At 70.5% G+C, this 114,420-nt stretch carries 106 protein-coding genes, 1 tRNA gene and 3 rRNA genes (2 of these 110 cut by a window edge); 77 read left to right on the top strand and 33 right to left on the bottom strand.

From position 1 onward, the window contains the following. On the bottom strand, positions 1-992 hold the 5' portion of the coding sequence (locus tag JOD51_RS11360; protein ID WP_204608468.1) for an ABC transporter permease. The gene continues 364 nt to the left of window position 1, outside the view; the window shows 992 of its 1,356 coding nt (coding positions 1-992); it begins with the start codon at positions 990-992; its stop codon lies off the left edge, out of view. A 68-nt stretch (positions 993-1,060) separates the two neighbouring features. After that, positions 1,061-2,749, bottom strand: a complete 1,689-nt coding sequence (locus tag JOD51_RS11355) for a cation:proton antiporter (RefSeq protein WP_204608465.1) — start codon at positions 2,747-2,749, stop codon at positions 1,061-1,063. A 113-nt stretch (positions 2,750-2,862) separates the two neighbouring features. On the opposite strand from JOD51_RS11355, the gene JOD51_RS11350 reads away from it, so the two are divergent. The 3 genes from JOD51_RS11350 (at position 2,863) to JOD51_RS11340 (ending at position 6,897) form a co-directional block, all read left to right on the top strand. Then, positions 2,863-4,113, top strand: a complete 1,251-nt coding sequence (locus JOD51_RS11350) for an inorganic phosphate transporter (RefSeq protein ID WP_204608462.1) — start codon at positions 2,863-2,865, stop codon at positions 4,111-4,113. After that, the gene (locus JOD51_RS11345) at positions 4,113-4,409 is read left to right on the top strand and encodes a hypothetical protein (RefSeq protein WP_204608459.1); all 297 of its coding nucleotides are present in this window, start codon (positions 4,113-4,115) and stop codon (positions 4,407-4,409) included. Before JOD51_RS11350 ends, JOD51_RS11345 begins: the two co-directional genes overlap by 1 nt. Positions 4,410-5,385: 976 nt before the next feature. Beyond that, complete coding sequence (locus JOD51_RS11340; RefSeq protein WP_259557900.1) at positions 5,386-6,897, top strand: aspartate ammonia-lyase; 1,512 nt, start codon at positions 5,386-5,388, stop codon at positions 6,895-6,897. 105 nt (positions 6,898-7,002) lie between these two features. On the opposite strand, the gene JOD51_RS11335 is transcribed toward JOD51_RS11340, so the two are convergent. Together JOD51_RS11335 and JOD51_RS11330 are read right to left on the bottom strand one after the other, a co-directional pair. Beyond that, on the bottom strand, positions 7,003-8,076 hold the full coding sequence (locus JOD51_RS11335) for a YihY/virulence factor BrkB family protein (protein WP_204608456.1): 1,074 nt from the start codon (positions 8,074-8,076) through the stop codon (positions 7,003-7,005). A gap of 22 nt (positions 8,077-8,098) precedes the next feature. Next, positions 8,099-9,418 carry an MFS transporter gene (locus JOD51_RS11330; RefSeq protein ID WP_204608453.1) on the bottom strand — a complete coding sequence of 440 codons (1,320 nt, stop codon included), beginning with the start codon at positions 9,416-9,418 and terminating at the stop codon, positions 8,099-8,101. Between the two features lie 69 nt (positions 9,419-9,487). On the opposite strand from JOD51_RS11330, the gene JOD51_RS11325 reads away from it, so the two are divergent. The 3 genes from JOD51_RS11325 to JOD51_RS11315 all read left to right on the top strand — a co-directional run bounded on the left by JOD51_RS11325 (position 9,488) and on the right by JOD51_RS11315 (position 13,044). Then, a complete protein-coding gene (locus JOD51_RS11325; RefSeq protein WP_204608450.1) occupies positions 9,488-9,859 on the top strand; it encodes an FKBP-type peptidyl-prolyl cis-trans isomerase in 372 nt (123 codons plus the stop codon). Next, positions 9,859-10,701 carry an aldo/keto reductase gene (locus JOD51_RS11320; protein WP_204608437.1) on the top strand — a complete coding sequence of 281 codons (843 nt, stop codon included), beginning with the start codon at positions 9,859-9,861 and terminating at the stop codon, positions 10,699-10,701. The genes JOD51_RS11325 and JOD51_RS11320 overlap by 1 nt, the downstream gene beginning before the upstream one ends. 84 nt (positions 10,702-10,785) lie before the next feature. Further along, complete coding sequence (locus JOD51_RS11315; protein ID WP_204608435.1) at positions 10,786-13,044, top strand: HelD family protein; 2,259 nt, start codon at positions 10,786-10,788, stop codon at positions 13,042-13,044. 134 nt (positions 13,045-13,178) lie between these two features. Here the strand turns inward: JOD51_RS11315 and JOD51_RS11310 are convergent, their stop codons facing one another. Then, positions 13,179-14,201 (bottom strand): glycoside hydrolase family 6 protein, encoded by a 1,023-nt coding sequence (locus tag JOD51_RS11310; protein ID WP_204608433.1) that lies wholly within the window; start codon positions 14,199-14,201, stop codon positions 13,179-13,181. A gap of 120 nt (positions 14,202-14,321) precedes the next feature. On the opposite strand from JOD51_RS11310, the gene JOD51_RS11305 reads away from it, so the two are divergent. The 3 genes from JOD51_RS11305 (at position 14,322) to JOD51_RS11295 (ending at position 15,984) form a co-directional block, all read left to right on the top strand. After that, the gene (locus JOD51_RS11305; protein ID WP_204608431.1) at positions 14,322-14,774 is read left to right on the top strand and encodes a VanZ family protein; all 453 of its coding nucleotides are present in this window, start codon (positions 14,322-14,324) and stop codon (positions 14,772-14,774) included. Positions 14,775-14,920: 146 nt separating this feature from the next. Continuing rightward, entirely contained in the window at positions 14,921-15,190 is a 270-nt protein-coding gene (rpsO, locus tag JOD51_RS11300; RefSeq protein ID WP_110904777.1) for a 30S ribosomal protein S15, read from the top strand. Between the two features lie 170 nt (positions 15,191-15,360). Next, complete coding sequence (locus tag JOD51_RS11295) at positions 15,361-15,984, top strand: CE1759 family FMN reductase (RefSeq protein WP_204608429.1); 624 nt, start codon at positions 15,361-15,363, stop codon at positions 15,982-15,984. 26 nt (positions 15,985-16,010) lie between these two features. Here JOD51_RS11295 and JOD51_RS11290 read toward each other — a convergent pair whose 3' ends face one another. Beyond that, the gene (locus tag JOD51_RS11290; protein WP_204608427.1) at positions 16,011-17,222 is read right to left on the bottom strand and encodes a coiled-coil domain-containing protein; all 1,212 of its coding nucleotides are present in this window, start codon (positions 17,220-17,222) and stop codon (positions 16,011-16,013) included. A 280-nt stretch (positions 17,223-17,502) separates the two neighbouring features. Between JOD51_RS11290 and JOD51_RS11285 the strand changes: the two genes are divergently transcribed. Continuing rightward, on the top strand, positions 17,503-19,791 hold the full coding sequence (locus JOD51_RS11285; RefSeq protein WP_204608425.1) for a polyribonucleotide nucleotidyltransferase: 2,289 nt from the start codon (positions 17,503-17,505) through the stop codon (positions 19,789-19,791). A gap of 109 nt (positions 19,792-19,900) precedes the next feature. Here the strand turns inward: JOD51_RS11285 and JOD51_RS11280 are convergent, their stop codons facing one another. Together JOD51_RS11280 and JOD51_RS11275 are read right to left on the bottom strand one after the other, a co-directional pair. After that, positions 19,901-20,428 (bottom strand): YbhB/YbcL family Raf kinase inhibitor-like protein, encoded by a 528-nt coding sequence (locus JOD51_RS11280; RefSeq protein WP_204608422.1) that lies wholly within the window; start codon positions 20,426-20,428, stop codon positions 19,901-19,903. Positions 20,429-20,498: 70 nt separating this feature from the next. After that, positions 20,499-21,170 (bottom strand): TetR/AcrR family transcriptional regulator, encoded by a 672-nt coding sequence (locus JOD51_RS11275; RefSeq protein WP_204608420.1) that lies wholly within the window; start codon positions 21,168-21,170, stop codon positions 20,499-20,501. Positions 21,171-21,417: 247 nt separating this feature from the next. Here JOD51_RS11275 and JOD51_RS11270 point away from each other — a divergent pair, with 247 nt between their 5' ends. Beyond that, positions 21,418-22,752, top strand: coding sequence for a M16 family metallopeptidase (locus JOD51_RS11270; protein WP_204608418.1), 1,335 nt, complete (start codon positions 21,418-21,420; stop codon positions 22,750-22,752). Between the two features lie 8 nt (positions 22,753-22,760). Then, positions 22,761-23,363: a histidine phosphatase family protein gene (locus JOD51_RS11265; RefSeq protein ID WP_204611144.1), complete on the top strand. Its 603-nt coding sequence runs from the start codon at positions 22,761-22,763 to the stop codon at positions 23,361-23,363. 55 nt (positions 23,364-23,418) lie between these two features. On the opposite strand, the gene JOD51_RS11260 is transcribed toward JOD51_RS11265, so the two are convergent. Next, on the bottom strand, positions 23,419-23,910 hold the full coding sequence (locus tag JOD51_RS11260) for a GNAT family N-acetyltransferase (protein ID WP_204608416.1): 492 nt from the start codon (positions 23,908-23,910) through the stop codon (positions 23,419-23,421). Between the two features lie 22 nt (positions 23,911-23,932). Here JOD51_RS11260 and JOD51_RS11255 point away from each other — a divergent pair, with 22 nt between their 5' ends. Further along, positions 23,933-24,679 (top strand): 4-hydroxy-tetrahydrodipicolinate reductase, encoded by a 747-nt coding sequence (locus tag JOD51_RS11255; protein ID WP_204608414.1) that lies wholly within the window; start codon positions 23,933-23,935, stop codon positions 24,677-24,679. Positions 24,680-24,727: 48 nt separating this feature from the next. Next, complete coding sequence (locus tag JOD51_RS11250) at positions 24,728-25,135, top strand: tetratricopeptide repeat protein (RefSeq protein WP_204611141.1); 408 nt, start codon at positions 24,728-24,730, stop codon at positions 25,133-25,135. A 63-nt stretch (positions 25,136-25,198) separates the two neighbouring features. Here JOD51_RS11250 and JOD51_RS11245 read toward each other — a convergent pair whose 3' ends face one another. Further along, on the bottom strand, positions 25,199-26,101 hold the full coding sequence (locus tag JOD51_RS11245) for a TIGR01777 family oxidoreductase (RefSeq protein WP_204608412.1): 903 nt from the start codon (positions 26,099-26,101) through the stop codon (positions 25,199-25,201). 62 nt (positions 26,102-26,163) lie between these two features. On the opposite strand from JOD51_RS11245, the gene JOD51_RS11240 reads away from it, so the two are divergent. From JOD51_RS11240 to dapF, 14 genes are all read left to right on the top strand, one after another. Next, positions 26,164-26,967 (top strand): thymidylate synthase, encoded by an 804-nt coding sequence (locus tag JOD51_RS11240; RefSeq protein ID WP_204608411.1) that lies wholly within the window; start codon positions 26,164-26,166, stop codon positions 26,965-26,967. After that, the gene (locus JOD51_RS11235) at positions 26,967-27,518 is read left to right on the top strand and encodes a dihydrofolate reductase (protein ID WP_204608409.1); all 552 of its coding nucleotides are present in this window, start codon (positions 26,967-26,969) and stop codon (positions 27,516-27,518) included. The genes JOD51_RS11240 and JOD51_RS11235 overlap by 1 nt, the downstream gene beginning before the upstream one ends. Before the next feature lie 51 nt (positions 27,519-27,569). Next, entirely contained in the window at positions 27,570-28,547 is a 978-nt protein-coding gene (gene dapA / locus JOD51_RS11230; protein ID WP_166779467.1) for a 4-hydroxy-tetrahydrodipicolinate synthase, read from the top strand. Positions 28,548-28,594: 47 nt separating this feature from the next. Beyond that, entirely contained in the window at positions 28,595-30,271 is a 1,677-nt protein-coding gene (locus tag JOD51_RS11225; protein WP_204608407.1) for a ribonuclease J, read from the top strand. Positions 30,272-30,373: 102 nt separating this feature from the next. Beyond that, the gene (locus tag JOD51_RS11220; RefSeq protein WP_204608405.1) at positions 30,374-33,406 is read left to right on the top strand and encodes an FtsK/SpoIIIE family DNA translocase; all 3,033 of its coding nucleotides are present in this window, start codon (positions 30,374-30,376) and stop codon (positions 33,404-33,406) included. Positions 33,407-33,410: 4 nt separating this feature from the next. Next, positions 33,411-34,043 carry a CDP-diacylglycerol--glycerol-3-phosphate 3-phosphatidyltransferase gene (pgsA, locus tag JOD51_RS11215; RefSeq protein ID WP_204608403.1) on the top strand — a complete coding sequence of 211 codons (633 nt, stop codon included), beginning with the start codon at positions 33,411-33,413 and terminating at the stop codon, positions 34,041-34,043. Between the two features lie 47 nt (positions 34,044-34,090). Further along, positions 34,091-34,582: a CinA family protein gene (locus tag JOD51_RS11210; protein WP_204611139.1), complete on the top strand. Its 492-nt coding sequence runs from the start codon at positions 34,091-34,093 to the stop codon at positions 34,580-34,582. 153 nt (positions 34,583-34,735) lie between these two features. Beyond that, complete coding sequence (locus tag JOD51_RS11205) at positions 34,736-35,044, top strand: helix-turn-helix domain-containing protein (protein ID WP_110823882.1); 309 nt, start codon at positions 34,736-34,738, stop codon at positions 35,042-35,044. Positions 35,045-35,114: 70 nt separating this feature from the next. Beyond that, positions 35,115-35,339, top strand: coding sequence for a DUF3046 domain-containing protein (locus tag JOD51_RS11200; protein ID WP_111075496.1), 225 nt, complete (start codon positions 35,115-35,117; stop codon positions 35,337-35,339). 276 nt (positions 35,340-35,615) lie between these two features. Beyond that, entirely contained in the window at positions 35,616-36,668 is a 1,053-nt protein-coding gene (gene recA, locus JOD51_RS11195; RefSeq protein ID WP_204608401.1) for a recombinase RecA, read from the top strand. Continuing rightward, positions 36,665-37,570, top strand: coding sequence for a regulatory protein RecX (locus JOD51_RS17565; RefSeq protein WP_204608399.1), 906 nt, complete (start codon positions 36,665-36,667; stop codon positions 37,568-37,570). Before recA ends, JOD51_RS17565 begins: the two co-directional genes overlap by 4 nt. Positions 37,571-37,643: 73 nt before the next feature. Then, on the top strand, positions 37,644-39,158 hold the full coding sequence (gene miaB / locus JOD51_RS11185; RefSeq protein WP_204608397.1) for a tRNA (N6-isopentenyl adenosine(37)-C2)-methylthiotransferase MiaB: 1,515 nt from the start codon (positions 37,644-37,646) through the stop codon (positions 39,156-39,158). Between the two features lie 64 nt (positions 39,159-39,222). Then, entirely contained in the window at positions 39,223-40,158 is a 936-nt protein-coding gene (miaA, locus tag JOD51_RS11180) for a tRNA (adenosine(37)-N6)-dimethylallyltransferase MiaA (protein ID WP_204611137.1), read from the top strand. After that, complete coding sequence (dapF, locus tag JOD51_RS11175) at positions 40,155-41,045, top strand: diaminopimelate epimerase (RefSeq protein WP_204608394.1); 891 nt, start codon at positions 40,155-40,157, stop codon at positions 41,043-41,045. The genes miaA and dapF overlap by 4 nt, the downstream gene beginning before the upstream one ends. Positions 41,046-41,244: 199 nt before the next feature. Here the strand turns inward: dapF and JOD51_RS11170 are convergent, their stop codons facing one another. Continuing rightward, entirely contained in the window at positions 41,245-41,856 is a 612-nt protein-coding gene (locus JOD51_RS11170) for a class I SAM-dependent methyltransferase (protein ID WP_204608392.1), read from the bottom strand. Between the two features lie 61 nt (positions 41,857-41,917). On the opposite strand from JOD51_RS11170, the gene hflX reads away from it, so the two are divergent. Further along, positions 41,918-43,462: a GTPase HflX gene (hflX, locus tag JOD51_RS11165; protein WP_204608390.1), complete on the top strand. Its 1,545-nt coding sequence runs from the start codon at positions 41,918-41,920 to the stop codon at positions 43,460-43,462. Positions 43,463-43,616: 154 nt separating this feature from the next. Here the strand turns inward: hflX and lexA are convergent, their stop codons facing one another. Continuing rightward, positions 43,617-44,261: a transcriptional repressor LexA gene (lexA, locus tag JOD51_RS11160; protein ID WP_204608388.1), complete on the bottom strand. Its 645-nt coding sequence runs from the start codon at positions 44,259-44,261 to the stop codon at positions 43,617-43,619. Positions 44,262-44,517: 256 nt separating this feature from the next. Between lexA and JOD51_RS11155 the strand changes: the two genes are divergently transcribed. From JOD51_RS11155 to JOD51_RS11080, 17 genes are all read left to right on the top strand, one after another. Further along, on the top strand, positions 44,518-44,880 hold the full coding sequence (locus JOD51_RS11155; RefSeq protein ID WP_204608386.1) for a LysM peptidoglycan-binding domain-containing protein: 363 nt from the start codon (positions 44,518-44,520) through the stop codon (positions 44,878-44,880). Between the two features lie 128 nt (positions 44,881-45,008). Then, complete coding sequence (locus JOD51_RS11150) at positions 45,009-46,115, top strand: histidinol-phosphate transaminase (protein ID WP_204608384.1); 1,107 nt, start codon at positions 45,009-45,011, stop codon at positions 46,113-46,115. After that, positions 46,112-46,714: an imidazoleglycerol-phosphate dehydratase HisB gene (hisB, locus tag JOD51_RS11145; RefSeq protein ID WP_204608382.1), complete on the top strand. Its 603-nt coding sequence runs from the start codon at positions 46,112-46,114 to the stop codon at positions 46,712-46,714. Before JOD51_RS11150 ends, hisB begins: the two co-directional genes overlap by 4 nt. Beyond that, the gene (gene hisH / locus JOD51_RS11140) at positions 46,711-47,349 is read left to right on the top strand and encodes an imidazole glycerol phosphate synthase subunit HisH (protein WP_204608380.1); all 639 of its coding nucleotides are present in this window, start codon (positions 46,711-46,713) and stop codon (positions 47,347-47,349) included. The genes hisB and hisH overlap by 4 nt, the downstream gene beginning before the upstream one ends. A gap of 20 nt (positions 47,350-47,369) precedes the next feature. Then, positions 47,370-48,116: a bifunctional 1-(5-phosphoribosyl)-5-((5-phosphoribosylamino)methylideneamino)imidazole-4-carboxamide isomerase/phosphoribosylanthranilate isomerase PriA gene (priA, locus tag JOD51_RS11135; RefSeq protein WP_204608378.1), complete on the top strand. Its 747-nt coding sequence runs from the start codon at positions 47,370-47,372 to the stop codon at positions 48,114-48,116. A gap of 4 nt (positions 48,117-48,120) precedes the next feature. Then, on the top strand, positions 48,121-48,942 hold the full coding sequence (locus tag JOD51_RS11130; protein ID WP_204608376.1) for an SseB family protein: 822 nt from the start codon (positions 48,121-48,123) through the stop codon (positions 48,940-48,942). A 148-nt stretch (positions 48,943-49,090) separates the two neighbouring features. Beyond that, positions 49,091-49,969: a ParA family protein gene (locus JOD51_RS11125; protein WP_204608374.1), complete on the top strand. Its 879-nt coding sequence runs from the start codon at positions 49,091-49,093 to the stop codon at positions 49,967-49,969. Further along, positions 49,953-50,846, top strand: a complete 894-nt coding sequence (locus tag JOD51_RS11120) for a segregation and condensation protein A (RefSeq protein WP_372378317.1) — start codon at positions 49,953-49,955, stop codon at positions 50,844-50,846. The genes JOD51_RS11125 and JOD51_RS11120 overlap by 17 nt, the downstream gene beginning before the upstream one ends. Further along, positions 50,836-51,606: an SMC-Scp complex subunit ScpB gene (scpB, locus tag JOD51_RS11115; RefSeq protein ID WP_204608372.1), complete on the top strand. Its 771-nt coding sequence runs from the start codon at positions 50,836-50,838 to the stop codon at positions 51,604-51,606. Before JOD51_RS11120 ends, scpB begins: the two co-directional genes overlap by 11 nt. Further along, positions 51,603-52,748 (top strand): hypothetical protein, encoded by a 1,146-nt coding sequence (locus JOD51_RS17130; protein ID WP_239539848.1) that lies wholly within the window; start codon positions 51,603-51,605, stop codon positions 52,746-52,748. The genes scpB and JOD51_RS17130 overlap by 4 nt, the downstream gene beginning before the upstream one ends. A 518-nt stretch (positions 52,749-53,266) precedes the next feature. Then, the gene (locus JOD51_RS17125) at positions 53,267-54,019 is read left to right on the top strand and encodes a pseudouridine synthase (RefSeq protein ID WP_239540459.1); all 753 of its coding nucleotides are present in this window, start codon (positions 53,267-53,269) and stop codon (positions 54,017-54,019) included. Positions 54,020-54,140: 121 nt separating this feature from the next. Then, positions 54,141-55,280 carry a prephenate dehydrogenase gene (locus tag JOD51_RS11105; RefSeq protein ID WP_204608368.1) on the top strand — a complete coding sequence of 380 codons (1,140 nt, stop codon included), beginning with the start codon at positions 54,141-54,143 and terminating at the stop codon, positions 55,278-55,280. Between the two features lie 164 nt (positions 55,281-55,444). Continuing rightward, positions 55,445-56,140, top strand: coding sequence for a (d)CMP kinase (gene cmk, locus JOD51_RS11100; RefSeq protein WP_204611127.1), 696 nt, complete (start codon positions 55,445-55,447; stop codon positions 56,138-56,140). A 72-nt stretch (positions 56,141-56,212) separates the two neighbouring features. Continuing rightward, positions 56,213-57,733 (top strand): ribosome biogenesis GTPase Der, encoded by a 1,521-nt coding sequence (gene der, locus JOD51_RS11095; protein WP_204608366.1) that lies wholly within the window; start codon positions 56,213-56,215, stop codon positions 57,731-57,733. Between the two features lie 57 nt (positions 57,734-57,790). Next, positions 57,791-58,588, top strand: a complete 798-nt coding sequence (locus JOD51_RS11090; protein WP_204608364.1) for a hypothetical protein — start codon at positions 57,791-57,793, stop codon at positions 58,586-58,588. Between the two features lie 124 nt (positions 58,589-58,712). Then, positions 58,713-59,240 carry a hypothetical protein gene (locus JOD51_RS11085; RefSeq protein WP_204608362.1) on the top strand — a complete coding sequence of 176 codons (528 nt, stop codon included), beginning with the start codon at positions 58,713-58,715 and terminating at the stop codon, positions 59,238-59,240. 40 nt (positions 59,241-59,280) lie between these two features. After that, a complete protein-coding gene (locus tag JOD51_RS11080; protein ID WP_204608360.1) occupies positions 59,281-60,156 on the top strand; it encodes an oxidoreductase in 876 nt (291 codons plus the stop codon). 14 nt (positions 60,157-60,170) lie between these two features. On the opposite strand, the gene JOD51_RS11075 is transcribed toward JOD51_RS11080, so the two are convergent. Next, entirely contained in the window at positions 60,171-62,357 is a 2,187-nt protein-coding gene (locus JOD51_RS11075) for a RecQ family ATP-dependent DNA helicase (RefSeq protein WP_239539847.1), read from the bottom strand. A 71-nt stretch (positions 62,358-62,428) separates the two neighbouring features. After that, positions 62,429-63,904, bottom strand: coding sequence for a hypothetical protein (locus tag JOD51_RS11070; protein WP_204608358.1), 1,476 nt, complete (start codon positions 63,902-63,904; stop codon positions 62,429-62,431). Positions 63,905-63,974: 70 nt separating this feature from the next. Here JOD51_RS11070 and JOD51_RS11065 point away from each other — a divergent pair, with 70 nt between their 5' ends. From JOD51_RS11065 to JOD51_RS11055, 3 genes are all read left to right on the top strand, one after another. Beyond that, the gene (locus JOD51_RS11065; protein WP_204608356.1) at positions 63,975-64,811 is read left to right on the top strand and encodes an endonuclease/exonuclease/phosphatase family protein; all 837 of its coding nucleotides are present in this window, start codon (positions 63,975-63,977) and stop codon (positions 64,809-64,811) included. Then, positions 64,808-65,410: a DUF2238 domain-containing protein gene (locus tag JOD51_RS11060; RefSeq protein ID WP_204608354.1), complete on the top strand. Its 603-nt coding sequence runs from the start codon at positions 64,808-64,810 to the stop codon at positions 65,408-65,410. Before JOD51_RS11065 ends, JOD51_RS11060 begins: the two co-directional genes overlap by 4 nt. A 138-nt stretch (positions 65,411-65,548) precedes the next feature. Next, positions 65,549-65,622: transfer RNA gene (locus JOD51_RS11055), tRNA-Pro, on the top strand. 453 nt (positions 65,623-66,075) lie between these two features. Here the strand turns inward: JOD51_RS11055 and JOD51_RS11050 are convergent. The 4 genes from JOD51_RS11050 to JOD51_RS11035 form a co-directional block, all read right to left on the bottom strand. Continuing rightward, the gene (locus JOD51_RS11050) at positions 66,076-66,783 is read right to left on the bottom strand and encodes a hypothetical protein (RefSeq protein WP_204608353.1); all 708 of its coding nucleotides are present in this window, start codon (positions 66,781-66,783) and stop codon (positions 66,076-66,078) included. Between the two features lie 146 nt (positions 66,784-66,929). Beyond that, a complete protein-coding gene (locus tag JOD51_RS11045) occupies positions 66,930-67,487 on the bottom strand; it encodes a hypothetical protein (RefSeq protein WP_204608351.1) in 558 nt (185 codons plus the stop codon). 222 nt (positions 67,488-67,709) lie between these two features. Continuing rightward, entirely contained in the window at positions 67,710-67,961 is a 252-nt protein-coding gene (locus JOD51_RS11040) for a hypothetical protein (RefSeq protein ID WP_204608349.1), read from the bottom strand. Between the two features lie 230 nt (positions 67,962-68,191). Further along, the gene (locus JOD51_RS11035) at positions 68,192-68,665 is read right to left on the bottom strand and encodes a hypothetical protein (RefSeq protein ID WP_204608347.1); all 474 of its coding nucleotides are present in this window, start codon (positions 68,663-68,665) and stop codon (positions 68,192-68,194) included. Between the two features lie 322 nt (positions 68,666-68,987). Between JOD51_RS11035 and JOD51_RS11030 the strand changes: the two genes are divergently transcribed. Both JOD51_RS11030 and JOD51_RS11025 read left to right on the top strand, forming a co-directional pair. Next, the gene (locus JOD51_RS11030; protein WP_204608345.1) at positions 68,988-69,731 is read left to right on the top strand and encodes a 3-keto-5-aminohexanoate cleavage protein; all 744 of its coding nucleotides are present in this window, start codon (positions 68,988-68,990) and stop codon (positions 69,729-69,731) included. Positions 69,732-69,827: 96 nt separating this feature from the next. Then, entirely contained in the window at positions 69,828-71,036 is a 1,209-nt protein-coding gene (locus JOD51_RS11025; protein WP_204608343.1) for an MFS transporter, read from the top strand. Between the two features lie 67 nt (positions 71,037-71,103). On the opposite strand, the gene JOD51_RS11020 is transcribed toward JOD51_RS11025, so the two are convergent. Together JOD51_RS11020 and JOD51_RS11015 are read right to left on the bottom strand one after the other, a co-directional pair. Continuing rightward, complete coding sequence (locus JOD51_RS11020; RefSeq protein WP_204608341.1) at positions 71,104-71,595, bottom strand: hypothetical protein; 492 nt, start codon at positions 71,593-71,595, stop codon at positions 71,104-71,106. A gap of 125 nt (positions 71,596-71,720) precedes the next feature. Further along, complete coding sequence (locus JOD51_RS11015; RefSeq protein WP_204608339.1) at positions 71,721-72,332, bottom strand: TetR/AcrR family transcriptional regulator; 612 nt, start codon at positions 72,330-72,332, stop codon at positions 71,721-71,723. A 54-nt stretch (positions 72,333-72,386) separates the two neighbouring features. Here JOD51_RS11015 and JOD51_RS11010 point away from each other — a divergent pair, with 54 nt between their 5' ends. Then, positions 72,387-73,184, top strand: a complete 798-nt coding sequence (locus tag JOD51_RS11010) for an SDR family NAD(P)-dependent oxidoreductase (RefSeq protein WP_204608337.1) — start codon at positions 72,387-72,389, stop codon at positions 73,182-73,184. Further along, complete coding sequence (locus JOD51_RS11005; protein WP_204608335.1) at positions 73,184-74,116, top strand: SDR family NAD(P)-dependent oxidoreductase; 933 nt, start codon at positions 73,184-73,186, stop codon at positions 74,114-74,116. Before JOD51_RS11010 ends, JOD51_RS11005 begins: the two co-directional genes overlap by 1 nt. 104 nt (positions 74,117-74,220) lie before the next feature. Here the strand turns inward: JOD51_RS11005 and JOD51_RS11000 are convergent, their stop codons facing one another. Beyond that, on the bottom strand, positions 74,221-74,745 hold the full coding sequence (locus JOD51_RS11000) for a hypothetical protein (RefSeq protein WP_204608333.1): 525 nt from the start codon (positions 74,743-74,745) through the stop codon (positions 74,221-74,223). A 290-nt stretch (positions 74,746-75,035) separates the two neighbouring features. Here JOD51_RS11000 and JOD51_RS10995 point away from each other — a divergent pair, with 290 nt between their 5' ends. Further along, a complete protein-coding gene (locus JOD51_RS10995; protein ID WP_204608332.1) occupies positions 75,036-75,479 on the top strand; it encodes a hypothetical protein in 444 nt (147 codons plus the stop codon). Between the two features lie 77 nt (positions 75,480-75,556). Here the strand turns inward: JOD51_RS10995 and JOD51_RS10990 are convergent, their stop codons facing one another. Further along, a complete protein-coding gene (locus JOD51_RS10990; RefSeq protein ID WP_204608330.1) occupies positions 75,557-75,709 on the bottom strand; it encodes a hypothetical protein in 153 nt (50 codons plus the stop codon). 37 nt (positions 75,710-75,746) lie between these two features. Between JOD51_RS10990 and JOD51_RS10985 the strand changes: the two genes are divergently transcribed. Then, a complete protein-coding gene (locus tag JOD51_RS10985; RefSeq protein ID WP_204608328.1) occupies positions 75,747-75,983 on the top strand; it encodes a hypothetical protein in 237 nt (78 codons plus the stop codon). Between the two features lie 27 nt (positions 75,984-76,010). On the opposite strand, the gene JOD51_RS10980 is transcribed toward JOD51_RS10985, so the two are convergent. The 3 genes from JOD51_RS10980 to JOD51_RS10970 form a co-directional block, all read right to left on the bottom strand. Further along, positions 76,011-77,282, bottom strand: coding sequence for an FAD-binding oxidoreductase (locus tag JOD51_RS10980; RefSeq protein WP_204608326.1), 1,272 nt, complete (start codon positions 77,280-77,282; stop codon positions 76,011-76,013). Positions 77,283-77,383: 101 nt separating this feature from the next. Next, positions 77,384-77,857, bottom strand: coding sequence for a DUF1772 domain-containing protein (locus JOD51_RS10975; protein WP_204608324.1), 474 nt, complete (start codon positions 77,855-77,857; stop codon positions 77,384-77,386). After that, on the bottom strand, positions 77,854-78,282 hold the full coding sequence (locus tag JOD51_RS10970) for an ester cyclase (protein ID WP_204608322.1): 429 nt from the start codon (positions 78,280-78,282) through the stop codon (positions 77,854-77,856). Before JOD51_RS10970 ends, JOD51_RS10975 begins: the two co-directional genes overlap by 4 nt. A 111-nt stretch (positions 78,283-78,393) precedes the next feature. On the opposite strand from JOD51_RS10970, the gene JOD51_RS10965 reads away from it, so the two are divergent. After that, on the top strand, positions 78,394-78,984 hold the full coding sequence (locus JOD51_RS10965; protein ID WP_204608320.1) for a TetR/AcrR family transcriptional regulator: 591 nt from the start codon (positions 78,394-78,396) through the stop codon (positions 78,982-78,984). 171 nt (positions 78,985-79,155) lie between these two features. Here JOD51_RS10965 and JOD51_RS10960 read toward each other — a convergent pair whose 3' ends face one another. Together JOD51_RS10960 and JOD51_RS10955 are read right to left on the bottom strand one after the other, a co-directional pair. Then, complete coding sequence (locus JOD51_RS10960) at positions 79,156-80,589, bottom strand: MATE family efflux transporter (RefSeq protein ID WP_204608318.1); 1,434 nt, start codon at positions 80,587-80,589, stop codon at positions 79,156-79,158. 197 nt (positions 80,590-80,786) lie between these two features. Further along, positions 80,787-81,224 (bottom strand): MarR family winged helix-turn-helix transcriptional regulator, encoded by a 438-nt coding sequence (locus JOD51_RS10955; RefSeq protein WP_204608316.1) that lies wholly within the window; start codon positions 81,222-81,224, stop codon positions 80,787-80,789. A gap of 68 nt (positions 81,225-81,292) precedes the next feature. On the opposite strand from JOD51_RS10955, the gene JOD51_RS10950 reads away from it, so the two are divergent. From JOD51_RS10950 to JOD51_RS10920, 7 genes are all read left to right on the top strand, one after another. Next, positions 81,293-82,186 carry an SMP-30/gluconolactonase/LRE family protein gene (locus JOD51_RS10950; protein ID WP_204608314.1) on the top strand — a complete coding sequence of 298 codons (894 nt, stop codon included), beginning with the start codon at positions 81,293-81,295 and terminating at the stop codon, positions 82,184-82,186. A gap of 105 nt (positions 82,187-82,291) precedes the next feature. Next, a complete protein-coding gene (locus tag JOD51_RS10945) occupies positions 82,292-84,178 on the top strand; it encodes an arabinofuranosidase catalytic domain-containing protein (RefSeq protein ID WP_204608312.1) in 1,887 nt (628 codons plus the stop codon). Positions 84,179-84,466: 288 nt separating this feature from the next. After that, positions 84,467-85,522, top strand: coding sequence for a LacI family DNA-binding transcriptional regulator (locus JOD51_RS10940; protein ID WP_204608310.1), 1,056 nt, complete (start codon positions 84,467-84,469; stop codon positions 85,520-85,522). Between the two features lie 112 nt (positions 85,523-85,634). Then, the gene (locus tag JOD51_RS10935; RefSeq protein ID WP_204608308.1) at positions 85,635-86,897 is read left to right on the top strand and encodes a sugar ABC transporter substrate-binding protein; all 1,263 of its coding nucleotides are present in this window, start codon (positions 85,635-85,637) and stop codon (positions 86,895-86,897) included. Then, complete coding sequence (locus JOD51_RS10930) at positions 86,894-87,853, top strand: carbohydrate ABC transporter permease (protein ID WP_204608306.1); 960 nt, start codon at positions 86,894-86,896, stop codon at positions 87,851-87,853. Before JOD51_RS10935 ends, JOD51_RS10930 begins: the two co-directional genes overlap by 4 nt. Continuing rightward, positions 87,843-88,769: a carbohydrate ABC transporter permease gene (locus JOD51_RS10925; protein ID WP_204608304.1), complete on the top strand. Its 927-nt coding sequence runs from the start codon at positions 87,843-87,845 to the stop codon at positions 88,767-88,769. The genes JOD51_RS10930 and JOD51_RS10925 overlap by 11 nt, the downstream gene beginning before the upstream one ends. Then, positions 88,766-90,076, top strand: coding sequence for a family 1 glycosylhydrolase (locus JOD51_RS10920; protein WP_204608302.1), 1,311 nt, complete (start codon positions 88,766-88,768; stop codon positions 90,074-90,076). The genes JOD51_RS10925 and JOD51_RS10920 overlap by 4 nt, the downstream gene beginning before the upstream one ends. 67 nt (positions 90,077-90,143) lie before the next feature. Here the strand turns inward: JOD51_RS10920 and JOD51_RS10915 are convergent, their stop codons facing one another. Then, positions 90,144-91,382, bottom strand: coding sequence for an MFS transporter (locus tag JOD51_RS10915; RefSeq protein ID WP_204608300.1), 1,239 nt, complete (start codon positions 91,380-91,382; stop codon positions 90,144-90,146). A 151-nt stretch (positions 91,383-91,533) separates the two neighbouring features. Between JOD51_RS10915 and JOD51_RS10910 the strand changes: the two genes are divergently transcribed. Further along, positions 91,534-92,304 (top strand): hypothetical protein, encoded by a 771-nt coding sequence (locus tag JOD51_RS10910; RefSeq protein WP_204608298.1) that lies wholly within the window; start codon positions 91,534-91,536, stop codon positions 92,302-92,304. Positions 92,305-92,405: 101 nt separating this feature from the next. Continuing rightward, positions 92,406-92,939: a DUF3592 domain-containing protein gene (locus tag JOD51_RS10905; protein ID WP_204608296.1), complete on the top strand. Its 534-nt coding sequence runs from the start codon at positions 92,406-92,408 to the stop codon at positions 92,937-92,939. A gap of 27 nt (positions 92,940-92,966) precedes the next feature. Here JOD51_RS10905 and JOD51_RS10900 read toward each other — a convergent pair whose 3' ends face one another. The 3 genes from JOD51_RS10900 to JOD51_RS10890 form a co-directional block, all read right to left on the bottom strand. Beyond that, positions 92,967-93,431, bottom strand: a complete 465-nt coding sequence (locus JOD51_RS10900; RefSeq protein ID WP_204608294.1) for a MarR family winged helix-turn-helix transcriptional regulator — start codon at positions 93,429-93,431, stop codon at positions 92,967-92,969. Between the two features lie 21 nt (positions 93,432-93,452). Further along, on the bottom strand, positions 93,453-93,992 hold the full coding sequence (locus JOD51_RS17120; RefSeq protein WP_204608292.1) for a TetR family transcriptional regulator C-terminal domain-containing protein: 540 nt from the start codon (positions 93,990-93,992) through the stop codon (positions 93,453-93,455). A 286-nt stretch (positions 93,993-94,278) separates the two neighbouring features. Continuing rightward, on the bottom strand, positions 94,279-95,301 hold the full coding sequence (locus tag JOD51_RS10890; protein ID WP_204608290.1) for a LacI family DNA-binding transcriptional regulator: 1,023 nt from the start codon (positions 95,299-95,301) through the stop codon (positions 94,279-94,281). Between the two features lie 247 nt (positions 95,302-95,548). On the opposite strand from JOD51_RS10890, the gene JOD51_RS10885 reads away from it, so the two are divergent. The 4 genes from JOD51_RS10885 to JOD51_RS10870 are packed head-to-tail and all read left to right on the top strand — an operon-like array spanning position 95,549 to position 100,899. Beyond that, complete coding sequence (locus JOD51_RS10885) at positions 95,549-97,621, top strand: beta-galactosidase (protein WP_307839455.1); 2,073 nt, start codon at positions 95,549-95,551, stop codon at positions 97,619-97,621. Then, on the top strand, positions 97,618-98,550 hold the full coding sequence (locus JOD51_RS10880) for a carbohydrate ABC transporter permease (RefSeq protein WP_239539846.1): 933 nt from the start codon (positions 97,618-97,620) through the stop codon (positions 98,548-98,550). Before JOD51_RS10885 ends, JOD51_RS10880 begins: the two co-directional genes overlap by 4 nt. Beyond that, entirely contained in the window at positions 98,547-99,506 is a 960-nt protein-coding gene (locus tag JOD51_RS10875) for a carbohydrate ABC transporter permease (RefSeq protein ID WP_372378000.1), read from the top strand. Before JOD51_RS10880 ends, JOD51_RS10875 begins: the two co-directional genes overlap by 4 nt. A gap of 49 nt (positions 99,507-99,555) precedes the next feature. Then, positions 99,556-100,899, top strand: coding sequence for an ABC transporter substrate-binding protein (locus JOD51_RS10870; RefSeq protein WP_204608288.1), 1,344 nt, complete (start codon positions 99,556-99,558; stop codon positions 100,897-100,899). Between the two features lie 103 nt (positions 100,900-101,002). Here the strand turns inward: JOD51_RS10870 and JOD51_RS10865 are convergent, their stop codons facing one another. Then, positions 101,003-101,503 carry an ATP-dependent zinc protease family protein gene (locus JOD51_RS10865; RefSeq protein ID WP_204608286.1) on the bottom strand — a complete coding sequence of 167 codons (501 nt, stop codon included), beginning with the start codon at positions 101,501-101,503 and terminating at the stop codon, positions 101,003-101,005. 18 nt (positions 101,504-101,521) lie between these two features. Here JOD51_RS10865 and rimK point away from each other — a divergent pair, with 18 nt between their 5' ends. Continuing rightward, positions 101,522-102,712, top strand: coding sequence for a 30S ribosomal protein S6--L-glutamate ligase (gene rimK, locus JOD51_RS10860; protein ID WP_204608284.1), 1,191 nt, complete (start codon positions 101,522-101,524; stop codon positions 102,710-102,712). A 60-nt stretch (positions 102,713-102,772) separates the two neighbouring features. Here rimK and pdxR read toward each other — a convergent pair whose 3' ends face one another. Next, positions 102,773-104,317, bottom strand: a complete 1,545-nt coding sequence (gene pdxR / locus JOD51_RS10855) for a MocR-like pyridoxine biosynthesis transcription factor PdxR (protein ID WP_204608282.1) — start codon at positions 104,315-104,317, stop codon at positions 102,773-102,775. A gap of 57 nt (positions 104,318-104,374) precedes the next feature. On the opposite strand from pdxR, the gene JOD51_RS10850 reads away from it, so the two are divergent. The 7 genes from JOD51_RS10850 to JOD51_RS10820 form a co-directional block, all read left to right on the top strand. Next, complete coding sequence (locus tag JOD51_RS10850) at positions 104,375-105,130, top strand: pyridoxamine 5'-phosphate oxidase family protein (RefSeq protein WP_204608281.1); 756 nt, start codon at positions 104,375-104,377, stop codon at positions 105,128-105,130. A gap of 165 nt (positions 105,131-105,295) precedes the next feature. Continuing rightward, positions 105,296-106,213: a C40 family peptidase gene (locus JOD51_RS10845; protein WP_204608279.1), complete on the top strand. Its 918-nt coding sequence runs from the start codon at positions 105,296-105,298 to the stop codon at positions 106,211-106,213. A gap of 125 nt (positions 106,214-106,338) precedes the next feature. After that, positions 106,339-107,571: a dual-specificity RNA methyltransferase RlmN gene (gene rlmN / locus JOD51_RS10840; RefSeq protein WP_204608277.1), complete on the top strand. Its 1,233-nt coding sequence runs from the start codon at positions 106,339-106,341 to the stop codon at positions 107,569-107,571. Positions 107,572-108,090: 519 nt separating this feature from the next. After that, positions 108,091-109,620 (top strand): 16S ribosomal RNA (locus JOD51_RS10835). 479 nt (positions 109,621-110,099) lie between these two features. Continuing rightward, positions 110,100-113,229, top strand: a 23S ribosomal RNA gene (locus JOD51_RS10830). A gap of 127 nt (positions 113,230-113,356) precedes the next feature. Continuing rightward, positions 113,357-113,473: ribosomal RNA gene (gene rrf, locus JOD51_RS10825) — 5S ribosomal RNA — on the top strand. Together the 16S, 23S and 5S rRNA genes form the textbook arrangement of a ribosomal RNA operon. Positions 113,474-113,600: 127 nt before the next feature. Then, a protein-coding gene (locus JOD51_RS10820; RefSeq protein WP_204608275.1) for an NADP-dependent oxidoreductase crosses the window boundary here: on the top strand, positions 113,601-114,420 show its 5' portion. It continues 113 nt past the right edge of the window; 820 of the gene's 933 nt are visible here — the first part of the coding sequence; its start codon is at positions 113,601-113,603; the stop codon falls past the right edge of the window.

The following is a 114,420-nucleotide window of genomic DNA, read 5'->3' as shown; positions in this document are numbered from 1 at the left end:
TCGACCATGCTCGAGCCGACCACGACGTTGTTGAGCCACGCGAAGGGCTCCGGCATGAACCACTTCGGGTAGGCACCACCGGAGGACGGCATCGACAGGAAGACGAAGCAGATCATCGCGGGAGCGGCGATGAACCGGCCGACGAAGTAGCTGAGTCCGTTCACCGCCAGGCCGATGGCGACGATCCAGCCCCACGCGATGAGGACGAGCGGCACGAAGTGGCCGTGGATCGCACCGACGACCGGACCGGCCAGGGTGTTCGTGATGAGCGAGATGACCAGACCGCCGGTGACGATGACCGTCATGCGGGTCCGGTGGCGGAGCGGGCCGCCCATGATGCCGATGAACATCGCGACCATGTACCCGCCGATGCACCACGCGAGCATCACGTACATGCCGACCGTGCCGTACTCGTCGTACGCCGGCAGGGGAGCGAGTTCGGTCACCCGGGGAGCGGTCAGCCCGGCGCCGGTCAGGACGGCACTCAGCGTGGCGGGGACCAGGCTCGCGACCTGGAACTGGTGCGCGCTGGCCTTGAACATCTCGTTCGCCGACGGGTCGTATGCGACCGCGATCGTCCCGGCGAGCACGTCGTGCTTCGCGCTGGCGAGCGAGTCGTAGGAGGAGAACAGGTACTCGCCGGGCAGCGCCTTCTGCACGGCGTCGACCAGGCTCCGGTCACTGCCGACGATGCCGATCGGCACGTCGTGCGGGTGCGGGGCGTGGAAGGCGAAGACGTAGCAGAGACAGAACCCGACGATGAAGAACAGCGGCATCCACAGCTGGAGCCCGATGAGCTGCAGGGACGGGTGGAGCGTGGCGTACCAACGGCGGTAGCGGCCGATGTGTTGCTTCGGCGGCGGCGTGGGGCGTGCCTCCCGGCCGGGGTGGCGTGCCGGGCGTGACCGGTCCTCGGCGACCTGCGCCGTGTCGTCGGCGCTCCGCGTCGGGAGGTCGTTGTTCCTGCGTGCTTCGTTCCGCGGCGTGCTCACTCGGCGGTGCGCTCCTGTCCTGTCGTCTGGCGTTCCAGGGTACGCCGGAGCACCAGGGTGAGGACCGATCAGGAACGACTGCGGGAGGCCTGCGCCGAGTCCATCGCGAGCTCTTCGGCGTCGAGGGTCACGAGCACACGGCGCATGACCTCCTCGTCGAGGTTGCCCTTCTCGCGTTCCTCCAGGACGATCTCGCGCCGACGGTCGAGCAGCTCGCGGCGGATGTCCTGGATCTGCGCGCCGCGGAGGCGCATCGGGGCCATGCGGTCCTCCGTCTCCTCTTCCTCGGCGTCCTGTCGGAACGTCTCGGCCTGGCGCTCGAGCCGGGCCTTCAGACGGGAGACCACGGAGTCGACCGCGTCCGAGCCGTACCGCGACCCCCACTCCGGCCGCCGCTTGTCGAGCAGTTCGATCGCGGCGACGGTCGTCCGCTGGTTGAGCAGCATCTCGCTGCGGCGGTCCATGTCGTCCTCGCCCGGGTCCTGCACCTTGAGTGCGCGGATCACGAACGGCAGTGTCAGCCCCTGCAGCAGCAGGGTGCCGACCGTGACGATGAAGGCGATCACGAAGATCGTGTCCTGCGCCGGGATCTTCGTCGGGCTCGCGACGACCGAGACCGCGGCCGCCAGCGTCACCACACCGCGCATGCCGGTCCACGAGATGACCGTCAGTTCCCGCCAGTTGAGCTTCGGTTCGGCCGTGCCACGGATCCAGCGCAGGGAGCGGTGCCCTCGGGAGGCACGGATCCGCAACGGACGGATGAACCGGCCGTGCAGGCGGTTGCGTGCGTACGACTCGAAGATGAAGAGCGGGCGGACCACGATCACGACCACCAGGACGACGGCCGCGGCGGTCAGCGTCTGTCCGAGGCTCCGCTCGCTCTCGACCAGGTCCTGCACGACCGTGTTGAGCTGCAGCCCGATGAGCGCGAAGACGAAGCCCTCGAGGATCACATCGACGCTCGTCCAGAGCGGGCGCTCCTGCAGTCGGGTCGCGTAGCCCTCCTTGGGGGAGTTGTACCCGATGTACAGGCCCGCCGTGACGACCGCGATGACGCCCGAGCCGGAGAGCTCCTCGGCCAGGATGTACGCCACGAACGGCAGCAGGATGCTCATGATCGTCTCGACCACCGGGTCGTTGATCCGCATCCGGATCCAGTGCACGACCACGCCGAGGACACCGCCGACGACCAGGCCGACGCCGATCGCCAACCCGAAGATCCCGAGGTCCTGCCAGACCGTCAGCGACGCGCCGGCGATGATGAGCGTGAACACGCGGACCAGCGTCAGCGACGCGGCGTCGTTGATCAGGCTCTCGCCGGACAGGACCGTCATCACCCGGCGGGGCAGGCCGAGCTTGCGGCCGATCGCCGCTGCGGACACCGCGTCCGGCGGTGCCACGATCGCGCCCAGGAGGATCGCGGCCGGCCACGTCATGTCGGGGATGATCAGGTAGGCGGCCAGGCCCACGGCGAGCGCCGTGATGATGACCAGGAAGATGCCGAGGCGTCGGATCTGCTTGATGGACCCGCGGAAGCTCTGCCACGACACGTCGAGCGCCGCCGAGTAGAGCAGCGGCGGCAGGACCACCGTGAGGATGACCTCCGAGTCGATCTCGATGTGGGGCAGACCGGGGATGAACGACACGGCGAGTGCGACCGCGGTGACGAGGAGCGGTGCGGGGAGTCCCCATGCTCGGGCGAACCCGGTGACGGCGAGCGATCCGACCAGCAGGATGAGCAACTCGGCGATGTCCACGGGTCCATCTTCCCATCCCGGTGGTGTGGACCTGAGCAGACGTGAAGGGCAGATGAACAACAGGTGTCCGTTCGGCTTGCTCGATGTGCTCCCGCCTGGGACACTTGCCCGCGGTGGACATCACGCTCATAGTCGTCCTGGTCATTGCGTTGGCCCTCTTCTTCGACTTCACAAACGGTTTTCACGACACCGCCAACGCAATGGCGACCCCGATCGCGACCGGCGCCATGAAGCCCACGGTGGCGGTCTCCGTCGCAGCGGTGCTCAACCTCGTCGGGGCGTTCCTCAGCACCGCTGTGGCGACGTCGATCTCGCACGGGCTCATCAACGAGGGACCCGGTGGCGTCGCCATCAGTCCGGAGATGATCTTCGCGGGGCTGATCGGCGCGGTGGTCTGGAACATGATCACGTGGCTGCGCGGCCTGCCGTCGTCGTCCTCGCACGCGCTCTTCGGTGGCCTCATCGGCGCCGCCATCGTCGGTGCCGGCTTCGACTCGGTGAACTACGCGGCGCTGCTGACGGTGGTGATCATCCCCGCCTTCCTGTCGCCGGTGATCGCGGCCCTGGTGTCGCTGCTCGCCACGCGCATCGCCTACCGGATCACCCGTCGCCCGGTGTTCCCGAACGAGCGCGGCGGCTTCCGCATCGGCCAGATCTTCACGTCGTCGATGGTGTCGCTCGCGCACGGCACGAACGACGCGCAGAAGACGATGGGCGTCATCACGCTCACGCTCATCGCGTCCGGTGCCCAGTCGGCGGACCAGGGCGTGCAGTTCTGGGTCGTCGTGGCCTGTGCGCTCGCGATCGCCCTCGGCACCTACACCGGCGGCTGGCGCATCATCCGCACCCTCGGGTCCGGCATCACCGAGATCCGGGCCACGCAGGGCTTCGCCGCCGAGGCCTCGACCGCCGCGACGATCCTCGCCTCGAGCCACCTCGGCTTCGCGCTCTCCACCACCCAGGTGTCCTCCGGCTCGATCATCGGCGCCGGCCTCGGTCGCCGGGGGTCGAAGATCCAGTGGTCGACCGCGGGCAAGATCGTCATCGCCTGGTTCATCACCCTGCCGGCAGCCGCCGCGGTCGGCGCGGTCGCGTCCGGCATCGCCCGCTTCGGCGTGGTCGGACTGGTCATCGACGCCGTCGCCGGCGGGATCGTGGTCCTCGGCCTGTACCTGTGGTCGCTCCGCAAGCCGCACGACTCGGCCATCGAGATCGACGTCGCCGCCAACGCCGTGCTCACCCGCAAGGAGCAGCGCGGTCTGCAGCGCAAGAAGCGTGCCGAGGCCGTCGCCGCCCGCCGCGCCGAACTGAGCCGTGAGCGGACCCTCCGTCGCATGGCCGGACGCAAGGGAGGCCGTCGCTGATGGGCATCGACTGGGCAGCGTTCCTGCTCGTGGCACTCGTCGCCGTCGTCTCGGCGTGCTTCGTCGTGTCCGTGTACTCCGTCGGCCTGCGCTTCTGGAGCGCCGCCGACACCCGCGCCGGCAAGTACACCGTGAAGGACGACGGCACGATCGGCCCGGCGACCGCCGGCTTCCCCGACCCGAACGCCGCCGCCGGGGCCGTCCGGGTGCTCCGGGCGCTCGCCGTGGTCTGCTTCGTGCTCTGCGCCGCGGCGGTGCTCTACGGCATCTACCTGATCGTGCCCGCCTTCCACTGAGACGCGCGCACGTCCCTTCCGGCAGCGGCCGGCCCTCGGGCCGGCCGCTGCCGCGTTGCGGGGCCGCCCGCCCGGGCGCGAGCGGGCGAGATGCCAGGGTGGGCTGGCGGACGCACCGCGCTTTCGCGCCCGCTCGCCGTCTGCCGGTCGGGAGGCGCGGGGCGGGGTGGTCGCGTGCCTCCCGTCCGCCCTGAGCGCGAGTGGGCGAGATGCCAGGGTGGCTGGCGGACGCACCGCGCGTTCGCGCCCGCTCGCCGGAGCGCGGAGTGCGGAGTGCGGAGGGCGAGCACGCGGCCGCGAGCGGGCGAAATGCCAGGGCAGCAGGCGCCAGAGCGGCGCGTTCGCGCCCGCTCGCCACGAGCGCGCGCTCCACCTGGTGACGGGAGGCGCGTGGCGGGCACGGACGCGTGCCTCCCGTCCGCCCTGGGCGTGAGCGGGCGGAATGCCAGGACACGTGAGGACCGCACCGCGCGTTCGCGCCCGCTCGCCGGAGCGCGGAGCCCACGGACGTTGGCACGAGGCCGCGAGCGGGCGGAATACCAGGGCGGCGGGCGCGAGCGCGGCGCGCTTCCGCCCGCTCGCCAACCGCGCGTCCGGCAGCTGGCGACGGGAGGCGCGTGGCGGGCCGGTCGCGTGCCTCCCGCCCGCCCTCGGGGTGAGCGGGCGGAATGCCAGGCCACGTGAGGACCGCACCGCGCGTTCTCGCCCGCTCGACGCACGCCCGGCTCGCCACCCGGCGGACGGGAGGCCCGTGGCGGCAGGGCGACGCGCCTCCCGTCACGCAGGAGGCGAGTGGGCGGAATCCCGTGGTGCATGACGAGGCGCCCCTGGTGTTCCGCCCGCTCGCCCTCTGACCCTCACCCGCCCGGCCCGCGCAGGCCCGCCCGGCCCGCGCAGGCCCGCCCGCGCTCCGCACCCGCTCGTACCCACACCCCCACCCCGCACCGGCCGGACGGTCGCGGACTACCCTCGACACGTGACCCGCGACGGAGAGGAACACCACGTGACGAGCGCTGCCACCCGCACCGAGACCGATTCCCTGGGCTCGAGGGAGGTGCCCGTCGACTCGTACTGGGGCATCAACACCCTCCGGGCGATGGAGAACTTCCCGATCGCCTCCGTGCCGATCGCGGTGTACCCGGACCTGGTCGCCGCACTGGTGACGGTGAAGCAGGCCGCTGCCCGGGCGAACCGGGCGATCGGGGTCCTCGACGACGAGCGTGCCGACGCCATCGACCGTGCCGCGCAGGAGGTCCGCGACGGTGCCCTCCGCGACCAGTTCGTCGTCGACGTGGTGCAGGGCGGTGCGGGCACGAGCACGAACATGAACACGAACGAGGTCCTGGCGAACCGGGCTCTCGAGCTCCTCGGCCGCGAGCGGGGCGACTACGCGTACCTGCACCCGATCGACCACGTGAACCGTAGCCAGTCGACGAACGACACGTACCCGACGAGCATCAAGATCGCGATGATCTACGGGGTGCGCCGCCTGGCCGACCAGCTGGAGCAACTCTCCGCCGCGTTCGCCGAGCGGGGCCGGGCGTTCGCGGACGTCCTGAAGGTCGGGCGGACGCAGCTGCAGGACGCGGTGCCGATGACCCTCGGCCAGGAGTTCACGGGCTTCGCGCACACCATCCAGGAGGACGTCGTCCAGCTCCGCCGGGTGGTGCCGCTGCTGGCGGAGATGAACCTCGGCGCGACGGCGATCGGCACGGGCATCACCGCCGACCCGCTCTACCGCGACGAGGTGCGCCGGCAGCTGCAGGAGGCGAGCGGCATCGACGTCGTCACGGCGCCGGACCTGATCGAGGCGACGAGTGACGCCGGTTCGTTCATGACCCTGTCCGGCACGGTGAAGCGCAGCGCCGCGAAGCTGTCGAAGATCTGCAACGACCTGCGGCTGCTGGCGTCGGGGCCGCAGGCGGGCCTCGGCGAGATCACGCTGCCGCCCCGGCAGGCGGGCTCCTCGATCATGCCTGGCAAGGTGAACCCGGTGATCCCGGAGGTCGTGAACCAGATCGCGTTCGCCGTCGCCGGGGCGGACACCACGGTGACGATGGCGGCCGAGGGCGGCCAGCTCCAGCTGAACGCGTTCGAGCCGATCATCGCGCACTCGATCCTGCAGTCGCTGCAGTGGATGGCCCGCGGCTGTGCGACCCTCCGCGAGCACTGCGTCATCGGGATCGAGGCGAACGAGGCCAAGCTCGCCGCCCAGGTCGACACGAACGTCGGCGTCGTCACCGCACTGACGCCGTACATCGGCTACGCGGCGGCGGCGTCGATCGCGCACACGGCGCTGACGACCTCGACGCCGATCTCCACGCTGGTGATCGCGGCGGGTCTGATGGACGAGCACCAGGTGCACCGCGTCCTCAGCCCGGCGCGACTGTCCGGCATCGAGCTGGCCACGGGGGCGATCCCGGTGATCACCGAGGCGATGCTCGAGCAGGGCGCCCGCGACGCGGCCCCGCGTCCGCCGCAGGGCTGACGCGGCCCGCGTCCGCAGCGGGGCTGACGCGCCCCGCAGGCGAACCGGCCGGACCCCCTGACGGACTGGAGGCCCGTGGCGGCCCCGCCACGCGCCTCCCGTCCGTCAGGGCATCGGTCGCTCGCCCGCGCGCACCTGCCCCGCCACCCGCCGGAGCTCCTCGCCCTGCGGACCGTCGTCGTCGGGCAGCTCCGCCGCCGCGGCCCGCACCCGCGCCGCCGCCGCGATGTCCTGGTCCCGCCACCGGGCGAGCGTGAAGTTCCGGGTGACGTCGCGGAGCGGCAACCGGATGGTCTCGTCGGCCTCGATGCCGGCGAGGAGCTGCCGCATCCGGATCACCTCGGAGTCGAGTTCCCCGCCGACCACCAGGACGAAGTTCGAGATGTACAGGTACACGAGCAGCAGCAGTGCGCCACCGAGCCAGCCGTAGGCACGGTTGCCGCCGCCGATCGTCTCGACGTAGACCGCGAAGCCGACCGTGGCGATGGCCCAGGTGCCGATCGCGAACGCGGCCCCGGCCGAGACCCACCGCAGCTGTGGCGTCTTCACGTTGGGGGTGGCGGTGTAGAGCACGGCGACCATGACGACCAGGTCCGCGGCGAGCACCGGCCACTTCGCGACGTTCCAGAGCTCGTCGACCCAGGACGGCCAGCCGACCTGCTGCACGATCGCGGCGGAGATCATCGGGGTGCCGAGCAGGATGACGATCGCGACGGCGCCGCCGACCATGATGAGCAGCGTGACGAGGAGCATCATGCCGCGGAACTTCCAGATCCGCCGGCCCTCCTCGACCTCGTAGGCGGTGTTCATCGCCCGGCCGAACGCGGTCGCGTACCCGGACAGCGACCACAGCGTCAGGACGAGTCCGACGGTCGCACCGAGCCACGGGTTGTCGAGCGTCAGCAGCTGCCGGAGCGGGGTCTCGAGGTGTCGAGCCGTGTCCGGGCGCACCAGGACACCGAGGATGCCGATGATGTCCGCGACGCTGTCGCCGCTCTGGTCGACGACGGCCAGCAGCGACACCACGGTCAGGGCGGTCGGGAACACCGTGAGCAGCGCGAAGAACGTCAGCGACGCCGCCGAGTCGACGACCCGGTGCCGGATGACCGAGTGGTACGTCCGACGCACCACCGCCCGGGTACCCGAGCGGCGCAGGTCCCGTTCTCGGCTGGCCGACATGGGATCGACCGTACCGGCTCCGTCAGTTCGCGTCGGGGTGCAGGGCGTCGTACCGACGGAACGACGGGACCAGCCGGAGCAGCAGGGCGACCAGCGCGATGATGAGGACGCCGCCGATCACGGGCGGGTAGGCGAACCCGGCCGCGACGACGAGCCCGGCGTACAGGTCACCGACACGGGGACCGCCGGTGACGACGACGATGAAGATGCCCTGCAGTCGACCGCGCATGCCGTCGGGCGCGGCGGCCTGGAGGATCGTCCCGCGGAACACGCTGCTCACGTTGTCCGCGCCGCCGGCCACCGCGAGGAACAGCGCGCAGAGCACCAGCGCCGGCAGGATGCCGGTCGAGAAGGTCTCGGACGGACGCCCGCCCAGGAGGTGCGCGCAGGCGACGACGACACCGAACGCGGCGATCGCCCCGCCGTAGACCGTGATCGCCCAGCCGACGGCCTCGCCCTGGCGTCGCACGTGACCGAGCGGCCCGGAGAAGATCCCGGACAGCAGCGCACCGATCGCGTACGCCGCGGTGAGTGCGCCGACGGTGATCGACCCGCCGCCGACGACCAGCGCGCCGATGGCGGGGAACAGCACGCGGGGCTGCCCGAACGTCATCGCGATGATGTCGAGCACGAACGTCATCGTGATGTTCCGGGAGTGCCGCAGGAACTTCGCCCCCTCGATCAGCGACGACAGCCCGGGGCGCAGCGCGTCGTGCTCCGGTGCCATCCGGGGCAGCGTGATCACCCCGAGGAACGCCGCGGTGAACAGCACCACGTCGACCGTGTAGGTGGGCGCGAAGCCGAACGCAGCGACGAGCACCCCGCCGACCGCTGGTCCGACCGTCACCGAGAAGCCGGCGCTGATGCTGTTGAGGGCGCTCGCCGCGGGCAGCAGCTCGATGCCGACCAGGCGCGGCACGATCGCCGCGCGGGACGCCCCGATGACGGTGCCGGCGACGGCGTTCACGGTGACCAGGACGTAGAGCAGGGCGACGCTGTCGAGGCCGAGCCAGGCGTGCGCGGCGATCATCGCGGTCGACACCCACGCCAGGACGGCCGAGACGAGGGCGACGGTGCGGCGGTCGAACGCGTCCGCGAGCATCCCGCCGTACAGACCGGCCAGGATCATCGGCACCAGGGAGATCACGCCGACGAGCGACACCATGAAGGTCGAGCGGGTGATCTCGTACACCTCGAGCCCGACGGTGACGCTCGTCATCATCGTGCCGATGCCGGCGATCGAGCTGCCGATCCAGAGCCGGGCGAAGGCGGGGGAGCGGCGGAGCGGGGTGAGGTCGGCGAACAGGGAGCGGCGGGGCTTCGCGGGGGCGTCTGGTGTCACGGTGGAACCATTCTGTGGCCTGGAGGCCGCCTGCGGGGCGCGGTTTCGTTCTCTGGTTGACTGACGAGCATGACTGACCTGAACAGCAAGCCCGAGTTCGACGCTCCCGAGGGCCCGGCCCCCACCGACCTCGTCATCAGCGACATCGTCGAGGGTGACGGCGCCGTCGCCGAGTCCGGCTCGACCGTCAAGGTCCACTACGCCGGCGTCGAGTACGAGTCCGGCGAGGAGTTCGACAGCTCCTGGGGCCGTGGCGAACCGATCGACTTCCCCCTCGCGGCCCTCGTCCGCGGCTGGCAGGAGGGCATCCCCGGCATGAAGGTCGGCGGCCGTCGCAAGCTCGTCGTCCCGCCGGAGCTCGCCTACGGCCCGGCCGGTGGCGGACACTTCCTGTCCGGCAAGACCCTGATCTTCGTCATCGACCTGCTCGGCGTCCGCTGATGGCGGGCGTCCCGGAGGTCCCGACCCTCGAGCTGAACGACGGGCACCGGATCCCGGCGCTCGGCCTCGGCACGTACTCGCTCGACGGGGACGAGGGGGTCGCCGCCGTCGGTGCGGCGATCACGAGCGGGTACCGCCTGCTCGACACCGCGCTGAACTACGGCAACGAGGACGCGGTCGGCGAAGCGGTCCGCCGCGCCGACGTGCCGCGTGACGAGTTCGTCGTGACGTCGAAGCTGCCGGGACGCCACCACGGCTACGACGAGGCGCACCGTTCGGTGGACGAGACCCTGGCGAACCTGGGGCTCGACCACCTGGACCTGTACCTGATCCACTGGCCGAACCCGTCCGTCGGCAAGTTCGTGGAGACCTGGAAGGCGTTCGTCGACCTCCGGGACAGCGGCAAGGTCCGCTCGATCGGTGTCTCGAACTTCACGCCGGAGCACCTCGACCGGATCATCGACGCCACCGGGGTCGCCCCGGCCGTCAACCAGGTCGAGCTGCACCCGTACTTCCCGCAGGCCGAGCTCCGCGCCGTGCACCAGCGGCTCGGCATCGTCACCGAGAGCTGGAGCCCGCTCGCGAAGCAGTCCGAGCTCCTCACCGAGGAACCCGTCACTGCCGCGGCCGCCGCGCACGGGGTGTCGGCCGGCCAGGTCGTGCTCCGCTGGCACGTCCAGCTCGGCGCCGTCCCGGTGCCGAAGTCGGGCGACGCGGACCGGCAGCGCGAGAACCTCGACGTGTTCGGCTTCACGCTGACCGACGACGAGGTCCAGGCCATCTCCGCGCTCGAGCGCGGTCGGCTCTGGGACGGCGACCCGGACACGCACGAAGAGATGTAGTCGCGCGCGGTCGCAGCGGCGATCGCGTCGAGCCCGACCGGGGCGGGGGGATACGATTGGTCCCCCTGTCCCGAAGGGTTGCGAGTGTCCGAAGCGCGTGTTTCCGAACCCACCGAGATCGACCGTGAACGCGGCTACGTCGACGGTCTCTTCCACCGACTCGACGAACTAACGGCCGAGGCCGCCCAGCGACTCGCCGAGACCCGCCGACAGGCCGTCGGCGGCAACCACCAGAGCCGCAGCGAGCGCGACGCCTTCGCCCGGCTCTACGAGGACACCGTCGCCACGCTCGAACGCGTCGGCGACCGGCTGGTCTTCGGCCGGCTCGAGGTCCAGGACCCGCCGGCCGACGAGGACGCCTTCCGCTACATCGGTCGCGTGGGCCTCCGCGACGCCGACCACCGGCCGCTGCTGCTCGACTGGCGCGTCCCCGGTGCGAGTGCGTTCTACCAGGCCACCGCGGCGCACCCGATGGGCATGCGCGCCCGCCGGCACCTGACGCTCGAGGGCCGCACGGTCGTCGGGGTCGAGGACGAGGTCTTCGACGCCACCCTCTACGACGACGAGCGCACCCACCTGCAGGGCGAGGGCGCGCTGCTCGCGGCAGTCACCGCCGAGCGGACCGGTCGGATGACCGACATCGTCGCCACCATCCAGGGTGAGCAGGACCGCATCATCCGCTCCCCGCTCGAGGGTGTGCTCATCGTGCAGGGCGGCCCCGGCACCGGCAAGACGGCGGTCGCGCTGCACCGTGCCGCGTACCTGCTCTACTCGTACCGTGAGCGCCTCCGGGGCTCCGGGGTCCTGGTCGTCGGCCCCTCGCCGGCGTTCCTGACCTACATCGAGCAGGTGCTGCCGTCCCTCGGCGAGACCGGCGTCGTGATGGCGTCCCTCGGCTCGCTCTACCCGGGGCTGCACACCACGGTCCACGACCGGCGGGACGTCGCCGCCGTGAAGGGGTCCGGTGAGATGGCCGACCTGCTGCGCCGGGCCGTCCGCTCGCGCCAGGTGGTGCCGACCGAGTCGGTCACGCTCGACGTCGAGGGCGAGCGACTGATCGTCCCGCCGCAGCTCGTGGCCGAGGCGATGCGCCGCGCCCAGGACCGCGGCAAACCGCACAACGTCGCCCGGGTGTCGTTCAACAAGAACGCGCTCGACGCCATGACCCGCCTGCTCGCCGATCAGCTGCGACAGCGTGGCACGGCGGTGGACGAGGCCGACGAGAAGGTCCTGCGCGAGGACATCCGCAGCTCGTACGACGCCCGCGTCCTGCTGAACACCGCGTGGCTGCCGCTGCCGGCCGAGAAGTTCCTCGAGGACCTCTACGCCCGCCCGAACTGGCTGGCGTCGCTGACCCCGAACTGGAGCCCCGAGCGCCGGGAACTGCTCCGCCGCGAGCGTGGCGCCGCCTTCACCGTCGAGGACGTCCCGCTCCTCGACGAGGCAGCCGAGCTCCTCGGCGAGTTCGACCCGACCGGTGGTGCGGCGAAGCGGCAGGCGAAGGCGAGCCGGAACCGCGACATCGAGAACGCCCGGCAGGCCATCGAGAACATGGGTGTCGAGGGCATCGTCAGCGCCGAGCAGGTCGCCGGGGCCTTCGCCGAGGCCGGCGATCCCCGCTCCACGGCCGAGCGCGCCGCCGAGGACCGCGAGTGGACCTACGGGCACATCGTGGTCGACGAGGCGCAGGAGCTCTCGCCGATGCAGTGGCGGATCCTCGCGCGCCGGAACCCGCTGCGGTCCTTCACGATCGTCGGCGACATGGCGCAGGGTTCCTCGCCCGGTGCCGCGCGCACCTGGGACGACGTCCGTGGGGCGCTCTCCCGCCGTCGTCGCGGTCGTGCACCGCAGGTGCCGCTGGACTCCCGGCTGGAGGAGCTGACCGTCAACTACCGCACGCCGCGTTCGATCGTCGAGGCCGCCGGGGCGTTCGCCGCCGCGGCCGGGCTCACGGTGACCGCGAACGAGGCGGTCCGTGACGGTGACCCCGTCGAGCGGCTGCGCGTCGACCGCGCCGACCTGCTCGACACCGTCGTCCGCCGGGTGGACAGCGAGCGGGACCTGATCGGGGCGGGGACGATCGGCGTGATCGTGCCCGAGGCCGACGTCACGGCCGTCCGGGAACGCCTGGCCCGCACCGAGGCGGACGTCCGCGGGCTCGGCTCACCGCGTCCGGGGTCGGTGACGGTGCTGACCGGTGCCGACGCGAAGGGCCTGGAGTTCGACGGCGTGCTGCTCGTCGACCCGGACCGGGTCGGGGCCGACGCGGCCCGCGCGGCTGCGGCGGTCTACGTCGCGATGACCCGCCCCACCCGCCGCCTGACGGTCATCGACGTCGCCTGACGGGAGGCCCGACACCCGTCCGTCAGGCCGGCTCGCCCTGGTCCCGCACCTCGGCCACGAGCCTCGCCCACGGCCCGTCCAACCGGCGGCCGACCGGCGGACCGGTGACGGGCCTCCAGGCCGGTGGGCGCGCGTCAGTCGCGCTTGCGGTTCTCGACGAGGGCGAGTGCGTACGACTCCCACCACTGTCCGGCCGCCGGCCCGCCGTTGCAGCTGCCGTCGCTCAGGCCGGGCGTCTTCACCCAGAGCAGCGCGTCGAGCCGACTCGTGCCGCGGGTGACGTGGGGGAGCTGTCCGAGCCCGGCACCCTCGGGGTTGCACCAGTCGCCGAGCCAGCCCCGTCCGTTCCGCGAGACGTCGATGACGAAGTGCGGATCCCCGCCGATCGCGTCGGCCAGCTCGTCGGCGTAGGCGCGCTCCTGGTCGACGCGGTAGAAGTTCGACACGTTCGTGGCGAAGCCCTGCACCCGGTCGACGCCCGCTTGCCGCAGCCAGTCGGCCATCGTCCGGACCGCTACCCGGTTCTCGTTGCCACCGTCCAGGTACACGGTCAGTCCGTGCCCGGTGAGCGCGGTCACGGCCTTGCGGAGGAGCGGCAGCCGCGTGTCCCGCAGGCGTTCGCACACGGCGATCTGCGCGATCGAGTCCGGCTCGACCAGGACCACCGCGTGCGAGCCGGCGAGCGCCCGGACGACGGCGTGCACCCACGGCAGGTAGCCGTCCTCGGTGGTGCCGCCGCGCGACCAGTGGCCGCAGTCGCGGTGGGGGATGGCGTAGAGCACGAAGACCGGGGTCTTCCGCTGCTCGCGTGCGGACGCCAGGACGCTCCGCACGGTCGCGACCGTCTCCGGCACGGAGGCGCTGGTCAGCCAGGTGGCGATCGGCTGGTCGGCGATCACGGCGAGACGGTCCGCGGTGGAGGCCCGACCCGCCTCCCGCGCGGTCGTCTCGTGCCGGCGTGGTTGGTTCGCCGTCGACGGCTGGCGGGCGATGCCGCCGGGGAAGGCCTCGGCGACGGTCCGGCGATGGGCGACCGGTCGCTCACCGGCGTGCGGCAGCACCACGCTCACCGCCACGACGACGGCCACGAGGAGTGCGCCGACGATCCCGATCCACACCCACTGGCGTGGAGACGAGGTCCGTTGCGGTCTCGGCATCGGCCGTTCCTCCCTGTCGCGCGGCGCCCCCGGCCTGCGTCCGCTGGTGCCGCCATGTTCCCATCCCATCGCCATGGGATGCCAGGGTCCTGCCCAGCAGCCGTGCCCCAGACTGAGCGGATGTTGCGGAAACTCCTCCTCCTGGCCCTGACGGGCGGCTACGCCTGGGTGATCTGGCGGATGACGCTGACCCCGCACGTGTTCACCTCGGCCGAGAACTCCCTCGTGCTGCACGCCGTCGCCTGGATCCAGCACCTGCCGCACGGCGCCTGGTTCACGTACGACCGCACCGAGTTCCTGGCGAACGTCGCGATGTTCGTCCCGGTCGGACTGATCGCGGCGCTGTGGCTGCCCCGGAGCTGGTGGTTCCTCGGCGCGCTGATCGCCGTCGGGCTGTCGGTCGGGATCGAGTTCGCGCAGGCCGAGTACCTGCCGTACCGCGTCGCCGACCCTCGCGACGTGCTGTCGAACGGCCTGGGCGGCCTGCTCGGCGCGACGCTCGTCGGGTTCGTGCGGAGCCTGTTGCCCGACCGGCGTCGGCGGCGCCGGCCCCTGCGGGCACGGACCGTCTGAGCGGTCGCAGCCCCTCGGCGCGGCCCTGCTCTGGTATGCTCGTGCGGTTGCCGTCGAACGGCCGCGGATCAAGAGCGCTCACGCATCAGGTGTGGGCACCGCGCAACGGACACAGCTCTCACGCAGAGCAGGAAAGGGGATCCTCCATGGCACTTGACGCGAAGATCAAGCAGGAGATCATCGAAGAGTACGCGACCCACCCGGGCGACACCGGATCCCCCGAGGTCCAGGTCGCCGTTCTGACGCGTCGTATCAACGACCTGAACGAGCACCTCAAGGAGCACAAGCACGACCACCACTCGCGTCGTGGTCTGCTCCTCATGGTCGGTCAGCGCCGCCGTCTCCTCGGGTACCTCTCCGACGTCGACATCGCCCGCTACCGCACGCTCATCGAGCGTCTCGGCCTGCGCCGCTAGTCAGATCCGGAGCACTGCCACCGCGCAGTCCTGCTGATCGGAAGCCCCGTTCCTCGTCGAGAGGAACGGGGCTTCTGCCGTTCCCGGGCACGCGCGTCGCGGGAATGCGTGCCCGTCGGTCCGGGTTCCTGCTACTGTTCATGCAAACGCATCGAAAGTCGGGAGTCCCCATGACCACCATCGCCGTCGTCTCCGCCGGTCTCTCCGAGCCCAGCTCGACCCGCCTGCTCGCCGACCGGCTCGGCGCCGCGACCCTCGAGGCCCTGTCGGCCGAGGGCACCGCAGGCGGCCCGGTCGAGCTCCGAAACGTCGACCTCCGCCCGCTGGCGCACGAGATCACCGACGCCATGCTCACCCGATTCGCCGCCCCGGCCCTCGCTGCTGCCACGGCGACGGTCGTCGAGGCGGACGCCGTGGTGTTCGTCACCCCGGTCTTCACCGCCGGCATGAGCGGCCTGGCGAAGTCGTTCCTCGACGTCCTCGACAAGGACGCCCTCACCGACATGCCCGTGCTGCTCGGTGCCACCGGCGGTACCGCGCGTCACTCGCTCGCCCTCGAGCACGGCATCCGTCCGGTCTTCGCGTACCTGCGCGCGGCGGTCGTCCCCACCGGGGTCTTCGCGGCGACCGACGACTGGGGGAGTGACGACGCGGGCACGCTCGACGCACGCATCCGCCGGGCCGGAGCCGACCTGGCGTGGATGATGCGGGCCTCCCGTCGGCAGCCGCAGCAGGCGGACGCCCTGCCGGAGGTCGTGGACTTCGCGTCCCTCCTCGGCGGGGTGCAGCGCTAGCCGCACCGCCAGCGCGGTGCCGGCACTCAGTACCAGTGCGGGTTGACGCTCATCTCGTGGTTCCAGGCGCCGCACGGCGTCCCGTAGCTGCTCTTGATGTAGGCGAGGCCCCAGTTCACCTGGGTCTGCGCGTTCGTCCGCCAGTCCGCTCCGGCGGCGGCGAGCTTCGACGCGGGCAGTGCCTGCGGGATCCCGTAGGCGCCGCTCGACGAGTTCAGGGCGTTCGCGCGCCAGCCGGACTCCTGCGTCCACAGGGACACCAGGCAGCCGAACTGGTCGTCGCCCCAGCCGTAGCTGCCGAGCACGCTCCGCGCGTAGGCCTGCGCGGCGGCCGGGTCGACCGCGACGCCGTCGGTGCTCGGGTAGGCGTTGCCCGATGACGCCCCGCCCGACGGGGTGGGTGCGGCTGCTGCTGCCGCCGCGGCCTGGGCGGCGGCCTGTGCTGCTGCGGCCTGCGCCGCGGCCTGGGCGGCCACTGCCTGTCCGACTTCGTAGCGACGCTGCGTCTCGGCGGTCGAGTCCCGGAGTGTCGCGAGCTGCTTGTACAGCTCGTCACTGTGCGACTCGGTCGAGGCGACCGCCGCGTCCGCACGCTGCTGCGCCGCCTTCGCGGTCGCCGCCTTCGCCTCGGCTGCGGCCGCGAGCGAGGCGCGCTCGTCCTCGGCCCGGGCGGCCTGGTCGTGCAGCGAGGACGCCGTCTTCGCGGACACCGAGGCGTCGTCCAGTACGCCGGCCCACGTCGTGGACAGCTGGTCGAGTGCGCCGAGCTGGTAGAGCAGGGCGTCCGGGTTGCCGGCCGTCGCGATCCGCGTCGTCATCTGGTCGGTCGAGCCGTCGCGGTACAGGTCCGCGGCCAGCCGTCCGGCCCGCGTCTGGGCGCGCTTCGCGGTCGCTGCGGCCTGGTCGGCGTGGGACTGGAGGCTCGTGGCGGTCTGCGTGGCCTGGGCCAGCTCCGCCTCGGCCTGCGTCGCCGCCGCGGAACGGTCGAGGGCGATCTGTGACTTCGCAGCGGCGTCCGCCTGCACCGACTTCAGGGCCGCCTGGACCTTCGTGACCTCGGACTGCTTGGCCTGCTCGTTCCCCTTCGCGCGCTGCACGTCCTGCCACGTCGGGTAGTCGGTGGCGGACGCCGGGGCGGCGGTGACCACCGGGACGACGAGCGCGCCGACGAGCACGGTGACGGCGAAGAGGACGTGTCGTCCGCGCGGACGACGGACGAGGGCAGGGTTCCGACGCATGCCAGCAGGCTAGGTGAGGACACGCCCGTTCTCCTGGAGCACCGCCGCTCGTCCACCGCGGAATGCTAAGGTCGGCTGGTCTGGGGACCGTTCCCCGAGACGAACCATGACATCGCACGCAGACCGGCACGAAGCTGGTCATCGGTGGTGGCGTCCGGGCCGGATCCGTCCCGTGTGCTTCTACTGCTGGCCAGACATGCGTTCCGCGTCGTGGAGCGCACGTGCACGAGTGTGCCCGAGGCCTGGTCTGCTGCACGAAAAACGCAAGGAGGCATCCTCTATGGAGGGTCCCGAGATCAAGTTCGCGGAAGCGACCATCGACAACGGTCGCTTCGGCACCAGGACGGTCCGGTTCGAGACCGGTCGTCTCGCGCAGCAGGCACAGGGTGCCGTCGCCGCGTACCTCGACGAAGAGACCATGCTGCTCTCGGCCACCAGCGCCGGCAAGCACCCGCGTGAGGGCTTCGACTTCTTCCCGCTGACGGTCGACGTCGAAGAGCGTTCGTACGCCGCCGGCAAGATCCCCGGCTCGTTCTTCCGCCGCGAAGGCCGCCCCAGCACCGAGGCGATCCTCGTCTGCCGCCTGATCGACCGGCCGCTGCGCCCGTCGTTCGTCGACGGCCTCCGCAACGAGGTCCAGATCGTCATCACCGTCCTGAGCATCGCTCCGGACGAGTTCTACGACGCGCTGGCCATCAACGCCGCGTCCGCGTCGACGCAGATCTCCGGTCTGCCGTTCTCCGGCCCGATCGCCGGCGTGCGTCTCGCGCTCATCCCGGGCGCGAACGGCACCGACCAGTGGGTCGCGTTCCCGAAGGCGTCGCAGCTGGCCGAGGCCGTCTTCGACCTCACCGTCGCGGGCCGTGTCGTCACCGACGAAGCGGGCAACGAAGACGTCGCGATCATGATGGTCGAAGCCGAGGCCACCGAGCACAGCTGGAACCTCATCCAGGGCGGCGCCACCAAGCCCGACGAGTCCGTCGTCGCGCAGGGCCTCGAAGCGGCCAAGCCGTTCCTCAAGGCCCTCGTCGAGGCGCAGGCCAAGCTCGCCGCGCAGTCGGCCAAGGAGATCCAGGACTTCCCGGTCTTCCCGCCCTACGCGGACGAGGTCTACGCGGCCGTCGAGTCCCTCGCGCTCTCCGAGCTCGGTGACGTCTACAAGATCGCCGCCAAGACCGAGCGTCAGGACGCCGACGACGCGCTCAAGTCGCGCGTCAAGGCCGCCATCGCCGAGCAGGTCGCCGCGGGCACGCTGCCCGAGGTCGCGAACAGCCAGGTCGGCGCCGCCTACAAGTCGGTCACGAAGAAGGTCGTCCGCGGCCACATCCTGACCGAGCAGATCCGCATGGACGGTCGCGGCCTCGCCGACATCCGTCCGCTCGACGCCGAGGTCGCCGTGATCCCGCGCGTCCACGGTTCCGCGGTGTTCCAGCGCGGTGAGACGCAGATCCTCGGCGTCACCACGCTGAACATGCTCAAGATGGAGCAGCAGATCGACTCGCTGTCGCCCATCACGAAGAAGCGCTACCTGCACCACTACAACTTCCCGCCGTACTCGACCGGTGAGACCGGCCGCGTCGGTTCGCCGAAGCGTCGCGAGATCGGGCACGGCTTCCTCGCCGAGCGCGCCCTCGTGCCGGTGCTGCCGTCGCGCGAGGAGTTCCCGTACGCCATCCGTCAGGTCTCCGAGGCGCTCAGCTCCAACGGTTCCACCTCGATGGGTTCCGTCTGTGCCTCGACCCTGTCGCTCCTCAACGCCGGTGTGCCCCTCAAGGCGCCGGTCGCGGGTATCGCGATGGGCCTGGTCTCCGACACCGTCGACGGCCAGACCCGCTACGCGGCGCTGACCGACATCCTCGGTGCCGAGGACGCGCTCGGTGACATGGACTTCAAGGTCGCCGGTACCTCCGAGTTCGTCACGGCCATCCAGCTCGACACGAAGCTCGACGGCATCCCGTCGTCGGTGCTCGACGCCGCGCTGAAGCAGGCCAAGGAGGCCCGCTCGGCCATCCTCGGCGTGCTGAACGAGGCCATCGACGGACCCGACGAGATGGCCGACACCGCCCCGCGCGTGATCTCGGTCAACATCCCGGTCGACAAGATCGGTGAGCTGATCGGCCCCAAGGGCAAGACGATCAACGGCATCCAGGACACCACGGGCGCCGACATCTCGATCGAGGACGACGGCACGGTCTACATCGGTGCCGTCGACGGTCCGTCCGCCGAGGCCGCGCGTGCGCAGGTCAACGCGATCGCGAACCCGACGAACCCGGAGATCGGGGACCAGTTCCTCGGCACGGTCGTCAAGATCGCGACGTTCGGTGCCTTCGTGTCGCTGATGCCGGGCCGTGACGGTCTGCTCCACGTCTCCGAGGTCCGCAAGCTCGCCGGTGGCAAGCGTGTCGAGAACGTCGAGGACGTCCTGGGCGTCGGCCAGAAGATCCTGGTCGAGGTCACCAAGGTGGACGACCGCGGCAAGCTCTCGCTCGCGCCGGTCGTGGCCGACGAGGTCGACACCGAGGGTCGCGACGACCACGGCTCCCACGCCGAGGTCCCCGCCGAGGGCTGATCCCCGACGATCCGTCCGGAGCTGATCCCTGATCGGTTCCAGCGCCACAACGGCCGCCGTCCTGCTGGACGGCGGCCGTTGTCGTGCGGTCGGGAGCGATGCCGAGCGGTCAGGAGGCGGGGGTCTCCTGGATGCCGACGAGCTGCGCGCGACCGAGCAGGTGCTCGCGGAACATGAACCCGACGACGGCCGGGGTCGCCTCGACCGGGACCTCGAGTGTCGGGACGTCGAGCGCGCTCAGCGTGAAGACGTAGCGGTGCGGGCCGTGGCCGGCGGGCGGAGCGGCACCGAGGAAGGTGTCGGTGCCGAACTCGTTGCGGCGACGCGTGGCACCGGCGGGCAGCAGCGCGTCGTCCGTGCCGGCACCCTGGGGCAGCGAGGTGGCCGAGGCGGGGATGTCCGACAGGCTCCAGTGCCAGAAGCCGGAGCCGGTGGGGGCGTCGGGGTCGTAGACGGTGAGGACGAAGCTCTGCGTGCCCTCGGGAGCGCCGGACCAGGTCAGTTCGGGGGAGCGGTCGGCACCGCCGGCGTCGCTGCCACGGGCCTCCTGCGGCAGCGTGCCGCCGTCGGTGAACTCGGGGCTGGTGAGCGCGAAGGTGGGGACGTCCGGCAGGTTCCAGTTGGGGTCGTTGGTCATGCTCCGAGCCAACACCCGCTGCCCCGGCGGAAGCGGGGAACGACCAGGGGGAGTGCTCAGGCAGCTGCGGTCAGGCGGCGAGCACGCGCTCGGCCACGCGACCGAGTGCTGCGGTCGCGGCGATGGCGTCGCCGGCGTAGGCACCGCTCATCGCACCGTCGCGCGCGAGCATGAGCTCGTCGGCGCCGTCGCCGGGCAGCGGGTGACCGGAGTCCTGCAGCAGGTCACCGAGGCGTTCGGTGTACCAGTCGCGGTGCATCGCGACGACCTGCCGGACCGGGTCGCGCGGGTCGTGGTACTCGGCCGCGGCGTTGAGGAACGCGCAGCCGCGGAACTCGGCCTGGTTCACCTCGGCCGCGAGGGCGTCGACCCAGGCGCGGACCGCTGTCTCCGGGGCGTCCGCTCCGGCGACGATGCTGTCCATGCGGGCCTGTACGCGGGCGTGCTGCTCGTGCATGTAGGCGAGGATCAGGTTGTCCTTCGAGCCGTAGTGCTTGTAGAACGTCGCCTTCGTGACACTCGCCTCGGAGATGAGGCGGTCGACGCCGACGCCGCGGATGCCCTCTTCGTAGAACAGCCGGAGGGCCGTCTCGAGGATGCGGACCTTCGCGCCGCCGGAGCGGGGAGCCGGGGGGACGCTCGACCCGTCCGGCGACGGAAGGTTCTGGGTGCTCGGGACGGGTCCTTGCAGCCGCTGACCCTGGAGACGCTGGACGGTCGGTTGGGGGGAATCGACCGTCACAGCGTGGCTCTCCTCGGTTCATCGGCTCCGCGGCGGAGTGGGGGGACTCATGCCGCGCGGACTGATGTCCCGAGCCACCGGATCGAGATCTAGGGGGGCTCCCGATCCGGTGACACCACTGTACCACGGGTGAGGACAGACAGACAAGTCCGTCTGTCCACACTTTTTGTACCCCAATCCGAGTGACGGGCCCGGCCAGCCCGCCAAACTGGGCGACGGGTGTCCGCGCTTCAGTAGAGTCGTGACGATGAACCGCCCAGTGCCGCTGCCGCTCGAGGCTCCGGAAACGTCCTTCGTGACGTCCGGTGGAGCCCTCGTCCGACGCACCGTTCTCGCCTCGGGCGTCCGTGTGCTCACCGAAGCCGTCCCCTCCGTCCACTCCACGAGCATCGGCTACTGGGTCGGCGTCGGGTCCCGCGACGAACGGGCCGGGCAGTACGGGTCGACGCACTTCCTCGAGCACCTCCTCTTCAAGGGCACGGCCGAGCGCAGCGCGCTGGACATCGCCGTCGCGTTCGACTCCGTCGGTGGCGAGCACAACGCCGCGACCGCCAAGGAGTACACCTGCTACTACGCCCGGGTCCGGGACACCGACGTCCCGATGGCCGTGGGCGTCATCGGCGACATGGTGACGAACTCGACGCTCGACACCTCGGCCTTCGACATCGAGCGCGGCGTCATCCTCGAGGAACTCGCGATGGCCGCGGACGACCCGGCCGACGTCGCGGGTGAGGCGTTCTTCGCCGCCACGTTCGACGGGCACGCCCTCGGCCGCCCGATCGGCGGCACCCCGGAGAGCATCCGCGAGGTCCACCGCGACGAGGTGATGGCCCACTACGCCGAGCACTACGAGCCGAACGGCATCGTCGTGACCGCTGCCGGTGCGGTCGACCACGACCACTTCTGCGCCCTGGTGCAGGCCGTCTTCGCCGACGCGGCCGATGCCGACCCGCTCGCACGCCGCCAGGCCCGTCCCGCCGCCGACCCCGTCGAGTCGTCGGTCAGCGTCGTGCACCGACCGACCGAACAGGTCAGCATGCTCCGCGGCTCGCAGGGGCTGGACCTCCGCGATGACCGCCGGCCCGTGCTCAGCGTGCTCAACGCCGTGCTCGGCGGCGGCATGAGCTCCCGCCTCTTCCAAGAGGTCCGCGAGCGCCGCGGCCTGGCGTACGCGGTGTCGTCCTTCGCTCCGGCCTACCTCGACAACGGCGCCTTCGGGGTCTACGCCGGGTGCGCACCGGACAACGTCGCCGGCGTCATCGACATCATCGACGGCGAGTTCCGCCGGATGGCCGACGACGGCATCACGGACGGGGAGCTCCGGCGCGCCAAGGGCCAGATCGAGGGTGCCCTGACGCTCTCGCTCGAGGACTCCGACGCCCGGATGACCCGCCTCGGCCGCGCCGAGCTCGGCACAGGCGAGTTCACCGACCTCGCCACCGCACTCGAGCGCGTCGACCGCGTGACCGCCGCCGACGTGCTCGAGCTGTCCCGCGACCTGCTGACCCGACCGACCGTGACCGCGGTCGTCGGGGACGTCCACCGCGAGCGTCTGGCAGCGGCGCTCGGGATCGACGGTTGACCTCCACCATGTCGCACTACCTCTACCTCGTGCGCCACGGCGAACACCAGGACGCCGAACACGGCCTCCGTGACGGCAAGCTGTCGGAGCGCGGCAAGCGCCAGGCCATGCTCATCGCCGACCGTCTCGGCGGCGTGCCGTTCGACGGCGTCTGGCACTCCCCGCTCGAAGCGCCGAGCGAGACCGCGTCCTTCCTGCAGCAGCGACTGCCGGCGATCCAGCCCGAGCCCTCCACGCTGCTCTTCGACTGCATCCCCTCCGGCCCGACACCCGACATGCCGCACGCCTACAAGGGCTGGTACGGCGGGATCACGGAAGAGGAGATCGTCGCCGGTCAGGCGCAGATGGGCGACGCCGTCGCGGAGTGGTTCACCCCCGCGATGGAGGACCGCCACGACCTGCTCATCACGCACAACGCCGTCATCGGCTGGTTCGTGCGCGAGGTCTTCCAGGCACCCGAGTGGCGCTGGATGGGCACGAACGTCGCCCACAGCTCGCTGACGATCATCCGGATCCGCTCGGCGAAGCCCGCCGAGCTCGTCACGCTGAACGACCTGGCGCACCTGCCGGTCGAGCTCCGCACCGGCCTGCCGGTGCCGCAGCCGCTCTAGCGTCGGTCCCGGCGGGACGGACCGGCACCGTGCCTCCCGGGAGGCCCGTGGTGCGTCAGCGGACCGGCTTGCGGTACCAGGCGGTCGCGTTCGGGTTGTCGTTGAATGCCGGCACGCGGTCGTAGCCGCGACCGCGGTACATCGCGCCGGCCGCGACCAGCGCGTCGTTCGTGTCGAGGACGATGCTCGTCGCACCGAGGTCCGCCGCGGCCTGCTCGAGGACGTCCATCACCGCGGTCGCGACACCGCGACCGCGGCCCTCGGGCCGGACGAAGACGTGCTTCACCTCGAAGCGCACGTCGTCGCCGTCGGGCGCGATGCGGCGGAGCCCACCGCAACCGACGGCCGCATCGCCGGCGTACGCGACGACGAAGACGCCGTCCGGCGGGGTGAGCTCTGGTGTCGGTGTGCGCTTCCGGGTGTAGGTGCCCTGCGCGCTCGGGAAGCTCGCCGCCCGCTCGTCGAGGTACCGGTCGAGCAGGTCGTCGACCTCCGGCGCGTCGGCGGGCACGGTGCGGACGGTGACCTGGCTGCGATCCTCGGGCATGCCCCGATCCTAGGATGGGGGCATGGTCACTCCCGTCGCCGTCGTCGGCGCCTCCGGTCGGCTCGGTGCCCTCGTGGCGGCCGTCGTCGAGGAACTGCCCGACTTCGACCTGGTCGCCCGGCTGTCGTCACGGGACCGCGCGCACGAGGCCGACGGCTCGGTCTTCGCCGGCGCACGGATCGTCGTCGACGTCACGGTGCCGGCACTCAGCCCTGCGATCGTCGAGAACGCCCTGGCGACCGGAGCGAACGTCCTGGTCGGGACGTCCGGCTGGTCGGGGGAGCGGCTCGGCACGCTCCGCGCCTCGTTGGAGCCACGGCCGGAGCAGGGCGCCTTCGTCGTCCCGAACTTCTCGATCGGCTCCGTCCTCGGCACGCACCTGGCCACGATCGCGGCGCCGTGGTTCCCCTCGGTCGAGATCGTCGAGAGCCACCACGCCGGCAAGATCGACTCACCGTCCGGCACCGCGGTCCGCACCGCCGAGTTGATCGCCGACGCCCGTCGTGACGTCGGACCGGTCGACGCGCCGCACGTGGACCAGCGTGCCCGTGGGCAGCAGGTCGCGAGCGTGCCGATCCACTCGCTGCGGCTGCCCGGCGTGAAGGCCGTGCAGGACGTCGTGCTGAGCGGCCCGGGCGAGACGCTGACGATCCGCCACGACACCGGCGACGACGCCGCGTACCTGCCCGGCATCCGGGCGGCGCTGCAGGCCGTCGGGTCGATGCGCGGGCTGACGGTCGGGCTCGGCTCCGTGCTCGGCATCGGCTAGGGGGCGGCCGTGCGAGGCCTCCGGTCGCCGCTCTGGGGCGTGCTGCTGATGACCGTCCTGCTCGTCGTCTACATCGTGCTGGTCGGGCAGCGGGCGGTCGCGTTCCTGTCGACGGGGATCCCGGTCGGCGTCGGGATCGGTGTCGCGCTCGTCGTGATCGCCGTCATCGGTGCGCTGCTGCTCGTGCTGGAGCTCCGCTTCGGCCTGCGGATCACCCGGCTCGGCGCCCGACTCGAACGCGAGGGCGGCGCGCCCGACGACGTCGTCGACGTCCGACCCTCCGGCCGCCCGGCCCGCGCCGCAGCCGACGAGCTGTTCCCCGCGTACCGGGCCGCGGTCGAGGCGGCCCCGGACGACTGGCGTGCCTGGTACCGGCTCGGTGTGGTCTACGACACGGCGGGGGACCGGAAGCGGGCTCGGGCAGCGATGCGGACCGCGCTCACGCACGCCCGCTGAACCGAGGTCCGGCTCCTTGGCCGACTCTCAGCGTCGAACGGTGCCACCGGGCGTCGCTCGCGCTCAGAACGCGGCGTCGACGGCGTCCTCGGCGTGGGTGTACGCGAAGGTGTAGCCCGACTCGAGCAGCTTCGTCGGCTCCATCCGCTGGTTCGACAGCAGCATCTCGTCGGCCGCGTCCTTGAGCACTGCCCGGAGCGCGAACGCCGGCACGCGGAACAGGTACGGACGGTGCAGGTCCTCGGCCACCCGCCGGGTGATCCGCTCGGCGACGGCGGGCTCGGGGCCGGCCAGGTTCACCGGGCCGGACACGTCGTCGGCGGTGGCGAGGTGCACGATCGCACCGACCTCGTCCTCGAGCGCGATCCACGGCCAGTACTGCCCGCCGGTGCCGAGTCGGCTGCCGACGCCGAGCTTCGTCAGGGGGACGAGCGGTGCCAGGGCGCCACCGCCCTGGCCGACGACGATGCCGGTGCGGAGCAGGACGACGCGGACGCCCTCGGGGGCACGCTCGGCCGCCGCTTCCCACGCGCGGCAGACGTCGGCGAGGAACCCGGTGCCGACGGCCGCGTCGTCACCGAGCACGTCGACCGGTCGGTCGCCGTAGACGCCGGACGCCGAGCCGGAGAGGAAGACCCGCGGCGGCGTGGTCGCGGCCCGCATCGCCTCGACGAGCGTCGTCGTGGCGTCGATCCGGGAGGACCGGATCTCGCGACGGTACGACGCCGTCCACGGCAGCTTGCCGAGGCTCGCACCGGCCAGGTTGACGACGACGTCCGCGCCGTCCAGGACCGCCGGGTCGAGCGGCCGTTCGCCGGGCGCCCAGCGGAACTCGGTCGGCGTGCGCGGTTCCCGGCGCACGAGCGTCGAGACGTGGTGGCCGGCGTCACGGAGGGCACGGACCAGGGGCGTCCCGATGAAGCCGGATGCGCCGGCGACCAGGATCGAGAGCGGCTGTTGCGTCATGCCGCCACGGTACCCAGTCTGCTGACCGTGAGCCCGGCAGCGCGTCGCTTAGGCTCGACGTCGTGACCGAGAACCCCACGCCGTACGAAGACCTGCTGCGCCGAGTGCTCGAGGAGGGTTCGCCGAAGGGCGACCGGACCGGCACCGGGACCCGCAGCCTGTTCGGCGCCCAGCTGCGCTACGACCTGTCGCAGGGCTTCCCGCTCATCACGACCAAGCGCGTGCACATGAAGTCGATCGCGTACGAGCTGCTCTGGTTCCTCCGCGGCGACTCGAACGTGGGCTGGCTGCAGGAGCACGGCGTCCGGATCTGGAACGAGTGGGCGGGCGAGGACGGCGACCTCGGACCGGTCTACGGCGTGCAGTGGCGCTCGTGGCCGACCCCGTCCGGCGAGCACGTCGACCAGATCGCCCAGGTGATCGAGCAGATCCGGACCAACCCGGACTCCCGTCGGCTCATCGTGTCGGCGTGGAACGTGGCGGACATCCCGAGCATGGCGCTCGCCCCCTGCCACGCGTTCTTCCAGTTCTACGTCAACGACGGCAAGCTGTCCTGCCAGCTGTACCAGCGGAGCGCGGACATGTTCCTCGGCGTCCCGTTCAACATCGCCTCGTACGCGCTGCTCACCCACATGGTCGCGGCACAGACCGGGCTCGAGGTCGGCGACTTCATCTGGACCGGCGGCGACTGCCACGTCTACGACAACCACGTCGAGCAGGTCCGGGAGCAGCTGTCCCGCACCGCGTTCCCGCTGCCGACGCTCGAGCTCGCCCCGCGGGACTCGATCGACGACTACGAGTACGAGGACATCACCGTCGTCGGCTACGAGCACCACCCGGCGATCTCGGGCAAGGTCGCGGTCTGATGGCGGACGAGGCGGGCACCGTCGGGCTGGGCGCTGTCGGTCTCGGCACGGTCGGTCCCGGCACGGTCGGTCTCGTGTGGGCCCGGTCCACGAACGGCGTCATCGGGGCGGACGGTGGGATCCCGTGGCACGTCCCCGAGGACCTCGCGCACTTCCGCACGGTCACCGGCACCGGCACCGTCCTGATGGGTCGGCGCACCTGGGAGTCCCTGCCGGAACGGTTCCGACCGCTGCCCGGCCGACGCAACGTCGTGCTCACGCGCGACCCGGACCTCCGCGCCGACGGGGCCGACGTCGTGCACGACCTCCGCGCGGCGATCGGCGCGGCACGGGCTGCCGACGAAGCGGTCTGGGTGATCGGCGGCGGAGCCGTCTACCGCGACGCCCTGGCCCTGGCCGACCGGGTCTCGGAGACGGTCATCGACGTCGAGGTCCCCGGCGACACCGATGCACCGACGATCGACGACGCGTGGGAGCTCGTCGAGGACGGTCCGTGGCAGGAGTCCCGGACCGGTACCCGCTACCGCTTCCTGGAGTGGCGCCGCCGCTGACCGTCCGGGCGGACGGACGCCGCGTGTGCTCGGGCCGGTACGCTGGTCCCCGTGTCCACGCGTGAGAATCCCTTCGGCCAGGTCCTCGTCGCGCTCGTGACCCCGTTCACCGCCGACGGCGAGGTGGACTGGCCGGGCGTCGAGCAGCACATCGACGACTGCATCACCGCGGGGGCCGACGGCATCGTCGTCACCGGCACCACCGGTGAGACGTCGACCCTCACCGACCCGGAGAAGCTCCGGTTGGTCGAGGTCGGCAAGTCCGTCGCCGCGGGCCGCGCGAAGATCATCACCGGCGGTGGCTCGAACGAGACCGCCCACGCGATCCACCTGTACAAGCAGAGCGAGCGCGCGGGTGCCGACGGCGTCATGATCGTCACGCCGTACTACAACAAGCCGACCCAGGCCGGTGTCCTCACGCACTTCCGGATGATCGCCGACGCGACCGACCTGCCGGTGATCCTGTACGACATCCCGGGCCGTACCGGCATCCCGATCACGTACGACACGATCCTCCGGGCGTCGAAGCACCCGAACATCCTCGCCGTGAAGGACGCCAAGGGCGACTTCGCCGAGGTGTCCCGCGTGCTCAACAACACCGACCTCATGTACTTCTCGGGCGACGACACGAACGTGCTCCCGCACCTGTCGATCGGCGCCACCGGGCTCATCGGCGTCACCGCGAACATCACGAGCGCCCCGTACCGGACCATCGTCGACGCCGTGAACCGCGGCGACCTGGCGACCGCGACCGCCGAGCACAAGCGCCTCGAGCCGCTCGTCCGCGCGATCATGACCCACGTGCCCGGCACCGTGGCCGCGAAGTACGTGCTGCACGGACTCGGCCGCATCGGCAGCCCGCGCGTCCGGCTGCCCCTCGTCGGGCCGGAGGACAGCGAGGCGTACGCCATCGAGACCTCGCTCGAAGCCGTCCGTGACGTCCCGGGCGCCGACTTCTCCAACTTCCGCCCCGACCGCAACGCAGCGGCCGGCGGCGCACTACCGAAGGTGCCAGGCACCACCCGTTGACGAACTGCGACGCGCTCACCGTGCGTCGCCCGAATCCGTAGGACCGAATGCCCACACAGATCTCGACTCCCCAGCCGCTCGAACCCGGAACCCTCCGAGTCATCCCCGTCGGGGGACTCGGCGAGATCGGTCGCAACATGACCGTGTACGAGTTCGAGGGCAAGATCCTCATCGTCGACGCCGGCGTGCTCTTCCCCGAGGAGCACCAGCCCGGGGTCGACCTGATCCTGCCGGACTTCACGCCGATCCGCGACCGCCTCGACGACGTCCTCGGTGTCGTGCTCACGCACGGCCACGAGGACCACATCGGCGCCGTCCCGTACCTGCTGAAGCTCCGCGGCGACATCCCCCTGATCGGCTCCACGCTGACCCTCGCGCTCGTCGAGGCGAAGCTCAAGGAACACCGGATCAAGCCGTACACGCTGAACGTGGCCGAGGACCAGACCGAGCAGATCGGTCCGTTCCACCTCGAGTTCGTCGCCGTGAACCACTCGATCCCGGACGCCCTCGCCGTCGCCATCACCACCCCGGCCGGCCGCGTGCTGCACACCGGTGACTTCAAGATGGACCAGCTGCCGCTGGACGACCGGATCACCGACCTCCGCGCCTTCGCCCGTCTCGGCGAGCTCGGTGTCGACCTGTTCCTGCCGGACTCGACGAACGCCGACGTGCCGGGCTTCACCGCTCCGGAGCGCGACATCGGCCCGGTGCTCGAGAACATCATCACGAAGGCCCGCAAGAAGGTCGTCGTGGCGAGCTTCTCGTCGCACGTGCACCGCGTGCAGCAGGTCCTCGACGCCGCCGCCGCCGCGAACCGCAAGGTCGCGTTCATGGGCCGCTCGATGATCCGCAACATGACGATCGCCGCCGAGCTCGGGTACCTCCGGGTGCCGGAGAACGTGCTCATCGACACGAAGAAGGCGAAGAACGTCCCCGACGACCAGATCGTCTACATGTCGACCGGGTCCCAGGGCGAGCCGATGGCCGTCCTCGCGCGCATGGCGAACCTCGAGCACCAGATCGAGATCGGCGAGGGCGACACCGTCATCCTCGCCTCGTCGCTGATCCCGGGCAACGAGAACGCCGTGTACCGGGTCATCGACGGGCTGACGAAGCTCGGCGCCAAGGTCGTGCACAAGGGCAACGCGAAGGTGCACGTCTCCGGACACGCCTCCGCCGGCGAGCTGCTCTACTGCTACAACATCCTGCGCCCGCGCAACGTGATGCCCGTGCACGGTGAGCACCGCCACCTGTTCGCGAACGCCGACCTGGCGATCCAGACGGGTGTCCCGCCGCGCAACGTCATCCTGGGCGAGGACGGTACCGTCGTCGACCTCAAGGACGGTCAGGTCACGGTCGCCGGCCAGCTCGACATCGCGTACGTGTACGTCGACGGCTCCACGGTCGGCGAGATCACCGACGCCGACCTCAAGGACCGCCGCGTCCTGGCGGAAGAGGGCTTCATCACGGTCTTCTGCGCGGTCGACTTCACCACCGGCCAGTGCGTCATCGGCCCGGAGATCCAGTCCCGCGGCTTCGCCGAGGACGACTCGGTCTTCGACGACGTGCGTCCGCAGATCGCGAAGGCCCTCGCCGACGCCGCCGGCAACGGCACGCGGGACGCGCACGCGTTCAGCCAGGTGGTCCGCCGGACGGTCGGTCGCTGGGTGAACACGAAGCACCGTCGTCGTCCGATGATCGTGCCGGTGGTCATCGAGGCCTGACGTCTCGCAGATCCGAGTGACGGGAGGCCCGTCGCACGTCCGCCACGGACGCTGCGGCGGGCCTCTCGTCCTTCGTCGTCGGCTGGCGTTAGGGTCGTCCCCATGGCCGGAGGCACCAAGTCGACCACGCGCACGCGCGCGTCGTCATCGTCGACCCGTGGAGGCGGGTCGCGCGGGACGTCGCGCACCCAGGCCACGACGAAGAAACTGCCGCAGGCGGCACCGACGCCGGTGTTCCGCGAGCAGAACCCGCTCGTGACCGCGTGGCTCGGCATGGCGCACGGCGTCGGTGCCGGCTTCCGCCTGCTCGGCAAGGAGTCCCTCGAGAAGGACCAGCGCCGTGACGGGTTCCCGTTCCTGCTGTTCGTCCTGGCCATCGCCGGCGCGGTCGTGGAGTGGTTGAACCCGACGAACGCCGTCTCGATCGCCCTCGACGCCTACACGTTCGGCGGGCTCTTCGGCCGGCTGGCGTTCGCGCTGCCGGTGATCATGGTCGTGTTCGCCGGCTGGCTCTTCCGGCACCCGGCGTCCGTGCACGACAACACCCGGATCGGCATCGGCCTCGGGCTGATGCTCGTCTCGATCGCGTCGCTCTGCCACGTGTTCGGTGGGCAGCCGAGTGCGGTGGACGGCATGCCCGCGCTCGCCGCGGCCGGTGGGGTGCTCGGCTGGGTCGTCATCGGCTGGCTCGTCGCGGTCGCCACGCCGTGGGTCGCCGTCCCGGTCGCGATCGTGCTGCTCGCGCTCTCGCTCTTCATCATCACCAAGACGCCGCCGAACAAGCTCGGTCGCCGGCTGCACGAGCTCTACGCGTACCTGTTCGGTGCCCCCGGCCCGGCCGCCGAGACCGACGAGTCGCCGAGCGCTGCCGAGACCGGCGCGGTTGCCACGAAGCCGACGCGGAAGCGCGGCGCGAAGGGACAGTCGCAGGACTTCCCGCTGTTCGAGGACCTCGGGTTCGACGAGGACGGCGTGCCGGTCGAACCGGGTGCGGACGAGCACCTGCCCTGGTGGCGGCGCAACAAGTCCGGGCGCGAAGAGGACCCGGCGTTCGACAGCCCGGTCATCCCGCCGGCCAGTGCCCCTGTGTCCGGTGCCCCTGCGTCGGGTGCCGCTGCGTCGGGTGCCGGGTCGCGTGCTGCCGGTGCCGCGTCCGGGCTCCGCGACCTGACGCCGGCCGAGCCCGAGTCTGTCAACCTCAACGACTCGATCGAGCAGGACGTCGCCGACGACCTCGACCGGGCGGAGCAGGCGCTCCGCGACTTCGGATCGCCCGCGCCCGCCGCACCGACCGAGGTGTTCCGTCCGGACCGCGACGTCGCGGCGGCCGTGGCCACGGGCCTCCCGTCCAGCGGCGGAGCCGCACCCGCCGTCGCCCCCGTGCCCGTGGTGTCCGGTGCGTCCGACCTCGGCGAGGTCGGCGTCGAGGACGAGCCGGAGGGCCTGCCGGTCGCCGGCACCGACGACCCGGCCCACCCGTACCGTCTTCCGGCCGCGACCACGCTGACCCCCGGCACGCCGTCGGTCGCACGCAGCCAGGCCAACGACGAGATCGTCGCGGCAATCACCGGCGTCCTCACCGAGTTCAAGGTCGACGCGCGGGTCACCGGGTTCTCCCGCGGCCCGACGGTCACGCGCTACGAGATCGAGCTCGGCCCGGGCGTCAAGGTCGAACGCGTCACCGCACTGTCGAAGAACCTGTCGTACGCCGTGGCCTCGAACGAGGTCCGCATCCTCTCGCCGATCCCCGGCAAGAGCGCGATCGGCGTCGAGATCCCGAACAGCGACCGCGAGATCGTGTCCCTCGGCGACGTGCTGCGCTCGAGCGCGGCCACCAAGTCGAAGCACCCGATGACGATCGGTGTCGGCAAGGACGTCGAGGGCGGCTTCGTCGTCGCGAACCTGGCGAAGATGCCGCACCTGCTCGTCGCGGGTTCCACCGGTTCCGGCAAGTCGGTGTTCATCAACTCGATGATCACCTCGCTGCTGATGCGCGCGAAGCCGTCCGAGGTCCGCATGGTCCTGGTCGACCCGAAGCGCGTCGAGCTGTCGATCTACGCCGGGGTCCCGCACCTCATCACCCCCATCATCACGAACCCGAAGAAGGCGGCCGAAGCGCTGCAGTGGGTCGTGAAGGAGATGGACATGCGGTACGACGACCTGGCCTCCTTCGGGTTCCGCCACGTCGACGACTTCAACAAGGCCGTGCAGAACGAGGAGATCGTGCTGCCGGCCGGCAGTGAGCGGAAGCTCAAGCCGTACCCGTACCTGCTCGTCGTCGTCGACGAGCTCGCGGACCTCATGCTCGTCGCCCCGCGCGACGTCGAGGAGTCGATCGTCCGCATCACCCAGCTCGCCCGCGCCGCCGGCATCCACCTCGTGCTCGCCACGCAGCGCCCGTCGGTCGACGTCATCACCGGCCTGATCAAGGCGAACGTGCCGTCGCGGATCGCGTTCGCCGTGACGAGCGTCACCGACTCGCGGGTCATCCTCGACCAGCCCGGTGCCGACAAGCTCATCGGGCAGGGCGACGCGCTCTTCCTGCCGATGGGGTCCTCGAAGGCCGTCCGCGTGCAGGGCGCCTGGGTGCAGGAGAGCGAGGTCGCCGAGGTCGTCCAGCACGTCACCCGGCAGGCCCAGCCCGAGTACCGCCAGGACGTCGCGGCCGTCGTCGAGCGCAAGGAGATCGACGCCGACATCGGTGACGACCTCGAACTGCTGCTCGCGGCGGTCGAGCAGGTCGTCTCGACGCAGTTCGGCTCGACGTCGATGCTGCAGCGGAAGCTCCGCGTCGGCTTCGCGAAGGCCGGCCGGCTGATGGACCTCATGGAGTCCCGCGACATCGTCGGGCCGTCCGAGGGGTCGAAGGCGCGCGACGTCCTCGTCACCGGGGACCAGCTGCCGTCGGTGCTGGCGAAGCTTCGCGGTGAGGAGCCGCCGACCGTACCTGCTGCTGCGCCTGCCGCCCTCCCGTCGTCGTCGGCTGCAGTGCCGGCGTCGGCCGCGGTGCCGTCCTCCGCCACGGAGTCCGACGACCGGTACGGCAACGACCCGGTCGCCGGCATGACGCGTGGGTACGATGAGGTGACAGGCGATGACGACGAAGACGCCTGGGGCCTGACGGGCAGGGAGTGAGACCATGACCGCCTCCGACGGCACGACGAACCGGTTTCCGTGGCGTGGCCGGATCCTCCGCAAGGGTCCCGGCCCCGCGTCCACCGCGAACGTCGCCAACATCATCACCGTGGTGCGCATCCTCATGGCGCCGCTGTTCTTCGTCCTGCTCCTGACCGATGCGGGCACGGACGGACCGGTGCGTCTCTGGGCCGCCGTGCTCTTCGTCGTCGCGATCGTCACGGACAGCGCCGACGGCATGATCGCCCGACGGCAGAACCTGGTCACCGACTTCGGCAAGCTCGTCGACCCGATCGCCGACAAGGTCCTGATCGGCGGTGCGCTCGTCGCCCTGTCGATCCTGGGGGAGCTGCCCTGGTACGTGACCGTGCTCATCATGGTGCGCGAGATCGGCATCACGGTCTTCCGCTTCGCGGTGCTGTCCGACCGGGTGATCCCGGCCAGCCGCGGCGGCAAGATCAAGACGGTGCTGCAGGCCGTCGCCATCACCCTGGCGCTGTTCCCGTGGTGGAACCTGGTCGGTGACCTCGCCCACTGGGTGAACGGCATCCTCATGACCGCCGCGGTCGTCGCGACGGTCGCCAGCGGGGTGGACTACCTCGTGCAGGCCTGGCGCCACAACCGGACCGCTGCGTGAGCCTCCCGGCCGACACTGGCGCTGCTGACGTCGTCGGCGCTGCCGGCATCGCTGTGGAGGCCCGGGCGCTCGTCGCGGAGCTCACCGCCCGCGGTGAGACGGTCGCGGTGGCGGAGTCGCTGACCGGCGGACTCGTCGTCGCGGAACTCGTCGGCGTCCCCGGAGCCAGTGTCGTCGTCCGCGGGGGCGTCGTGGCCTACGCGACCCCGGTGAAGGCCACGGTGCTCGGTGTCGACGCGGACCTGCTCGCCGAACGCGGCGCGGTGGACCCGGAGGTCGCCCGGCAGATGGCAGCCGGTGTCCGGATCGCGCTGGCGGTCGACGACGTCCCCGCGACCTGGGGGATCAGCACGACGGGTGTCGCCGGACCGGATCCGCAGGACGGCCAGCCGGTCGGCACGGTGTTCATCGGCATCGCGGGCGCTTCCGGAGCGGAAGCGGTGGAACTGCACCTGGACGGGGACCGCGGGGCAATCCGCCGGGCCGTCGTCTCCGAACTCCTGACACGCCTGCGATCCAGACTGCAGGGCGGGGAATAGGCGGCGTGACCGTCAGGTTACATCTCACGCAATCTCCAGCAGGACGGCAGCCGCACTGGCTAGCATGCTGCAACCGGTAACGTCACGTTGCCGAACCCGAGCTCGGTCATCCTGACCGGGCGGGCGCGGAGATGACAGGAAGGAGGAGTTCTCATGGTTCTCGTTCGTCAGGAAATCGGCGATGTGCTGCGGGACTTCCGCTTGCAGAAGGGCCGGACCCTCCGTCAGGTCGCGTCCAAGGCCAGCGTGGCCCTCGGGTACCTCAGCGAAGTCGAGCGTGGTCAGAAAGAAGCCAGCTCGGAGATCCTCGCCTCGGTTGCGGATGCTCTCGACACTCCCATCTCGACGATCATGCGCGAAGTGGGCGACCGCCTCGCGGTGGTCGAAGGACTCACCCGGGTCCCGGACACGCTCCCCGATGAACTCGTCGCCGAGTTCGACAACGACCTCGCGGTGCGCTGACGCCCACCGCACGAACGAACGCCCTCGCCGGTCCGCCGGCGGGGGCGTTCGCCGTTGTTAGGGTGGTCCGATGCGCGTGAGTGAGTTCTGGCGAGCGGTCGACCAGGTGTTCGGGGATGCCTACGGTGCCGTCGTCGCGCGGGACGTCGTGCTCGAGCAGCTCGGTGGTCGCTCGGCAGCGGACGCCCTGGCCGCGGGCATCGACGCCCGCACGGTGTGGGAAGCGCTGTGCGACTCGCAGGACGTCCCGGAAGCGCGTCGGCACGGGCGCGGACTGCAGGACCCGCGGGACTGACGAGCGGGCCCGTTCGACGCCCCTCGATGGGAACACGTGTTCGGCGTGTCGCTCGAACACGTGTTCGGTCGGTGCTACGTTCCTGCACAGCGACGTTGACCGGGTGCTCCATCCACAACCGACGCTCGCCTCGGCAGTGATGTCGGTGGGCGGCCGTAGGTTCATGGACATCGGAACACGTCCGAAGCCTTGTCGCAGAACGAGTGGCCTTGCACCATCGGCCATTCCGGACGCGACAGCCTACAGGCGGCCGTCACCAGCACGAAGGAGCATCCCATGCCATCAGCAGTAGACCGCGAGAAGGCCCTCGAGACCGCACTCGCCCAGATCGACCGTCAGTTCGGCAAGGGTGCCGTGATGCGCCTCGGTACCGACGAGCGCGCTCCGGTCGCCGTCATCCCCACCGGCTCCGTCGCGCTGGACGTCGCGCTCGGGATCGGCGGGCTTCCTCGTGGGCGCATCATCGAGATCTACGGCCCGGAGTCCTCCGGCAAGACGACGCTGACGATCCACGCCATCGCCAACGCGCAGCGCAACGGTGGCATCGCAGCGTTCATCGACGCCGAGCACGCGCTCGACCCGGAGTACGCCAAGAAGCTCGGTGTCGACATCGACGCGCTCCTGGTGTCGCAGCCGGACACCGCCGAGCAGGCCCTCGAGATCGCCGACATGCTCGTGCGCTCGGGCTCCATCGACCTGATCGTCATCGACTCCGTCGCAGCACTCGTGCCCCGCGCCGAGATCGAGGGCGAGATGGGTGACTCGCACGTCGGTCTGCAGGCCCGCCTGATGTCGCAGGCACTCCGCAAGCTCGCCGGTGGGCTGAACCAGACGCAGACCACGATGATCTTCATCAACCAGCTGCGCGAGAAGATCGGTGTGTTCTTCGGTTCGCCGGAGACCACGTCCGGTGGTAAGGCGCTGAAGTTCTACGCCTCGGTCCGCCTCGACATCCGCCGCATCGAGACGCTGAAGACCGGTACCGAAGCAGTCGGCAACCGCACGCGCGTCAAGGTCGTCAAGAACAAGATGGCGCCGCCCTTCAAGCAGGCCGAGTTCGACATCCTGTACGGCGTCGGCATCTCCCGCGAAGGCTCGCTGCTCGACTTCGGCGTCGACCACAACATCGTCAAGAAGTCCGGCGCCTGGTACACGTACGACGGCGACCAGCTCGGGCAGGGCAAGGAGAACTCCCGTGCCTTCCTGATCCAGAACCCCGAGATCGCCGCTGAGATCGAGGGCAAGATCCTCGCCAAGCTCGGTGTCGGCGGGGCCAAGGAAGCCGCACCGGTCGAGCCCATCGCGCCGAAGGTCGCGAAGGGCGCGTGACGGCCGGACACGACGACGCGGACCTCGCCCCGGTCACCGACCTGTTCGGTGCGCGGTCCCGTCGCGGCTCCGCGGCTGCGGGTCAGCACCCGGCTGGTCCGGGTGCTGTCGGCCCGCAGTCGGTCGGCCCAGAGAGCGAGACTCCGGACGTCGGCGCGGACGATTTTGCCGCCACGGATGCCGGCGCTGCCGATGCGGACACTCCTGTCGCGCTGCCGATCCGCGGGGCGCAGTCCGAGTGGCTCTCACCCGTCGTGGGGGACGGCTCCGGGCGGACGGCTCGCACTGAGCAGAGCGGGTACGACGGACCGGAAGCCGATGCCCCGACCGCCTCGGTCTTCTCGATCACCGGCGGCGAGATCGACCCCGCCGATGCACCGCGGCCGCTCGACGAGCAGCGGGCGGACGCCGAGCGCCTCAGCATGCGTGCGCTGAGTCGCCGCGGGGTCAGCACCTCCGAGCTCCGGACCGTGCTCGTCAAGCAGGACGCGTTCGACCCGGACGTCATCGAGCACGAGATCGAACGACTGACGCGGGTCGGGCTCCTCGACGACGTGGCGCTGGCGACCGACCTGGTCGACCGGATGCACGCGCGGAAGGGGCTCGGTCGGCAGGCGATCGTCGCCGACCTCCGGCGTCGCGGGATCGACCAGACCGCGATCGACGCCGCGCTCGAAGCGGCCGCCGACGACGAGGACGACGAGTTCGTCCGGGCGCTCGACCTGGCCGCCAAGCGTGCCGGGCAGATGCGTGGTCTGGACCGGGCGACCGCCGAACGTCGGCTGTCCGGGTTCCTGATGCGCAAGGGCTACAACGGCGGGGTCGTCCGCGTCGCCGTCGAGCGGGCACTCGACGGCCCGCGGCGTCCGCCGACCGGGGGCGGGACCGTCCGCTTCGAGTGAGGCGCGACGCGTGACGACGGCCGGGGCGGACGCGCTCCGGCCGTCGTCGTCTCCGGACCTACACTGGTCGATCATGGACACCGTCGCCGCGCGCCCGCGTACCTACGAAGTCCGCACGTACGGGTGCCAGATGAACGTGCACGACTCCGAGCGACTGAGCGGCTCCCTCCGCGCCGCCGGGTACGTCGCCGCTGCCTCGTCGGGGCCCGGGTCCGAGCACGAGCAGGCCGACGTCGTCGTCATCAACACCTGTGCGGTCCGCGAGAACGCCGACAAGCGTCTCTACGGCAACCTCGGACGCCTGGCCGCAGCCAAGCGCGACCACCCCGGCATGCAGATCGCCGTCGGCGGATGTCTCGCGCAGAAGGACAAGGACGTCATCCTCGAGAAGGCGCCCTGGGTGGACGTCGTCTTCGGCACGCACAACATGGGGTCGCTGCCGACCCTGCTCGAACGTGCGCGGCACAACGGCGAAGCGCAGCTCGAGATCCTCGAGTCGCTCGAGGTCTTCCCGTCGACGCTGCCGACCAAGCGGGAGTCGACCTCCAGTGGCTGGGTGTCGATCTCCGTCGGCTGCAACAACACCTGCACGTTCTGCATCGTCCCCTCCCTGCGCGGCAAGGAGAAGGACCGCCGTCCGGGCGACGTCCTCGCCGAGATCCAGGCGCTCGTCGACGACGGGGCGATCGAGGTCACCCTGCTCGGCCAGAACGTGAACTCCTACGGGGTCGAGTTCGGGGACCGCCAGGCCTTCGGCAAGCTCCTCCGCGCCACCGGACAGATCGCCGGCCTCGAACGGGTGCGCTTCACCAGCCCGCACCCGGCCGCCTTCACCGACGACGTCATCGCGGCGATGGCCGAGACGCTGAACGTGATGCCGCAGCTGCACATGCCACTGCAGTCCGGGTCCGACCGGGTGCTCAAGGCGATGCGGCGCAGCTACCGCAGCGAGCGGTTCCTCGGCATCCTCGACCGGGTCCGCGCGGCCATCCCGAACGCCGCGATCTCCACGGACATCATCGTCGGCTTCCCCGGCGAGACCGAGGCCGACTTCCAGGACACCCTGCGCGTCGTCGAACAGGCCCGCTTCGCGACGGCGTTCACGTTCCAGTACTCGATCCGCCCCGGCACCCCGGCCGCGACGATGGACGAGCAGCTGCCGAAGCAGGTCGTGCAGGAACGGTACGAGCGGCTCATCGCCCTGCAGGAACGCATCACCGCTGAAGAGAACTCCCGGCAGGTCGGCCGGACGGTCGAGGTCCTGGTCGCCACGGGTGAGGGCAAGAAGGACGATTCCACGCACCGGCTGTCCGGCCGCGCCGAGGACGCCCGCCTGGTGCACTTCGCCGTGCCGGCCGGTTCCGACGTCCCACGGCCGGGCGACGTCGTGTCCGTGGAGATCACCCGGTCCGCGCCGCACTTCCTCATCGCCGACTCCGACGCACCGCTCCGCATCCGTCGGACCCGGGCCGGCGACGCCTGGGACACCGCGCAGGCCGAGTCCTGCGGCGTCCCCACCCCGACCGTCGCCGGCGAGGGGCCCCGCCCCGTGTCGCTCGGCCTCCCCACGCTCCGTGTCGGCCGCTGACCTGAGCGGCGACGCCCCGGCCGGCCCGGTCGACTCCCTCGCCGCGGTCGACTCCCTCGTCGCGATCGACCCTCTCGTCGCGGTCGTCGGGGCGACCGGCACCGGCAAGTCCGAACTCGCGCTCGACATCGCCGAACGGCACCGGGCCGCGGGACGACGGGCCGAGATCGTGAACGCCGACGCCATGCAGCTCTACCGCGGCATGGACATCGGCACGGCGAAGGTCCCGGAGTCCGAACGGCGCGGCATCCCGCACCACCTGCTCGACGTCCTGCGGGTCACCGACGAGGCGAGCGTGGCGGCGTACCAGCGCGATGCCCGAGCGGTCATCGCGGACATCACGGCGGACGGCGGGGTCGCGGTCCTCGTCGGCGGCAGCGGCCTGTACGTCTCGGCGGTGCTGTTCGACCTCGCGTTCCCGGGCACCGACCCGGTCCTCCGCGAGGAACTGGAACGCGAGCACCGCGAACGGGGACCGAACGTCCTCCTCGAGCGTCTCCGGTCCCTGGATCCCGAGGCCGCCGCCGTCATCGACGCGCGGAACCCGCGCCGCCTGATCCGTGCCGTGGAGATCGCGAGCCGGTCCGACCGGGTGACCCCGAGCCTCCCGTCCGCCCCGCGGTCCTGGCGACCCGCCCGGGTCCTGCACCTGCGCCGTGACCGGGAGCAGCTCGTCGACGCCCTGCGCGTCCGGGCCGAGCGGATGTTCGCCGACGGGCTCGTCGACGAGGTCGCCGCCCTCCGCGACGAGGGGCTCGAGCAGGGGCCGACGGCCCGCGCCGCGATCGGCTACGCGCAGGCGCTGCAGGTCCTCCGCGGCGAGGCGAGCGTCGAGCAGGCCGTCGAGGCGACGAGCATCGCCACGCGCAAGTACGCCCGCCGGCAGGTGTCCTGGTTCAAGCGCTACACCGACGGCGACACGACACACGTCGAGACGCTGGACGTCACCGGGGCCGGCACCGCGGAGCTGTCCGAGCTGGCCCGTAGGATCGTCCCGTGACCGATCTGCACTTCACCAAGGGCCACGGGACCGGCAACGACTTCGTCCTGTTCGCCGACCCGGACGCCGCGGTCGATCTGACCCCGGACCGGATCCGTGCCATCGCGGACCGTCGGTTCGGTGTCGGCGCCGACGGCGTGATCCGTGCGGTGCGGTCGGAGGCGATCCCCGAGGGGCGGGCGATCCTCGCCGAGGACCCCGACGCGACCTGGTTCATGGACTACCACAACGCCGACGGCTCGGTCGCGGAGATGTGCGGCAACGGCATCCGGGTCTTCGCCCGGTACCTGACCGAAGCGGGGCTCGTCGACCTCGAGCCGGGCCGCACGCTGACGGTCGGCAGCCGGAAGGGCGTCGTCGACATCCAGCGCTCCACGAACGGGTTCGCCGCGGACCTCGGACGCTGGGGCCTCGGCATCGAGGGTGGGGGATCGGACGACGTCCTCGTCCGCGCGAAGGCCCTGCCGAACGCACGACCCGGGCTGGGCATCGACGTCGGCAACCCGCACGTCGTCGTCGCGGTCGCCAGCGAGGACGAGCTCGCCGGCATCGACCTCACCTACATCCCGGTCCTCGACCCCGCTCCGGCCGCGGGGGCGAACGTCGAGTTCGTCCTGCCCGGGGACCCGCTCGTCACGGACGGCGTCGGCGAGATCACGATGCGCGTGCACGAGCGCGGCAGCGGGGAGACGCTCTCCTGCGGGACCGGTGCGGTGGCCGCTGCCCTCGCCACGCGGTACTGGGCGGGCGCCTCGGCGCCGAACATCTGGCGAGTCCGCGTGCCGGGTGGTGTCCTGACCGTGCGGATGACCGCGACGGAGGACGGCGAGCACGTGTCCCTCGCCGGCCCGGCCGATCTGGTGTTCTCGGGCGATCTGACGGTCTGACCCGACGGTGCGGCTACACCGCGTCCCGCCCGACCTGGCGGTCCGGGCTGCGTCCCGCCCGACCTCCGCTGGTGCCGACGCCTGCAGCGGCGCTCGTGCCGGACTGGAGGCGCGGGTCACCCGGGCGGACGTCGCTGCGGTGATCCGCGCCTCCCGGCTGTGACGCCGTCACGCCGTGACGCCCGTGACGTGCGGCCCGTCAGGCCGTGCGGTGCACGTGGATGACGCGGAAGCCCTTGCCGGTCGTCGCCCGGGTGACGGTGAAGCCATCGGCCAGCATCTGCTGCAACCAGCGCTGCAGCGAGTCGCCGCCGAGGTCCTTCGACACGACCAGCCAGGCGTCCCCACCCACCGCGAGCCGGGGGATCCAGGTGCGCAGGATGTCGTGCAGTTCGTCCTTGCCGACCCGGATCGGCGGGTTCGACCAGATCGTGGCGAAGGTCCGGTCCGCCGGGATCTCGGCGGGCAGCCCGACCGTGACGTTGTCCGCGCCGGCGGCCGCCGCGTTCGTCCGGGCCAGCTCGAGGACACGCTCGTTGACGTCGACGCCCCAAACGTGCGCGTCGGGGGACTGCAGCGCCATCGTGATCGCCAGCGGACCCCAGCCGCAGCCGACGTCGAGCACGTCCCCCGCGACGGCAGGAGCGGGGACGTTCTGCAGCAGCACGCCCGTGCCGCGGTCGATGCCGTCCGGGCTGAAGACGCCCGCTGCGGTGGTGAGCTCGAGCGTCCGACCGGCGAGGGTCACCCGGATCTGCCGCGGTCGTGCCGCGCTCTCCGGGGTGGCCGAGAAGTAGTGGTCGTTCGCCATGGAAGAACCGTACCGGGAACCCCGTGTGTCCCGGGGCCGCCGGAGGTACCCTGTGGACAGCATGACGGATACCCATCAGCAGGACGACCAGACCATCCACGACGACAGCGCAGACGGTGTCGTCGAACGAGTGCTGCGCAACGCCGACAAGCGCGCCGCCTCCTCCATCTTCGCGCCGGCCCAGGCGATCCAGACCCGCTCGATCGACGAGCAGGGCTGGAGCGGCGACGGCGAACAGTACGACCGTGAGGACCGTGCGGCGCTGCGCCGCGTCGGCGGCCTCTCCACCGAGCTCGAGGACGTCACCGAGGTCGAGTACCGGCAGCTCCGGCTCGAGCGCGTCGTCCTGATCGGTGTCTACCCGCAGGGCGACGCCACGGACGCCGAGAACTCCCTGCGCGAGCTGTCGGCCCTCGCCGAGACCGCCGGTGCCGTGGTGCTCGACGGGCTGTTGCAGCGCCGTCCGAACCCCGACCCGGCGACGTACCTCGGCAAGGGCAAGGCCCAGGAACTCGCGATGGTCGTCAAGGCCACCGGCGCGGACACGGTCATCGCCGACACCGAGCTCGCACCCTCGCAGCGCCGTGCGCTCGAGGACGTCGTGAAGGTCAAGGTGATCGACCGCACGGCCGTGATCCTCGACATCTTCAGCCAGCACGCCTCCACCCGCGAGGGCAAGGCACAGGTGGAGCTCGCACAGCTCCAGTACCTGCTGCCGCGTCTGCGTGGTTGGGGCGAGTCGATGTCCCGACAGGCCGGTGGTCAGGTCTCCGGCGGTGCGGGCATGGGCTCCCGTGGCCCCGGTGAGACGAAGATGGAGCTCGACCGCCGCAAGATCCACACCCGGATGGCGAAGCTCCGACGGCAGATCGCCGGGTTCACCCCGGCGCGTGAAGCCAAGCGTGCCGAGCGCAACCGCAACGAGGTGCCGAGCGTCGCGATCGCCGGGTACACGAACGCCGGCAAGTCCTCGTTGCTCAACCGCCTGACGAGCGCGGGCGTGCTCGTGCAGAACCAGCTGTTCGCGACGCTGGACTCGACGGTCCGCCGGACGACCACCGCGAAGGGTCGCGAGTTCACCTTCACCGACACCGTCGGGTTCGTCCGCAACCTGCCGCACCAGCTGGTCGAGGCGTTCCGCTCCACCCTCGAGGAGGTCGGCGACGCCGACGTCATCGTGCACATGGTCGACGGTTCGCACCCCGACCCGGCAGCGCAGCTCGCCACGGTCCGCGAGGTCATCGGAGACGTCGGCGCGCGGGACGTCCCGGAGGTCGTCGTCTTCAACAAGGCCGACCTGGTCGACGACACCCAGCGGATGCTCCTGCTCGGGCTCGCGCCGGACGCCGTGTTCGTCTCCGCCCGCACGGGTGAGGGCATCACGGACCTGCTCGCGGCGATCGAGGAGCGTCTGCCCGAGCCGGACGTCGAGCTCACCGTCGTGGTGCCGTTCTCCCGCGGCGACCTCGTGTCGCAGCTGCACGACGCCGGCGCGGTCGAGTCGCTCGACTACGTGGAAGCGGGCACGCGCCTACGGGTGCGCGTCTTCCAGCGGGAGGTCGCGGAGCTCGACCCGTACGTGGTCGCGCCGGTCCCGTCCGCCTGACGGACGGACGGCCTGACGGACGGGAGGCGCGGTGCCAGCTGGCACCGCGCCTCCCGTCCGTTCGCCCCCGGGCCGGTTCGCGAAACGCAACGAGGGCGGCTCGCCGCAACGCCATTCCGTTGCGAGGAGCCGCCCTCGTTGCGTGTTGCGGGGGTCAGAGGGAGCGGAGGACCGCCACTACCTTGCCGAGGACCGTCGCCGCGTCGCCGAGGATCGGTTCGAACGCGGTGTTGCGGGGGAGCAGCCAGGTGTGGCCGTCCCGCTGGCGGAAGACCTTGACGGTCGCTTCCTCGTCGAGCATGGCGGCGACGACGTCACCGTTCTCCGCCGTCTGCTGCGACCGGACGACGACCCAGTCGCCGTCGCAGATCGCGGCGTCGATCATCGACTCGCCGACGACCTTGAGCATGAAGAGGTCGCCCGTCCCGACGAGCTGCCGGGGGAGCGGGATGATCTCGTCGATGTGCTGCTCGGCGGTGATCGGGACACCGGCGGCGATGCGGCCGACCAGGGGGACGAGGGTCGTGGCGTCGACATCGGGGCCGTCGGAGTCGGGCGTGGGCTCGTCGACCAGGACCTCGAGCGCACGGGGGCGGTTCGGGTCACGGCGGATCCATCCGCCGAGCTCGAGCTGCCCGAGCTGGTGCGACACGCTCGACAGTGAGGAGAGCCCGGCCGCGTCGCCGATCTCGCGCATGCTCGGCGGGTAGCCCCGGCTGGCGATCGAGGCTCGGATCGCGTCGAGGATCGACTGCTGCTTCGCCGTCAACGGTTTCTGTCCGCGCAGTTCGTCCACCACGTCTCGCCCTTCGTCCGGAGTGGAACAGTGCCGCGCAGGAATGTCAGTGGTCCCCGCGAGACTTGCTCCAGTCGATCGAAACAGTATCCGACCGCTCGGCGGCGGACAAACACCTGTTCGAGCGTGTCGCAAGAAAATCCCCCAGAAATCCCCTCCCGGGGGTTGTGCAACCTCCGGGTCGAACGTATGTTCGGTACACGGCTTCGGGCGACCACCACGGTCGAGCCGACACCAACGCAAGCAGGAAGGCAACGACATGAGCACCAACGCCATCGCGGACATGCAGCACACCGCAGCACCCGTCGGGCGCACGCGCCTCCGTCTCACCCGTCGTGGGCGAGTGGTCTTCACCACCCTCGCGGCCGTGCCCGTCCTGCTGTGCGTGGGCATCGCGATGCTGAACGGCGGCCAGGCCTCGGCCGGCGACCGTGCGGCGAACGTGCACTTCGACACCGTGACGATCCAGCCGGGCGAGACCCTGTGGCAGGTCGCCGAGGACACCGCGCCGAACTCCGACCCCCGTGACTTCGTCCAGGACGTCGTGAGCCTCAACGCGTTGAACGGCTCGGCGGTGCAGGCCGGGCAAGAGATCTCGATCCCCACGCAGTACGAGCACTGAGCAGCTGCACGAGGACTGAGCAGCGGGGCCGCCGGGTTGCCGAGCTGTCGGCGGAGCGGGCGTTCGCCCGTGGCGTGACCGTCCGGACGGCCGGACCCCGTGCGGGGAGCGCGGCCTACGATGGATCAGTGGCAATCACGCTCGAAGACCTCCCCATCCGCGACGACCTGCGCGGGCAGAGCCCCTACGGCGCCCCGCAGAAGCACGTCCGCGTGCAGCTCAACGTCAACGAGAACACGCATCCGGTGCCGGAGGACGTGGCCGAGGACATCGTCGCCGCGATCCGCCAGGCACTGACGACCGTCAACCGCTACCCGGACCGCGAGTTCACCGAGCTGCGCGAGTCTCTCGCCGGGTACCTCGGCCACGGCCTGGGCGCCGAGTCGATCTGGGCAGCGAACGGCTCGAACGAGGTCATCCAGCAGCTGCTGCAGGCGTTCGGCGGCCCGGGGCGCAGCGTGCTCGGCTTCCCGCCCACCTACTCGATGCACTCGATCATCGCGTCGGGCACCGGCAGTCGCTGGATCGCGGCCGAGCGGGACGCCGAGTTCCGCATCTCACCCGAGACCGCCGTCGCCGCCGTCCAGCAGCACCGGCCCGACCTGGTGTTCCTCTGCGGCCCGAACAACCCGACCGGCACGCCGCTCGACCTCGCCACGATCGAGGCCGTGTACGACGCCACCGACGGCATCGTGATGGTGGACGAGGCCTACGCCGAGTTCATGCCCGCCGGCCAGCCCACGGCACTGACCCTCCTGCCGGGTCGCCCGCGCCTGGTGGTCTCCCGCACGATGAGCAAGGCCTTCGCCTTCGCCGGTGCCCGCGTCGGCTACCTGGCTGCGGACCCAGCCGTGATCGATGCCCTGCGCCTGGTCCGCTTGCCGTACCACCTGTCCGCGCTGACCCAGGCGGCGGCCGTCGCGGCCCTGCGTCACGCCCCGGAGATGCTCCGCATGGTGGACGACATCCGCGGGCAGCGAGACCGGATGGTGACCGAGCTCCGGGCGATGGGGTACCAGCCGCACGAGACCTGGTCGAACTTCGTCCTGTTCGGCGGGGTCGCCGACCCGCGCGCGGCGTTCGAGTCGTTGCTCGAGCGTGACGTCATCGTGCGGGACCTCGGCATCCCGAACCACCTGCGCGTCAGCGCCGGCACGACCGAGGAGACCACCGCGTTCCTCGACGCCATGCGCGCGGTCGCCGCCGAGCAGCCTCCCGTTAGGGTTGGAGCATGACCGCGCGTACCGCCGAGATCACCCGCTCGACGAGTGAGTCGAGCGTCTCCCTGTCGCTCGACCTCGACGGCACCGGCACGTCCGAGATCTCGACGAGCGTGCCGTTCTTCGACCACATGCTCACCGCGTTCAGCAAGCACTCGCTGATCGACCTGCGCGTGCAGAGCTCGGGCGACACGGACATCGACGTGCACCACACCGTGGAGGACACCGGCATCGTGCTCGGCCAGGCGCTCCGCCAGGCCCTCGGTGACCGTGCCGGGATCGGCCGCTACGGCGACGCGCTCGTGCCGCTCGACGAAGCGCTGGCCCAGGCGGTCGTCGACGTCTCCGGTCGGCCCTACCTCGTGCACTCGGGGGAGCCAGCCGGCTTCGAGTTCCACCGGATCGGCGGACACTTCACCGGCTCGATGGTCCGGCACGTGTTCGAGGCGATCACGATGAACGCGGGCATCACGGTGCACCTCCGCGTCCTGGACGGTCGCGATCCCCACCACATCGCGGAGGCCGAGTTCAAGGCCTTCGCCCGCGCGATGCGCCGCGCCGTCGAGCTCGACCCGCGCATCGACGGCATCCCGTCCACGAAGGGCACGTTGTGAGTCCCACCCGCCCGAACGTCGTCGTCCTCGACTACGGCTCCGGCAACGTCCACTCGGCGGCGAAGGCACTGGAACGTGCCGGCGCCGACGTGACCCTGTCGAGCGACAAGCAGACGGCCCTGGCCGCGGACGGGCTCCTCGTCCCCGGTGTCGGTGCCTTCGCTGCCGTCGTCGACCAGCTCGAGGGCGTGCGCGGCGGCGAGATCGTCGACCACCGGCTGGCCGGTGGCCGCCCGGTGCTCGGCATCTGCGTCGGCATGCAGGTCCTCTTCGCCCGCGGGGTCGAGCGAGGCGCCGACGTCGAGGGCCTCGGACAGTGGCCGGGTGTCGTCGAGCCGATCAAGGCCGACGTCCTGCCGCACATGGGGTGGAACACGATCGACGCCCCCGAGGACTCGGTGCTCTTCGACGGTCTCCGCGACGAGCGCTTCTACTTCGTGCACTCCTACGGCGTCACCGACTTCCCGCTCGACGCCTACGGCCCGTTCCGCGCGCCGAAGCTGACGTGGGCCGAGCACGGGGAGCGGTTCATCGCCGCCGTCGAGAACGGCCCGCTGACCGCCACGCAGTTCCACCCGGAGAAGTCCGGCGAGCCCGGCATCCGCCTGCTCCGCAACTGGGTCTCGTCGCTGTGACCCCCGATCCCGACGGGACCATGACCGAGCTCTCCACCACCCAGCCCCTCGTCCTCCTGCCCGCGGTCGACGTCGTCGACGGCCAGGCGGTGCGCCTCACCCAGGGCGAAGCCGGCAGCGAGACGGGGTACGGCGACCCGGTCGCCGCGGCCCGCACCTGGCGTGACCACGGTGCCGAGTGGATCCACCTCGTGGACCTCGACGCCGCGTTCGGCCGCGGTGACAACCGTCGGGTGATCGCGCACGCCATCCGGGAGGTCGAGGGCGTGTCCGTCGAACTGTCCGGCGGCATCCGCGACGACGCCTCGCTCGAGGCCGCCCTGGCGACCGGTGCGGCCCGGGTGAACCTCGGCACCGCCGCGCTCGAGAACCCCGCGTGGGCCGCGCGCGTGATCGGGCAGTACGGCGAGCAGATCGCCGTCGGCCTGGACGTCCGTGGCACCACCCTCGCCAGCCGGGGCTGGACCGAGGACGCGGGCGACCTCTGGGAGGTCCTGGACCGGCTCGAGGACGCCGGGTGCGCCCGGTACGTGGTCACCGACGTGACGAAGGACGGCACCCTGCAGGGGCCGAACGTCGAGCTGCTCCGCCAGGTCTGCGACCGCACCGACCAGCCCGTCGTGGCCTCGGGCGGAATCTCGACGCTCGACGACCTCCGTGCGCTCCGCGAACTCGTGCCGCACGGGCTCGAGGGTGCGATCATCGGCAAGGCGCTGTACTCGGGGGCGTTCACGCTGCCGGCCGCGCTCGACATCGCGTCGGAGTAGCCACGTGGTGGGCATCTCGAACGGCCGGGGTGCCGGCCCGGACCCCGACGAGCAGGCAGCGCCTGCCCACGACCACGCGGCTGACTCGGCCGGCAACCCGTGGGCCGGCCGGACCTTCGACGCGCACGACACCACGTTCACCGAGGACGACGGGCTGGCCGACCCCGCCCTCGTCGCCGCGATCACTGCGGTCGCGGAGGGTGGCTCGCACGCCGCCGTCGTCGCAGCCCTCCGGGACGCCCGCCTGCTCATCCCGCTCGTCGCCGAGGCCGGGGACGTCGGCGAGACCCCGGACGGCCGCGTCGTCGACAAGACCCAGGAACTCTCGATCGTCACGGTCGCCGGGCCCGACGGCCGTGCGGTGATGCCCGCGTTCACGTCGGTGGCGGCGATGCGCTCCTGGGACGCCGACGCCCGACCGATCCCGGTGGAGTCCCGCCGGGTCGCGATGGCCGCCGCGAGCGAGGACACGCAGCTCGTCGTCCTCGACCCGACGGCAGCGACCGAGTTCGTGCTCCGCCGTCCCGCGGTGTGGGCGCTCGGCCAGGACCTGCCGTGGACACCGTGTTCCGAGGACCCGGAGGTCGCGCGCGCCTTCGCCGGCACGATCGAGACCGAGCCCGCCGTGGTCCGCATCGAGCTGTCGCCCGGGGACCCGCTGTCGCGCTTCGCCGGACCCGAGCTCACCGTCGGCCTCCGACTCATCGCAGGCCTCGACCGCGAGCAGATCGCCGACCTGGTCGGACGTCTGCAGCAGCGGTGGGCGAGCGACCCGGTCATCGCGGAACGGGTCGACAGCATGCGCGTCGCGCTCCGCGCCGCCTGACGAGCCCGACCGGAGCCGGCGGAGCCGCGGCACCGAGACCGGGTAGCGGTCGATCACGGCCGGGAGGCCCGCCCTCGGTCCGCCCCGACCCGCACCCCACGCGGCGGTGCGGCCCGGCCACCCGCGACTGCGCCGGTACGATGGCCCGGTGAGCAGCATCCCGACGACAGCCTCCGGCACCGGCGACATCGTCACGGGTCCGACCGGTCGGCCCGTGCGGGCGTTCCCCGTGCCGGAAGAGCTGGACGGACACGGTCCCGCGCGCATCATCTCCCTGTGCAACCAGAAGGGCGGGGTCGGCAAGACCACCACCGCCATCAACCTCGGCGCCACGCTCGCCGAGTACGGCCGCCGCGTCCTGGCGGTGGACTTCGACCCGCAGGGCGCACTGTCCGCCGGCCTCGGCGTCCGGACGCACGACATCCCCACGGTCTACGACCTGCTGATGGGCGCCGTGAAGGACCCGAACCAGGTCATCCAGCCGACCAACGTGCCGTTGCTCGACGTCATCCCCGCGAACATCGACCTGTCCGCGGCCGAGGTGCACCTGGTCAACGAGGTCGCTCGCGAGCAGATCCTGGCGAGCGTGCTGCGGAAGGTGTCGAACGACTACGACGTCATCCTCATCGACTGCCAGCCGTCCCTCGGGCTGCTCACCGTGAACGCCCTCACCGCGGCACACGGCGTGCTCATCCCGCTCGAGTGCGAGTTCTTCGCCCTGCGCGGTGTCGCCCTGCTCATCGAGACGATCGACAAGGTGCGCGACCGCCTGAACCCGGCGCTGCTGCTCGACGGCATCCTGCCGACCATGTACGACTCGCGGACCCTGCACTCGCGGGAGGTCATGGAGCGCGTCGTCGAGACCTTCGGCGACCGGGTCCTGGACACCGTCATCGGGCGCACCGTGAAGTTCCCGGACGCGACCGTCTCGGCGCGACCGATCACGCAGACGGCTCCGGACCACGCTGCGGCCCATGCCTACCGGCAGCTGGCCCGAGAGCTCGTCGAGCGTGGCGCCGTCGCCTGAGGACCCGGCCACGAGCCTCCCGTCCGACGGAGCCGGACACGCCGACAGCGCGACCGACGCGCCGGTCGGCACCACGACCGCACCCGGGTTCCGGGTGCGTCTCAGCAACTTCGACGGACCGTTCGACCTGCTGCTGTCGCTCATCGCGAAGCACGAGCTGGACATCACCGAGGTCGCCCTCAGCGCCGTCACCGGGGAGTTCATCGCGTACGTGCGCCTCGCCTCGACGAGCGACGAACTCGACGAGGCGAGCGAGTTCCTGGTCGTCGCCGCGACCCTGCTCGACCTGAAGATCGTCGGGCTGCTGCCGCAGGGCGAACTCGTCGACGCCGAGGACGTGGCCCTGCTCGAAGCCCGCGACCTGCTGTTCGCCCGACTGCTGCAGTACCGGGCGTTCAAGCAGGCGGCGGACTGGTTCGGCGAACGCTGGGGGGCCGAGTCCCGGCGGCACGTCCGGAGCGTCCGGCTCGAGGAACGCTTCCGTGCGAGGACGCCCGAGCTGGTGTGGACGCTGTCGGTGCAGGACTTCGCCGCGATGGCGGCGCTGGCCTTCGCACCGCGCGAGATCCCGACGGTCGGACTCGACCACCTGCACGCGCCCGCGGTCAGCATCCGGGAGCAGGCGGCGATCGTGGTGTCGGTCCTCCGCACCCGCGCCGACGAGGGCACACCGGACGTGACGTTCCGGGAACTCATCGCCGGGGTCGAGCAGGCGGGTATCGTGGTGGCTCGTTTCCTCGCGATCCTGGAGCTGTACCGGAACGCCTCCATCTCGTTCGAACAACTCGAACCGCTCGGGGAACTGGTCCTCCGGTGGACCGCACTCGACTGGACGGACGAGAGCCTCGCGAACCTGGGAGCCGACTATGACGGATGACGTGCACGCGCACGGCGCTCGGTCGCGCGCCGGTGGATCCGCCGAGCCGGGCGGGGCCGACGAGATCGAGGACGCCCGTGCGCTCGAGGTCGAGCTGCGTGCGGCAGCAGCCGCGCCGGCCTCAGCCGCGCCGGCCTCAGCCGCGCCGGCCGCGGCGGCTACGGACGCGCCCGCAGACCTGCCCGCCGACGTGCCCGTCGACCGGCAGCTCGAAGCGATCCTGATGATCGCCGACCAGCCGCAGTCCCTCGTCGCGCTCGCCGCCGCCGTCGGCGCACCGGTCCCCGTCGTCCGCCAGGCCGTCGACCGCCTGGTCGCGGACTTCGACGGCGTCGACGGCACCGTCCGCCGTGGCTTCGAGCTCCGCGAGGTCGGCGGTGGCTGGCGGTTCTACGTCCGCGCCGAACTCGACGCCGTGGTCGAGCAGTTCGTCGAGGCCGAACGTCCGGCTCGCCTGTCGCAGGCAGCCCTCGAGACACTCGCCGTGGTCGCCTACAAGCAGCCGATCACCCGCTCCCAGATCGCCGCGATCCGGGCCGTCAACGTCGACGGCGTGGTCCGCACGCTCGTCGCGCGCGGCCTCATCGAGGAGTCGTTCACCGACTCCGAGACCGGCGCCATCAACTACGTCACCTCCGAGCTGCTGCTCCAGCAGCTCGGCATCAACTCGCTCGACGAGCTTCCGCTCATCTCGCCCCTCCTGGAGGACGGCGCGGACGGTTTCGGGCAGACCGGAAGGATCCCCGATGGCCGGGTATGACCAGAACGACCGTGCACGACGAGACGACGACCGCCGAGGCGGCTCCGGTCGTCCGGGCGGTGACCGGCCGGGAGGTGCGGGTCGCCGCGACGACGCACCCCGCGGACGCGACGGGGCCGGCTCCGGCGGGTACCGCGGGCGCGACGACCGTGGCGCCGGTGGCGACCGAGGTGCGGACCGCGGAGGCTACCGCGGGCGCGACGACCGTGCCGGTGGCGGCGACCGTGGTGGGTACCGCGGGGGAGACGATCGTTCCTCCGGCGGGTACCGCGGGCGCGACGACCGTCCCGGTGGTGGCGACCGTGGTGGGTACCGCGGGGGAGACGATCGTTCCTCCGGCGGGTACCGCGGGCGCGACGACCGCGCGGGTGGCGGCGACCGCGGTGGGTACCGCGGTCGTGACGAGCGTGGCGGTGACCGTCCGACGGGCGGGTTCCGCGGCGGCGATGACCGCAGCGGCGGGGGGTACCGCGGTCGTGACGACCGTGCCGCCGGTGGTTTCCGTGGGCGTGACGAGCGTGGTGGTGAGCGTCCGACCGGTGGTTTCCGTGGGCGTGACGAGCGTGGTGGTGAGCGTCCGACCGGTGGTTTCCGTGGGCGTGACGAGCGTGGTGGTGCGCGTCCGACCGGTGGTTTCCGTGGGCGTGACGAGCGTGGTGGTGAGCGTCCGACCGGTGGTTTCCGTGGGCGTGACGAGCGTGGTGGTGAGCGTCCGACCGGTGGTTTCCGTGGGCGTGACGAGCGTGGTGGTGCGCGTCCGACCGGTGGTTTCCGTGGGCGTGACGAGCGTGGTGGTGAGCGTCCGACCGGTGGTTTCCGTGGGCGTGACGAGCGTGGTGGTGAGCGTCCGACCGGTGGTTTCCGTGGGCGTGATGACCGTGGCGGTGACCGTCCGACCGGTGGTTTCCGTGGGCGTGATGACCGTGGCGGTGACCGTCCGACCGGTGGTTTCCGAGGGCGTGACGAGCGTGGCGGTGACCGTCCGACCGGTGGTTCCCGTGGGCGTGATGACCGTGGTGGCGACCGTCCGACCGGTGGCTACCGTGGCAACGACGACCGTGCTGCCGGTGGGTACCGCGGGCGTCCGGAGCGCGACTCGCGCGGTACGGACCGACGCAGCGACGAGCGCAGCGGGTTCGTGAGCCGTGACGACGACCGCGGACGCTTCGTGCGCCGCGACGACGCCGGTGACCGCCGGACCGGTGGACGCGAGGACCGTGGCGGCTACCAGGGACGCGACACGCGCGACTCCCGTGGAGGCCGTGACGAGCAGCGTGGTGGGTACCAGGGACGCGACTCCCGTGGTGGCCGTGACGACCAGCGCGGCGGGTACCGCGGGCGTGACGACCGCGGGGCCTCCCGTCGTCCGGACGACCGTGGCGCCGAGCGCGGTCCCGACCCCCGCCGCGAGGACCGTCGGAGCCCGGACGGCGCCCCGAGCAGCGTGTGGCACAACGGCCGCCGCTACGTCGGTGGCACGACGAGCCCGCGCAACGACCCCGCGCGCAAGCGGACGACGCCCCTCCCGGCCGGGGAGCGCGACGACGCCGGCCGTCCCGCCGAGGGCACGCCCGAACGCCCGATCATCCCCGACTGGGACCCGGCGGACGGGACGACGACCGACGGGGGCGAGCCGGACCTCCAGGAAGGCGGTGAGCGCCTGCAGAAGGTGATCGCCGCTGCCGGTGTGGCGAGCCGACGGGTCGCCGAGAACCTGATCTCCGAGGGCCGCGTGACCGTGAACGGCGAGGTCGCCGACATGCTCGGGCGTCGCGTCGACCCGGACACCGACGAGGTGGCGGTCGACGGCGTCCCGGTGCAGACCGACACCTCCCGGCGGTACGTGGTCCTCAACAAGCCGACCGGCGTGGTGTCGAGCATGCAGGACGAGCACGACCGTCCCGACCTGTCGCAGTACGTCGACCAGTTCGAGGAGCGGCTGTTCAACGTCGGCCGACTCGACTTCGACACCGCCGGGCTGCTCATCCTGACCAACGACGGCGGGCTCGCCCACGTCCTGGCGCACCCGTCGTTCGGTGTGACGAAGACCTACGTCGCGAAGGTCGACGGCAACATGGTCCCCTCCACGCTGCAGATGCTGCTCGAGGGCATCGACCTGGAGGACGGCCAGATCGCCGCCGACAAGGCGCGGCTGCTCGAGTCCTCGCGCGGGGAGTCGCTCGTCGAGATCACGCTGCACTCCGGCCGCAACCGGATCGTGCGCCGCATGCTCGAGGCGGTCGGGCACCCGGTCCTCGAACTCGTGCGCCGGTCGTTCGGCCCGCTGCAGCTCGGCAGCCTCGCGCCCGGCGAGGTGCGCGAGCTGACCACGGTCGAGCTCGGCAAGCTGCTCGGCATCGCCCGGACCGCGGACACCCGCACCGGGGACGACGACGCCGAGAGCACCGACTGACCGTCGCGGGCTGACCGTCGCGGGCAGACCGCGACACGGACGGCGCCGGGCCCGGTGGGGACTTCTCCACAGGCCCGGCGCCGTCCTGCTGCCCGGCACCTGTGCTCGATAGGCTTGCCGGGTGACCGACGCCAGCACGACCGCGACCGACGGAGAGCCGTCGCGCGCAGACATCGACCGCCGTGTGCGCGGGCCGGTGCGGATCGTCGGCACCGGACTGCTCGGTGCCTCGATCGGGCTGGCCCTGCGCGACAAGGGGGTGGAGGTCGTCCTCGACGACGTCTCCCCGGCCGCGCTGGCGCTCGCCGTCGACTACGGTGCCGGACGGCCGCCGGCAGCGGGGGACGAGCCCGAGCTCATCGTCGTCGCGGTCCCACCGGACGTCACCGCCACCGTCGTCGAACGCGAACTCCGCGCACACCCGAACGCCGTCGTCACCGACGTCGCGAGCGTCAAGTCCGGTCCGCTCGACCGACTCCGAGCCGCGGGGGCGGACGTCTCGCGCTACATCGGCTCGCACCCGATGGCCGGCCGCGAACGCAGCGGTCCGACCGCCGCCCGGGCCGACCTGTTCATCGGGCGTCCCTGGGTCATCGCCGGGCACGACGACATCAGCCACCAGCGCGCAGCCGTGGTCGAGCACCTGGCCCTCGACCTCGGCGCGACCGTCGTCCCGATGGACCCCGAGTCGCACGACCGGGCCGTCGCCGTCGTCTCCCACGCGCCCCAGCTCGTCGCGACGCTGATGGCCTCGCGCCTCCGCGACGCTCCCGGCGAAGCCCTCGGCCTGGCCGGCGGCGGTGTCCGCGACGTCACGCGCATCGCCGCGAGCGACCCCGGTCTCTGGGTGCAGATCATCGGTGCCAACGCGGAGCACATCCGCCCGGTGCTCGCCGACCTCCGTGACGAACTCGACCGGGTGCTCACAGCGCTCGCCGACCCCGCCGCGGCCGGGTCCCCGCGCGCCATCGCCGAGACGATGGCCTCGGGCAACCGCGGCGTCGAGCGACTGCCCGGCAAGCACGGGTCCACCGCACGTTTCGCCCAGGTCGTCGTCCTGATCGACGACCGACCCGGGCAGTTCGCCGAACTCCTCACCACCATCGGGGAACTCGGCATCAACCTCGAGGACCTGCGCCTCGAGCACTCGCCCGGAGCGCAGATCGGCATCGTCGAGGTGTCGGTCGTCCCGGAGCACGAACAGCGACTCGTCGAGGAACTCGAGGGTCGCGGATGGAGGATCGCAGCAGCATGGGCCTGAACGACAACGACACCACGCTCGAGTCCGGCGTCACCGGCGGCCCGGACGCCCCCGACTCCGGTCTCCCGACGCCCGTGGACCAGCCCGGGCCCCTCGGCGGCGGCGACGTCACCGGCGGCCCCGGCGGTCAGGGCGGCGGTGAGCTCGGCTCGACGCGCGACCCGATGCCGGCCGGTCTGCCCGCCGGTGCCTTCGTGGCGAAGTTCGTCATCGCCGTCGACGGCCCCGCCGGCAGCGGCAAGTCCAGCGTCTCGCGGGCCGCAGCCCGTGCGCTCGGCTTCGGCTACCAGGACACCGGTGCCGCCTACCGCGCGCTCGCCTGGCACGCCCTGCAGCGGGGGGTCGACCTGGACGACGCGGCTGCGGTCGTCTCGGCCTTCGACTCGTTCGACTACGCGATCGGCACCGACCCCGACGACTACTTCGTGCGGGTCGGCGGGGTCGACGTGACGGACGACATCCGGACGCCCGAGGTCACCGCCGCGGTGGCGCACATCGCGAAGCTGCCGGAGGTCCGCGCGAAGCTCGTCTCGCTGTTCCGGCAGGTCATGCGGATGGCCGACGGGCAGGGCATCATCACCGAGGGCCGCGACATCACCACGGTGGTCGCGCCGGACGCCGAAGTCCGCATCCTGCTGACCGCCGACGAATCCGTTAGGATGGCACGTCGGTCGGCAGAGGTCACGACCCAGTCGGCCGAAGAGACCTCGGCCGCCCTCGCCCGTCGGGACGCTGCCGACGCGAAGGTCGTCGACTTCATGAACGCCGCCGACGGCGTCACCACCCTCGACTCCACCGACCTCGACTTCGACCAGACCGTGCAGGCGGTGGTCGACCTGGCCCGCTCGGCCACGAACTGACAGCAACCCGGCCACACGGCCGCACCTGAACCACGAACACGCGGCCCACCGGCCGCCGGCAAGGAAACCACCATGGCGCAGCTGGACGACCGAAGCGACGACGACTTCCCCGAGTACGACGACTCGCTCGGAGAGCGGCTCGCCGGCATCGATGACGCCGAAGCGGACCAGCGTGCAAGCGCGCTCCGCGTCGGCCTGGACGAGTACGACCTGGACGACGAGGACCTCGCGCTCCTCGAAGCCGGCAAGCTCGGGGTCGACGGCGTCGCGTACCTGCCGGCGCTGCCGGTGCTCGCGATCGTCGGCCGCCCGAACGTGGGCAAGTCGCAGCTCGTGAACCGCATCCTCGGCCGACGCGAAGCCGTCGTGCAGGACACCCCCGGTGTCACGCGTGACCGGGTCAGCTACAAGGCCGAGTGGAACGACAAGCGCTTCACCATCGTCGACACCGGCGGGTGGGAGCCCGACGCCAAGGGCATCAACGCGTCGGTCGCCGCCCAGGCCGAGGTCGCGATCGACCTCGCCGACGCGGTGCTCTTCGTCGTCGACGTCACGGTCGGCATCACCGCCACCGACGAACACGTCGTCAAGATGCTCCGCGGCACCGACCGTCCGGTCATCGTCGCGGCGAACAAGTCCGACGACGAGCGCCGTGACCTCGAGGCGTACGCGCTGTGGAACCTCGGCCTCGGCGAGCCGCACCCCGTCTCGGCCCTGCACGGCCGTGGCGTCGCGGACCTCCTCGACCTGATCATCGCGACGCTGCCGGACGTGTCCGCGGTCGCCAAGCAGGAGATCGGCGGCCCCCGTCGCGTCGCCATCCTCGGCCGCCCGAACGTCGGCAAGAGCTCGCTGCTCAACAAGGCCGCCGGCGAAGAGCGCGTCGTCGTCAACGAGCTCGCGGGCACGACCCGTGACCCGGTGGACGAGCAGATCGAACTCGGCGGCAAGACCTGGCGCTTCGTCGACACCGCCGGCATCCGGAAGCGCGTGCACCTGCAGCAGGGTGCCGACTTCTACGCCTCGCTCCGCACCACCGCCGCACTCGAGAAGGCCGAGGTCGCGGTCGTCGTCCTCGACGTCACCGAGCCGGTGTCCGTCCAGGACCTGCGCATCATCGACCTGGTCCTCGAGTCCGGTCGTGCCCTGGTCCTGGCCTACAACAAGTGGGACCTGCTGGACGACGAGCGCCGCCGCTACCTGGAGCGCGAGATCGAGCAGGACCTGGCGCACGTCGCCTGGGCCCCGCGCGTGAACATCTCCGCCCGCACCGGCCGACACCTCGAGAAGCTCGTGCCGGCCCTCGAGACCGCACTCGAGTCGTGGGACACCCGCATCCCGACCGGCAAGGTCAACGCCTTCGTCGCCGAACTGGTCCAGGAGCACCCGCACCCGGTCCGCGGCGGCAAGCAGCCCCGCATCCTGTTCGCCACGCAGGCGTCGAGCCAGCCGCCGACGTTCGTGCTCTTCACCTCGGCGTTCCTCGACCCGCAGTACCGCCGGTTCATCACCCGGCGCCTCCGCGAGGTCTGGGGCTTCGACGGCACGCCCATCGTCGTCAACATGCGAGTGCGCGAGCGTCGGAAGCGCTGATCGGCCATGTCCGCGCCACGAGGGGAGCGATCGACGTCACGACGTCGATGGCCCCTCGTGGCCGGGCTCGGGCTGCTCGTCGTCGTCGCCGTCGGTGCGGTCGCGCAGTGGCACGCTCCGGACGGTGGGACGTCGATGTCGGCGTCGGCGTCGCCGTCTGCTCCTGATCCGTCCGCGAGAGCGGACGACGCCGGGATCTCGATCGGCGACGGGTTCATCCCGGACGAGACGACGGCGTCCGCCACCGGGCAGTCGACCTGTGGCGGCCAGCCGGCCGACGTCGATCCGGCAACCGGTGTCGACAGTGCTGGTGCCGGCAGCGCTGGTGCCGGCAGCGCTTGTGGTGACCGCGCTGGTGTCGGCAGCGCCGGTGACGGCAGCCCGAGCGGCGACGCGACCGGCACCATGAGCGTGGTGGACGCCGCCACCGGGCTCCCGGTCGACGCGGCACCGGCCCCAGGCCCGTGGTGGCGACGTGTCCTGCCGATCGCGGGTGACCTCGTCCCGATCCGCGGCGCGGTCCGGGGGAACGTCCGCCTGCAGGTCGTCGGGGAGCAGGTCGTCCAGGTCACCCTGACCGGCGTCCAGGTCACCGCGGTACCCGGTTCGACCAGATCGCACGTCGGCGCGGTGCGGGTCCAGCTGTCCGCGGGCGACGTCATCGGCACCGAGCGAGCGCAGTGGACCGGCGACGACGTCCCCGCCGACTTCGGCTCGTTCACGCCGGACGGCGAACACCCCGTGCTGGTCATCGTCGACCCGCAGGACCTGCCGCCCGTGGTGCACTCCGTCCTCCTCGTCGACGCCGACACCGGAGACCTGCTCGGCGGCGCCGAGCTGCTGCCCGTCTTCTGACCGGACCTGCGCGGCGGGGGAGGGCGCGCCTCCAGGCCGGCACCGGACCCGCGGCCGATGGGACTCTCAGCCGTCCAGGAGGCCCGTGGCAGCGCCGCCCCGCCGGATGCGGCACCATGGGACGGTGACGCAGCGACCCTCCGGCCTGGCAGCGACCGCTGACCGGGCGTGGAACCGGCTCCGCCTGGACCGCCTGGCCGGCGGCCGGCAGGGCGGCTACGTCATCCGCGAGGACATGCTCGCCCACCCCGACACGGTCCGTTCGTTCCGGTGGATCCGGTGGCTGCTCGTCGCCGAGACCGTCGTCGGGCTGACCGCGATCGTCGTCGCCGTGCTGCTGACCCGCGCCGGACAGCCGGTGCCGTGGGCGGTCTGGTTCCGGGCGACGGTGGTGCTGCTCATCACCCTGACGCTCTACGTGTTCGCGTGGCGGGCACAGCTCGGGTACTACTGGGCCTACCAGCGGCTGCGGCTGTTCAGCCGGATCTTCCCGATCGTGACGCTGGTGATCGCGGCGATCCCGGGCCTCTACCCGTTCTGGATGGTGATCGAGCAGATCGTGTTCTCGGTCCTGATGGTGGGGATCGGCGACGTGCTGACCAGCGACCACATGCGGCTCACGTTCCCGAAGCCGGTGCGCCGGCAACCGTAGGCCCCGGGCAGATGCAGCACCGAGGAGCATCGTGGGGGCCATGACCACGACATCGCTCCCAGGCGGCACGTTCCGCCTCGCCGACGACCTCGAACTCACCCGCGTCGGGTACGGCGCCATGCAGCTCGCCGGACCGCACGTGTTCGGTCCGCCCGCCGACCGCGACGAGGCGCTCCGGGTGCTGCGGACCGTCGTCGAGCTCGGCATCACCCACATCGACACCGCCGAGTTCTACGGCCCGCACGTCACGAACGAGCTCATCCGCGAAGCGCTCTCGCCGTACGGGGACGACGTGCACATCGTCACGAAGGTCGGCTCGGTGCGGGACGCCAAGGGCAACTGGGTGCCGACCCGGCAGCCCGACGACCTGGTGGCACAGGTGCACGAGAACCTGCGCACCCTCGGGCTCGAGCAGCTCGAGGTCGTGAACATCCGGATGGGCGGGTTCGACGCTCCGGAGCCGGGCTCGATCGCCCCGCAGGTGGAGGCGCTCGCCCGCCTGCAGGAGGAGGGGCTGGTCCGTCACATCGGGCTGTCCACCGTCAGCGCCGAGCAGCTCGCCGAGGCGCAGAGCTACGCGCCGATCGTCTGCGTGCAGAACATGTACAACGTGGCCCGTCGTGAGGACGACGCCCTCGTCGACCTCACCGCGTCGCAGGGGATCGCGTACGTGCCGTACTTCCCACTGGGCGGGTTCTCGCCGATACAGTCCGGGGCGCTCGACCGGGTCGCGGAACGGCTGGAGGTGTCGCGCCTGACGGTGGCGCTGTCGTGGCTGCTCCAGCGGTCCCCGAACATGCTGCTGATCCCGGGGACGTCCTCGGTGGACCACCTGCGGGACAACGTCGCGTCGGCCGGATTCGCGCTGCCGGACGACGCCGTCGCCGAGCTCGACGCGATCGGGTCGGCCGCGTAGGTCGGCCCCGGCCGTCAGGCCACGGTGGCGAGGGCGAACGGCAGCACGGCCGACGCTCCGGCTCGTCGGAGTTCCCGCCCCGCCACCGTCATCGTCCACCGGCTGTCGACCAGGTCGTCGACGAGCAGGACCGGTCCCTCGTGGGCCTGCAGCGCGGCCGCGAGTTCCGGTCCGATCACGAAGGTGTCCCACACCCCCGACAGCCGGTAGGCGCTGTTCGTCGCACCGTCACCACGCGGTGTTCCGCCGTCGCGCTCGAGGGTGCCGAGGTGCTGCAGCCGGCCGATCGAGGACAGCGCCTGCGCGAGCGAGGCGACGAGCTGCGGCCGGGAGCGCGAGGACATCGCGACGACCCCGGTCGGCCGGGTCTCCCACGGCCAGTCCTTGAGCGCGCGGACACAGCCGTCGACGAGTTCACGGGACACCGGTGCGTCCGGGGTGGCGTTCGCGAACAGGGCACGGAGCGGGCCACCCCAGCCGAGGTCGGTGAGGCGGGCGACGGCACGACCCGGGGCGACGAGTTCGCCGGCCGGGATCTTGCCCTTCACGGCGACGCCGAGCGACGCCATGCCCGAGGGCCACTGCGCCCGCGGGGCGATCTCGACGCCGACCTGGTCGAGGGCGTTCGCGGCCCCCGTGCGGTCGGCGTCCGAGACGTCGGTCGGGTACCAGGCCCCGGCGCAGTTGTCACACCGCCCGCAGGGTTCGGCGGTGGGGTCGTCGAGGTCCTGCTGGAGCAACTGCATCCGGCACGCGCTGGTCGACTCGTAGGTGAGCATCGACGCGGCCTCGGCAGCGCGTGCGGCGGCGACCCGCTCGTAGCGTGCGGCGTCGTACTCCCACGGCCGACCGGTGGCGACCCAGCCGCCACCGACGCGACGGACGGCGCCGTCGACGTCGAGCACCTTGAGGAGCAGTTCCAGCGTCGACCGCTTGATGTCGACGAGCCCTTCGAGCGCGACGGTCGACATGGCGCTGTCGGTGGAGAGCGCTCCGAGCACGGCGGAGGCGCGGGACTCGGTCGGCATCGAGGCGCTGGCGAAGTACTGCCAGATCTCCTGGTCCTCACGCCCCGGCAGCAGCAGCACGTCGGCGTTGTCGGTGGCACGCCCGGCACGACCGATCTGCTGGTAGTACGCGACGGGGGAGGACGGGGCGCCGATGTGGACGACGAAGCCCAGGTCGGGCTTGTCGAACCCCATGCCGAGTGCACTGGTCGCCACGAGCGCCTTCAGCTCGTTGTTCTTCAGCTGCCCTTCGAGCTGCTCGCGTTCGTCGTTGTCGGTCCGGCCGGTGTAGGCGCGGACGGCGTACCCGGATTCGCGGAGGAGCCGGGCGATGTCCTCGGCCGCCGAGACGGTGAGCGTGTAGATGATGCCGCTGCCGGGCAGGTCGCCGAGGTGGGCGAGCAGCCAGCCGAGACGGGCGCGGGCGTCGGGCAGCGTCAGCACCCCGAGCCGCAGCGAGGCGCGGGCGAGCGAGCCGCGGATGGTGAACACCGGGTCCTCGGGCCCGGCGGTCAGCTGTTCGGCCACGTCCTCGACCACGCGCTCGTTCGCGGTCGCCGTGGTCGCGAGGACGGGCACACCGTGCGGCAGGGACCGGATGAGCTCGGCGAGACGTCGGTAGTCCGGCCGGAAGTCGTGGCCCCAGTCGGAGATGCAGTGGGCTTCGTCGACGACGAGCATGCCCATCCGTCCGATCAGCGCCGGTAGCTGTTCGTCGCGGAACTTCGGGTTGTTCAGGCGCTCGGGGGAGACCAGCAGCACGTCGACCTCGTCACGGGCGAGGGCGGCCTGGGTCTCGGTCCACTCGTGTGCGTTCGCGGAGTTGATCGACACCGCTCGGACCCCGGCCCGGGCCGCGGCGGCCACCTGGTCGCGCATCAGCGCGAGCAGCGGTGACACCAGGACGGTCGGCCCACCGCCCCGACGACGGAGCAGCAGGGTGGCGAGGAAGTAGACGGCGGACTTGCCCCACCCGGTGCGCTGCACGACGAGCGCCCGCTGCCGGTGCTCGACCAGCGCGGAGATGGCTTCGAGCTGCCCGGGGTGGAAGACCGCGTCGACCCGACCCGTCAGCGCCTGCAGGGCCTCCTGCGCCTCGGCCGCGACGGCAGCGGACGGTGCCGTGGTGGACGGCACCGCGGCCGCAGGCACGGCCGCAGCCGGCGGGACGGGGGAAGCAGCAGGTGAACTCATGCCCCCATGCTGTCAGGACCGACCGACGAACCCGGCCACGGGCCTTCCGGCTGTGGAGAACCCGCGCCCGCTCACTGGTAGGTGACCAGCGACGGCGTCGGTTGCACCTGGGACATGGTCTGTTCCGGCGTGAGCATCGGCGTGTCCTCGTCGTAGAAGTTCTTCCAGCCCCAGTGCAGCCCGTCCGGTCCGCCGGCGTGCAGCGCCTTCCACGTCGCCTGCTTGTCCGGCTGCGACCCCTGCCCGTCGACGTGCACGAGCAGGTCGAGCTCCGGGTGGGACGCCAGCGAACCGCGGTCGGACACCATCGAGGACCGGAACTGGTGCAGGACGAGCGCCTTCGGCGGCAGCCCCTCGCGTCGGACGAGCCCGGCGAGCCACTTCGACACGCCGTTCACCTCTGCGGCGCTGACCGTGCCGATCTGCTGGAGCGGCACCTGGTCCGGGCCGAGCCGCCACTCCGGGTCGAGCGCCAGCCACACGTCCGGTCGCCGCAGCAGCGACTCGTACCGCTTCGCCTGCGACAGGAAGTCACTCCGCCCGGGCTGGAGGTCGATGATCGTCGGCATGCCCGCCCGGTGCGCGGCGTCGACGTACGGCTCGAGGGTCGACACCGGGAGCTCCCGCGAGTAGTCACCGTCGTCCCCGGCCTCGCCCGCCGCGACCGTCGCGATCACCTCGAACGCGGGCGTCACCGGCACGTCCGACAGTCCGCGGTACTCCGCGGCCAGCTTCCGGGCCCGCGCGACACTCGCGGCCGGGTCCTGCTCGCCGAGGACGCCGAGCACCGGAGCCCCGGGCGCGCCGTACAGTGCCGTGTACCGGTGACCGTCGAACGGCCGCTGCCCGCCCGAGCCGATCCGGTACCCCGTCTGAGCCGCCCGGACCACCCACTTCGGGTCCCCGAGGTCCGCGAACGCCGCCCCGAGCAACAGCGTCGGATGGCCCGCCGCCCGGTGCATCGCCCGGACGACCGTGCCCGACGCGGCCGGGTCCGACACGCCCGAGGGCATCTCCACCAGCTGCGCGCCGGCAGACCGGGCGGTCGCCACCGCGGCAACGTCGTCCGACCGGTCCGCCACGAGCACCGTCTGCCGGGAGGCCCGCCCCACCTCAGCCCGCCGGCCCGCCTCCGGTGCGTCCCGCTCCGGCATCTGCGTGTCGAGGGTCACGTCTCCGACCGCCCGGTACCAGGACGCGCCGAGCCGCTCGAGCTCGGTGCCCACAGCCTTGGTCGACGCCGTCGAGCCGGGGTCGACGAGCAGGGCCGGCACGTGCGCGCGGACCGCGGCACTCGCTGCCTTCCGCACCGCGTCGGCATCCCCGGCCGGTGCGACGACGGCACCGGGAGCGGACCGAAACAGGGCGCGACTCGCCCGGACCGAACGCTCCGCGGCCGACTGCTGCGCCACCACCGTCACGGCGTTCGACGCAGCGCGGGCCAGCGTCGGCCGCGGGGCCGGCGCAGCACCTGAACAGGCGGCCACCCCGAGCACGAGACCGGCCACGGCGAGTGCGAGCAGAGAACGGACAGGACGAGAACGCATCGGCCCACCCTAGGAGCCGAGCAGTGGTCACCCTGAGAACCACATCCGTGCCGTCTCGTAGAACGGGAGCATGCACCGACAGGCCGACGACCGACCGATCATCGGGCCGGTTGCGGCTCCCGACCTGCACTGCATGACCCTCAACCTGCGCCGGAGCGTGCCCCGACCAGCGGGACACCCGGACTCGTGGGAGCACCGCCGCGACGCCGTGGTCGCGCTCGTCGCCTCCGAAGCGCCCACCGTCCTCGCCGTCCAGGAGGCCCTCCGCCCCCAGGCGGTCGACCTCGCCACCGGCATCGGGTCGCGCTGGGAAGCCCTGCTGCTCGGACGGGACCGGTACGGCGACGGCGAGGCCGTCGGGCTCCTGGTCGACACCGAGCGCTGCTCCGTCGTCGAGCGCCGGTCGTGGACGATGTCCCGCACACCGCTCCGCCCCGGCTCCCGGTCCTGGGCGACCGCCTTCCCCCGGCACGCCGTCGGGGCCGTCCTCGACGACCACGCGACCGGTCGGCGCTTCCTCGCCCTCGCCACCCACCTCGACGTCGCATCGCCCTGGGCACGCCTCCGCTCCGCGCAGCTGCTCGGCCGGATCGTCGCCCAGTCCGGCCTGCCCGCTGTCGTCATGGCCGACTACAACGCACCCGCCGGGTCGGCGCCGTGGCGCGCACTGGCGGAGGCGGGCGTCCCCGACACCTGGGGGCGGGCCTCCCGGCACGAGACGGCGGAACTCGGCACGTACGCCGCCTACCGGGAGCCGCGTGCCGACAAGCCGCGCATCGACGGTGTGCTCGCCACCGAGGACGCCGACGTGTCCCGCGTCGCCGTCTCCACCCGGCGACCCGGGGGAGTGTGGCCGTCCGACCACCTCGCCGTGCACGCTGTGCTGTCCTTCGGGACCACCGCGTGATCGCGACCCTCGGGACGACGTTCCTACGTCGGCCGCACGGTGCCGTCTGGGCTGCCGACGTGTTGCGGGTCCTGACGCTCCTCAGCGTGCCCGTCGCCACGGCCGTGTGGGGCGGTGTGGCGTTCGCCGTGATGTCGCTCGCGCTGCTCGGCGCCGTCGTCCCGCGCATGCTCGGGCTGCGGCCGACGTTCGACACGGCCGTCGTGCTGCTCAGCCTGGTCGCCGCGTGGAGCAGCGCGCTCGACTGGTACACGACCGTGTTCCTCTGGGACAAGCTCGTCCACGTCATCCTGGTCGGACTGCTCGCGGCGCTGCTCGTCGTGATCGCCTCGGACCTCGGCGTCGTCGCGTCGGCCCCACGCGCTGGCGTGCTGCTCTCCGCCCTCGTCGCGCTCGCCGCCGGGATGGCGGTCGGCTCCGTGTGGGAGATCGGCGAGTGGCTCGGCCACAACTTCGTCGACGACACGATCGTCGTCGGCTACGACGACACGATCGGGGACCTGGCCGCGGACGGGCTCGGGGCGCTGCTCGCCGGGTTCGCGCTGCCGTGGCTGTCGCGGGAGCGGCGGATCGTGCCGCCGGTGCACCCGCGGGCCTGACGCGCCCGGGTCCGGTCCCGTGGCGCGGTGGGGCTCGCGCTTCCGCTATGCTTGACGGGCTGCTCCACGCTCGGTCGGGTGTGGGGCAGGGCTCGCGGTCTCCCTGGTGGAGACGGGGTCTGGGTCCTCCGGGACTCGCGGGCTGTAGCGCAGCTTGGTAGCGCACTTGACTGGGGGTCAAGGGGTCGCAGGTTCAAATCCTGTCAGCCCGACCGAAGGGGCGAGTCACCAATCGTCTGAAGAACTGGCCACAACGAAGAAGCCCATCGAGCATCTCGGTGGGCTTCTTTGTTGCGTCCGGGAAGGTGCCGGGGCGGTCGGGACTCTTCGTTGTTTCCTTCCATGCGGCAGCAGCTTGCGCCGGACTGCAGCCGCGACCAGGAACATCACGATGATGTGGGTCTGTGAAGCGCGACTGATCGGCTACCGGGCAGACGCTTGCACGACCCCCCTCGGTCAGGCAGGTGACAGCGCCGCAGGTGATGACGCCGACGGGAACGAGCGTGAACCGAGCCCACGGTTTCCACCAGTCTGCGCGCGCCAAGTTGTACCCGAGGCCGGTAGACGTAGCGGTCGAGCCTCCAGATCAACAAGAGTTCGACAGTTGTACTCCTCCATGACGTGGGTGACACCGGTCCGCCCCCGCGGGCCACCTTGTCGTGTGGTCAACGCTCCCGGACCGGGTCGCTCCACTTCGGGAACGGCTCCGAGACTCCGGGTTCGGACTCTTCTGGGAAGTTCGCGGGGTCGCGCAGCGAGATCGCCTTGATGAGCGCCGGAGCATCACGCGCCCAGAAGGCCTCGCTGTACACGCCGAGCGAGCTCAGCCCGTTCGGCCGGACGCTCCAGGTCACCCACCATCCGTCACCGGTGTCGGCGCTGACCTCGTGATCTGTTCCGACCTTCGCGCTGCTGGATCGCCACCCTTCTTCGTCGAAGTAGCGCTGCATCGGTTCAAGGTCCTGCTCCGCGCCGGTCGCCCCGTCGGGTTTGATGATGCGGACGGCTCTGAAGGAGTACGAGTTCTGCGTGGTCGCGCCCTCCGGCGCCTCGCCGAAAGCACCGTCGCCGGCGGGAAGTGGGCGGACGTCGCCACCGTTCCAGTACCAGGTGCCGTCCGAGATCTGCCGCTGCGCGGAGGCGAGGACCACCTGCCCGTGCTCGTACCGCTCGCCGGCCAACTCGAACTCGTCCTTCAACGACAGATCGGCGACCTGTGCCTGCGTCTTGCCTGCTGCGTCTCGTGCGTCCTGTCCGGTCACGTCGTCTCCTCTGCCTGCGCCACCCGGGGCGCATCCGGTCGTCGCGAGCACCAGGGCCGCGAGCATGGTCACGATGGCACCGCGCAGTCGTGGACGGGTCACAACGGTCATTGCCCCATCTTCCCGTCTGCGACGATCTGAGCGAGCGTGTGGAGTAACGCGCCTGCGGCGCGGGCGGCCGCGATTGCGCAAGGGGTGTCGGCGTGCAGGAGGCCGGCGGAGTGTTCTCCGCCGGCCTTCTGGGTTCAGGTGCCGAGTCAGCCCTTCAGGGCGTCTTCGAGTGTGAGGGAGGCGGGGAGATCGTCGCCTTCGTCGCTGGGAGCCTTGGTGAACAGGGTGCTCTCGGTGACGGCAGCGTTCCGTGCGGCGGTGTTCTGCTTGCTCTCGTAGACACCAGCTGTGCCGCCGGTGACGGAGAACTGGCTGGCGAGCTCGCCGTCGAGCCCCGACGGCGACAGGTACAGCAGGTACGTCTTGCCCTGCTCGAGCATCGCGCCGGGACCGGGGTTCCCTGCGCTGCCGTGCTGGCGAACGACGACGGTTGATCCTGCGGGGTGGCTGGCGTCGGTCTTCGCGGTTGCGCTCACTTCCACGGTGGAGAGGGTGAACTCGCTGCCGCCGGGGATGTCGTTGGCAGTCTTCTGGTCCTGGACGATGCCGCTGAACACGATGCTGCTGTCGGCTGCGAGGGCGGGTACGGAGTCGTACAGTTCGACTCGGGAGCCAGCGGAGTGCGGCGAGGAGCATCCGGTGAGAGCGATGGCGCTGAGGGTGAGGACGCCTGCTGCTGCGGCGACGGTGATGGTGCGGTTCATGGTCTGCTCCCTCAGTACATCTTGTTGATGCCGGCGACTTCGTCGGAGGTGAGGTTTCTCACTCCAGCCTTGTGTGCGACCGGGGGTGACGTGATCGAGTCCGAGTCCCTGGCCGAGTTCGTGGAGCCTGATGACCTTGATGTTCGCGGTCGTCTTCCCGAGGCGTCGCGACGAGGAAGAACCCCGAGACTGTGCGACAGCAGCCTCGGGGCTCTTCCGGTGTCAGTGGTGCGATCGCGCGCCCTGGTGCACACCGGCTCGTGTCTCGTTGTGCTGGCGGCGTTGGGCGAGGAGTCCGTCGATGGCGGCCACCACGGCGACGATGAGCAGCAGCCAGCCGATGAACGCTGGGTCCTGCACACCGATGAGGTACGTGACGCCGATGAGAGCAGTCACGACCGCGGCGACGTAGGCGCGGAGATGCCGCTCTTGGTGCCAGGGGCGGTGGGGCTTGTTCAGTGGTTCGCTGCGCATGTGTTGGTCCACTTCTTGCAGTTCTTCACGGAGCAGGAGGTGCAGACGATACTCGCGCAGAGGAATCCTGCGACCGGGCTGCGGTCGTGCGGTCGTGCGGTAGCGCATCGCGACCCTCGCCATGCCCGCCAGGACGGTTGCTGCGGCGAGTGCTCAGTAGGTGAACGGAGTCGCGGTTGGTTGACGTCGTGCCGCCACCTGGCCACCCGGCCGTCCGGCGACGAGCGCGGTCAGCGTCGCGCGAAGACGAAGTCCGGTTCCGGTTTGTCCGTAGTCCCCGAGTAGAAGCCGAGTGAGAAGGACTTCGCGGAGAAGCCGTCGAAGTCCCGGTATGCCACGCTGAAGAGTTGTCCGTCGCTGTCGAGCTCGAGCATTCCCTGCTCTTCGTCGAGCACAGACCACGTGCCGCTAGCTGAGATCGAGCTGGAACCCGGGTTCGACAGACATGCCTCGAGCTCGGGGCCACCAGATGACTTGTTGCACACGAGGACGGCGGGGAAGTTGCGCGCCTTGAACTTCCCGTTCTCGGACAGGACGAGAGCCGCGGTTGCGGCGCCGGATTTCTCGATCCACGTCCCGGGAAGTCGCTCCTCGAATGCCCGGTGGGTCGGGGTGCTCCCGAACGGTGCTCCACTGCAAGCGGTCAGGAGTACTGAGGTCAGTGCGATCGTCAGAACTGTCAAACCTTTCCTGCGGATCAGCACTGCACCGTCTCCTTCCGGACGAACTCTTCTGTGACGCGAGAAGTTGACCCGCTCTCGCCAGCAGCACGTCTGAGGCCATTGTGATCGAAACCCTTGAACCGCGGGGGAGGCCCGAGCGCGGTCCCGCATCGAGGCTGCGGGCATCGCTGTCCGCTGCGGCTTCGGAACGCAGCCGCTGACGGACGGGAGGCCCGGTGCCAGCTGGCACCGTCCCTCCAGGCCGGGCCGTCACCCCGCTGGCGCGGTGCGCCGGTACCGGAGACGGGTCGGGGTGAGTTGAACCAGCCGGGCGGTGATGAACGAGTGTCGTAACGTCACTGTCATGACTGATCTGCAAGCAGCCGCCAATGGTGATGTCGACCATCCTGCGATGCCGAAGACCGGCGAGGAGATCGCAGCAGACGCCGCGGCCTGTGTCGAGGCCGGGGCGACCCTCCTGCACCTGCACGCGTTCGACGAGCATGGTGAGGAGACTCTCGAAGCTGTGCCGGTGGGCCGGATGCTCACGGCGGTCCGCGCGGCGTGTCCGGGCGTCCCGATCAACGTGACGACCTTCGCTTCCATCGTTTCCGACCCCGTTCATCGTCTTCGCCTCGTCGACGGATGGACGGTGCTGCCAGATCTCATCGCTGCGAATCAGGGGGAGGAGGGCATCGACGACGTGAGCGCGCTCCTCTCAGCACGAGGCGTCGGGATCGAAGCGTGTGTCCTGAGCGTCGACGATGTCCGCACGTTCCTGCGCCGCGGGTCCTGGTCGCGCTTCGCCCGGCTGGTGGTCGAACCGCTGGAACCCGTCCCGGAAGACGCGGTGGCCCTCGCAGAAGAGATGGAATCCGAACTCCGACCGGCAGGAGTGCGCCTGCCCGAGCTGCATCACGGTGTCGGAGCAGCGTCCTGGACGATCATGCGACGTGCGGTCAGCAGCGGGCACAGCATCAGGACCGGGCTCGAGGACACCCTCGTGCTCGAGGATGGTTCACCGGCGGTGTCCAACGCGCAGCTCGTCGCCGCCGCGTCCGCGATCGTCCACGGATCGGAGCGGGAGCGGAGCGAACTGAGCCGGTGAGGTTCGAGAGTCTCTGGGGGGCTGACTTCGGCCATCGATCACGCTGAGCGGGCGGCTGTCCGCGGCCGCTGCCGCTGCCGCTCATAGAATCGCAGGATGCCCGATCCTCGTCGTCTCCCGCTGTGGGCGGGACGGACGGCCGCGCTGCTGGGGATCGTGCTCGTTGCCTTCTCGCTGCGTCAGGCAGTCGCCGCGGTGTCGCCGATCCTCGGCGACATCCGGACGGACATCCCGCTCTCCGACCTCGATGTCGGCTGGCTCGGGACCCTGCCGCCCCTCCTGTTCGCGGCCTCCGGGTTCATCGCGCCGCGGATCGCCCGAGGACTCGGTCTCGATCGCGGCATCGTCGTTGCATCGCTGCTCATGACCGCTGGTCACCTCCTTCGAGCGTTCGCTCCGGGGATCGCGGTCCTGATCATCGGCAGCATCATCGCGTTCGCCGGCACGGGGATCGGGAACGTACTCCTGCCGTCGATCGTCCGTCGGTACTTCCCGGACCGGGTTGCGCTGCTGACCGCGGTGTACGCCTGCGTCGTCGGCGTGAGCACGGCCGTGCCCGCTGCCCTCGCAGCGCCCCTGGCGGAGCAGGCCGGCTGGCGGTTCTCCCTCGGCATCTGGTCCCTGACCTCGGTCGGCGCGCTCGTCCCGTGGGTCGTCGTCATCGTGCGAGAACGACGCCAGCGGGCGGCGGACCCGGTCACCGTTGCCGTCGCGTCCCCATCGGTCGTCATCGGCTTGTGGCGGTCCCGCGTGGCCCTGTCGATCACCCTCGCGTTCTCGACCAGCACGATCTTGACCTACGCCAGCTTCGCGTGGCTGCCTGACATGCTCGGTGACCTCGCTGGCACGACGCCCACCGAGGGTGGGGTCCTGCTCGCTGTCACCGGCCTCGTCAGCGTGCCCGGCGCGCTCCTCGTCGCACGGTTCCGCAACGTCGGCTGGCTGATCGCGGTCGGCGTCGTCAGCTTCGTGCTCGGTTACCTCGGCCTGCTCGTCGTGCCCACACCGCTGACGCTGCTCTGGGTCCTGCTCGTCGGCCTGGGATCGATCCTCTTCCCGGTCTGCCTCGTCCTCATCAACGCCCGCACCGGCACCGCGGCCGGCACTGTCGCACTCAGTGGCTTCGCCCAGGGCATCGCGTACGCGCTCGGTGCCCTCGGTCCGCTGCTCGTCGGGCTCCTCCACGACGTCTCGGGTACGTGGACCCTGCCACTGCTGTTCCTGATCGCGATCGCCCTGCTCGCCGTCGTCCCGGCGATCACCCTCGCCCGGCCGGGGCTCGTGGAGGACGAGCTCGCCCGGTAGCGCACACCGCGCGCATCGTCCACGCGGAGGACGTCTCCGAAGGATGGAGTCGTGCTCCCTCGGCGGGTCAGACCGGGGCAGGCGCGGACGCCGGCTGGAGCGTGAATGCGCGCCGGCGCACGATGTACTCCTGCACGGCGATCATCACAGCGACGACGACGAGCACCTGGCCGAAGCCGGACGCGCTCTGGTAGCCGTGATAACCCGCGAAGACGGTGAGGCCCACCTTCGATGCGACCAATGCGATGAACAACCCGACAGTCACGACGGTGCCCTGGCTCATCCGATGCCCGTCCGCGTCGATCCAGACACGGGTGAGGTATCCACGCGCCAAGCCCACGATCAAGCTGAGCACGGCTCCGGACCCGAGGAGCAGCCACGCGGCGGCTCCGGTCGGCACTGCAAGACCGCCCGTCACGGCTCCGATGGCTGCGTAGACGATTGCGATCAGGAACACGCCCATTCCCCTCTTCACCTCGCTCCGCTGGGTCTGCTTGTAGACGGAGAAAGCCATGAGGGCGATGACGACGACGATCTCGACGATCTGTGTTCTTTCCATACTTCGATGTTTGTCTCTGGCTGCGCCTCGCTCCACCATCCCAGGGTGGTGCGGTGGGTGGTGAAACGGGTGGTGAGACGGGTGGAACCTGACGCAGGAGCTGTGCTGTCGGAGTGGTGACGCGGTCAGCTCGTGTGGGCGACCTTGTGCAGGACGTCGAGCGCGGCGTCGATGGCGGCTTCGAGCGGCCAGGATGCCTTCTCCGGCTGGCTCAAGATGAGCCCCCCTTGCAGGGCGGCGAGGATGGCGACGGCGATCCGTTGCGGGTCGGCAGCGGAGTCGACCTCGCCGGCGCTCTGCATCTTGGCGACCCCCGAGGCGAGCGACAGCCGCCAGTTCGTCATGCTGTCCGTGATGATCTGAGCCAGTTCGGGATCCGTCATGGCTGCCTGCGTCGCCATCGAACCGATCGGGCAGGCCCACCGGCCGAGACCGATGTAGTAGTCGACCAGGGCATCGCGCCAGGCGTGCCACGACTCCCAGCTCGAGAGGTCGTCGATGTGCGGCTTCTGCGCTGCGAGAAGTTCGCCACCCTCCCAGACGGCGACTTCACGGACGAGTTCAGCTTTGCCGCCGGGGAAGTAGTGGAAGAGCTGGCTCTTGCTCGTGAGCGTCGCCGCACGGACGGTGTCGAGAGTGGTGCCGCCGATGCCGGAAGCGAGGATCTGCCGACCGGTCGCCTCGATGATGCGCTGGCGAGTGGCTCGACCGCGTTCCGTCATGTTCGCCCCGTGCATGGGTTCAGCGTACCTCGCTGGACCAATGAGTCCAGTCCGTGGTAAGACTGGACCATGCAGTCCAATGAAGACGAACTCGTCTCTCTCCGATCCGATGACCGGCTCTCCGGTCAGACCGCCCTCGTCACCGGCTCGAGCAGCGGTATCGGGGAGGCGATCGCCCGGGTACTCGCCGCGTCCGGTGCCCACGTGATCGTCAACGGTCGCGATGCCGAGCGCACGCAGGCTGTCGTCGCGACGATCGAACGGGCGGGCGGCAAGGCCTCACCGCTCGTCGCTGATCTCGGGACATCGGCCTCCGACGTCCGCCGGTTCGCGGGAGAAGCCGCGGCCCTCGCCGGCGGCCAGATCGACATCCTGGTGAACAACGCCGGGATCTACCCGGCGACCGCGACCGCCGATCTCGCCGAGGACGACCTCGACGCGGTCCTCAGCATCAACATCCGCGCCCCGCACGTGCTCGTGGCGGCCCTCGCGCCGGCCATGGCGGAGCGCGGCCGCGGATCGATCGTCAACATCGGATCGTGGATGGCCCGCGTCGGCCTGCCCTTCGGCGCCATGTACACAGCGTCGAAGGCGGCGCTGGAGCAGATGACGCGCACCTGGGCCGCGGAGTACGGGCCGCGAGGGGTCCCCGTGAACACGGTGGCGCCCGGAGCCACGAGCACTCCCGGCAACGCTGAGAGTGAGGACGTCCTGGCGGCGATGACTGCCGTGACCGTCGCCGGCCGCCCGGTACGGCCCGTCGATGTCGCCTACGCCGTCCGGTTCGCTGTCTCGGACGAGGCCTCGTTCCTCCACGGCTCGACCATCGACGTCGACGGCGGAATCGCCAACACGCGGCTCGCCTGATGTCGGATCTGCGAGAACCGTTCGGTGCCGAGTCGACCGCCCTCGAGGTCGTCGACGGAATCGACCTCCGCAACAGCACAGCAGTCGTCACCGGTGCGGGATCGGGTATCGGTGTCGAAACGGCTCGGGCGCTGGCTGCTGCCGGCGCAGCAGTCACCCTCGCCGTCCGCGACGTCACGACGGGGAACCGTGTCGCGACGGACATCCGAGCGAGCACCGGGAACGAAGCTGTCCACGCGGTGTTCGTCGACCTGGCCGACGTCGGATCCATCCGGTCCTTCACCGACTCGTGGTCGGGGCCACTCCACCTGCTGGTGAACAACGCCGGTGTCATGGATCTCCCCGAGCAACGCACTCCGGATGGTTGGGAGATGCACTTCGCCGTCAACCACCTCGGCCACTTCGCGCTCGCGCAAGGGATGCACGCAGCGATGCGCTCGGCGGGCGGCGCGAGGATCGTGTCGCTGAGTTCCAGTGGGCACGCATCCTCGGGGATCGGCTTCGACGACCTGTTCTTCGACAGCGACCCCTACGACCCGGGGCTCGCCTACGGGCAGTCGAAGACGGCCAACGTGCTCTTCGCCCTGGAGGCGACCCGACGGTGGGAGGACGACGGGATCGCCGGATCCGCGGTCATGCCCGGCGGGATCTGGACCAACCTGCAACGCCACTGGGACCCAGCCGTGCTCGCCGACATGCAGCGGCGGTACCCCACCAAGACCGTCGAGCAAGGTGCGGCGACGAGCGTCTACGTCGCAACGCGGGCTGAGCTGGGGGTCGGGACTCCCGGTTACTACGAGGACTGCCACCCGGCGAAGGTCGTGGCGGCGATCCAGGGAGGAGTCCACGGGGTCCTCCCGCACGCGCTGGATCGGGCCGCGGCAGATCGGCTCTGGGAGGTGTCGGAACGGCTGCTGGCACGGTCACGGTAGCCGCAGAGTCATCGACCATCGTGACGGTTCTTGCTCGTTGTGCAGGAGGTGTCGTTGCAGGAAGTCGTCGGTCCGACGGGACCGGCTGTCGGAACGCGTCCGTCCTAGGGCCGACTCGAGCGGGACGCGGACCGGAAGGTGTGCAGCAGACACCATCCGGAGAGGAGCAGACCGGGGACCAGGCCACCGAACACCGACACGACGGTTGTCGGAGCGCCCCCGACAGCCGCACTGATCACGACCAGGCCCGACAGGACGAGGAGCGCCCCGAGGGCACTCAGTCGCGTCCACCACCGTCGCATCCAGGCGCGGCTCAGGAGGAAGAAGTGCAGCCCCACCACGATCTCGATCCAGCCTCGCGACGATGAGCGCGGCAGGCCGGCGAGTCCGATCACCACGAACCCTGCCACAGCCGCGACGGCCTCGAACGCGACCGCGCCCCAGTACCCACGACCGAGCAGATCGCCAGCCGGCGGCGTCGGGAACCGCCGCAGGCGGAGACCAGCGGCGACGAGCATCGCGATCGCCACGGCTCCGCAGGCGACGACCCAGCCGGGTTCCACCCCGTCACTGGCGAAGCCGATCCACGCCAGCCTGAAGATGCCCGGGATCAGGACTCCGAAGCTCATGGCCCGATCGTAGGGCGGCGACCGCGGACATCGGCGCAGCACCCCGATCCGTCACAGCGGCGCCATCGACCGTTCAGCAGAGCGGCGGTCCGTTCGGACTCCTTGCGCAGCGAGCAACACGCACCGTCCGGAGCGGACAGAACAGGCGGCGCGGCTCCGGACGCGTTCGGTGGGGCGTGCTCCGTGCCCGGCCTGACCTGCTGCTCCGCAGTCGGGTCGTTGCGCGCTGGGCCGGGTCCCGCCACTCTTGTCCCGGGCCGCCAGTCATCGGTGGCCCGCGAGGGGGAGCCATGTCCGTACCAGTCCACGAGCTGTTGCCGCGAGTCGCCGCGCTCAACGTCCCGGGAGCCCCGTACGTCTTCGAGATCGACGGCACGACGATCATCGGCCGTTGGGCCTTCGACAACCCGGCGCTCGCCGAGGTGCTCGGTGACGGTGGAGCGTCCGCGAACTTCCGGTACGTCGTCACACTCGACCCGTCGCGGGGGACGTTCCGCTGCTCGGAGCGCGACGCGGGGTACAACAACGGAGCGTTCCGTGCCTACCGCGGCTACAGCCGGAACTACAACGTGAACCTGCTGACCATCATCGTTGCGCTGGTCCGTCGGGCGGAACGGAAGCGTCGGACCGGCAGCGCGACGCCACCGCACCGGTTCCGGCAGGAGGAGCTCAAGTCCCCGCTCCGGTCCGTGCTCGAGGGGAGCGGCTGGCGGCGGCGTGGCCTGATCCGCTGACGCTCGGGCGACAGGAGGGGCGGAAACGGACGGCGACCGGATCAGGAGTGCTGAACCGTCGCCGGCCGTCCACGAGATCAGGGCCGGTAGTCGGCACGCCGCTTCGTCGGGGGCTGACCCGGCTGCTGGGGCGGCACTGCTCCACCGGATCCGACGGCGCCGAGCACCCCGCCGAGCGTCTGCAGCGTCACGATCACGATGCGTCCGATCACGCGCAGGACTCGCTGCATGGTCGACTCCCGTCCCCTTGCCCGATGTGTGGTGATCGTGAGCCTACCGATCGCCACGCGGCAGGAGATCGTCGGCTTCGACGTGTTCGACGAACCGTCGCCGCTCGGCAGTACGAAGCTGTACGGCATCGCCATCTCCCTCACCCCGAGGGAGGCCGGCCCGGCGACGGTGCACCTCTGGATGTCCGACGCGCAGCAGCACCAGGACGAGTACGCGATGCGCCGGACGATCGCGACGATCGAGAAGGCCCTCGGCCCGATCGCGACCACCTGAGGCCCCCGGGCCCGATCGCGCTCGCGCTCAGCCGAGCAGCCGCGACCGCGCGAACCGGTGGCCCGGATCGACCGCGTCGGCTACTGCCGCCGCCCGCTGCCGGACCTCCGGCGCGAGCGCGTCCGCCACGTGCGCGGCACCCTCCACCCACGACCCCGGTGTCGATCCGGCGTCCGCGCTCGCCCACACCGACTGGAGGCGCGCGAAGGCCCCGTCGATCCGCTCGCGGGATGCGCGGTCCAGGGACCCGACCGCGTGGTGGATGAAGTCCCCGGGCGGCGTGACGACGGCACCGTCCCGGCCGGAGGCCCGAGCGCCGGAGGTCGGCGCGCCGGCGAGGTGGCGCAACTCGACCAGGACCACGGCGGCGTCGGGGGCGAGCGCCTCGGCCAGCAGGCGTGCGGCGATCTCCGGTGTGGAGGCGTCGAGCCACCGTGCGTGTCCGATCGCCGGGGTGGCGACGGCGCGCATCGCGTCGAGCAGGGCACGGGCTCCGTCGCTGCCGTCGGGATCGGCGACCGCGAGGTGCACGGCCGGTCGGCCCCGGAGCTCCTCGGGGAACGTCGGCAGTGGCGGCAGGTGCAGCACGGACAGGCTCGACGACGCCGAGGTGCCGAGCGACGGCAGCGCCTGGGCCCATGCGGCGACGAGGCCGGGCAGCGGGTCGGCCGGCCAGAGCAGTGCTCCGGCGTGCAGGTCGGGCGCCGGTACGAGGTCGAACTCCAGCGTGTGGGCGATGCCGACACCGCCGGCTCCCCGGAAGGCCCAGATCGCCTCGCGGTCGACGGTCTCCGCCGCATCGTCGCGGGCCGTGCGCATGCGGCCGTCGCCGTCGACGTAGTGCACGGCGCGGAGGGACCCGCTCGCGAGCCCGTCCCGCCGGACGAGCCAGCCGACCCCGCCGCCGAACGTGTAGCCGGACACCGCGACGGAGGGGGAGGACCCGGCCAACCCGAGCAGTCCGTGGTGCTCGGCGGCAGTGTTCACCGCCGACCAGGTGGCGCCGGCGCCGACGACCGCGACCCGCGCCTCCCGATCGATCGACACCGCGTCGAGTCCGGAGGTGTCGAACACGACCGACCCGGCGTCCACGGTCGCTCCCGCACCGTGACCCGACGCCTGGGTCGTGATCACGAGCCGGCGGTCGGTCTCGCGTTCGAGGGCGGCGACCTCGGCGACGGCCGTGGGGAGGTCCTCCGGACGGGTGATGACCGCGACCCGCGCGGGGCGCTGCTCGACGGACGAGGTGTGCGGGCTGGTCGCCGCACGGTAGGCGGCGGTGTCCTCGGTGACGAGCATGTCGGTCTCCTGGCAGTGGTGACGGTGGAGCGAGCCTCGGTGGTGGGCAGGCCTCGGTGGGGGACAGGCCTCGTTGGGGGGCAGGCCTCGTTGGGGACAGGTCAGAGCAGGACGAGGGCGACGCCGAGCGCGAGCAACGCCAGACCCTGCAGTGCGGCACGGAGGACGATGACCCGGTCCCACCCGGCCTGCAGCACCCGAGCGTCCGCGGGCGTCTCGCCGCGGTCGGCAGCCGCGGTCAGCGTGCGGTTGATCGGCGCGCTGACCCGGACGTAGAGCACGAGCCAGACGACGAGCAGCACGAACGCGGCACCGGCGGCGCTCGCCGCGGCGGTGTGCCCGGTCACGGCGGCCAGTACGGCGGCCGCGAGCGACCCGACGAGCCCGAGCACCCCGGGGACGGGCATCCGCCGGCCCCCGTAGCGGTGGACGTTGCCCATCACCGCGGTGAGCGCGGTGTCGTCGACGCGGGCCAGGGCCGGGCGCTGCACGAGCGCGCAGAACGCATCCGTGCCCCAGACGAGTCCGACGCCGAGGACGGCGAGCAGTGCGGCGACCTGCGCGAGGACGATCACGACGGGGAGTCCGTGGTGCTGCCACCGAGCTGGGGGAGGACCCCGACCTGCTGGAACACCTCCATGAGGTTCAACTCATCCCAGTGTTCGGCGAAGCGCCCGTCCTCGACCCGCCAGATGTCGATGCTGCGCATCTCCACCGCGGCGCCCGTGGCGGGGATGCCCATGAGTTCGCCGGTGTGCGTGCCGCGGTAGACGAACCGGCCGACGACGCGGTCACCGGCGACGACGAGGTCCTCCATGGTGACGACGACGTCCGGGAGGCCCGTGAAGAACCCGGCCCAGAACGTCCGGTTGGCCGCTCGGCCGTCCGGCACGACGACGTTGTGGTTCGCGTAGTCCTCGGCGATGAACGCGTCGACGAGGTCCGCGTCGTGCGTGTTCAGCATCTCGAGGTACGTGTCGGCGAGTGCTCGTGGGCCCATCGGTCCTGCTCCTCCGTCGGCGTTAGCGACGCTAACTGCTAGCAACGCTAACCGTGGTACTGGCTCTCGTCAAGACTCTCGCTCCCGAAGCGAGCGGCGCTACCATCAGGCATGACCATCGAGGAACGGCGCGCTCGCGAGCGTGATGCCCGGCGCCGCCTGATCACGGCGACCGCCCGTGCCGTCGCCGAGCGAGAGGGATGGGACGCCGTCACGACCCGCAGGCTCTCCGCCGAGATCGAGTACAGCCAGCCGGTCATCTACAAGCACTTCGCCTCCCTCGACGAGATCGCCGACGCCGTCGCCGTGGACGGGTTCGCCGAACTCGCCGATGCGCTCCGGCAGGCCCGGACGGAGGCAGAGGTGGACGCGGAGCCGGGTGCCGTCGTCGCTGCAGTGGCACACCGGTACGCGGCCTTCGCCGAGGAGCAGCCGGCCGTGTACGACGCCATGTTCGGCCGGCCGTCGCGTCTGCGCTTCGGGCCGGGGTCGAGCCCGGCGCTGGCCTCCGCCTTCGCCGAGCTGCGGTCGGCGGTCGAGCCCCGGGTCGGCGATGCGGACGTCGAGCTCCTCACCGAGACCCTCTGGGCCGGGCTGCACGGGCTGGTCGTGCTCCAGCGGGGATCCCGGCTTCGGCCGGACCACCAGGAGGCCCGGATCACCCTGCTCGTGGACCGGATCCTGCCCGGCGCTCCCGACTGAGAGACCGCGCCGCGCAGTTCCGCGCCACACCGGACCGGACCGGACCGGTCCGGACCGCCCCGGACCCGGCCGCGATCCGGACCGCAGCCCGACCGGCTCGGCCGGGACGGGCCTCCCGGCTGACCGCAGTCGGCTGCGGCAGACCGCAGCCGACCGCCCGAGCATCCGCACTCACCCCGCCTCGGCGAGCACCGCCTCCGCCCGCTCCGCGCTGCCGGCGTCCATCCCGCGGTCGATGCGCCCTCGGGCGGCGAGCCAGATGACGACCCCGGCGACGAACACGAGCACCTCGGTGACGGTGAGCGCCCAGATGATCCCCGCGAGCCCGAACCACAGGTTCCCGAGCAGGACGATCGGGATGAACAGCACGCCCTGCGCCAGGGACATCGCGATCGCCGGGGTCGCGAGCCCCGCCGCCTGGAACAGCGACGTGAACAGCCCCGTGAACCCGTTCACCACGGTCGCGACGAGCTGCGCGACCAGGATCGTCAGGCCGATCGCCAGCACCGAGTGGTCCGAGGAGAAGACGGTGAACACCTGCTGGCGGAAGACGAACACCGTGCCGGAGAACAGCAGCACGATCGCCCCGACCGTCAGCGCCGATGCCCGCAGTGCCGAGCGGAGGCGCTCCCGGTCGCCCTTGCCGTACGCGTAGGCCAGCAGCGGCAGGACCCCGATCGTGACGCCCATCACCAGGAACTCCGGCACCTGGGCGATGCGGACCGCGACGCCCATCGCGGCCAGGGGGTCGTCTCCGTACTGGGCGGCCAGGTTGTTGAGCACCAGGGTCGTGACGATGAGGAACCCGGCCTGCAGCAGCTCGCTGACGCCGATGCCGAACACCGGCCCGAGGATCGAGCGGCGGAGCGTGAACCAGCGGAGCGACAGGCTGACGTTCTCGCTGTGCGTCCCGAGCCAGCGCACCCAGTAGACGATGCTGACGAGGTTCGCCAGCCCGACCGCGAGTGCTGCTCCGGCGACGCCCCAGTGCAGCACCAGGATGAACAGCACGTCGAACACCAGGTTGCCGACGGTCGACAGGAGCAGCCCGATCATCGCCTGGCGGGCGGCTCCCTCGGCGCGGACCATCTGCTCCAGGCAGAACGCCGCGGCCAGGATCGGGACGAAGACGAGCATCACGCTCACGTAGGCGCTGGTGGCGGGGACCGCGGCGGCGTCGGCCCCGAGCAGGCCGACGAGCGGCCCGAGGAGCAGCAGTCCGAGTGCACCGAGCACGATGCCCGTCACGACCGACCCCCAGACGGCGAAGGACGCGACGTGCTTGATCTCGCCGGCCTTCGCGGGGTCGTGCTCGGAGGCGCCGAGCAACCGCGACATGAGCGAGCTGCCGCCGACGCCGAACACGCCGCCGACTGCCATCACCAGCCCGAGCAGCGGCGTGCCGAAGGTGATCGCGGCCAGCAGCGACGTGTCGTGCTGCGCGCCGATGAAGCCCGCGTTGATGACGTTGTACAGGGCGCTGACGACCATCGCGGCGGCCATCGGCACGCACAGGTGCACGAGGGCACGGAGGATCGGGGCGGCGGAGAGGTACCAGCGGTTCGTCTCCGCTGCGGTGGTGGGTGTGGTGGTCGTGGTCGTCATGGTCGTTCCCTTCCGGGCAGGGCGGATCGCGCGCCGACGGGACGCCGGCACGGCATGGCGGACGGCGCGACGGCAGGGCCGTCACGGCATCACGGGGAGCGCGTCGGCGGTGCCGTCGCGTGGGCAGGCTGGCGCCCGGCAGGCTCGCGCCTGGCAGGCTCGCGCTTCCGGCGGTCGGCCGGGAGGCTCTGCTGCGGTTACCGGGTCGGTTCCGGCAGCTCGGCGGTCACCGTGAGCAGGAGGCCGCGGAGCGTGGCGCGCTCGTCCGGACCGAGCGGGGCGAGCAGGCGGTCGTCGAGGGCGAGCATCGCGTCCTCGAAGCCGGCGATCAGGTCGATGCCGGCGGGGGTGGCGTACACGAGCTTCGTCCGGGCGTTGCCGGCGTCCGCTCGTCGTTCGATGAGGCCCCGTTTCTCGAGCCCCTGCAGGAGGCTCGACACGCTGGCCGCACTGGTCCGGCTCACCTCGGCGATGTCGCGTTGGATGGCGCCGGGGTTCTGCTGCAGGTAGCCGAGGACGAAGCTCTGTTCGTGCGAGAGCTCGCGCTCCCGCACCCACTCCTCGGCGGCCTTGCGCTGCGCCCAGCCGATCCAGCGCATGAGCTGGAGGGGCGTGTCGAAGTGCGGTGCCTGCATGATGAGGACTCTAAGTGTTCGAGTTCTAACTGTCAACGACGAACCCGGACGGATGCTGCGATCGGGCCATGACGGCTGGCATGCTGGGCCTCGTGCACATCACCCTGGACTCTGCGACCGACGTCGTCACCGGCATCCGCTTCCCCGAGGGCAACCGCTGGCACGAGGGCCGGCTCTGGTACTCGGACATGCACACCGGTCAGGTGTTCTCGATCGACCCGGACGGCGGCACGGACGCCGTCCCGCGGCTCGAGGCCACGGTCCCCGGCCAGTCGTCCGGCTTCGGCTGGCTGCCCGACGGCCGTCTGATCGTCAGCTCGATGGAGTCGCGCACGGTCGTGGCCGTCGAGGCCGACGGCACGACGAGCGTGTTCGCGGACCTGTCCTCGGTCGAGTCGTCGCTCGTCAACGACCTGGTCGTGGACCCGGAGACCGGCCGGACCTACATCGGCGCGTTCGGCTACGACCTCTACGCCGGCGAGGAACTGCGCCCCGGTCCGCTCTACGTCATCGAGCAGGACGGCTCGTTCCGTCTGGCGGCCGAGGGGCTGGTCTTCCCGAACAGCGCCAACGTCCTGCCCGGTACCCGGACCCTGGTGGTCAGTGAGACCTGGGGCGGGAAGCTCACCGCGTACGACATCGAGCCCGACGGCTCCCTGACCGGGCGCCGCGAGTGGGCCGCGCTGCCCGAGGGTGTCACCCCGGACGGCAGCACGGTCGACGCCGAGGGTGCGATCTGGGTGTGCTCGGTGGACACGGGGGAGTTCCTCCGCGTCGTCGAGGGCGGCGAGGTCACGGACCGCATCGACGCTCCCGGCCGGTGTGCGATCGACTGCGCCCTGGGTGGCGAGGACGGCCGGACGCTGTACCTGGCGACGGCGGACAGCTACGACCCGGCGACGACCGCTCGGACGCATGCCGGGCGCATCAGCGCGGTGCGTGTTCCGGTGCCCGGGCACTAGTCAGGCTCGACCCCCGGCGTCCTCCGGCGTACGATGGGCCTGGTTAATCGTTTAAACAGCGGTCAGCCGTCCACCGGTCAACGATGCTCGGAAGGAACCACCACCATGCACACCAGGCCCATCTCCAGGAGGCGGCGCACGGTCGCCGCCGTCCTCGGGGCACTCGCGCTCATCACCGGGAGCCTCGTCTCCGCCACGGTCGGTGCCGGCAGCGCCGCCGCCGCCACCAACGGTCCGTGCGACACCTACTCCGGCGCAGGCACGTCGTGCGTCGCCGCCTACAGCTCGACGCGGGCGCTGTACGCGTCCTACAACGGCCCGCTCTACCAGGTGCAGCGCGCCTCCGACGGCGCCACCACGAACGTCGGCCTGCTCGCCGCCGGCGGGTACGCCAACGCCGCGACCCAGGACGCGTTCTGCTCGGGCACCTCCTGCACGATCCCGAAGATCTACGACCAGTCGCCGAACCACAACGACCTCACCGTCGCCGGCGCCGGGGACGCCGGCCCCGCCAACCACGCGGCCGACGCGGCAGCGCTGCCGATCACCGTCGCCGGGCACAAGGCCTACGGCGTCTTCATGCCGCAGCAGGTCGCCTACCGGATCTCGAGCACGATCGCGAAGGGCACCGCACGCGGAGCCAGCCCCGAGTCGATGTACGAGGTCGCGAGCGGCACGAACGTCAACCACGGCTGTTGCTCCGACTTCGGCAACGTCGAGACCCAGTCCAAGGACACCGGCAAGGGGCACATGGACGCCCTGAACCTGTCGATGCTCAACGGCAAGGGCAGCGCCGGCCGCGGCCCCTGGGTGCAGGCGGACCTGGAGAACGGCGTCTACGAGGGCGGGACCGCGATCAACACGGCGAACACGGGCAACAGCTCGAAGTTCGTCACCGCACTGCTGAAGAACGACGGCGTCGCGGCCTTCGCGCTGAAGGGCGGGAACGCGCAGTCCGGCACCCTGTCGAAGTGGTACGAGGGGGCGCTGCCCACCGACAGGGACAGCGACGGCCAGGGCTACACGCCGATGAAGCTCGAGGGCTCGATCGTCCTCGGCGCCGGCGGTGACAACTCGAACCGCGGCACGCAGTCCTTCTTCGAGGGCGTCATGACCGCGGGGTACTCGACCGACGCGGCCGACTCCGCCGTGCAGGCGAACATCGTGGCGCAGAACTACCAGGGTGTCTCCACCGGCGGGGGACCGGGCGCAGCGATCACCGCGCCCGGCGGCAAGTGCGTCGACGTCGCCGGGGACGACGTCGGCGGCAACGGGGCCGTCGTGCAGCTGTACGACTGCCAGGCGCTCGCCGCGGACCAGCACTGGCTGGGCAGCGTCTACGGCACGCACACGCTCAGCACGCTGGGGCGCTGCCTGGACGCGAACGGCAACGGCACCGCGAACGGGACCCACGTCGAGCTCTACGACTGCAACGGGGTCGGCGGTCAGCAGTGGATCGTGCAGCCGGACGGGTCGATCAAGAACCCGCAGTCCGGTCGCTGCCTGGACGTCCCGTCGGGCAACACCGCGAACGCCACGGCCCTGCAGCTCTTCGACTGCAACGGCAACGCGGCGCAGAAGTTCGTGGCGGCGGTGCCGATCGGCACCATCGGCGGCAAGTGCGTCGACGTCGCCGGCAACGACCTGCAGCAGAACGGCCAGCAGGTGCAGGTGTTCGACTGCCAGACCCTGCTGACCGACGAGCAGACCACCGACCAGCAGTGGGCGTACAACGCGGGTGACCACACCATCCGCACGCTCGGTCGGTGCCTGGACCTGGACGGCAACGCCACCGCGAACGGGACGCACCTGGAGCTGTACAGGTGCAACGGCGTGGGCGGGCAGCAGTGGGTCCCGCAGGCGAACGGTTCGGTGCTCAACCCGCAGTCGGGTCGGTGCCTCGACGTCCCGTCGGGCAACACCGCGAACGGCACCGCCCTGCAGCTCTACGACTGCAACGGCGCGGCTCCGCAGGTGTTCCGGCTGAACTGACCGGCACCGGTCGCGGGGAACCGCGGACGGGAGGCTCGGTGCCGGACCGGCACCGAGCCTCCCGTCCGTCTGCCCGCGCCCAGCCGAGCCTCGGCTGCGCGGACAACATGCGCGTCGCTCGGGCCGCATCGTGTCCGCCTAGCCGAGGCTCGGCCGCGACTCCTGGGCGGCCCACGCCGCGGATTGCGGAGCACGGCTTGCTTCATCGATTAAGCAGGTGCAGGATGACCGAAGAGTTAATCGATAAAGCGTCGGCTCCGGCCACGCCCACGACGAGGAGGCGACACCGTGCCGAAGTCCGTCACCCTGAAGGACGTCGCCGCGAAGGTCGGCGTCACCTCCGCCGCCGCGAGCATGGCGCTCTCCGGCCACGAGCGGATCAGCGAGAAGACCCGCGCCGCCGTCAAGCAGGCCGCCGAGGACCTGGGCTACGTCCCGAGCTCCGCCGGCCGAGCCCTCCGCAGCCAGCGTGCCGACGCCGTCGCCCTGGTCGTCCCGAACTCGTCGGCGCACGTCTTCGGCCACCTGTACTTCATGCACGTCCTGACCGGCATGTCCACGGCGGCGAACGCCCACGACGCCCAGGTCATCGTCTCGACCAACGCGGACACCTCGAACGGCGGCGTCGCCTACGAGCGGGTCATGCGCTCCCGGACCGCCGACGGCGCGATCGTCACCAGCGCCGCGATCGACGACCACCACGTCGAGGCACTCGTCGCGAGCGGCCTGCCGGTCGTCCTCATCGGGAACTACCCGCACCTCGCCGACGCGGTGAGCGTCGGGATCGACGACGTCTCGGCGACCGAGCAGCTCGTCGAGCACCTCGTGACCGAGCACGGCCGGCGCCGTCTGCTGCACGTGTCGGGGACGCTCGACCACCAGACCGGCATCGACCGGCGCGACGGCTTCCTCCGCGCCGCCGAGACGCACGGCCTGACCGACGTCGCCGTGATCGAGGGCGACCTGGCCGAACAGTCGGGAGCGGCCGCCGTCGAGCAGGTACTCCGGGAACGCACCGGCGACGAGCGGTTCCCGTTCGACGGCATCGTGTTCGCCAACGACGACATGGCCGTCGGCGGTCTCGCCGTGCTCCGACGGGCCGGCATCGACGTGCCGGGGGACGTCGCGGTCGTCGGGTTCGACGACTTCGGGTTCGCCCGCGTGACCACCCCGGGCATCACGACGATCCGGGTCCCCGCCGAGGAGATGGGGCGGATCGCGACCGAGCGGCTCTTCGACCTCGTCGACCGGCGCCCGGGCGGCCACGCGCACACCGAGCTCGACGTCGAGGTGGTCCTCCGCGGCTCGTGCGGCTGCGACCCCGACCACACCGACCCCCACTGACCAGAACGACACCGAACACCGAACACCTGCAGCACGACCCACCCGCAGCACGACCCTGCACCACCGCACGCGCACCACCCACAGCACCCGCAACGCAAAGGAGCGTTCCCCGATGAAGCACGCACGCACGACCCTCGCGGTCGTCTCCGGTGCCGCCGCACTGGCACTGGTCCTCACCGGTTGTTCCGCCGGCGGCAACGCCGCCCAGGACGGCCCCGCCACCCTCAAGGTCTGGACCGGGTTCACCGGCGGCGACCGACCGGGCTACGCCACCATCGTCAAGGACTTCGAGAAGTCGCACCCCGACATCAACGTCGAGATGACCGTGCAGCCCTGGGACACGATCCAGCAGAAGCTGCCCTCGGCCTGGCTCACCGGCCAGGGCCCGGACGTCGCCGCGGTCTCGTCCGACCCGAACGCCGTCGCCCAGTACGTGAAGACCCGCTCCGTCCTGCCCATCACCGCCACCGGTGCAGGCAGCGGCAAGATCAACACCGAGTCGTTCGCGCCCGGCACGGTCGAGGAGTTCACCTACGACGGCAAGCTCTACGGTGTCCCCGCCAACTTCGCCACGCTGAGCCTGTACTACAACAAGAAGCTCTTCGCCGATGCCGGCATCACCGATCCGCCGGGGACCGTCCAGGAGATGGCGGCGGACGCGAAGAAGCTGACCACCGGCGGCAAGTACGGCATCGCGCTCGCCGACAACCAGACCATCCAGATGTGGCCGGTCCTGCAGTGGCTCGAGGGCGGCGACATCGTCAGCGGCAAGGGCTGCAGCGTCGTCCAGACGTCCGCCGGGCAGAAGAGCCTGTCGACCTGGGCGGACCTGGTCGCGAAGGACAAGGTCAGCCCCGTCGGCCTCACCGGCGCCGAGGCGGACTCGCTCTTCTCGGCCGGCAAGGCCGCGATGGAGATCAACGGCCCCTGGGCAGCGTCCGGGTACAAGGACGCGGGCATCGACCTGGGGATCGTGAAGGTCCCGGTCGGCGTCGACGGCAAGTCGAGCACGCTCGGCTCGATCGCCCCGCTGTCGATCTCCGCGAAGACCAAGTACCCGAAGCAGGCGCAGGAGTTCCTGGCATACTGGACGTCGAAGACCGCCCAGCAGAAGTTCTCGCTGCAGACCGGGTTCCCGCCGCTCCGCACCGACCTGTCCGACGACGCGAAGCTCACCGCCGACCCGACGGTCTCGGTCTTCGCCAGCCAGGTGCCCGACGCGCGCCTGTACCTGCCGCACGTCACGAACGCCACGAAGGTCGACTCCGACGCGTACGTCCCGCTCATCGGCGAGATCACCCGCGGCAAGTCCGTCGCCGACGCCACGAAGAGCGCCGGCCAGGCGATCAACGGCCTCACGGGCTGCAGCAAGTGACCGACCAGCTCACCGGTTCGGCCCCGCCACGCGCCCCGCGTGGCGGGGCCGCCGCCCCGGACGGGCGGGAGGCCCGCCCCACCCGGGTCCGCACCCGCCGGTTCCAGCCGGCCTGGCTCTTCATGGCCCCGTCGCTGCTCATCCTCGGCGCCTTCGTGGTCTTCCCGATCCTGCGGTCGCTGTACTACTCGTTCTTCGACTGGACGGTCGGTGCGGCCACCCAGCCCTTCGTCGGCTTCGGCAACTACGTCACGCTGTTCCACGACGGACAGTTCTGGAACGCACTGCGGATCACGCTCGAGTTCACCGTCGTCTCGGTCGTGCTCCTGGTGGTCTTCGGCTTCATCGCCGCGCTGCTGCTCCAGCGGGACACCCTGGCGAACCGGATCGTCCGCTCGGTGTTCTTCTTCCCGACCATCGTCTCCCTGGTGACCATCGGCCTGGTCTGGAAGTTCCTGCTCGACCCCGACATCGGCCTGGTCGGCGGCATCACCGCGGCCCTCGGGCTGCCGAGCGTCGCCTGGCTGCAGTCGACGTCCCTGGCCCTGCCGACGATCGTCTTCGTCTCGGTGTGGAAGAGCATCGGCTTCGCGATGATCCTGTTCGTCGCCGGACTCAAGGGCGTGCCCGCCGAACGCTACGAGGCCGCCCGGATCGACGGCGCGAACACCTGGCAGACGATCTGGGGGATCACCCTGCCGAGCATCCGCCCGACCATGCTCTTCACCTCGATGATCCTGACGATCCAGTCGTTCCAGGTCTTCGACCTCGTCTACGTGATGACCGGCGGCGGTCCGGTCTTCCACACGGACACGCTCGTGAACCTGCTCTACCGCGACGGGTTCGTCAACTACCAGACCGGCTACGCGTCGGCGATCTCCTGGGTCCTCTTCGTGATCATCATGCTCATCTCCCTCCTTCAGCTCCGGCTCTTCCGGTACGACGATGTCGACTGAGGCGCGCACGCGGCGACCGTCCCTGACGGAGCCGACCCGTGCCTCCCGTCCGACACCGGACCGACGGTCCGCCGGCCGCGGCCGGATCCGGCGCACCGGCACCGCGCGCACCGGGTCCGTCCTGAAGTGGGTGTACCTCGGCATCGGACTGGTGTTCGCCCTCGTGCCGTTCATCTGGATGGTCAGCGGGTCGTTCCGGTCCGAAGCCGACCTGTTCGGCCACCCGGCCAGCCTGTTCCCGACCAGCGTCACCCTGCACGGCTACGTCGGGGTCTGGCAGCAGCTGCCGTTCCTGCGCCTGCTGGCCAACTCGTTCCTGTTCACGATCGTCACCACGGTGCTGACGCTGCTGTTCGACTCGATGTGCGCCTACGCCCTGGCCCGGATGCGGTTCGTCGGCCGGAACGTCGCGTTCGTGCTGGTCATCGCGACCCTGATGGTGCCGTTCCAGGTGACGCTCATCCCGGTGTTCGTGGAACTGTTCCACCTGGGCTGGCTGAACACCTACCAGGGGCTCATCATCCCGCGGGCGACCAGCGCGTTCGGCATCTTCCTGTTCCGCCAGTTCTTCATCGACATCCCCGTCGAACTCGACGAAGCCGCCCGCATCGACGGCGCCGGACACTGGCGGATCTACTGGCAGGTGATCCTGCCGCTGGCGAAGCCCGCCATCGCGACGGTCGCGGTCCTCAACGGCATGGCTCTCTGGAACGACCTGCTCTGGCCACTCGTCGTCACCACGTCGAACGACATGCTGACGCTGCCCGCCGGCCTGACGCTGTTCGGGGGAGCGCACGTGACCGACCACGCGGTCCTGCTCGCCGGCGCCGTGATCTCGCTCGTACCCATCGCGCTCGGCTTCTTCTTCGCCCAGAAGTACTTCGTCGCCGGCGTAGCCACCACGGGGCTGAAGTGACGGCCGCGGGCGGAGCGTTCCCCGCCGGCAGCTTCACCTGGATCGCCGGCATCGAGGACACCTGCGTGCACCCGCCCGAACGCTTCGCGATGGCGCCGCTCGACGAGCACGAGCTCACCGGCCACGACACCGCCTGGCGCTCGGACCTGGACCTCGTCCGATCCCTCGGCGCGACCGCCCTGCGGTACGGGGTCGACTGGCCACGCGTGCACCTGGCACCCGGGGTGTTCGACTGGGCCGTCCTCGACGACCGCCTGGCGTACGCGGCCGGGCTCGGGCTCACCGTGATCGCGGACCTGGTCCACTACGGCACCCCGACCTGGCTCGACGACTCGTTCGCCGACCCGGCCTACCCCGATGCGATCGCCTCCTTCGCCGGGGCCTTCGCCGCCCGGTACACCGGCGTCGTCGACCACGTCACACCGCTCAACGAGCCGATCACCACGGCGTCCTTCGCGGGCCTCCGCGGGGTGTGGCCGCCCGCCCTGACCGGGTGGGACGGCTGGACCGCGGTCGTCCTCGGCATCGCCCTGGGCATGCAGCAGAGCGTCGCGGCCGTCCGGTCCGCCAACCCCGGCGCCACGATCGTGCACGTCGAGGCGACGTCGATGTTCAGCACCGCCGACCCCGGACTCGGGGCCGAGGCAGCGCTCCTCACCGACCTCGGCACCGTCCCGACCGACCTGGTGCTCGGCCGTGTCGACCCCAGCCACCGCTCGTACCGGTGGCTGCTCGAGCACGGTGCGACCGAGGCCGGGCTCGCCGCCCTGGTCGACGGGGCCGTCACCCTCGACCTCCTCGGCGTGAACTACTACCCGGACCTCTCACCGCGCCGACTCGAACCCGGCCCGGACGGCACCGTGCAGCACGCCCACGACCGGTGGACCGCGGGACTCGTCGAGTCGCTGACGGGCTTCGCCGAGCGCTACGGGCTGCCGATGCTCGTCACCGAGACCTCGATCGAGGGCGACGACGACCTCCGCTCGCGGTGGGTGCAGGACTCGTCCGCCGCCGTCACGGCGCTCGCCGACGCCGGCGTCGACGTGCGCGGCTGGACCTGGTGGCCGGTGTTCGACTTCGTCGACTGGTCGTACGCCTCCGGCGGCGTCAACGTCGAGGAGTTCGCGGTCGCCCCCGAGGTCCTCGCGGCCCGCCAGCAGGTCGGGGGAGCGAAGGAGCCGTTCCTCCGGCGGATGGGACTCGTCCGGTTGGAGGAACGGGCCGACGGCACGCTCGACCGGGTCGAGACCGGGGCCGCGGCGGCGTTCCGCGCGGCGGCGACGGCGACGAGCGTCGCCCGTCCCTAGCGACGACGGACGGGAGGCCCGTCACCCGACCGGTGCGTGCCTCCCGTCCGACGTGTGGTCGGCCCGGTCAGTCCGCCGCTGCGGTCGCGACCGATCCCGTCGCGACCGGACCGGTCGCGGGTGCGGCGGCGACGTCGGGGACGGCGCTCGACCGTCGCGAGCCGAGCGACAGGAGCACGACCGCGCCGATGACCGCGACCGCACCGGCGAACCAGAAGTCAGCAGCGATCCCGAAGCCCGTGACGGCGAGGCCGCCGACCACGGACCCCGCCGCGATCGCCAACTGGATGGTCGTGACGAACAGGGCCAGACCGCTCTCCGACCCGCCGGGGGAGGCGGTCGACATCCACGTCTGGGTCCCGAGCGGCAGGGCGCCCCAGACGAAGCCCCACACGACGAGCAGGGCGAACACCCCGACGACCGAGTGTGCCGCCAGGGGCAGCAGGACGACGGCGGCGGCGAGGACGACCTTCGACACCCCGATGGTGCCGAGGACGTTCCGGCTCAGCGTCACGCCCGCGACGAAGTTGCCCGCGATGCCGGCGACGCCGAAGACGAGCAGCGCCAGCGTGACCGTGTCCGGGCCCACCCGCACCGACTCCTGCAGGTACGGCGCGACGTACGTGTACGCGGCGAACTGGGCGACGAACAGGAACGCCGTCGCGATGAGTCCGACGCGGGCACGCTGCACCCGGAGCAGTCCGCCCACCGTCCGGAACCGCACCCGCTGCACCGACGGGATGCTCGGCAGCATCACGAGCTGCAGCACGAGGGCGACGACGCCGAGCGCGCCGCCGATGACGAACGCCAGCCGCCAGCTGGCGAGCGACGACACGAACGCTCCGAGCGGCAGGCTCACGACCGTCGCCACCGAGACCCCGGCCGTGATCAGCGACGTGGCCCGGATGACGGATGCCGGCGGGACGAGGCGGCCCGCGATCCCGGCGCCGATCGCCCAGAACCCGCCGATGCCGACCCCGAGCAGCATGCGGGCGACGAGGAGGACCCAGAACGTCGGGGCCAGTGCGGCCAACGCGTCCGCCACCACGAGCAGCACGGTCAGCGCGAGCAGGACCGTCCGGCGGTCGAGCCGCGACGTCGCGACGGTCACGACCGGGGCGGCGACCGCGCCGGTCAGGCCGGTGAAGACGACCATGAGACCGGCGGTCCCGATGCCGACGTGCAGGTCGTCGGCGATCGCGGGCAGGAGGCCGATGGGCAGGAACTCCGAGAGCACGAGGACGAACGAGCCGAGGGCGACCGACAGGACGCTGAGCCATCCGTGTCGATCCGCTGGTGAGGTCATGGACGCGACAAGCGCCGGCCGGCTCCGTCCATTCCGGTGTGACGGTCGCCGGCCCGTCCGTGTCCGGACCGGGACGCGCCCGGCCGCGGCGGGCCTCCTGGACGCCACCGGCCGCGGTGGGCAGGATGGGCGGAGGGGACAGGGGGAGCACATGACGGGTGCAACAGCGCCGTGGTCGGACGACGAGGACGACCAGTGGGACGCGCACGCCGGGGCGCGGGCGGCCGAGCCGTCCGACGAGTCGGGGCCGGGGTCCTGGGTGTTCGCGACGGTCGTGCTGGTCGCCGCCGTCGTGGCGGACGCAGCGCTCCTGAGCCTGCCGTTCGGACGACTCCTGCGCCTGCCGGAACCCGTCGGCCAGGCGGTGCTGGCACTGGTCTTCGGCGGTGTCCCCGTCGCGACCGTCCTCGCCGGACTCGGTCTGCTGGTCGGGGGCCCGGCCCGGCGGCTCGTGCACCTCGCGGTCGCCCTCGTGTGCATCCCGCTGTCGATCGGGGCGGGCCTGAGCCTCGGGCTCGGACTGAGCTTCGGGCCCGGCGGCATCGTGTGGGCGGTGCTCATGTTCGGCATCGTCCTGGCCTTCGTGCTGACCCTCGCGGGCCGGGCGCTCCGACGGCCGGCGCCGCACTACGCCTCGAACGACTTCGCGGCCCGCGACCGTCGGCTGACGCGCCTGGTCGTGTGGGGCTGGGTCGTGGTGGCCCTCGTCTCGTCGGTGCTGTCGACCGGGCCGTTCTTCCTGCTGACCAGACTCGCCGCGGGGGAATCGTCCTCGTTCCCGCCGATCCCGGTGCTGCCGGTGCTCCTGGCCGTCGTCGTCCTGCTGCTCGTCGTGCGCCGGCGGGGCCTGCGGCGGCACGCGGTGTCTGCTGACGCGCTCTCGTCGCCCGACGTCGACGCGCATCCGGGGGCCGAGGCGTGACCCGACCCCCTCGGCCCGGCGAACCCGGACGGCGGCCCGCCCGTCGTCGACGTCCTCGTCGGGCGGCGGAGCCGTTCACCTGGCGTCGCTTCGGAGCCGGGGTGTGGCAGTTCGTCCCGAACCTGTCGGTGTACCTCGGCGCAGCGTGCCTCCTCGTCACGCTGTTCGGACTCGGCCCCGCGGTCCGGGCCCACGACCAGAACGTCGAACTGCACCGCGTCGGGGTGCGCACGACCGCCGAGGTGGTGAACGTCCGGAAGGAACACCACCACAGTCGGCACAACAACTGGGACGAGTGGATCCCGACGACCCAGCAGACCGTCGACGGCCAGACCAGCAGCACCGAGCTCGAGCAGTACTCCTCGAAGGACGAGGACGTCTTCCACCGCGGACAGCGGTTCGCGGTGCTCGTCGACCCGGACGACCCCGACTCCGTCGTGCTGGCATCGGACGCTGCACGGGAGCGCGTCGCCGCCCGGCTGCACCTGTCCGTGGGGATCGCGATCGGCAGCGTGGTCTTCCTCGGCATCGGCATCCCGGCCGTGGTGCACCGTCGGCGGCACGACCCGACGCTGCAACGGCGTGGGGCGAAGGCGGCCCGGCAGGCGGCACGCGAGAAGGCCCGACTCGGCTGAACAGGGTCGGGTCCGTGCGGACCCGGCTCAGCCGCCGAACGCCGAGATCTCCTCGAGCAGCGGCTCGTGCATGGCACGACGGAGGACCGCGGCGCCGGCGAAGACGCTGGCCCGGTCCTCGTCCGGGAGGCTCGCGAGCAGTCCGACGATCTCGGTGCGTCGACGCTCCATGACGTCGGCGACGAGCGCGCGCCCCTGGTCGGTCGCGCCGACCAGGACCTCGCGCCGGCTCTCGCTGCTCGGCAGTCGTTCGACCCAGCCGTCCGCGACCAGCCGGTCGACGTTGCGGGTGAGGGTCGACGGCCCGACCGCGAGCCGCTCGGCCAGGTCGCCGGAACGGGTCGGGCCGAGCGCGGTGACGAGGACGATCAGCCGGAACTGCGGGACAGTGACGTCCTCGAGTGCCGGGGCCAGGGACCGGGCGACGACTCCGAGGAGTCCTCGCGAGGCCGCGAGCAGTTCGTCGATCCCCTCGGGAGGTGCGGCAGACATGGGACCATCCTGCCCCGCCGGTCAGGACACCCCGAGCAACCGACGTACCCCGACGTCGAGCTGTCGGCGTGCCGCTGCACCGTCCCCGTGCACCTTCGCGCGCAGCGCGACCCCTTCCCAGAGCGCGACGAGCAGGTCGGCGGTGACCGTGGTGTCGACCGAACCGTCGACGTCGCCCGCGTCCTGTGCGGTCTGGATGAGGGCCTCCAGTCGTGCCGACCACCCGGCGAAGATCCGCTCGACGTGCGCGGCGACGGTCGGCTCGTCGCTGGCGGTGTCGGCCGCCAGGTTGCCGAGCAGGCACCCGCGGACCACCCCCATCTCCTCGAGGCGGGAGCCGAGGAACGCGAACTGGTCGACGATCCGGTCGAGGGCGCGTGGCAGGGACGGGTCCTCGAGGATCTCGCCGCCGTTGCCCGCGACGAACCGGTCGGCGGCGGCGACGGCCAGGTCGGCCTTCGAGCGGAAGTGGTTGTAGAACGAGCCCTTCGGTGCGCCCGCGGCGGCGGCGATGCCCGCGACCCCCGCGCCCTCTGGGACGGGGTCGTCGCCGGGGCGCACGAGGTGCTCGCCGACGACCTCACCAGGTAGGTGCGCGCCACGCTCGGCGCGCCGGTCGAGGCGCGGTACCCGGTGCTCGCGGGAGAGTGACGGTCCGGCCCGCGCGTCGGGGCGCCGCGCGGGCCGCGGGACGCCGCCGTCCGACCGAGACGCCGCGCGGGCCGCGACGCGCCGCCGTCCGGCCGAGACGCCGCCGAACTCTGCGGCGTCTCAGCTGTTCGGAGGCGTCTCGGGCGGACGCCGGCGTCTCGGGCAGACGCCGCTGCCGCCCGCAGCCGCGTCCACCTCAGGCCGAACCGCGCCAGACCACCTCGGTCGGCAGGACCAGCCCCCGAGGCTCGGTCGACGGCTCCGCGATCTGCTCGAGCACCTGCCGTGCCGCCTGCTCGCCGAGCGTCCGGGCGGGCTGGCGGACGGTGGAGAGCTCGGGGTCGCATCGGAGTGCCCAGGCGCTGTCGTCGAACCCGACGATGCCGATGTCCTCGGGCACGCGCTTGCCCCGACGCTGCAGCAGGTCCATCGCACCGGCGGCGACGGCGTCCGACGCGGCGAAGACCCCGTCGATGTCGGGTGCCCGGTCGAGCAGTTCGCGCATGCCCTCGGCGCCGGCGGTGTAGCTGAACAGGGGGTTCCGGGCGACGAGGTCCGGGTCGTACCGGTCGCCGAGCGCCGACGCGAAGCCGGCGAGTCGGTCCTGCCCGGAGTCGCGGTCGAGTCCGGAGGCGAGCATCGCGATGCGCTTCCGCCCGGTGTCGACGAGTCGTCGGGTGATCCGTTCGGCGGCGTCGCGGTTGTCGATGCCGATCCACGAGATCGCGGCGGCGTCGGGCGGGTGTCCGACGAAGCAGGCGGGCAGGCCGATCTCGACGATCGCCTTCGTGATCGGGTCGTCGTCGCGGGCGGACAGGACGATGGCGCCGTCGACGAAGCCGCCGCGCAGGTACTCGACGACGCGGTGGCTGTCCCGCGCCGAGTCGACCATGATCGTGACGAGCTGCTGCTCCGCCTCGGACAGGACGCTGTTGGTGCCGATGAGGATGTTGCCGATGTTCGGGTCGTCGAGGACCACGACCGAGGGTTCGTGCACGATGAGCGCGATCGCGCCGGAGCGGCGGGTGACCAGGCTGCGGGCGGCGGCACTGCGGACGTACCCGACCCGCCGGATGGCGTCCTGTACGGCTTCGCGTGCGGCGGCGGAGACGTACTGCTCGTCGTTGAGGACCCGTGAGACGGTGCCGCGGGAGAGCCCGGCCGCGTCGGCGATGTCCTGGATCGTGGCGCGTCGGCGCGCTGTTCTGACCTCGGACATCCCGCCACTGTAGCCGCGCGTCGGGCCGCGGTGTTGACACGACGGCCCGAGTCGTGTTGTATCTGGGATCGCTCCCAGAACGGATTTCGACAGCGGTTTCGAATCCGAGCTGGGATCGCTCCCAGACTGATGCGGCGCAACCCGTCCGCAGCAGTCTGGGACCGCTCCCACACATGCTGGGTCCTTCACCGCCGAAGGGGTCGTACCGACCGAGGCACCGAGGGGCCCCGATCGACGAGGACCCTTCGTGACCACCACCCTGCCCGCACCGGTCGGCGACGCCCCGGCTGCTCCGGTCGCCGCCGTCGAGCCGGCCGAGAGCGCCCTCGGTCTCGGCTCGACCGGCCTGGCCTTCGGCTGCGACTACAACCCCGAGCAGTGGGACCACGCCACCTGGGTCGAGGACGTCCGCCTGATGCGCGAGGCCGGCATCACGATCGTCGCGATCAACGTCTTCGGCTGGTCGCAGGTCGAACCGCGGCCGGGCGAGTACGACTTCACCGCGCTCGACACCGTCATCGACCTGCTGCACGGCGCCGGCATCGCCGTGGACCTGGGCACCGGGACCGCCTCCACCCCCGCCTGGCTCACGACCATGCACCCCGAGGTCCTGCCCGTCACGGTCGACGGCACCACCCGGTTCCCCGGCGGCCGCCAGGCGTTCTGCCCCGCGTCCCCGATCTACCGCCGGTACGCCCTGGCCCTGGTCGAGGCCACCGCCGCCCGGTACGGCGACCACCCGGCGGTCCGGCTCTGGCACGTGTCGAACGAGCTCGGCTGCCACAACGCCCGCTGCTGGTGCGACGTCTCCGCCGACGCGTTCCGCACCTGGCTCCGGGCCCGCCACGGCAGCATCGAAGCGCTCAACACCGCGTGGGGCACCGCCTTCTGGAGCCAGCGCTACGGCTCCTTCGACGAGGTCCTGCCACCCCGCCTGACCCTGTCGACCGGCAACCCGGCGCAGCAGATCGACTTCGACCGGTTCTCCTCGGACACCCTCCTCGAGCACCACCGCGCCGAGACCGCCGTGATCCGCAGGCACAGCACCAAGCCCGTCACGACGAACTTCATGGTCGCCGCCCACATCACCGCGATGGACTACTGGTCCTGGACCGGCGACATGGACGTCATCGCGAACGACCACTACCTCGACAACCGCCTGCCGCGCCCGAACGTCGAGCTCTCGTTCGCCGCCGACACCACCCGCGGCCTCGCCGGCGGCGCCCCCTGGCTGCTCATGGAGCACTCGACCGGGGCCGTCAACTGGCAGCCGCGCAACCTCGCCAAGGCGCCGGGGGAGATGCTCCGCAACACCGCGGCGCACATCGCCCGCGGAGCCGACGGCGTCTGCTTCTTCCAGTGGCGCGCCTCCGTGCAGGGGTCGGAGAAGTTCCACTCCGCACTGCTGCCGCACGCGGGCACCGACTCGCAGGGCTGGCGCGACGTGGTCGCGCTCGGCGCGCTCGTCGACCGCCTCGGCGAGCTCCGCGGCTCGCGGGTCACCGCCGACGTCGCGCTCGTCTTCAGCTGGGAGAACCAGTGGGCGGCCGACCTGGAGGCCCACCCCACCACCGCGGTCCGCTACCTGGAACAGGTCCACGCGCTCTACACCGCACTGTGGGACCTCGGCGTCACGGTCGACGTGGTCGCGCCCGGCGCCCCGCTCGACGACCACTCGGTCGTCATCGTCCCGGAGCTGTACCTGGTGCGCGACGAGCACGCCGCCGTCATCGCCGACCACGTCGAACGGGGCGGCCACGCGCTCGTCACCTTCTTCAGCGGCATCGTCGACGAGCAGGACCGGGTCCGCACCGGCGGCTACCCGGGCGCGTTCCGCGAGGTGCTCGGCATCCGGGTCGACGAGTTCCAGCCGCTCGCCGAGGGCGACGTCGTCGAGCTCTCCGACGGCGGCACCGCGACCACCTGGTCCGAGCCGGTCGAACTGCTCGACGCCGCGAGCATCGTCGACTACGCCACCGGCCCGCTCGCCGGCCGCCCGGCGGTGACCCGGAACGACCACGGGGCCGGGTCCGCCTGGTACCTCTCCACCGTCCTCGACGACGCGTCGCTGCAGTCCCTCGTGCAGAAGGTCCTCGCCGAGGCCGGCGTGCACGGCGACCCGGCGACCGCACCCGGCCTCGAGGTCGTCCGCCGCCGGGACGACGAGCACGAGTGGGTCTTCCTGCTCAACCACTCGGACCGGACCGTGCAGCACCACGAGGCGGGCCACGAGCTCGTCACCGACCAGGCCGTCGCGGGCGTCACCGCGATCGAGCCCGGCGGTACCCAGATCATCCGCACGGACAGGAAGCGCTCATGACCACCACCACCCAGCGGCGCCGGACGGCCACACGGCCGCACCCGGCCAAGCGTCCGGCCGGCGGCGGCTCCCGCTACCGCCGCGCCATCGCGGTCTTCGTCGTGCCGTTCGCGGTCCTCTTCACCGCGTTCTACCTCGTCCCGATCCTCTACGCCGTGTGGCAGTCGCTGCAGAAGATCGAACGCCAGGGCACGTTCGGCGCTCCGACGCAGGTGTTCGGCGGCCTCACCCAGTACGTCCTCGTGTTCCAGAACGACGTGTTCTGGGGCTCGGTCCTCCGCGTGCTGCTGTTCGGCGTCGTGCAGGTCCCGGTGATGCTCGGCCTGGCGCTCGTCTTCGCCCTGCTGCTCGACTCGCCCCTGCTCCGCGGCAAGCGGTTCTTCCGCCTGGCGTTCTTCGCCCCGTACGCCGTCCCCGGTGTCATCGCCGCGATCATGTGGGGCTACCTGTACGCCCCCGACCTGTCGCCGTTCTCCGCCGTCACCTCGAAGGTCGACCTGCTCGGCAGCGGCACCGTCCTCTGGGCCGTCGCCAACGTCGTCACCTGGGTCTTCGTCGGCTACAACATGCTCATCATCTACTCGTCGCTGCTCGCGATCCCGACCGAGATCTACGAGGCCGCGAAGCTCGACGGCGCCTCGCAGTTCCGGATCGCCGTCTCGATCAAGATCCCGATGGTCGTCCCGGCGATCGTCCTCACCGCGGTGTTCTCGGTGATCGGCACCCTGCAGCTGCTCACCGAACCGACCGTGTTCCGGCAGTTCACCTCGACGATCTCGTCGACGTTCACGCCGAACATGCTCGTGTACTCGACCTCGTCGGTGCCGAACTTCAACCTCGCGGCGGCGTTCTCGGTGGTCCTCGCCGTCGCCACCTTCATCCTGTCGATCGGGTTCCTCCGACTGACCCAGCGGAAGGACGCCTCGTGAGCGTCAACGCACCCTCCCGACGCGACGCGAAGCGCGACGCAACGAGCGCGGCGGACGCACGCCGGGCCTCCCGTCCGGACACCGGACGCCCGGACGGCACACGCGGTCCCCGCGAGAGCGTCATCTCGCGCAGCGCCGCGATGCTCGTCATGGGCGTCTTCACCCTCTACTTCCTGCTGCCGATCTTCTGGCTGCTGGTGTCGTCGACGAAGACCGTCGCCAACTTCAACTCGACCGCGCCGCTCTGGTTCAGCGCCACCGCGATCCAGGACACCATCACCAACCTCGGTGAGCTGTTCACGCGACAGGACGGCATCTACCTGCGCTGGATGCTCAACAGCATCGCCTACGCCGGCGTCGCCGGACTCATCGGCACGGTGCTGTCAGCGATGTGCGGGTACGCCCTGGCCAAGTACCGGTTCCGCGGCCGCGAGGCACTGTTCAACGTGTTCCTCGGCGGCGTCCTCGTGCCGGCGACCGCGCTCGCCCTGCCGCTGTTCCTCATCTTCAGTCAGGTCGACCTGACCGACACGTTCTGGTCGGTGTTCCTGCCGAGCATCGTCAGCCCGTTCGGCGTCTACCTGTCCCGGTTGTTCGCGGCGTCCAGCGTTCCCGACGAGATCATCGAAGCCGCCCGCATCGACGGCTCCGGTGAGGTCCGGACGTTCTTCACCGTCGCCGTCCGCCTGATGTCGCCGGCCCTCGTGACGATCTTCCTCTTCCAGTTCGTCGCCATCTGGAACAACTTCTTCCTGCCGCTCGTGATGCTCCGCGACTCGTCGTTGTTCCCCGTCACCCTCGGCCTCTACACGTGGAACTCGAGCGTGAACCAGTACCCGGACCTCCGGACCCTGGTGCTCATCGGGTCGTTCGTGTCGATCATCCCGCTGCTCGTCGCCTTCCTCAGCCTGCAGCGGTTCTGGCGCTCGGGGCTCGGCTCCGGCGGCCTCAAGTGACCTGCTCTCTTCCCCTCCCGCACCTCATCTCCACCCGAACGGAAACAGCATGAAGACAACGAAGTTCCTCAGTGCAGCCGCCGTCGCGCTCGCCGCGACCGTGGCCCTCGCGGGCTGCAGCTCCGGCGGTGGCAGCGGCTCCGGCGGCGGCTCGTCCGACTCCGCCGCCTCGAGCTGCAAGCCGTCCGGCGGCAAGGTCACGCTCGACTTCACCACCTGGGTCCCGAACATGGACAAGGTCGTCGCGGTCTGGAACAAGTCCCACCCGGACATCCAGGTGAAGGTCTCCATCGTCGCCAACGGCAACAGCGGCACGTACCAGAACTTCTTCAACCAGCTGAAGGCCAAGCAGGCGCCGGACATCGGCCAGGTCGAGTACGACTCGCTGCCGGCGTTCCGGGTGCAGGGCGGCCTCGAGAACATCGCGGCCTGCAAGGGCGTCAGCGACGTGAAGAAGGACTTCTCCGACGGCCTCTGGAACCAGGTCACCTTCGGCGAGACCAACTCGGTCTACGCGATCCCGCAGGACTCCGGCCCGATGGCGCTGTACTACCGCAAGGACCTGTTCGACAAGGCCGGTCTCGACGCCCCGAAGACCTGGGCCGAGTACGCCGAGGACGCCGTCAAGATCAAGGCGATGGGCGGCAACATCACCAACTTCGCCAAGGGCGACGTCAACCAGTTCGCCGGTCTCGTCTCGCAGGCCGGTGGCCAGTGGTTCAAGAACAGCGGCCAGGACTGGAACGTCAACCTGACCGACAGCGCTTCGAAGAAGGTCGCCGACTACTGGCAGGACCTCATCGACAAGAAGCTCGTCAACACGCTGCCGAGCTTCACCGACCAGTGGAACAGCGCCTACGACAGCGGCCAGGACTGGACCTGGGTCTCCGCCGTCTGGGGGGCGAACACCATCTCGTCCGGTGCACCCTCGACCTCCGGCAAGTGGGCGGTCGCCCCGATGCCGCAGTGGAAGTCGGGCGACAAGGCATCGGCTGCCTGGGGTGGGTCCTCGAACGTCGTCTTCTCCGGCAGCAAGCACCCCGCCGAGGCCGCGCAGTTCCTCACCTGGCTGAACACCTCGACCGAGGCGCTCTCGCAGCTCAACGAGGTCGCGAACCTCTACCCGGCATCGAGCACCGGCGCTGAGCTGCCCGCGCTCACCAAGGGCCTGGCGTTCTACGGCAACCAGAAGATCTACGAGCAGTTCGCCGATGCCGCGAAGGACATCCAGCCCTTCACCTGGGGCCCGACGATGACGCAGACCTACGCGGACGTCTCGGACGGCTTCGGCAGCGCGGCCTCCGGCAACGGGACCCTGCTCGACGCACTGCAGTCCGGTCAGACGAAGACGATCGCCGCGCTCGAGGCACAGTCGATCCCGGTCAAGAAGTAAGACACACGGCGCGAGTAAGGCACACAGCACGAACAGGGACGGGCCCCGGAGGATCTGCACACGCAGGTGCTCCGGGGCCCGTCCTCGTGTGGTCCGTCGTGCGTCAGCTCCGGCCGCGGTTCCGCCGCCGCACGGCCTTCGGCGCCCGACCGGCCATGAACGACCGCGCCGGGTCGACGACGAAGCCCTGCCGCAGCGCCTCGCGTCCGACGAGCATCCGGAAGCCCATCTGGTCGCGGTTGCTCAGCGTCACCTCGGCCATCACCGTGCGGCCGGCGAGCTCGATCGACATCAGCACGACGATCCGCTCCTGCGTGTGCCCGCTCGAGCTGCGGATCACCCGGCGGTCGTGGACGTCGCACTCCACGGTCTGCGGGTCGACGTCGGAGTCCTGCCACGGGTGCACCGAGAACCGGACGCGCTCGCCGGGCAGCTCCTGCACGTCGAAGGCGTGCAGCGCGGAGCTGCGGGCGCCGGTGTCGAGCTTGACCTTGATCCAGGGGATGCCGATGTCCGGCAGCGCTGCCCACTCTCGCCAGCCTGCGACGATCGGCACTCGGGACGCCGACTTCCCAGCGTCGGGGCGCTTCGCGGGCTCGGCCATGCCCCTATCTTGGCAGTGATGAAACTCGCCATCCTGTCGCGCGCTCCGCACGCGTACTCGACGCAGCGTCTCCGTACCGCTGCGGCCGAGCGCGGTCACACCGTCAAGGTGCTCAACACCCTCCGCTTCGCGATCGACCTGACCGGTGAGCAGCCGGACCTGCAGTACCGCGGCAAGCTGCTCTCCGACTACGACGCCGTCCTGCCGCGGATCGGCAACTCGATCACCTACTACGGCACCGCGGTGGTCCGGCAGTTCGAGCAGATGGACGTCTACACGCCGAACACCGCGAACGGCATCACGAACTCCCGCGACAAGTTGCGCGCGAACCAGATCCTGTCGCGGCACGACATCGGCATGCCCGCGACGACGTTCGTCAGCAGTCGCGCGGACGTCCGGGGCGCGATCGAGCGCGTCGGCGGCGCACCCGTGGTCATCAAGCTCCTCGAGGGCACGCAGGGCATCGGCGTGATCCTGGCTCCCGAGGCGAAGGTCGCCGAGTCGATCGTCGAGACCCTGCACTCCACCAAGCAGAACGTGCTCATCCAGCGCTTCATCGCGGAGAGCCGCGGCAAGGACATCCGCGCCCTGGTGGTGGGGGACCGGGTGGTCGCGGCGATGCGCCGCTCGGCCTCGGGTGACGAGTTCCGGTCGAACGTGCACCGCGGCGGCACCGTGGAGCAGGTCACGCTGACGCCGGAGTACGAGGAGGCGGCGGTCCGCTCGGCGCAGATCATGGGCCTCCGGGTCGCCGGTGTGGACATGCTCGAGGGCAACGACGGTCCGCTCGTGATGGAGGTCAACTCCTCCCCGGGCCTCGAGGGCATCGAACGCGCCACCGGTCTCGACGTCGCCGGCGCGGTCATCGACTTCATCGCGAACCAGGTGGCGTTCCCCGAGATCGACGTCCGGCAGCGCCTCAGCGTCTCGACCGGCTACGGTGTCGCCGAGCTGCTCGTGCACACGAACGCGGACCTGGTCGGCAAGACGATCAAGGACTCCGGGCTCTGGGACCGGGACATCACCGTCCTGACCCTGCACCGCGGCAGTGCGGTCATCCCGAACCCCCGCAGCGGCGTCGTGCTCGAGCCCGGCGACCGCCTGCTCTGCTTCGGCAAGCTCGAGGAGATGCGGTCGATGATCCCGGACCGCCGTCGACGCCGGACGAAGCTGCGGAAGCTGTCGAAGGACTCCCTGCCCGACAGCTGACCGCGTCCCCGCCCGGCCGGCAGACGACCAGGAGACGGCCAGGAGGCGCGGCCCACCCCGTCAGCGCACCGCCCGTCCCGAGACCACAGGTCCCGAGACCACAGGATCCGAGACGACCGCTCCGCGGATCGCCTGGAGCACCACGTCGAGCGCCCGGTCGAGCTCCGGCAGCGTCACGGCCCCGTACCCGAGGACCACACCGGGTCCGGAGCGTCCCCGCTCGGCCTCGTAGTCGGCGAGGTCCGCCACGAGCACCCCGGCCGCCGCCGCCCGAGCCACCACCATCGCACCCGCTGCTGCACCCGCACCCGCACCGGCGCCCACGCCCGTTGCCGGACCCGCCCACGTCAGGACCGTGTGCAGGCCGCCGGTCAGTGCCCGGGCCTCCAGGCCGGCGATCCCGCTGTCCGCCAGCCGGAGCGCGATCCGCTCCCGCCGGTGCGTGTAGTCCCGCCGGACCCTGCCCAGGTGCCGCCGGAACGCCCCGGTCCGCAGCAGGTGTGCGACCGCGACCTGCACCGGTTCCGCGACCACCGGCCCCCGTGCGGCCCGCGCGGTGACGACGGCGGTCCGGAGCGGCTCGGCCGAGCGGGGCAGCACCAGGTACGCGCACCGCAGCCGCGGGTCCAGGGTCTTCGAGAACCCGCCGAGGTGCACGACCACCCCGTCGGTGTCCAGCGCCGCGAGGGCCGGCACGGGTGCGCCGCGGTGCCGGAACTCCGAGTCGTAGTCGTCCTCGACGACGACCATGCCGGCCGTGGCGGCCTGCGCGAGGAGCGCCCGCCGGTGCCCGACCGGCATCACGGACCCGAGCGGGTACTGGTGCGTCGGCGAGACGACGACCGCGTCGGCCGAGACCTGCGCGAGGACCGCCAGGTCGATGCCGTCCGAGGCGACCGGCACGGGGACGAGTTCCGCACCCGCACTCGTCAGCGCCCGTTGGCCGGAGCGGTAGCCGGGGTCCTCGACCGCGATGCGTGGCGCCCGACCGAGCCGGGCCCGGAGCGCCTCGACGAGCAGGGAGAGCGCCTCCGAGGTCCCCGCCGCGACCACGACGTCGGACACCGCCGGGCTGAACCCGCGCGCCAGCCCGAGCTGCACGACGACCTGCTCGCGCAGTGCCGGCAGGCCCAGCGGGTCGGACAGCCCGTTGCGGAGCGGGGCCTCGGCGGCGGCCCGCCACGCCGCCCGCCAGTCGCGGGGGCTGATCGCGGTGACGGCGGGGATCCCGGGTCGGCAGTCGAGGAGCGGCCCCGGTGCCGGCTCCGCGACCGGACGGGAGGCACGCCCCGCCCCCGCCGCTGCACCCGCGCCCGCCACCGGGCCGGCCCCGACCCCGGCAGGGACACCGACACCGTCACCGACACCGGCAGACCCGCCAGCGGCCGCGCCCCCGACCACCCGCGCCGCCGCTCCGTGCCGCGTCCGGATGTAGCCCTCGCCGTCGAGCTGGTCGTACGCCGCCACCACGGTCCCGCGGGCCACGCCGAGCTCGGCCGCCAGCGCACGGGTCGACGGCAGCGGGTCGTCCGCCCCGAGCGTCCCGTCGTGCACCAGCCCGCGGACCCGTGCGACGACCGCGGCCACCTTGCTCGACTGGTCCACTCGATCTGCCCCGATCTGGTCTACGTGCTGGTCCAGTGCCGACCCTAGCGTCGCACTGTGCCCATCGACGACGCCCTGCCCGCCCTGCCCACCGACGACGCCCTGCCTGCCCTGCCCTCCCTGGCCGTCCGCCGCCTCCGCGACCGCCAGCAGACCGACCCCGAGGCCCTCCGCCAGGTCCTCGCCGAGGGCTTCGTCGCCCACGTCGGCCTGGTCCGCGACGGCTTCCCGATCGTCCTGCCCTTCCTCTACGGCGTCGGCGACCTCGGCGCCGGACCCGTCCTGCTGCTGCACGGGTCGACCGGCGGCGGCCTCTTCCTCGACGCCGGCGACGAGGGCGTGCCCGTCTCGGCGACGATCACCCACCTCGACGGCATCGTCTTCGCCCGCTCGACCTTCGACAGCTCCGCGAACTACCGCAGCGCGATGGTCGTCGGCCGGGCCAGCGTGGTGCCGGCGGAGCTGCGGGCCGAGGCGCTCCGGCAGGTCGCCGACCACCTCATGCCGGGTCGTCGGGCGGAACTGCGCGCGATGACCGCGAAGGAGGTCCGCCAGACCCAGGTCCTGCACCTCCCGCTCGACGCTGCCAGCGTCAAGGTCCGCGCGGCCGGCGTGGGGGAGTCACCCGACGACGGCGAGGACCACGCCGTCTGGGCCGGTGTCCTGCCCGTCGCGCTCCGGGCCGGCGAACCAGTGGCCGGAGCGCTCGCCGCCGCGGCCGGGACGCCGGTCGACCCGTCGGTGCGCGCCCTCGCGGCCCGGCTCGACGCGGTCGCCGAGGGACTGGAGGCCCGGCTCGCCGCGCTGATGTGACCCCACTCCGCAACCCGCCTGGGCGCCGAGTCGGGCCTGCGCGGCGAGTCTGTGACGGACTGCAGGAACCAGGGCCCGTTCTCCAGGCGAGATCAGGTTCGTGACCAATACGTTATCTTCCCGAGTCGCCGCTCCCGGAAGGACGGCTCGAACCCGGAAGGAACCATGGGACGCCACGCTCTGCCTGCACTCGATGAGGACCGTCGAGACGCACCCGTCCCGCCCCCCGCAGCCGCTCCGACGCCGCGCGCCCGTGGCCGCCGCTCCGCCTCCGGCCCGGTCGTCGCCCGCTCCACCTTCGTCGAGCACCAGCGCCCGGCCCGCGTGGTCGCCCTCGCGCCCGCCCGGCCCGTGCGCCCCACGACGAGCGCGTTCGTCTCGCGGAACGCCGCGATCCGTGCCGAGCGTGCCGCCGACCCGCGCCACATCCGCCGTGCCGCGAACGCCAAGCGTGCCGCGCTGCTGATCGCCCCGGCCCTCGCGATCACCTCGACCCTGTCGCTGTCGATCCCGGCCGACGCCGCCACCGCCGTACCCGCACCGGCGACCACCACCACGACGTCGCAGGACCTGCAGACCTACACGGTCGCCCACGACGTGCAGGTGCCGATCGTCTCCTCCGACGGCGTGACGACCACCTCGATCGTGTCGTACCCGACCCTCGTGCTCCGCTTCGGCGTGACCGAGAACCAGGCGAAGTCGGCGCTGTCCGCAGCGCTCTCGGCCGGTGGCGACCGCGCGACCGTGCTCCAGACGGCGCTGCAGTACCTCGGCGACCCGTACGTCGAGGGCGGCGCGAGCCACACCGGCATCGACTGCTCCGGACTGACCATGGTCGCGTACCAGGCCGTCGGCATCCAGCTCGCCCACTACGTCCCGACGCAGGACGCCGTCGCCACGACCGTGCCCGAGTCCGAGGCGCTGCCCGGCGACATGGTCGTCTACGACAACGAGGACCACGTCGGCCTGTACCTCGGCCAGGGACTCGTCCTCCAGGCGCCGCACCCGGGCGAGGTCGTCGACATCGTCCCGATGTACCCGGCCGCGCACCACTTCGCACGCCTCCTGCCCGCCGGCTCCTGAGTCGAGTCCCCGGCGTGCCCGGACCGGCACGCCGAGACCCGGGACGCCGAGACCCGGGGCGGTGACCCCCTGACGGGCCGGACCGGTGCGCTCGACGGGTTGCGGGCCTCCCGTAAGCTGGAGTGATGGCCACCGACACCCGCACACCGTTCGAGGAGCAGCGCTCTGCCCGCCCGCAGGTGCGCCCGCGCACCGAAGGATGGCAGCAGGCGACCGGGACCGACGGACGGCCGCTGCTGCAGTTCGCGTCCCCGAAGCGGGGCAAGCCGCCGGTGCACCTGGCGGACCTGACGGTCGACGAGCGCGAAGCCCGGGTGAAGGAACTCGGGCTGCCCGGGTTCCGCGCCAAGCAACTCGCGACCCACTACTTCACGCACTACACCTCCGACCCGGCGAAGATGACCGACCTGCCGGCGGCGCAGCGCGACGAACTCGTCGCCGGGATGCTGCCGCCCCTGCTGACCGAGACCCGTCGTCTCGAGACCGACAAGGGCGACACGATCAAGTTCCTCTGGAAGCTGCACGACGGCGCCCTGGTCGAGTCGGTGCTCATGCGGTACCCGGGGCGCATCACGCTCTGCGTCTCGTCCCAGGCCGGCTGCGGCATGAACTGCCCGTTCTGCGCCACCGGACAGGCGGGGCTGACCCGGAACATGTCGACGGCCGAGATCATCGAGCAGATCGTCCGCGCCAACGCCGCCATCGCCGCCGGGGAACTCGGGGGCGACCCGCGCAAGGGCGGGCAGGACCGCGTCGACGCCGAACGCGTGACGAACATCGTCTTCATGGGCATGGGGGAGCCGCTCGCCAACTACAAGCGGGTGATGGACGCCGTCCGCCTGATGGTCGCGCCGCAGCCGAACGGGCTCGGGATGAGTGCCCGCGGCATCACCATCTCGACGGTCGGCCTGGTGCCGGCGATGCTCAAGCTCGCCGACGAGGGGATCCCGGTCACCTTCGCGCTGTCGCTGCACGCGCCGGACGACGAACTGCGCGACGAGCTCATCCCGGTGAACTCGAAGTGGAAGGCCGACGAAGCGATCGACGCCGCCCACAACTACTACGTCAAGACCGGTCGGCGGGTGTCGATCGAGTACGCGCTCATCAAGGACATGAACGACCACGCCTGGCGCGCCGACCTGTTGGCCGAGAAGCTCAACAAGCGCGGCAAGGGCTGGGTGCACGTCAACCCGATCCCGCTCAACCCGACGCCCGGCTCGGTGTGGACCTCGTCCGAGGTGCACGTGCAGGACGAGTTCGTCCGACGACTCAACGCCGCCGGCATCCCGACGACCCTCCGCGACACCCGCGGCAAGGAGATCGACGGGGCCTGCGGGCAGTTGGCCGCAGCCGACTGACGGTCGGCCACCGGTCGCCCGTTCGACCACGCCGGTCCCGTCGAGTCCGGTCTGCCAGGAGGCGCAGTGCCAGTGAGCACTGCGCCTCCCGTCGTTCCCGTGGCCGGTCGGCGCCGCTCCGCTGCGGGGCGCCCGGGTGCGACACGCCCGGGCGTCGGGCTGGCTTGGCGCTGCCGTTCACCCGTGCGTAAAGTAATCACTCGTTGCCGCTGAGGCGGAGAACGGAACGGCCGAGACACTGACCGGGTCACTGACCTGGAAGATGCAGTCTGGCTCCGATCTTCCCCGGGCAACGAACCAGCCTCTCTGGCGAGACATCGTGATGGTGTCGAGTGGGGAGTGCGTCTGGTCCTTGAGAACTCAACAGCGTGCACATTGTCAATGCCAATTTTATTGACCTCGTGCCCGGTCGGCTTTGGTTGACTGGGTCATGAAGCAATTCCTTTTGGATTGAAGATTGTCAGTAGACAGTCAACAGTCAAGATCAACTCGCTGACACTTCGGTGTTGGTTGTAATTTTTTACGGAGAGTTTGATCCTGGCTCAGGACGAACGCTGGCGGCGTGCTTAACACATGCAAGTCGAACGATGATCAGGAGCTTGCTCCTGTGATTAGTGGCGAACGGGTGAGTAACACGTGAGTAACCTGCCCCTGACTCTGGGATAAGCGTTGGAAACGACGTCTAATACTGGATATGATCACTGGTCGCATGGCCTGGTGGTGGAAAGATTTTTTGGTTGGGGATGGACTCGCGGCCTATCAGCTTGTTGGTGAGGTAATGGCTCACCAAGGCGACGACGGGTAGCCGGCCTGAGAGGGTGACCGGCCACACTGGGACTGAGACACGGCCCAGACTCCTACGGGAGGCAGCAGTGGGGAATATTGCACAATGGGCGAAAGCCTGATGCAGCAACGCCGCGTGAGGGATGACGGCCTTCGGGTTGTAAACCTCTTTTAGTAGGGAAGAAGGGAGCTTCGGTTCTTGACGGTACCTGCAGAAAAAGCACCGGCTAACTACGTGCCAGCAGCCGCGGTAATACGTAGGGTGCAAGCGTTGTCCGGAATTATTGGGCGTAAAGAGCTCGTAGGCGGTTTGTCGCGTCTGCTGTGAAATCCCGAGGCTCAACCTCGGGCTTGCAGTGGGTACGGGCAGACTAGAGTGCGGTAGGGGAGATTGGAATTCCTGGTGTAGCGGTGGAATGCGCAGATATCAGGAGGAACACCGATGGCGAAGGCAGATCTCTGGGCCGTAACTGACGCTGAGGAGCGAAAGCATGGGGAGCGAACAGGATTAGATACCCTGGTAGTCCATGCCGTAAACGTTGGGCGCTAGATGTAGGGACCTTTCCACGGTTTCTGTGTCGTAGCTAACGCATTAAGCGCCCCGCCTGGGGAGTACGGCCGCAAGGCTAAAACTCAAAGGAATTGACGGGGGCCCGCACAAGCGGCGGAGCATGCGGATTAATTCGATGCAACGCGAAGAACCTTACCAAGGCTTGACATACACCGGAAACGGCCAGAGATGGTCGCCCCCTTGTGGTCGGTGTACAGGTGGTGCATGGTTGTCGTCAGCTCGTGTCGTGAGATGTTGGGTTAAGTCCCGCAACGAGCGCAACCCTCGTTCTATGTTGCCAGCGGGTTATGCCGGGGACTCATAGGAGACTGCCGGGGTCAACTCGGAGGAAGGTGGGGATGACGTCAAATCATCATGCCCCTTATGTCTTGGGCTTCACGCATGCTACAATGGCCGGTACAAAGGGCTGCGATACCGTAAGGTGGAGCGAATCCCAAAAAGCCGGTCTCAGTTCGGATTGAGGTCTGCAACTCGACCTCATGAAGTCGGAGTCGCTAGTAATCGCAGATCAGCAACGCTGCGGTGAATACGTTCCCGGGCCTTGTACACACCGCCCGTCAAGTCATGAAAGTCGGTAACACCCGAAGCCGGTGGCCTAACCCTTGTGGGAGGAGCCGTCGAAGGTGGGATCGGTGATTAGGACTAAGTCGTAACAAGGTAGCCGTACCGGAAGGTGCGGCTGGATCACCTCCTTTCTAAGGAGCATCTGGTCAGTGCTGTTCACCGTGATGGTGGGTCAGTGGCTGGTCCAGGCGCCCGATTCGGACCGAACGTGTCCGACGGGTAGCTCATGGGTGGAACATTGACAGTGCAGTCGGGAGCGCGTCTTCCGGTCTCAGTACGTTCCTCGTCGTCGGTCTTGTGCCGGTGTTGGGGGGTTGGAACGGGTCGGTGGGGAGCGGGTTGGCTGGTGCACGTTGTTGGGTCCTGAGGGACCAGGCTTCCTGCTGTGGGTGGTGTCCGTGTTGGATGCCCACCTGTGGTGGGGGTTGGGCCGTATGGGTCCTTCGTTGGGCCACATGAAGCCGCACCGTTGGGTGTGGGGGAGTGTGGTGCCGATCGTATGTTGAGAACTACACAGTGGACGCGAGCATCTTTAGATTCGCGTCATCGATGATCGTCAGCTTTCGGGTTGGCGTGGTTCGTGGCGTTGGATCGCAATTTTAATCTTTGTGGTCAAGTTTCTAAGAGCAAACGGTGGATGCCTTGGCATCTGGAGCCGAAGAAGGACGTAGAAATCTGCGATAAGCCTCGGGGAGCTGATAATCGAGCTGTGAGCCGAGGATTTCCGAATGGGGAAACCCCGCTAGGCGCTTTTGTGACCTGGTGACTCCCGCCTGAATATATAGGGCGGGTAGAGGGAACGTGGGGAAGTGAAACATCTCAGTACCCACAGGAAGAGAAAACAACATGTGATTCCGTGAGTAGTGGCGAGCGAAAACGGATGAGGCTAAACCGATCATGTGTGATAGCCGGCGGGCGTTGCATGGTCGGGGTTGTGGGACACGTCACTCAGTTCTGCCGGACTGGGGCGGTTACAGCGCATCATAGTCGAACCGGTTTGAAAGCCGGGCCGTAGTGGGTGCCAGCCCCGTAGACGAAATGGTGTTATGGCCGGATGTGTATCCCAAGTAGCACGGGGCCCGAGAAATCCCGTGTGAATCTGTCAGGACCACCTGATAAGCCTAAATACTCCCAGATGACCGATAGCGGACAAGTACCGTGAGGGAAAGGTGAAAAGTACCCCGGGAGGGGAGTGAAATAGTACCTGAAACCGTTTGCTTACAAACCGTCGGAGCCTCCTTTGTAGGGGTGACGGCGTGCCTTTTGAAGAATGAGCCTGCGAGTTAGCGATATGTGGCGAGGTTAACCCGTGTGGGGTAGCCGTAGCGAAAGCGAGTCTGAATAGGGCGATTCAGTCGCATGTCCTAGACCCGAAGCGAAGTGATCTATCCATGGCCAGGTTGAAGCGACGGTAAGACGTCGTGGAGGACCGAACCCACTTCAGTTGAAAATGGAGGGGATGAGCTGTGGATAGGGGTGAAAGGCCAATCAAACTTCGTGATAGCTGGTTCTCTCCGAAATGCATTTAGGTGCAGCGTTGCGTGTTTCTCGCCGGAGGTAGAGCTACTGGATGGCCGATGGGCCTCAACAGGTTACTGACGTCAGCCAAACTCCGAATGCCGGTGAGTGAGAGCGCAGCAGTGAGACGGTGGGGGATAAGCTTCATCGTCGAGAGGGAAACAACCCAGACTACCAACTAAGGTCCCTAAGCGTGTGCTAAGTGGGAAAGGATGTGGAGTTGCACAGACAACCAGGAGGTTGGCTTAGAAGCAGCCACCCTTGAAAGAGTGCGTAATAGCTCACTGGTCAAGTGATTCCGCGCCGACAATGTAACGGGGCTCAAGCACACCACCGAAGTTGTAGATTTCGCACATTAGACAAGCCTTCGTGGTTCAGTCGTGCGGAGTGGTAGGAGAGCGTCGTGTGGCGAGTGAAGCGGCGGAGTGATCCAGCCGTGGACGCCACACGAGTGAGAATGCAGGCATGAGTAGCGAAAGACGGGTGAGAAACCCGTCCTCCGAAAGACCAAGGGTTCCAGGGCCAGGTTAATCCGCCCTGGGTAAGTCGGGACCTAAGGCGAGGCCGACAGGCGTAGTCGATGGACAACGGGTTGATATTCCCGTACCGGCGAACAACCGCCCAAGCTAATCCAGTGGTGCTAAGAGTCCTAACCCGGCACTTGTTGATCCCTTCGGGGTGAGACGGGCCGGTCTAACGCTCGACCCCATGCTGGTGCGGTTAGCGTATGAACAGGTGTGACGCAGGAAGGTAGCTGAGCCAGGCGATGGTATCCGTAAGGTGAACCTGGTGTAAGGATGTAGGGCTGACGATAGGCAAATCCGTCGTCTGTATGCCTGAGATCCGACGCGTACCCGTAAGGGGAATTCAGTGATCCTATGCTGCCGAGAAAAGCATCGACGCGAGGTTGCAGCCGCCCGTACCCGAAACCGACTCAGGTGGTCAGGTAGAGAATACCAAGGAGATCGAGATAATCGTGGTTAAGGAACTCGGCAAAATGCCCCCGTAACTTCGGGAGAAGGGGGGCCGGATACGTGACCGGACTTTGCTCCGTGAGCGTTGAAGGCCGCAGAGACCAGTGGGAAGCGACTGTTTACTAAAAACACAGGTCCGTGCGAAGTCGCAAGACGATGTATACGGACTGACGCCTGCCCGGTGCTGGAAGGTTAAGAGGAAGGGTCAGCCTCACGGCGAAGCTCTGAATTTAAGCCCCAGTAAACGGCGGTGGTAACTATAACCATCCTAAGGTAGCGAAATTCCTTGTCGGGTAAGTTCCGACCTGCACGAATGGCGTAACGACTTCCCAGCTGTCTCAACCGCGAACTCGGCGAAATTGCACTACGAGTAAAGATGCTCGTTACGCGCAGCAGGACGGAAAGACCCCGTGACCTTTACTACAGTTTGGTATTGGTGTTCGGAGTGGCTTGTGTAGGATAGGTGGGAGACTGTGAAGCGGGCACGCTAGTGTTCGTGGAGTCATTGTTGAAATACCACTCTGGTCACTTTGGATGTCTAACGTAGGACCCTGATCGGGTTCATGGACAGTGCCTGATGGGTAGTTTAACTGGGGCGGTTGCCTCCCAAAGAGTAACGGAGGCGCCCAAAGGTTCCCTCAACCTGGTTGGCAATCAGGTGGCGAGTGTAAGTGCACAAGGGAGCTTGACTGTGAGACTGACAGGTCGAGCAGGGACGAAAGTCGGGACTAGTGATCCGGCAGTGGCTTGTGGAAGCGCTGTCGCTCAACGGATAAAAGGTACCTCGGGGATAACAGGCTGATCTTGCCCAAGAGTCCATATCGACGGCATGGTTTGGCACCTCGATGTCGGCTCGTCGCATCCTGGGGCTGGAGTAGGTCCCAAGGGTTGGGCTGTTCGCCCATTAAAGCGGTACGCGAGCTGGGTTTAGAACGTCGTGAGACAGTTCGGTCCCTATCCGCTGCGCGCGTTGGAAATTTGAGAAGATCTATCCCTAGTACGAGAGGACCGGGATGGACGAACCTCTGGTGTGTCAGTTGTTCTGCCAAGGGCACCGCTGATTAGCTACGTTCGGACCGGATAACCGCTGAAAGCATCTAAGCGGGAAGCCGTCTTCGAGATGAGATTTCCATGCACCTTGAGTGTGAGAGGCTCCCAGCAGACTACTGGGTTGATAGGCCGGATGTGGAAGCGGGGACTAACGACCCGTGGAGCTGACCGGTACTAATAAGCCGAAGACTTGACACACACTTTTTTCCTGACCCCTTGTGGGTCGGGGCTCGCGTCCACTTTGTGGTTCCCGACAGACGATCGGGAATCAAACTGAATATTCGCTACGGCGGAGCAGTCTGAGACCAGGTCTGGTCGATGGTGTTCCGGTGGTCATAGCGAGAGGGAAACGCCCGGTCACATTCCGAACCCGGAAGCTAAGCCTCTCAGCGCCGATGGTACTGCAAGGGGGACCTTGTGGGAGAGTAGGACGCCGCCGGACTTCTTTTCATACGGAAAGCCCCTGACGGGTGGAGCATCACGCTCCACCGGTCAGGGGCTTTTCGCATTCCCACGACAGGTGCGCATTTGCTGGGTACCGCGCGACCGGGACCCGGTAGACCGGATGCATGAAGGTCGTCGGAGTCACACAGTTCGGAGGGCCCGAGGCCCTCGCCGTCCACGAGATCGAGGACGTCCACGCCGGCAGCGGTTCGGTCCGGATCGCGGTGCAGGCGTTCGCCGTGAACCCCACCGACACCGGTGTCCGTGCGGGGGAGCGCGACTCGAGTGCACAGAGCGCCCCGTACGTGCCGGGCATGGACGCAGCCGGAGTCATCGACGAGGTCGGCCCGGACGTCGAGGGCTGGTCCGTCGGTGACCAGGTCATGGCGATGGCACTGCCCCTGACCGGGCACGGCGGTGCCTACGTCGAACACCTCGTCGCGCCGGTGGGGTCGTTCACCCGCATCCCGCGCAGCACCTCGATCGAAGAAGCGTCCACCGTGCCCATGAACGGGCTGACCGCCATCCAGCTGCTCGAGCTCGCCGGACTCGAGCGCGGGCAGACCCTCGCCGTCACCGGCGCCGCAGGCCTGCTCGGCAACTACGTCGTGCAGCTCGCCACGGCTGCCGGCATCACCGTCATCGCGGACTCCTCGGAGAAGGACGAGGCGCTCGTGCACTCGCTCGGCGCCGACCACGTCGTGCCCCGTGGGGACGGGTTCGCCGATGCCGTGCGGGCGATCGTCCCCGAGGGCGTCGATGCCCTCGCCGACTGTGCCGTGCAGCGGGACGTCGTCGTGCCGGCCCTCCGCGACGGCGGCGTCTTCCTCGACGTGCGCGGTTGGAAGGGCAACGGTGCCGAGGGCATCCGTTTCGAGCAGGTCTTCGTCTTCCACGAGTACCGGTCGTTCGACAAGCTCGAGCACCTGCGGCACGCGGTCGAGG

It is taken from the genome of Curtobacterium herbarum, assembly GCF_016907335.1.
GTDB lineage: Bacteria > Actinomycetota > Actinomycetes > Actinomycetales > Microbacteriaceae > Curtobacterium > Curtobacterium herbarum.
The sequence above is the reverse complement of the archived record's forward strand: the minus strand, read 5'-3'. Positions and strand labels throughout refer to the sequence as shown.

Bases quoted from the DNA above. Each gene is read 5' to 3' on its own strand.
- JOD51_RS11345 (WP_204608459.1), top strand. From the start codon at position 4,113: ATGGGCATCGACTGGGCAGCGTTCCTGCTCGTGGCACTCGTCGCCGTC.
- JOD51_RS11335 (WP_204608456.1), bottom strand. From the start codon at position 8,076: ATGTCGGCCAGCCGAGAACGGGACCTGCGCCGCTCGGGTACCCGGGCG.
- JOD51_RS11325 (WP_204608450.1), top strand. From the start codon at position 9,488: ATGACTGACCTGAACAGCAAGCCCGAGTTCGACGCTCCCGAGGGCCCG.
- JOD51_RS11320 (WP_204608437.1), top strand. From the start codon at position 9,859: ATGGCGGGCGTCCCGGAGGTCCCGACCCTCGAGCTGAACGACGGGCAC.
- JOD51_RS11310 (WP_204608433.1), bottom strand. From the start codon at position 14,201: ATGCCGAGACCGCAACGGACCTCGTCTCCACGCCAGTGGGTGTGGATC.
- JOD51_RS11305 (WP_204608431.1), top strand. From the start codon at position 14,322: ATGTTGCGGAAACTCCTCCTCCTGGCCCTGACGGGCGGCTACGCCTGG.
- rpsO (WP_110904777.1), top strand. From the start codon at position 14,921: ATGGCACTTGACGCGAAGATCAAGCAGGAGATCATCGAAGAGTACGCG.
- JOD51_RS11295 (WP_204608429.1), top strand. From the start codon at position 15,361: ATGACCACCATCGCCGTCGTCTCCGCCGGTCTCTCCGAGCCCAGCTCG.
- JOD51_RS11290 (WP_204608427.1), bottom strand. From the start codon at position 17,222: ATGCGTCGGAACCCTGCCCTCGTCCGTCGTCCGCGCGGACGACACGTC.
- JOD51_RS11285 (WP_204608425.1), top strand. From the start codon at position 17,503: ATGGAGGGTCCCGAGATCAAGTTCGCGGAAGCGACCATCGACAACGGT.
- JOD51_RS11280 (WP_204608422.1), bottom strand. From the start codon at position 20,428: ATGACCAACGACCCCAACTGGAACCTGCCGGACGTCCCCACCTTCGCG.
- JOD51_RS11270 (WP_204608418.1), top strand. From the start codon at position 21,418: ATGAACCGCCCAGTGCCGCTGCCGCTCGAGGCTCCGGAAACGTCCTTC.
- JOD51_RS11265 (WP_204611144.1), top strand. From the start codon at position 22,761: ATGTCGCACTACCTCTACCTCGTGCGCCACGGCGAACACCAGGACGCC.
- JOD51_RS11260 (WP_204608416.1), bottom strand. From the start codon at position 23,910: ATGCCCGAGGATCGCAGCCAGGTCACCGTCCGCACCGTGCCCGCCGAC.
- JOD51_RS11255 (WP_204608414.1), top strand. From the start codon at position 23,933: ATGGTCACTCCCGTCGCCGTCGTCGGCGCCTCCGGTCGGCTCGGTGCC.
- JOD51_RS11250 (WP_204611141.1), top strand. From the start codon at position 24,728: ATGACCGTCCTGCTCGTCGTCTACATCGTGCTGGTCGGGCAGCGGGCG.
- JOD51_RS11245 (WP_204608412.1), bottom strand. From the start codon at position 26,101: ATGACGCAACAGCCGCTCTCGATCCTGGTCGCCGGCGCATCCGGCTTC.
- JOD51_RS11235 (WP_204608409.1), top strand. From the start codon at position 26,967: ATGGCGGACGAGGCGGGCACCGTCGGGCTGGGCGCTGTCGGTCTCGGC.
- JOD51_RS11225 (WP_204608407.1), top strand. From the start codon at position 28,595: ATGCCCACACAGATCTCGACTCCCCAGCCGCTCGAACCCGGAACCCTC.
- JOD51_RS11220 (WP_204608405.1), top strand. From the start codon at position 30,374: ATGGCCGGAGGCACCAAGTCGACCACGCGCACGCGCGCGTCGTCATCG.
- pgsA (WP_204608403.1), top strand. From the start codon at position 33,411: ATGACCGCCTCCGACGGCACGACGAACCGGTTTCCGTGGCGTGGCCGG.
- JOD51_RS11205 (WP_110823882.1), top strand. From the start codon at position 34,736: ATGGTTCTCGTTCGTCAGGAAATCGGCGATGTGCTGCGGGACTTCCGC.
- JOD51_RS11200 (WP_111075496.1), top strand. From the start codon at position 35,115: ATGCGCGTGAGTGAGTTCTGGCGAGCGGTCGACCAGGTGTTCGGGGAT.
- recA (WP_204608401.1), top strand. From the start codon at position 35,616: ATGCCATCAGCAGTAGACCGCGAGAAGGCCCTCGAGACCGCACTCGCC.
- miaB (WP_204608397.1), top strand. From the start codon at position 37,644: ATGGACACCGTCGCCGCGCGCCCGCGTACCTACGAAGTCCGCACGTAC.
- JOD51_RS11170 (WP_204608392.1), bottom strand. From the start codon at position 41,856: ATGGCGAACGACCACTACTTCTCGGCCACCCCGGAGAGCGCGGCACGA.
- hflX (WP_204608390.1), top strand. From the start codon at position 41,918: ATGACGGATACCCATCAGCAGGACGACCAGACCATCCACGACGACAGC.
- JOD51_RS11155 (WP_204608386.1), top strand. From the start codon at position 44,518: ATGAGCACCAACGCCATCGCGGACATGCAGCACACCGCAGCACCCGTC.
- hisB (WP_204608382.1), top strand. From the start codon at position 46,112: ATGACCGCGCGTACCGCCGAGATCACCCGCTCGACGAGTGAGTCGAGC.
- priA (WP_204608378.1), top strand. From the start codon at position 47,370: ATGACCGAGCTCTCCACCACCCAGCCCCTCGTCCTCCTGCCCGCGGTC.
- scpB (WP_204608372.1), top strand. From the start codon at position 50,836: ATGACGGATGACGTGCACGCGCACGGCGCTCGGTCGCGCGCCGGTGGA.
- JOD51_RS17130 (WP_239539848.1), top strand. From the start codon at position 51,603: ATGACCAGAACGACCGTGCACGACGAGACGACGACCGCCGAGGCGGCT.
- cmk (WP_204611127.1), top strand. From the start codon at position 55,445: ATGCCGGCCGGTCTGCCCGCCGGTGCCTTCGTGGCGAAGTTCGTCATC.
- der (WP_204608366.1), top strand. From the start codon at position 56,213: ATGGCGCAGCTGGACGACCGAAGCGACGACGACTTCCCCGAGTACGAC.
- JOD51_RS11080 (WP_204608360.1), top strand. From the start codon at position 59,281: ATGACCACGACATCGCTCCCAGGCGGCACGTTCCGCCTCGCCGACGAC.
- JOD51_RS11075 (WP_239539847.1), bottom strand. From the start codon at position 62,357: ATGAGTTCACCTGCTGCTTCCCCCGTCCCGCCGGCTGCGGCCGTGCCT.
- JOD51_RS11070 (WP_204608358.1), bottom strand. From the start codon at position 63,904: ATGCGTTCTCGTCCTGTCCGTTCTCTGCTCGCACTCGCCGTGGCCGGT.
- JOD51_RS11065 (WP_204608356.1), top strand. From the start codon at position 63,975: ATGCACCGACAGGCCGACGACCGACCGATCATCGGGCCGGTTGCGGCT.
- JOD51_RS11050 (WP_204608353.1), bottom strand. From the start codon at position 66,783: ATGACCGTTGTGACCCGTCCACGACTGCGCGGTGCCATCGTGACCATG.
- JOD51_RS11045 (WP_204608351.1), bottom strand. From the start codon at position 67,487: ATGAACCGCACCATCACCGTCGCCGCAGCAGCAGGCGTCCTCACCCTC.
- JOD51_RS11040 (WP_204608349.1), bottom strand. From the start codon at position 67,961: ATGCGCAGCGAACCACTGAACAAGCCCCACCGCCCCTGGCACCAAGAG.
- JOD51_RS11030 (WP_204608345.1), top strand. From the start codon at position 68,988: ATGACTGATCTGCAAGCAGCCGCCAATGGTGATGTCGACCATCCTGCG.
- JOD51_RS11025 (WP_204608343.1), top strand. From the start codon at position 69,828: ATGCCCGATCCTCGTCGTCTCCCGCTGTGGGCGGGACGGACGGCCGCG.
- JOD51_RS11020 (WP_204608341.1), bottom strand. From the start codon at position 71,595: ATGGAAAGAACACAGATCGTCGAGATCGTCGTCGTCATCGCCCTCATG.
- JOD51_RS11015 (WP_204608339.1), bottom strand. From the start codon at position 72,332: ATGCACGGGGCGAACATGACGGAACGCGGTCGAGCCACTCGCCAGCGC.
- JOD51_RS11010 (WP_204608337.1), top strand. From the start codon at position 72,387: ATGCAGTCCAATGAAGACGAACTCGTCTCTCTCCGATCCGATGACCGG.
- JOD51_RS11005 (WP_204608335.1), top strand. From the start codon at position 73,184: ATGTCGGATCTGCGAGAACCGTTCGGTGCCGAGTCGACCGCCCTCGAG.
- JOD51_RS11000 (WP_204608333.1), bottom strand. From the start codon at position 74,745: ATGAGCTTCGGAGTCCTGATCCCGGGCATCTTCAGGCTGGCGTGGATC.
- JOD51_RS10995 (WP_204608332.1), top strand. From the start codon at position 75,036: ATGTCCGTACCAGTCCACGAGCTGTTGCCGCGAGTCGCCGCGCTCAAC.
- JOD51_RS10990 (WP_204608330.1), bottom strand. From the start codon at position 75,709: ATGCAGCGAGTCCTGCGCGTGATCGGACGCATCGTGATCGTGACGCTG.
- JOD51_RS10980 (WP_204608326.1), bottom strand. From the start codon at position 77,282: ATGCTCGTCACCGAGGACACCGCCGCCTACCGTGCGGCGACCAGCCCG.
- JOD51_RS10970 (WP_204608322.1), bottom strand. From the start codon at position 78,282: ATGGGCCCACGAGCACTCGCCGACACGTACCTCGAGATGCTGAACACG.
- JOD51_RS10965 (WP_204608320.1), top strand. From the start codon at position 78,394: ATGACCATCGAGGAACGGCGCGCTCGCGAGCGTGATGCCCGGCGCCGC.
- JOD51_RS10960 (WP_204608318.1), bottom strand. From the start codon at position 80,589: ATGACGACCACGACCACCACACCCACCACCGCAGCGGAGACGAACCGC.
- JOD51_RS10955 (WP_204608316.1), bottom strand. From the start codon at position 81,224: ATGCAGGCACCGCACTTCGACACGCCCCTCCAGCTCATGCGCTGGATC.
- JOD51_RS10950 (WP_204608314.1), top strand. From the start codon at position 81,293: ATGACGGCTGGCATGCTGGGCCTCGTGCACATCACCCTGGACTCTGCG.
- JOD51_RS10945 (WP_204608312.1), top strand. From the start codon at position 82,292: ATGCACACCAGGCCCATCTCCAGGAGGCGGCGCACGGTCGCCGCCGTC.
- JOD51_RS10935 (WP_204608308.1), top strand. From the start codon at position 85,635: ATGAAGCACGCACGCACGACCCTCGCGGTCGTCTCCGGTGCCGCCGCA.
- JOD51_RS10925 (WP_204608304.1), top strand. From the start codon at position 87,843: ATGTCGACTGAGGCGCGCACGCGGCGACCGTCCCTGACGGAGCCGACC.
- JOD51_RS10915 (WP_204608300.1), bottom strand. From the start codon at position 91,382: ATGACCTCACCAGCGGATCGACACGGATGGCTCAGCGTCCTGTCGGTC.
- JOD51_RS10910 (WP_204608298.1), top strand. From the start codon at position 91,534: ATGACGGGTGCAACAGCGCCGTGGTCGGACGACGAGGACGACCAGTGG.
- JOD51_RS10900 (WP_204608294.1), bottom strand. From the start codon at position 93,431: ATGTCTGCCGCACCTCCCGAGGGGATCGACGAACTGCTCGCGGCCTCG.
- JOD51_RS10890 (WP_204608290.1), bottom strand. From the start codon at position 95,301: ATGTCCGAGGTCAGAACAGCGCGCCGACGCGCCACGATCCAGGACATC.
- JOD51_RS10880 (WP_239539846.1), top strand. From the start codon at position 97,618: ATGACCACCACCACCCAGCGGCGCCGGACGGCCACACGGCCGCACCCG.
- JOD51_RS10870 (WP_204608288.1), top strand. From the start codon at position 99,556: ATGAAGACAACGAAGTTCCTCAGTGCAGCCGCCGTCGCGCTCGCCGCG.
- JOD51_RS10865 (WP_204608286.1), bottom strand. From the start codon at position 101,503: ATGGCCGAGCCCGCGAAGCGCCCCGACGCTGGGAAGTCGGCGTCCCGA.
- rimK (WP_204608284.1), top strand. From the start codon at position 101,522: ATGAAACTCGCCATCCTGTCGCGCGCTCCGCACGCGTACTCGACGCAG.
- JOD51_RS10845 (WP_204608279.1), top strand. From the start codon at position 105,296: ATGGGACGCCACGCTCTGCCTGCACTCGATGAGGACCGTCGAGACGCA.
- rlmN (WP_204608277.1), top strand. From the start codon at position 106,339: ATGGCCACCGACACCCGCACACCGTTCGAGGAGCAGCGCTCTGCCCGC.